The 115,343-nt window shown below is 42.7% G+C and carries 107 protein-coding genes and 1 pseudogene (2 of these 108 only partly in view); 50 read left to right on the top strand and 58 right to left on the bottom strand.

Annotation, left to right across the window (positions count from 1 at the left end; translation table 11 throughout):
* The 4 genes in view from B7P33_RS13545 to B7P33_RS13560 are tightly spaced (at most 4 nt apart) and all read left to right on the top strand, a layout consistent with a single transcriptional unit that may run on beyond the window.
* Positions 1–1,019 carry the 3' portion of a BatA domain-containing protein gene (locus B7P33_RS13545; protein ID WP_097442558.1) on the top strand. The gene continues 910 nt to the left of window position 1, outside the view, so only the last 1,019 of its 1,929 coding nucleotides appear in the window; its start codon lies beyond the left edge, outside the window; its stop codon occupies positions 1,017–1,019.
* 1 nt (position 1,020) lies between these two features.
* A complete protein-coding gene (locus tag B7P33_RS13550) occupies positions 1,021–2,277 on the top strand; it encodes a dihydroorotase (RefSeq protein ID WP_097442559.1) in 1,257 nt (418 codons plus the stop codon).
* A gap of 2 nt (positions 2,278–2,279) precedes the next feature.
* The gene (locus tag B7P33_RS13555) at positions 2,280–2,609 is read left to right on the top strand and encodes a hypothetical protein (RefSeq protein ID WP_097442560.1); all 330 of its coding nucleotides are present in this window, start codon (positions 2,280–2,282) and stop codon (positions 2,607–2,609) included.
* Positions 2,610–2,613: 4 nt separating this feature from the next.
* Positions 2,614–3,273, top strand: a complete 660-nt coding sequence (locus B7P33_RS13560) for an alpha/beta hydrolase (protein WP_097442561.1) — start codon at positions 2,614–2,616, stop codon at positions 3,271–3,273.
* Between the two features lie 23 nt (positions 3,274–3,296).
* Here B7P33_RS13560 and B7P33_RS13565 read toward each other — a convergent pair whose 3' ends face one another.
* Together B7P33_RS13565 and B7P33_RS13570 are read right to left on the bottom strand one after the other, a co-directional pair.
* On the bottom strand, positions 3,297–3,791 hold the full coding sequence (locus tag B7P33_RS13565) for a hydrolase (protein ID WP_097442562.1): 495 nt from the start codon (positions 3,789–3,791) through the stop codon (positions 3,297–3,299).
* Between the two features lie 34 nt (positions 3,792–3,825).
* Positions 3,826–4,590, bottom strand: a complete 765-nt coding sequence (locus B7P33_RS13570) for an MBL fold metallo-hydrolase (protein WP_097442563.1) — start codon at positions 4,588–4,590, stop codon at positions 3,826–3,828.
* A gap of 94 nt (positions 4,591–4,684) precedes the next feature.
* Here B7P33_RS13570 and B7P33_RS13575 point away from each other — a divergent pair, with 94 nt between their 5' ends.
* On the top strand, positions 4,685–6,139 hold the full coding sequence (locus B7P33_RS13575) for a nucleotidyl transferase family protein (protein ID WP_097442564.1): 1,455 nt from the start codon (positions 4,685–4,687) through the stop codon (positions 6,137–6,139).
* Positions 6,140–6,213: 74 nt separating this feature from the next.
* On the opposite strand, the gene bcp is transcribed toward B7P33_RS13575, so the two are convergent.
* A complete protein-coding gene (gene bcp / locus B7P33_RS13580) occupies positions 6,214–6,672 on the bottom strand; it encodes a thioredoxin-dependent thiol peroxidase (protein ID WP_097442565.1) in 459 nt (152 codons plus the stop codon).
* Positions 6,673–6,724: 52 nt separating this feature from the next.
* Between bcp and B7P33_RS13585 the strand changes: the two genes are divergently transcribed.
* Positions 6,725–7,396, top strand: coding sequence for an endonuclease III domain-containing protein (locus B7P33_RS13585; RefSeq protein ID WP_097442566.1), 672 nt, complete (start codon positions 6,725–6,727; stop codon positions 7,394–7,396).
* Between the two features lie 217 nt (positions 7,397–7,613).
* Here B7P33_RS13585 and B7P33_RS19395 read toward each other — a convergent pair whose 3' ends face one another.
* Positions 7,614–7,763, bottom strand: a complete 150-nt coding sequence (locus B7P33_RS19395; RefSeq protein WP_172435953.1) for a hypothetical protein — start codon at positions 7,761–7,763, stop codon at positions 7,614–7,616.
* 71 nt (positions 7,764–7,834) lie between these two features.
* On the bottom strand, positions 7,835–8,416 hold the full coding sequence (locus tag B7P33_RS13590) for an RNA polymerase sigma factor (protein ID WP_097442982.1): 582 nt from the start codon (positions 8,414–8,416) through the stop codon (positions 7,835–7,837).
* A gap of 248 nt (positions 8,417–8,664) precedes the next feature.
* Here B7P33_RS13590 and uvrA point away from each other — a divergent pair, with 248 nt between their 5' ends.
* Both uvrA and B7P33_RS13600 read left to right on the top strand, forming a co-directional pair.
* Positions 8,665–11,451, top strand: coding sequence for an excinuclease ABC subunit UvrA (gene uvrA, locus B7P33_RS13595; protein WP_097442567.1), 2,787 nt, complete (start codon positions 8,665–8,667; stop codon positions 11,449–11,451).
* Positions 11,452–12,090: 639 nt separating this feature from the next.
* The gene (locus B7P33_RS13600) at positions 12,091–13,386 is read left to right on the top strand and encodes a hypothetical protein (protein ID WP_097442568.1); all 1,296 of its coding nucleotides are present in this window, start codon (positions 12,091–12,093) and stop codon (positions 13,384–13,386) included.
* A 151-nt stretch (positions 13,387–13,537) separates the two neighbouring features.
* Here B7P33_RS13600 and B7P33_RS13605 read toward each other — a convergent pair whose 3' ends face one another.
* The 4 genes from B7P33_RS13605 to B7P33_RS13620 all read right to left on the bottom strand — a co-directional run bounded on the left by B7P33_RS13605 (position 13,538) and on the right by B7P33_RS13620 (position 19,075).
* Positions 13,538–15,001 (bottom strand): lipopolysaccharide biosynthesis protein, encoded by a 1,464-nt coding sequence (locus B7P33_RS13605; protein WP_097442569.1) that lies wholly within the window; start codon positions 14,999–15,001, stop codon positions 13,538–13,540.
* Positions 14,985–16,274, bottom strand: coding sequence for a glycosyltransferase family 4 protein (locus tag B7P33_RS13610; protein WP_097442570.1), 1,290 nt, complete (start codon positions 16,272–16,274; stop codon positions 14,985–14,987). The genes B7P33_RS13605 and B7P33_RS13610 overlap by 17 nt, the downstream gene beginning before the upstream one ends.
* Positions 16,271–18,706: a hypothetical protein gene (locus B7P33_RS13615; protein WP_097442984.1), complete on the bottom strand. Its 2,436-nt coding sequence runs from the start codon at positions 18,704–18,706 to the stop codon at positions 16,271–16,273. The genes B7P33_RS13610 and B7P33_RS13615 overlap by 4 nt, the downstream gene beginning before the upstream one ends.
* 96 nt (positions 18,707–18,802) lie before the next feature.
* Complete coding sequence (locus B7P33_RS13620; RefSeq protein WP_097442571.1) at positions 18,803–19,075, bottom strand: DUF4834 family protein; 273 nt, start codon at positions 19,073–19,075, stop codon at positions 18,803–18,805.
* Between the two features lie 86 nt (positions 19,076–19,161).
* On the opposite strand from B7P33_RS13620, the gene B7P33_RS13625 reads away from it, so the two are divergent.
* From B7P33_RS13625 to B7P33_RS13645, 5 genes are all read left to right on the top strand, one after another.
* Positions 19,162–20,178 (top strand): transporter, encoded by a 1,017-nt coding sequence (locus B7P33_RS13625; RefSeq protein WP_097442985.1) that lies wholly within the window; start codon positions 19,162–19,164, stop codon positions 20,176–20,178.
* Positions 20,179–20,242: 64 nt separating this feature from the next.
* Positions 20,243–21,361: a GTP cyclohydrolase gene (locus B7P33_RS13630; protein WP_097442572.1), complete on the top strand. Its 1,119-nt coding sequence runs from the start codon at positions 20,243–20,245 to the stop codon at positions 21,359–21,361.
* A 426-nt stretch (positions 21,362–21,787) separates the two neighbouring features.
* Positions 21,788–22,645, top strand: a complete 858-nt coding sequence (locus B7P33_RS13635) for an alpha/beta fold hydrolase (protein ID WP_097442573.1) — start codon at positions 21,788–21,790, stop codon at positions 22,643–22,645.
* On the top strand, positions 22,635–23,141 hold the full coding sequence (locus B7P33_RS13640; RefSeq protein WP_097442574.1) for an RNA polymerase sigma factor: 507 nt from the start codon (positions 22,635–22,637) through the stop codon (positions 23,139–23,141). Before B7P33_RS13635 ends, B7P33_RS13640 begins: the two co-directional genes overlap by 11 nt.
* Positions 23,134–23,730, top strand: coding sequence for a hypothetical protein (locus tag B7P33_RS13645; RefSeq protein WP_097442575.1), 597 nt, complete (start codon positions 23,134–23,136; stop codon positions 23,728–23,730). The genes B7P33_RS13640 and B7P33_RS13645 overlap by 8 nt, the downstream gene beginning before the upstream one ends.
* 65 nt (positions 23,731–23,795) lie before the next feature.
* Here the strand turns inward: B7P33_RS13645 and B7P33_RS13650 are convergent, their stop codons facing one another.
* From B7P33_RS13650 to B7P33_RS13660, 3 genes are all read right to left on the bottom strand, one after another.
* Positions 23,796–25,055: an aminotransferase class I/II-fold pyridoxal phosphate-dependent enzyme gene (locus B7P33_RS13650; protein WP_097442576.1), complete on the bottom strand. Its 1,260-nt coding sequence runs from the start codon at positions 25,053–25,055 to the stop codon at positions 23,796–23,798.
* A 105-nt stretch (positions 25,056–25,160) separates the two neighbouring features.
* Positions 25,161–26,201: a PLP-dependent cysteine synthase family protein gene (locus tag B7P33_RS13655; protein ID WP_097442987.1), complete on the bottom strand. Its 1,041-nt coding sequence runs from the start codon at positions 26,199–26,201 to the stop codon at positions 25,161–25,163.
* A gap of 113 nt (positions 26,202–26,314) precedes the next feature.
* Positions 26,315–28,453, bottom strand: a complete 2,139-nt coding sequence (locus B7P33_RS13660; RefSeq protein WP_394341533.1) for a S9 family peptidase — start codon at positions 28,451–28,453, stop codon at positions 26,315–26,317.
* A 67-nt stretch (positions 28,454–28,520) separates the two neighbouring features.
* Here B7P33_RS13660 and B7P33_RS13665 point away from each other — a divergent pair, with 67 nt between their 5' ends.
* The 3 genes from B7P33_RS13665 to B7P33_RS13675 all read left to right on the top strand — a co-directional run bounded on the left by B7P33_RS13665 (position 28,521) and on the right by B7P33_RS13675 (position 29,903).
* A complete protein-coding gene (locus B7P33_RS13665; RefSeq protein ID WP_097442578.1) occupies positions 28,521–28,847 on the top strand; it encodes a YbaB/EbfC family nucleoid-associated protein in 327 nt (108 codons plus the stop codon).
* Positions 28,848–28,994: 147 nt separating this feature from the next.
* On the top strand, positions 28,995–29,558 hold the full coding sequence (locus B7P33_RS13670; RefSeq protein WP_097442579.1) for a GNAT family N-acetyltransferase: 564 nt from the start codon (positions 28,995–28,997) through the stop codon (positions 29,556–29,558).
* A 51-nt stretch (positions 29,559–29,609) separates the two neighbouring features.
* Positions 29,610–29,903: a YegP family protein gene (locus B7P33_RS13675; protein WP_097442580.1), complete on the top strand. Its 294-nt coding sequence runs from the start codon at positions 29,610–29,612 to the stop codon at positions 29,901–29,903.
* Between the two features lie 6 nt (positions 29,904–29,909).
* On the opposite strand, the gene B7P33_RS13680 is transcribed toward B7P33_RS13675, so the two are convergent.
* Both B7P33_RS13680 and B7P33_RS13685 read right to left on the bottom strand, forming a co-directional pair.
* Positions 29,910–30,932, bottom strand: a complete 1,023-nt coding sequence (locus tag B7P33_RS13680; protein ID WP_097442581.1) for a threonine aldolase family protein — start codon at positions 30,930–30,932, stop codon at positions 29,910–29,912.
* Positions 30,933–30,947: 15 nt separating this feature from the next.
* Positions 30,948–33,290, bottom strand: a complete 2,343-nt coding sequence (locus B7P33_RS13685; protein ID WP_394341534.1) for a zinc-dependent metalloprotease — start codon at positions 33,288–33,290, stop codon at positions 30,948–30,950.
* A gap of 195 nt (positions 33,291–33,485) precedes the next feature.
* On the opposite strand from B7P33_RS13685, the gene prfB reads away from it, so the two are divergent.
* The 3 genes from prfB (at position 33,486) to B7P33_RS13700 (ending at position 35,459) form a co-directional block, all read left to right on the top strand.
* Positions 33,486–34,590 (top strand): peptide chain release factor 2 gene (gene prfB / locus B7P33_RS13690; protein ID WP_141402489.1). Its coding sequence is split into 2 segments (ribosomal slippage): positions 33,486–33,548 and positions 33,550–34,590, totalling 1,104 coding nucleotides; the frame shifts between segments, so codons are not numbered across the junction.
* Positions 34,591–34,593: 3 nt separating this feature from the next.
* The gene (gene arsC / locus B7P33_RS13695) at positions 34,594–34,935 is read left to right on the top strand and encodes an arsenate reductase (glutaredoxin) (protein ID WP_097442583.1); all 342 of its coding nucleotides are present in this window, start codon (positions 34,594–34,596) and stop codon (positions 34,933–34,935) included.
* Between the two features lie 32 nt (positions 34,936–34,967).
* Entirely contained in the window at positions 34,968–35,459 is a 492-nt protein-coding gene (locus tag B7P33_RS13700) for a hypothetical protein (protein ID WP_097442584.1), read from the top strand.
* A 105-nt stretch (positions 35,460–35,564) separates the two neighbouring features.
* Here the strand turns inward: B7P33_RS13700 and B7P33_RS13705 are convergent, their stop codons facing one another.
* Positions 35,565–35,750: a hypothetical protein gene (locus tag B7P33_RS13705; RefSeq protein ID WP_097442585.1), complete on the bottom strand. Its 186-nt coding sequence runs from the start codon at positions 35,748–35,750 to the stop codon at positions 35,565–35,567.
* Positions 35,751–35,984: 234 nt separating this feature from the next.
* Between B7P33_RS13705 and fumC the strand changes: the two genes are divergently transcribed.
* Entirely contained in the window at positions 35,985–37,382 is a 1,398-nt protein-coding gene (gene fumC / locus B7P33_RS13710) for a class II fumarate hydratase (RefSeq protein WP_097442586.1), read from the top strand.
* Positions 37,383–37,540: 158 nt separating this feature from the next.
* Here the strand turns inward: fumC and B7P33_RS13715 are convergent, their stop codons facing one another.
* Positions 37,541–38,428, bottom strand: coding sequence for a hypothetical protein (locus B7P33_RS13715; RefSeq protein WP_097442991.1), 888 nt, complete (start codon positions 38,426–38,428; stop codon positions 37,541–37,543).
* Positions 38,429–38,732: 304 nt separating this feature from the next.
* On the opposite strand from B7P33_RS13715, the gene B7P33_RS13720 reads away from it, so the two are divergent.
* On the top strand, positions 38,733–38,981 hold the full coding sequence (locus B7P33_RS13720) for a DUF6364 family protein (RefSeq protein WP_097442587.1): 249 nt from the start codon (positions 38,733–38,735) through the stop codon (positions 38,979–38,981).
* Complete coding sequence (locus B7P33_RS13725) at positions 38,982–39,401, top strand: type II toxin-antitoxin system VapC family toxin (RefSeq protein WP_097442588.1); 420 nt, start codon at positions 38,982–38,984, stop codon at positions 39,399–39,401.
* Between the two features lie 109 nt (positions 39,402–39,510).
* Here B7P33_RS13725 and ettA read toward each other — a convergent pair whose 3' ends face one another.
* From ettA to B7P33_RS13740, 3 genes are all read right to left on the bottom strand, one after another.
* Positions 39,511–41,202: an energy-dependent translational throttle protein EttA gene (gene ettA, locus B7P33_RS13730; RefSeq protein WP_097442589.1), complete on the bottom strand. Its 1,692-nt coding sequence runs from the start codon at positions 41,200–41,202 to the stop codon at positions 39,511–39,513.
* A 25-nt stretch (positions 41,203–41,227) separates the two neighbouring features.
* Positions 41,228–41,410: a CAL67264 family membrane protein gene (locus B7P33_RS13735; protein WP_097442590.1), complete on the bottom strand. Its 183-nt coding sequence runs from the start codon at positions 41,408–41,410 to the stop codon at positions 41,228–41,230.
* Positions 41,411–41,479: 69 nt separating this feature from the next.
* Complete coding sequence (locus B7P33_RS13740; protein WP_097442993.1) at positions 41,480–42,463, bottom strand: Gfo/Idh/MocA family protein; 984 nt, start codon at positions 42,461–42,463, stop codon at positions 41,480–41,482.
* A 186-nt stretch (positions 42,464–42,649) separates the two neighbouring features.
* Here B7P33_RS13740 and B7P33_RS13745 point away from each other — a divergent pair, with 186 nt between their 5' ends.
* The gene (locus B7P33_RS13745; RefSeq protein ID WP_097442591.1) at positions 42,650–44,278 is read left to right on the top strand and encodes an acyl-CoA carboxylase subunit beta; all 1,629 of its coding nucleotides are present in this window, start codon (positions 42,650–42,652) and stop codon (positions 44,276–44,278) included.
* A gap of 80 nt (positions 44,279–44,358) precedes the next feature.
* Here B7P33_RS13745 and B7P33_RS13750 read toward each other — a convergent pair whose 3' ends face one another.
* From B7P33_RS13750 to B7P33_RS13775, 6 genes are all read right to left on the bottom strand, one after another.
* A complete protein-coding gene (locus B7P33_RS13750) occupies positions 44,359–44,850 on the bottom strand; it encodes a YybH family protein (protein ID WP_097442592.1) in 492 nt (163 codons plus the stop codon).
* 273 nt (positions 44,851–45,123) lie between these two features.
* Entirely contained in the window at positions 45,124–46,098 is a 975-nt protein-coding gene (locus tag B7P33_RS13755; RefSeq protein WP_141402490.1) for a carboxylesterase family protein, read from the bottom strand.
* Between the two features lie 122 nt (positions 46,099–46,220).
* Positions 46,221–47,573, bottom strand: coding sequence for a M24 family metallopeptidase (locus B7P33_RS13760; protein WP_097442594.1), 1,353 nt, complete (start codon positions 47,571–47,573; stop codon positions 46,221–46,223).
* 81 nt (positions 47,574–47,654) lie between these two features.
* On the bottom strand, positions 47,655–48,701 hold the full coding sequence (locus B7P33_RS13765; protein WP_172435954.1) for an AMP-binding protein: 1,047 nt from the start codon (positions 48,699–48,701) through the stop codon (positions 47,655–47,657).
* A 4-nt stretch (positions 48,702–48,705) separates the two neighbouring features.
* Positions 48,706–49,626 carry a CPBP family intramembrane glutamic endopeptidase gene (locus B7P33_RS13770; RefSeq protein ID WP_097442596.1) on the bottom strand — a complete coding sequence of 307 codons (921 nt, stop codon included), beginning with the start codon at positions 49,624–49,626 and terminating at the stop codon, positions 48,706–48,708.
* Entirely contained in the window at positions 49,617–50,663 is a 1,047-nt protein-coding gene (locus tag B7P33_RS13775) for an o-succinylbenzoate synthase (RefSeq protein ID WP_097442597.1), read from the bottom strand. The genes B7P33_RS13770 and B7P33_RS13775 overlap by 10 nt, the downstream gene beginning before the upstream one ends.
* Before the next feature lie 83 nt (positions 50,664–50,746).
* On the opposite strand from B7P33_RS13775, the gene B7P33_RS13780 reads away from it, so the two are divergent.
* Positions 50,747–51,538, top strand: a complete 792-nt coding sequence (locus B7P33_RS13780; protein ID WP_097442598.1) for an SDR family oxidoreductase — start codon at positions 50,747–50,749, stop codon at positions 51,536–51,538.
* Between the two features lie 74 nt (positions 51,539–51,612).
* Here B7P33_RS13780 and B7P33_RS13785 read toward each other — a convergent pair whose 3' ends face one another.
* Both B7P33_RS13785 and B7P33_RS13790 read right to left on the bottom strand, forming a co-directional pair.
* Positions 51,613–52,293 carry a metal-dependent hydrolase gene (locus tag B7P33_RS13785; protein ID WP_097442599.1) on the bottom strand — a complete coding sequence of 227 codons (681 nt, stop codon included), beginning with the start codon at positions 52,291–52,293 and terminating at the stop codon, positions 51,613–51,615.
* Between the two features lie 161 nt (positions 52,294–52,454).
* A complete protein-coding gene (locus tag B7P33_RS13790) occupies positions 52,455–54,374 on the bottom strand; it encodes a sensor histidine kinase (protein ID WP_245871796.1) in 1,920 nt (639 codons plus the stop codon).
* 1,046 nt (positions 54,375–55,420) lie between these two features.
* Between B7P33_RS13790 and B7P33_RS13795 the strand changes: the two genes are divergently transcribed.
* The gene (locus B7P33_RS13795) at positions 55,421–55,666 is read left to right on the top strand and encodes a DUF6364 family protein (RefSeq protein WP_097442601.1); all 246 of its coding nucleotides are present in this window, start codon (positions 55,421–55,423) and stop codon (positions 55,664–55,666) included.
* Entirely contained in the window at positions 55,663–56,088 is a 426-nt protein-coding gene (locus B7P33_RS13800; RefSeq protein WP_097442602.1) for a type II toxin-antitoxin system VapC family toxin, read from the top strand. Before B7P33_RS13795 ends, B7P33_RS13800 begins: the two co-directional genes overlap by 4 nt.
* A gap of 299 nt (positions 56,089–56,387) precedes the next feature.
* Here the strand turns inward: B7P33_RS13800 and B7P33_RS13805 are convergent, their stop codons facing one another.
* From B7P33_RS13805 to dnaK, 10 genes are all read right to left on the bottom strand, one after another.
* Entirely contained in the window at positions 56,388–57,143 is a 756-nt protein-coding gene (locus B7P33_RS13805) for a LytR/AlgR family response regulator transcription factor (RefSeq protein ID WP_097442995.1), read from the bottom strand.
* Positions 57,144–57,160: 17 nt separating this feature from the next.
* Positions 57,161–58,081 (bottom strand): 1,4-dihydroxy-2-naphthoate octaprenyltransferase, encoded by a 921-nt coding sequence (gene menA, locus B7P33_RS13810; protein ID WP_097442603.1) that lies wholly within the window; start codon positions 58,079–58,081, stop codon positions 57,161–57,163.
* A gap of 6 nt (positions 58,082–58,087) precedes the next feature.
* Positions 58,088–58,690: an SPOR domain-containing protein gene (locus B7P33_RS13815; protein ID WP_097442604.1), complete on the bottom strand. Its 603-nt coding sequence runs from the start codon at positions 58,688–58,690 to the stop codon at positions 58,088–58,090.
* 160 nt (positions 58,691–58,850) lie between these two features.
* Positions 58,851–59,684 carry a CvfB family protein gene (locus B7P33_RS13820; RefSeq protein ID WP_097442605.1) on the bottom strand — a complete coding sequence of 278 codons (834 nt, stop codon included), beginning with the start codon at positions 59,682–59,684 and terminating at the stop codon, positions 58,851–58,853.
* A 78-nt stretch (positions 59,685–59,762) separates the two neighbouring features.
* Positions 59,763–60,104 (bottom strand): DUF2853 family protein, encoded by a 342-nt coding sequence (locus B7P33_RS13825; protein WP_097442606.1) that lies wholly within the window; start codon positions 60,102–60,104, stop codon positions 59,763–59,765.
* Between the two features lie 35 nt (positions 60,105–60,139).
* The gene (menD, locus tag B7P33_RS13830; protein ID WP_097442997.1) at positions 60,140–61,885 is read right to left on the bottom strand and encodes a 2-succinyl-5-enolpyruvyl-6-hydroxy-3-cyclohexene-1-carboxylic-acid synthase; all 1,746 of its coding nucleotides are present in this window, start codon (positions 61,883–61,885) and stop codon (positions 60,140–60,142) included.
* A gap of 68 nt (positions 61,886–61,953) precedes the next feature.
* On the bottom strand, positions 61,954–63,003 hold the full coding sequence (locus B7P33_RS13835; protein ID WP_097442607.1) for a chorismate-binding protein: 1,050 nt from the start codon (positions 63,001–63,003) through the stop codon (positions 61,954–61,956).
* On the bottom strand, positions 63,003–63,425 hold the full coding sequence (locus tag B7P33_RS13840) for a PaaI family thioesterase (RefSeq protein WP_097442608.1): 423 nt from the start codon (positions 63,423–63,425) through the stop codon (positions 63,003–63,005). The genes B7P33_RS13835 and B7P33_RS13840 overlap by 1 nt, the downstream gene beginning before the upstream one ends.
* 3 nt (positions 63,426–63,428) lie before the next feature.
* On the bottom strand, positions 63,429–64,367 hold the full coding sequence (locus B7P33_RS13845; protein WP_097442609.1) for a hypothetical protein: 939 nt from the start codon (positions 64,365–64,367) through the stop codon (positions 63,429–63,431).
* Positions 64,368–65,031: 664 nt separating this feature from the next.
* Positions 65,032–66,939, bottom strand: a complete 1,908-nt coding sequence (dnaK, locus tag B7P33_RS13850; protein WP_097442610.1) for a molecular chaperone DnaK — start codon at positions 66,937–66,939, stop codon at positions 65,032–65,034.
* Between the two features lie 1,190 nt (positions 66,940–68,129).
* On the opposite strand from dnaK, the gene B7P33_RS13855 reads away from it, so the two are divergent.
* Positions 68,130–69,560, top strand: a complete 1,431-nt coding sequence (locus B7P33_RS13855; protein ID WP_097442611.1) for an L-serine ammonia-lyase — start codon at positions 68,130–68,132, stop codon at positions 69,558–69,560.
* Between the two features lie 198 nt (positions 69,561–69,758).
* On the opposite strand, the gene B7P33_RS13860 is transcribed toward B7P33_RS13855, so the two are convergent.
* A complete protein-coding gene (locus tag B7P33_RS13860; RefSeq protein WP_097442612.1) occupies positions 69,759–70,445 on the bottom strand; it encodes an RluA family pseudouridine synthase in 687 nt (228 codons plus the stop codon).
* Positions 70,446–70,514: 69 nt separating this feature from the next.
* On the bottom strand, positions 70,515–71,333 hold the full coding sequence (gene panB, locus B7P33_RS13865) for a 3-methyl-2-oxobutanoate hydroxymethyltransferase (RefSeq protein WP_097442613.1): 819 nt from the start codon (positions 71,331–71,333) through the stop codon (positions 70,515–70,517).
* 107 nt (positions 71,334–71,440) lie between these two features.
* On the opposite strand from panB, the gene B7P33_RS13870 reads away from it, so the two are divergent.
* From B7P33_RS13870 to B7P33_RS13915, 10 genes are all read left to right on the top strand, one after another.
* A complete protein-coding gene (locus B7P33_RS13870; RefSeq protein ID WP_097442614.1) occupies positions 71,441–71,908 on the top strand; it encodes a 3-methyl-2-oxobutanoate hydroxymethyltransferase in 468 nt (155 codons plus the stop codon).
* 698 nt (positions 71,909–72,606) lie between these two features.
* Positions 72,607–73,788, top strand: a complete 1,182-nt coding sequence (locus B7P33_RS13875; protein ID WP_245871797.1) for a tyrosine-type recombinase/integrase — start codon at positions 72,607–72,609, stop codon at positions 73,786–73,788.
* A 58-nt stretch (positions 73,789–73,846) separates the two neighbouring features.
* Positions 73,847–74,788, top strand: a complete 942-nt coding sequence (locus tag B7P33_RS13880) for a DUF6602 domain-containing protein (protein WP_097442615.1) — start codon at positions 73,847–73,849, stop codon at positions 74,786–74,788.
* A 181-nt stretch (positions 74,789–74,969) separates the two neighbouring features.
* Positions 74,970–75,575: a hypothetical protein gene (locus B7P33_RS13885; protein ID WP_141402491.1), complete on the top strand. Its 606-nt coding sequence runs from the start codon at positions 74,970–74,972 to the stop codon at positions 75,573–75,575.
* Positions 75,576–75,807: 232 nt separating this feature from the next.
* Positions 75,808–76,197: a helix-turn-helix domain-containing protein gene (locus B7P33_RS13890; protein WP_097442617.1), complete on the top strand. Its 390-nt coding sequence runs from the start codon at positions 75,808–75,810 to the stop codon at positions 76,195–76,197.
* A complete protein-coding gene (locus B7P33_RS13895; RefSeq protein ID WP_097442618.1) occupies positions 76,194–77,060 on the top strand; it encodes an IS3 family transposase in 867 nt (288 codons plus the stop codon). Before B7P33_RS13890 ends, B7P33_RS13895 begins: the two co-directional genes overlap by 4 nt.
* Before the next feature lie 38 nt (positions 77,061–77,098).
* Positions 77,099–77,710, top strand: a complete 612-nt coding sequence (locus B7P33_RS13900) for a hypothetical protein (protein ID WP_097442619.1) — start codon at positions 77,099–77,101, stop codon at positions 77,708–77,710.
* Positions 77,711–77,853: 143 nt separating this feature from the next.
* On the top strand, positions 77,854–78,417 hold the full coding sequence (locus B7P33_RS13905) for an NIF family HAD-type phosphatase (RefSeq protein ID WP_097442620.1): 564 nt from the start codon (positions 77,854–77,856) through the stop codon (positions 78,415–78,417).
* A 204-nt stretch (positions 78,418–78,621) separates the two neighbouring features.
* Entirely contained in the window at positions 78,622–80,043 is a 1,422-nt protein-coding gene (locus B7P33_RS13910) for a pyridoxal phosphate-dependent decarboxylase family protein (protein ID WP_097442621.1), read from the top strand.
* Positions 80,044–80,045: 2 nt separating this feature from the next.
* Entirely contained in the window at positions 80,046–80,888 is an 843-nt protein-coding gene (locus B7P33_RS13915) for a bifunctional helix-turn-helix domain-containing protein/methylated-DNA--[protein]-cysteine S-methyltransferase (protein WP_097442622.1), read from the top strand.
* A 454-nt stretch (positions 80,889–81,342) separates the two neighbouring features.
* Here B7P33_RS13915 and B7P33_RS13925 read toward each other — a convergent pair.
* Positions 81,343–81,484 (bottom strand): annotated as a pseudogene (locus tag B7P33_RS13925) (integrase core domain-containing protein); the annotation flags it as partial.
* A 729-nt stretch (positions 81,485–82,213) separates the two neighbouring features.
* On the opposite strand from B7P33_RS13925, the gene B7P33_RS13935 reads away from it, so the two are divergent.
* From B7P33_RS13935 to B7P33_RS13970, 8 genes are all read left to right on the top strand, one after another.
* Entirely contained in the window at positions 82,214–82,591 is a 378-nt protein-coding gene (locus B7P33_RS13935) for a DUF2200 domain-containing protein (RefSeq protein ID WP_097442626.1), read from the top strand.
* 138 nt (positions 82,592–82,729) lie between these two features.
* Positions 82,730–83,311, top strand: coding sequence for a Crp/Fnr family transcriptional regulator (locus B7P33_RS13940; RefSeq protein WP_097443000.1), 582 nt, complete (start codon positions 82,730–82,732; stop codon positions 83,309–83,311).
* Between the two features lie 76 nt (positions 83,312–83,387).
* Positions 83,388–84,023: a hypothetical protein gene (locus B7P33_RS13945; protein ID WP_172435955.1), complete on the top strand. Its 636-nt coding sequence runs from the start codon at positions 83,388–83,390 to the stop codon at positions 84,021–84,023.
* Positions 84,024–84,240: 217 nt separating this feature from the next.
* A complete protein-coding gene (locus tag B7P33_RS13950; protein WP_097442628.1) occupies positions 84,241–85,107 on the top strand; it encodes a helix-turn-helix domain-containing protein in 867 nt (288 codons plus the stop codon).
* A 116-nt stretch (positions 85,108–85,223) separates the two neighbouring features.
* Complete coding sequence (locus B7P33_RS13955; RefSeq protein ID WP_245871798.1) at positions 85,224–85,583, top strand: DUF4242 domain-containing protein; 360 nt, start codon at positions 85,224–85,226, stop codon at positions 85,581–85,583.
* A 207-nt stretch (positions 85,584–85,790) separates the two neighbouring features.
* Positions 85,791–86,177 (top strand): VOC family protein, encoded by a 387-nt coding sequence (locus tag B7P33_RS13960; protein WP_097442629.1) that lies wholly within the window; start codon positions 85,791–85,793, stop codon positions 86,175–86,177.
* A gap of 91 nt (positions 86,178–86,268) precedes the next feature.
* Entirely contained in the window at positions 86,269–87,075 is an 807-nt protein-coding gene (locus B7P33_RS13965; protein ID WP_097442630.1) for an MBL fold metallo-hydrolase, read from the top strand.
* Between the two features lie 158 nt (positions 87,076–87,233).
* Positions 87,234–87,857 carry an FEKKY domain-containing protein gene (locus tag B7P33_RS13970; protein WP_097442631.1) on the top strand — a complete coding sequence of 208 codons (624 nt, stop codon included), beginning with the start codon at positions 87,234–87,236 and terminating at the stop codon, positions 87,855–87,857.
* Here B7P33_RS13970 and B7P33_RS13975 read toward each other — a convergent pair.
* From B7P33_RS13975 to B7P33_RS13995, 5 genes are all read right to left on the bottom strand, one after another.
* Complete coding sequence (locus tag B7P33_RS13975; protein WP_172435956.1) at positions 87,829–89,040, bottom strand: M14 family metallopeptidase; 1,212 nt, start codon at positions 89,038–89,040, stop codon at positions 87,829–87,831. The two genes, B7P33_RS13970 and B7P33_RS13975, sit on opposite strands and share 29 nt — an antisense overlap.
* Before the next feature lie 139 nt (positions 89,041–89,179).
* Entirely contained in the window at positions 89,180–89,710 is a 531-nt protein-coding gene (locus B7P33_RS13980; protein ID WP_097442633.1) for an NADPH-dependent FMN reductase, read from the bottom strand.
* A gap of 37 nt (positions 89,711–89,747) precedes the next feature.
* Entirely contained in the window at positions 89,748–90,179 is a 432-nt protein-coding gene (locus B7P33_RS13985) for a MarR family winged helix-turn-helix transcriptional regulator (protein WP_097442634.1), read from the bottom strand.
* Between the two features lie 219 nt (positions 90,180–90,398).
* Positions 90,399–92,069: a formate--tetrahydrofolate ligase gene (locus tag B7P33_RS13990; RefSeq protein WP_097442635.1), complete on the bottom strand. Its 1,671-nt coding sequence runs from the start codon at positions 92,067–92,069 to the stop codon at positions 90,399–90,401.
* A gap of 100 nt (positions 92,070–92,169) precedes the next feature.
* Positions 92,170–92,874: a potassium channel family protein gene (locus B7P33_RS13995; RefSeq protein ID WP_097442636.1), complete on the bottom strand. Its 705-nt coding sequence runs from the start codon at positions 92,872–92,874 to the stop codon at positions 92,170–92,172.
* Between the two features lie 140 nt (positions 92,875–93,014).
* Between B7P33_RS13995 and B7P33_RS14000 the strand changes: the two genes are divergently transcribed.
* A complete protein-coding gene (locus B7P33_RS14000; RefSeq protein WP_245871799.1) occupies positions 93,015–94,100 on the top strand; it encodes a vWA domain-containing protein in 1,086 nt (361 codons plus the stop codon).
* Between the two features lie 82 nt (positions 94,101–94,182).
* Here the strand turns inward: B7P33_RS14000 and B7P33_RS14005 are convergent, their stop codons facing one another.
* Together B7P33_RS14005 and B7P33_RS14010 are read right to left on the bottom strand one after the other, a co-directional pair.
* On the bottom strand, positions 94,183–95,664 hold the full coding sequence (locus B7P33_RS14005) for a M14 family zinc carboxypeptidase (RefSeq protein ID WP_097442638.1): 1,482 nt from the start codon (positions 95,662–95,664) through the stop codon (positions 94,183–94,185).
* Positions 95,664–96,323, bottom strand: coding sequence for an N-acetylmuramoyl-L-alanine amidase (locus B7P33_RS14010; protein ID WP_097442639.1), 660 nt, complete (start codon positions 96,321–96,323; stop codon positions 95,664–95,666). The genes B7P33_RS14005 and B7P33_RS14010 overlap by 1 nt, the downstream gene beginning before the upstream one ends.
* 190 nt (positions 96,324–96,513) lie before the next feature.
* On the opposite strand from B7P33_RS14010, the gene B7P33_RS14015 reads away from it, so the two are divergent.
* The gene (locus B7P33_RS14015; protein WP_097442640.1) at positions 96,514–97,848 is read left to right on the top strand and encodes a serine hydrolase domain-containing protein; all 1,335 of its coding nucleotides are present in this window, start codon (positions 96,514–96,516) and stop codon (positions 97,846–97,848) included.
* Positions 97,849–98,454: 606 nt separating this feature from the next.
* On the opposite strand, the gene B7P33_RS14020 is transcribed toward B7P33_RS14015, so the two are convergent.
* The 10 genes from B7P33_RS14020 to B7P33_RS14065 form a co-directional block, all read right to left on the bottom strand.
* Positions 98,455–99,297, bottom strand: a complete 843-nt coding sequence (locus B7P33_RS14020; protein ID WP_172435957.1) for a 1,4-dihydroxy-2-naphthoyl-CoA synthase — start codon at positions 99,295–99,297, stop codon at positions 98,455–98,457.
* A 750-nt stretch (positions 99,298–100,047) separates the two neighbouring features.
* A complete protein-coding gene (locus B7P33_RS14025) occupies positions 100,048–101,271 on the bottom strand; it encodes a glycosyltransferase (RefSeq protein ID WP_245871800.1) in 1,224 nt (407 codons plus the stop codon).
* A 3-nt stretch (positions 101,272–101,274) separates the two neighbouring features.
* Positions 101,275–102,786 (bottom strand): DEAD/DEAH box helicase, encoded by a 1,512-nt coding sequence (locus B7P33_RS14030; RefSeq protein ID WP_097443007.1) that lies wholly within the window; start codon positions 102,784–102,786, stop codon positions 101,275–101,277.
* Positions 102,787–102,926: 140 nt separating this feature from the next.
* Positions 102,927–103,430 carry a DUF6155 family protein gene (locus B7P33_RS14035; protein ID WP_097443008.1) on the bottom strand — a complete coding sequence of 168 codons (504 nt, stop codon included), beginning with the start codon at positions 103,428–103,430 and terminating at the stop codon, positions 102,927–102,929.
* A gap of 598 nt (positions 103,431–104,028) precedes the next feature.
* On the bottom strand, positions 104,029–105,291 hold the full coding sequence (locus B7P33_RS14040; protein ID WP_097442641.1) for a YaiO family outer membrane beta-barrel protein: 1,263 nt from the start codon (positions 105,289–105,291) through the stop codon (positions 104,029–104,031).
* Positions 105,291–106,418, bottom strand: coding sequence for a tetratricopeptide repeat protein (locus B7P33_RS14045; RefSeq protein ID WP_097442642.1), 1,128 nt, complete (start codon positions 106,416–106,418; stop codon positions 105,291–105,293). Before B7P33_RS14045 ends, B7P33_RS14040 begins: the two co-directional genes overlap by 1 nt.
* Positions 106,411–107,847 (bottom strand): glycosyltransferase family 2 protein, encoded by a 1,437-nt coding sequence (locus tag B7P33_RS14050; protein WP_097442643.1) that lies wholly within the window; start codon positions 107,845–107,847, stop codon positions 106,411–106,413. Before B7P33_RS14050 ends, B7P33_RS14045 begins: the two co-directional genes overlap by 8 nt.
* A gap of 9 nt (positions 107,848–107,856) precedes the next feature.
* Complete coding sequence (locus B7P33_RS14055; RefSeq protein WP_172435958.1) at positions 107,857–109,689, bottom strand: HEAT repeat domain-containing protein; 1,833 nt, start codon at positions 109,687–109,689, stop codon at positions 107,857–107,859.
* A gap of 121 nt (positions 109,690–109,810) precedes the next feature.
* Complete coding sequence (locus B7P33_RS14060) at positions 109,811–110,185, bottom strand: response regulator transcription factor (protein ID WP_097442645.1); 375 nt, start codon at positions 110,183–110,185, stop codon at positions 109,811–109,813.
* 19 nt (positions 110,186–110,204) lie between these two features.
* Positions 110,205–111,977, bottom strand: a complete 1,773-nt coding sequence (locus tag B7P33_RS14065) for an ATP-binding protein (RefSeq protein WP_097442646.1) — start codon at positions 111,975–111,977, stop codon at positions 110,205–110,207.
* 170 nt (positions 111,978–112,147) lie between these two features.
* Between B7P33_RS14065 and B7P33_RS14070 the strand changes: the two genes are divergently transcribed.
* Positions 112,148–113,455 carry a dipeptidase gene (locus B7P33_RS14070; protein WP_097442647.1) on the top strand — a complete coding sequence of 436 codons (1,308 nt, stop codon included), beginning with the start codon at positions 112,148–112,150 and terminating at the stop codon, positions 113,453–113,455.
* A 440-nt stretch (positions 113,456–113,895) separates the two neighbouring features.
* Complete coding sequence (locus B7P33_RS14075) at positions 113,896–114,309, top strand: glyoxalase (protein WP_097443011.1); 414 nt, start codon at positions 113,896–113,898, stop codon at positions 114,307–114,309.
* Here B7P33_RS14075 and B7P33_RS14080 read toward each other — a convergent pair.
* On the bottom strand, positions 114,306–114,989 hold the full coding sequence (locus B7P33_RS14080) for a DUF2461 domain-containing protein (RefSeq protein WP_097442648.1): 684 nt from the start codon (positions 114,987–114,989) through the stop codon (positions 114,306–114,308). The genes B7P33_RS14075 and B7P33_RS14080 overlap by 4 nt on opposite strands.
* A gap of 262 nt (positions 114,990–115,251) precedes the next feature.
* Between B7P33_RS14080 and B7P33_RS14085 the strand changes: the two genes are divergently transcribed.
* On the top strand, positions 115,252–115,343 hold the start of the coding sequence (locus B7P33_RS14085; protein WP_097442649.1) for a serine O-acetyltransferase. 700 nt of this gene lie beyond the right edge of the window; 92 of the gene's 792 nt are visible here — the first part of the coding sequence; the start codon lies at positions 115,252–115,254; the stop codon falls past the right edge of the window.

Here is a 115,343-nt window from a genome sequence, read left to right on the forward strand (position 1 = left end):
TCTTCAGCACCGGACAATCCGAAAAAATCAAAGTATTACATATACAGCAAGGCGATGCCGATTATTTAGATCGCATCTACGACAACAACACCTTTACCCTTACAAAAACCGCACTAGACCAACTGAATTACAGTGCGCTTTACGAGCAAAACTTTGTTTTTCTGCAAGGGCTGGAACGTATTCCGAATACCTTGGTCGAGGCCTTAATTCAGGCCCAGGAAAATGGTACAGGCATTGGTATAATTCCGCCATCCCAACCCGATCTGGCATCCTACGACACTTTTTTAACCAAGCTAGGGTTCGGTTCCTTGGACCAACAATTGAACGACGAACAAGAAATATCCAGTATCCGTTTTAACCACCCCTTGTTCAAGGGCGTTTTCGAAAAAAACGAAGAAAACTTCCAATTTCCGAAGACCAATGGCTACCTAAAACTAAAATCACCCCCCAGTACCGTAATCGGTTTTTCTAACGGCAGTCCTTTTCTTTCTGAATCGAATGGCGTCTATTTTTTCCATGCCCCGCTAAACCCTCCTTACTCAAATTTCTCGGCCAGTCCGTTGATCGTTCCTACACTGTACAACATGGGATGGCAAAGCATACGCGCTAACCCCTTATACACTGTTATGACCCCTGGGAATTATATGGATATAGGAGGTACTTACCCTGAAGAAACTATAATTAGCCTAACACAAGAGGAGCTACGATTTATTCCGCGTCAGCAGTATATGGGCAACAAAATCAGATTGTTCTACGACGAAAACCCGCAATCGCCCGGCTTGTACCAAACCGACGCCCCACAACTACCGGCCAAGACCGTTGCCTATAACTATGCGCGTTCCGAATCTCTGGAAAACAATGCCATTGAATTCAAAGGGACATCATCTTCGGAAACAGTGGCCGGCCTAATCGAATTATTAAACCAAGATAACCGCATCAATCAACTGTGGAAATGGTTTCTTATCGTAACTTTGTGCTTCGTAATACTGGAGGTTCTTATACAAAAGTTGATAAAATAGTATGGACGTACTCATAAAATCGGCCAAGATCGTGGCGCCCAACCAGCCCGAACTACATCTAAAAACCAGGGATATCCGCATTGAAAACGGTACCATTGTTGCCATTTCGGAGCATATTGAGCCCTCTGGAAACATTGAAATTCTAGAACGGGACAACCTCCATGTTTCCATGGGTTGGTTCGATAGCGGAATCTCGTTAGGGGAACCTGGATATGAAGAACGTGAGACCCTACAACACGGTTTACAGGTGGCTGCCTTGAGCGGATTTACCCAGGTAGTATTGAACACCGACAACCAACCCGTTGCCGATAATGCCCAAACCATATCCGCATTAAAAAACAGCACGGCTCACTATGCCACACAAGTACACCCTTTGGGCACCTTGACCAAAGCTGGTAACACTGGTGATTTGGCCGAGCTTTTCGACATGAAAAACCAGGGTGCGGTTGGTTTTTATGATTATAAACGTCCGATTGGAAATGCCAACCTCCTTAAAATCGCCTTACAATATACCCAACCCTTCAATGGTTTAGTCCACTCCTTTGCCTTGGAAAAAAACTTGGCCGGCAAGGGCATGGTCAACGAAGGCATAAGTACCACGCAATTAGGCCTAAAAGGAATACCGCATATGGCAGAAGCCGTGCAGGTTCGGCGTGATTTGGCCGTGTTGGAGTACAGTGGTGGCGCCCTACACATACCCACCATTAGTACAGCTGAAAGCATCATTGCCATTCGCGAGGCCAAGGCCAAAGGTTTGGATGTAAGCTGCAGCGTAGCCTTACATCACTTATGGTTAGACGATAGTGTGTTATCTGAATTCGATACCAATTACAAACTAATGCCCCCACTTCGTACCAAAGAAGACCAAAAAGCCCTGAGGGAAGCCTTACTCGATGATACCATAGATTTCGTAACCACGGACCATTGCCCCATGGATACCGAAAGAAAACTTATGGAATTCGATCTGGCCGCTTATGGATCATTAGGTTTGGAATCGGCATTCGGTGTGCTCAACACCCTGTTTGGTTTCGAAAAAGCGGCTGTAATCTTAGCAAAAGGAAAATCGCGTTTTGGTCTTGACGAAAAGGAAATCAAAGAAGGCCGTTCGGCCGAATTGAGTTTCTTTGACCCTGAACCCACCTATACCCTTCAAAAAGCTGACCTAAAATCTACCTCAAAAAACTCCGCTTTTATCGGCGAAGCCCTAAAAGGTAAGGTTTATGGTATTTACAACAACGCCCAATTGATCGTAGAGTAAACATGGACCACAATACCATAAAACAAGGAAAAACCACGGCCATTATCGCCTATTTCACCATGGTCGGCGCCTTGATCGCCATCACCATGAACCTAGAACCAAAAAACGCCTATGCCCGTTTCCATACCCGACAAGCCTTTGGGTTACACCTATGCTTTTTGGCCGGTGCCATTTTTTTAAGCGTTTGGTTCAACGAATTTGCTTGGTACGGACTTTATATTGCCTATCTGGTACTTTGGGGTTATGGTTTTGTAGGGGCCATTGGCGGAAAAGCCCAGCAAGTCCCTTTGGTGGGCGCCTACTTTCAAAAATGGTTTACATTTATTTCATAACACTATGACTACCGCTCCCCTATCTTTAGAACACCTGATTCGACCAAGCTCCCTGAGTTCTGGTAAACCTCCGGTTTTATTTTTGTTCCATGGTTATGGTAGTAATGAAGAGGATTTGTTTTCTTTTGCTCCAGAACTACCCAAGGAACTTTGTATTATTGCCGCACGTGCCCCCTATACTTTAGAACCTTTTGGTTACGCTTGGTATGCTATTAATTTTGATGCCGAACAAGGCAAATGGAGTGATTTGGACCAAGCCCGAAAATCGCGCGACCTTATTTTAAACTTTATGGACGAAGCCTGCAAGGCCTATGGTCTCGATAACGACCAAGTTTCCCTATTAGGTTTTAGTCAAGGTGCCATACTCAGTTATGCCGTTGCCCTATCGTACCCAGAAAAAATCAAAAATTTGATAGCCCTTAGTGGATATTTAAACGAGGACATTCTCGGGGAAGGGCATAAAGAAAAAGTACATAGCCATTTGAATGCCTATGTTTCCCATGGTAAGGTAGACCAGGTGATACCCATTCAATGGGCCGAAAAAGCACCGGGTATTTTAGCCGAATATGGTGTAAATACCACCTACAAAGAGTATCCCATTGGACATGGGGTAAGTCCACAGAACTTTTACGATTTCAAAAACTGGCTGGAAGAAAGATTGTAATGAAGTAGTTTAAACCACTTCTATTAATTACTTCGCGTATACAGCAAATGATCGACCAAGGTAAAATCTACACTGGTATCTTCCATAAGTTCGTAACGAATCAATACCTCGCCCCAATACCTTCCATTGGAAAAATCGGCGATAATCCATCTATGGTTCAATAATTTGATGCGGTTGATCTTAAACGGATTCTCATCACCTTCATAGGGCACCAAAGGGTTATCCCCTTTTTGCTCATTGGTTTCGAGCAATTTATCTGAAATATAAAGACTTGGATTCTCAATGGGCAAATTGTCATAATACGCCAAAGCATCGTCGTTATTCTCTAAAGCGAAATATTGCAGATCCAACACCTTTAGATTCAAATTTTGAATGGAATCCAATAGTTTTTCTTCGGTCTCTTTGGCCTGCACCAATCGTTTTTCATTCGATTTCAACAGATTATTGGAGCTCACGGCCAAATACAAAGCCGTAAGGGCGGCAAAAACAAAAAGGTATAGGAAAATGTTCTTTTTCATCAGTTGGGATTTTTATCGCATAATTGGTGATGTATCACAAATCAACCACCAAATTATCATAGGCCAAAAATACGTTTTTGGGCAATGTTTTACTTACTTCTTCATGAAAACCTAACAAGGCACTGATATGGGTCAAATAGGCCTTTTTGGGCTGTAATTCGGTAATAATATCCAAGGCCTCGTTCAGGTTTAAATGCGAACGGTGGCTCTCGTGACGTAAGGCGTTGATCACCAACACCTCGGTACCTTTTAGCTTTTCCATTTCGGTAACACTAATGGTCTTGACATCGGTCAAATAGGTAAAACCACCCAAACGAAACCCTAAAATGGGGAGATCTGCGTGCATGGCTTCAATAGGAACGACCTGTTTCCCCATCACGTCAAAAGTCCGGTCTTTAGTAATGGCATGCGTACTTAAGGTAGGCACGCCCGGATACTTTTCCCCATCCGTGAAAATATAGTCATACCTACGTTTTAGGGCATCCAACACCCGTTGATGGGCAAAAAGAGGCACATCGCCCTGTCTAAAATAAAATGGACGCACATCATCTAAACCGGCCGTATGATCACTGTGCTCGTGGGTGAAAAGAATTGCATCTAAACTATCGATTGGGTTGCGCAACATTTGTTGCCTAAAATCGGGACCGCAATCAATAACGAAATTATGGCCCTCCCATTGTACCAATACCGACACCCGAAATCTGGTATCTTTAGGGTCGTCACTTAAACAAACCGGATGCGAACTACCAATTACGGGAATACCCTGTGAGGTGCCCGTACCCAAAAAAACAATCCTCAAATCTTTGTGCTATTTATACCAAAAATATGACATATTCGTTAATTCTATAGGTCTATATTCTTAACTTTGCAACACTAAAACTTAAACCATTACAATGGCTTCAGTCGTTAAAAAGGCGAATCCTTTTGAAAACATCCCATCCATTAAGGCCAAAGCCCTTGGCATTAACTTAGATTCAGATATTTACGGAACCTTTGCCGAAATCGGTGCGGGACAGGAAACAGCCCGTCACTTTTTTAGATCGGGGGGTGCCTCGGGAACCATTGCCAAGGCGATGAGTGCCTACGACAAAGACTTTTCTGATGCCGTGTATGGTATTGAGGACGATGGCCGTTATGTAACCCAAAGCCGTCTAAAGAAAATGCTTTCCCATGAAATGAAACTCATGGAAGATCGCTTAAGCCGCGAAAAGCATCCGAAGAAATTGTTCTTCACCTATGCCAACACCGTAGCTACCATCGACTTTGCCAAAAAGTACAAAGGCCATGGCTGGTTGGGGATTAAATTCCAGTTACACCCCGATCAAAAAGAATACGACGAGATCGTATTACATGTCCGTTTTAAGCAGACCGAGGCCCGTTTACAACAAGAAACCTTGGGTATCGTTGGGGTAAACTTGATCTATGGCGCCTTTTTTAAGCACGACAAACCCAAGAAACTACTAAAATACCTATACGACCATATTGACAAGGACACCTTGGAAATCGATATGGTCAATTTTTCTGGGCCCAACTTTAAAGACGTAGATAATCGATTGATGAGTCTGCAGTTAATCAAAAACGACATGACCGAAGCGGTAATGTTCGGGCCCGATGGAAACAACCTTTTACCTGCCGCCGCCTTATACAAAAAGAACATTCTTGCGCTACGTGGTAGTTTTAGGCCCGTAACCAAGGTGAATATGGATATGTTCCAAAAGAGTTACGACATATTCATACGCGAACAAACGGTTGAAGAGGAAAAAACCATTGTGATTTTCGAGATTACCCTGTCGAACCTAAAAGCCTCGGGAGAAATCGACGAACAAGACTTTATGGATCGGGCAGAGCTATTATGCTCGCTTGGCCATACGGTAATGATATCGAAATTTCAGGAATATTATAAACTAGTAGAATACCTAAGTAGTTTTACCAAATTGCGCTTGGGCCTTACCATGGGCGTAAACAACCTGGTCGATGTATTCGACGAAAAATATTATCGTCATTTAAGTGGTGGTATTTTGGAGGCCTTTGGAAAACTGTTCTTCAAAGATCTGAAAGTGTATCTATATCCGCTTAAAGATCAAGAGACCGGTCAAGTACTGACCAGCAATAATGTAAAAGTACACCCACGCATGAAGGAACTGTATAAGTTCTTTAAGTACAATGGTAAGGTGATGGACATTATCGATTACGATCCCGATATTTTACATGTCTTCTCCCGTAATGTTCTAAAACGCATTATGGATGGGGACGAAGGCTGGGAAAAAGAACTGCCCGAAGGGATTGCCGAGGTGATTAAGGAGAAAAACCTATTTAGGCGTAAGCCAGCGGAAATCGCAAGCGAATAACCCATATGTCAGACTGAGCGTAGTCGAAGTGTTTTATAATTAGAGTTCCTTCAACTACACTCAGTCTAACAAATTTACACCAACTCCAATATCTGGGCGGCGTGTTCTTTGGTTTTTACCTTATTGATCACATGGCTCACTACCCCGTTTTCATCGACCAGAAAGGTGGCCCTATGGATACCATCGTATATACGGCCCATGAATTTTTTAGGTCCCCAAACCCCAAAGGCATTGATAACGGTCTTGTCCTCGTCTGCTAATAAGGGAAAAGGGAACTCGTATTTGTTCTTAAAATTGGTCTGCCTTTTTTGACTGTCGGCACTAACCCCCAACAACTCAAATCCTTTGGCCTGTAGCTCACTATAATGGTCACGTAGGTTACAGGCTTCTACCGTACAACCCGGTGTACTGGCCTTGGGGTAAAAGAAAACTACAAGCTTTTTACCCTTATAATCACTAAGTTTTACTGGGTTTCCAGCCTCATCGACCGATTCAAAAACGGGTACCTTATCCCCTACTTCGAGCATTTTCATGGTAATATTGTTTTAAGGATTGCTGTATGTATCTTTACACGAAAATACGAAAATGACCAAGGCCGAAAAAGTAGCTTTCGTAATAAAGACCTTAGACGAGATTTACCCGGAAATCCCCATTCCGTTAGATCACAAAGACCCCTATACCTTATTGATCGCGGTATTATTATCGGCCCAGAGCACCGATGTACGGGTAAACCAAATCACCCCCATTCTTTTCGATGTGGCTGACAATCCGTACGATATGGTCAAATTAACGGTAGATCAAATTCGGGATATTATTCGGCCCGTGGGTCTTTCGCCCATGAAATCGAAGGGTATACATGGTCTGTCCCAAATTTTGATCGATAAATACCAAGGCGAGGTGCCCCAAGATATTGCCCTTTTGGAAGAATTACCGGCAGTAGGACACAAAACAGCATCGGTAGTAGTCTCCCAAGCCTTTGGTATACCAGCCTTTCCTGTAGATACCCATATACACAGACTCATGTACCGCTGGGGGTTTTCGAATGGAAAAAATGTGGTTCAGACCGAAAAAGATGCCAAAAGATTGTTTCCCAAAGAACTATGGAACAACCTACATCTTCAAATCATTTGGTACGGACGGGAATATTGCCAAGCCCGTGGCTGGAATCTCGAAAATGATGTGATCACCAAGACCATCGGTCGAAAAACCGTGATCAATGATTATTACAAGTCCAATCAAAAACGGGGGGCCAAGTAAAAACTGGGAGTTAAAGCTTTGATTCCAAGTAATTCTAAAAATAAAGCGATTCGCCTGTATGTATCTTATTATCCGATACTTAAAATCAAAAAAAGAATACTCCCAATATTAGATTGAGACCTAAACTACTCCGCACTTCGAAGTAATAAACCCTTCTGGCGGTGCCCATAAAAAAAACCCTGCATGGCAGGGTTTCTTTTATTTTTTTTCAGATCAATTAATTCAATTGGCGCTCAAAGTATAGATCTCCGTATTGTACTACATCCAAACTTTTGGAATACTGAAGTAGGAAATCTACGGTTTGTTTCGAAGCTTTTGATAGCTTACAGAGTTGTCTCTCTTCTTTTTCGGAGTAAATGTTTTCCATACATTTCATTTTTGTTACATAATAGTAACGCCAATGAAATGCATTTATTGTCAATATCGACCTACTACCGATTAATTCGTTAAAACGATATTATGCTTGTTGATGATCTTTCTTAGGTTGATCAAGGCATATCGCATTCTACCTAAAGCCGTATTTATGCTTACACCGGTGTTTTCAGATATTTCCTTAAAGCTCATATCCTGATAGATACGCATAATCAATACCTCTCTTTGATCTTCCGGTAATTCGTCTACCAACAAACGAAGATCGCTATCGATTTGGTTCTTGATCAATTGTTTTTCGGCATTGGGCTTATCGTCACCGATTACAGAGAAGATATTGAAATCGTCGCTGCCTTCAAAGCTGGGCATCCGCTTATTCTTCCTGAAATAATCGATAATAAGGTTGTGGGCTATTCGCATTACCCAAGGCAAAAACTTACCTTCCTCACTGTACGACCCTCTTTTTAGGGTACGTATCACCTTGATAAAGGTATCTTGGAAAATATCCTCGGTAACCTCTTTATCGAGTACTTTAGAGTAAATAAAGCTAGAAATGCGCTGGTTGTGACGGTTTATCAAGATTTCGAGGGCTTGTTCGTTGCCTCCGATATAATCTTTCACCAATACTGAATCATCAATCTGTAGTTCCATATACAAATTACTTTTTCGGTTTAACAATTGCCCCTTTTTGGTTGGAAAAGGGAATTTGGGTATTTAGTAAATGTTAAAAAGTAATTTCGCTGTATAGGCCTATTCAGTTAAATATTACGATTCAAATATAGGCAAATTAGGACCTTAGCTAAAAATGTATGTTGTGATCTGGGCTATTTCTGATGTTAAATCCGGTGTAACGTCTATTAACTTCGTTATATTGTATCTTTACCCGAATAATTTTCAGTATGCCCGTTAGTACCGTTTCGCCCAGTAGTCAGAAGAAAATAGAAATTCTTGGGGCCAAATTGCACAACCTTAAAAATATCAATGTAGCGATTCCGAGAAACCGATTGGTGGTCATAACCGGGTTATCGGGGTCGGGAAAATCGAGTTTGGCCTTCGATACCCTCTATGCCGAAGGACAGCGCAGGTACGTAGAAAGCCTATCGTCTTACGCCCGACAGTTTATGGGTAAGCTTGACAAACCCAAGGTAGATACTATTAAAGGTATAGCCCCGGCCATTGCCATTGAACAAAAAGTAAACGTAACCAATCCGCGTTCGACCGTAGGTACTACAACTGAAATCTACGACTACCTTAAATTGATCTATGCCCGTATCGGGAAGACCTTCTCGCCCATTTCGGGCAAGGAGGTAAAAAAACATAAGGTTAGCGATGTAGTCGATTTTATTAAGACCAAACCCCTGGGCAGTAAACTGCTATTATTAGCCCCTATCATTAAGAAGGAAGACCAGGAACTCGATAAACTACTTCAGGTACTGAACCAACAAGGTTATGCCCGTATCAAACATAAAGGTAAGGTAGTACGCTTGGATGAAGTCGATGCCCAAACCCTTTCCGATAGTTTTGAATTGGTGGTAGACCGTATTGTGGTAAAGGACGATGAGGACTTTTACAACCGTTTGGCCAATGCCATCGATACGGCCTTTTTCGAAGGCAAAGGCAATTGTAGTATCGAAGATCTATCCGATACCAAAATCACCCCCTTTAGCAATGCCTTTGAGTTGGATGGCATGAGCTTTATGGAACCCAACACCCATTTGTTCAGTTTTAATAATCCGTATGGGGCCTGCCCCACCTGTGAAGGTTATGGGGACGTAATCGGTATTGACGACGACCTGGTTGTACCCAATACCGGCCTCTCGGTTTTCGAAAACGCGATATTCCCTTGGCGGGGCGAGAGCATGGGTTGGTACCGTGACCAATTGGTAAACCATGCCTACCATTTCGATTTTCCGATTCACAAACCTTGGTTCGAGCTAAGTGAGGCACAAAAGCAATTGGTTTGGGAAGGCAACGAATACTTTACTGGTCTACATGCCTTTTTCAAGGAATTGGAAGAGAAAAGCTATAAGATCCAAAACCGAGTGATGCTATCGCGCTACCGTGGAAAGACCCAATGCAAGACCTGTCATGGTAAGCGCCTACGAAAAGAAGCATCTTATGTTAAGGTGGGCGGCAAGGCCCTTTCGGAATTGGTAGATCTATCGATAGATAAGTTGATAGTGTTTTTCGAACAGCTCCAATTATCGGAGCACGATACCCATATTGCCGAACGCCTATTAAAGGAAGTAAACGATCGCCTGGGCTTTTTGAACAAGGTGGGCTTGGGCTATTTGAGCCTTAACCGAAAATCGAATACACTTTCGGGTGGTGAAAGTCAGCGTATTAACCTCGCCACCTCGCTAGGTAGTAGCTTGGTAGGATCTATGTATATTTTGGACGAACCCAGTATTGGCCTGCACCCAAAGGATACCGAAAACCTAATAACCGTTTTAAAATCGTTACGTGACTTAGGCAATACGGTAATCGTGGTAGAGCATGATGAGGATATTATGAAGGCCGCCGACCATATAATTGATATAGGCCCGGAAGCCGGTACTTTTGGAGGTCACGTGGTGGCCGAAGGCAGTTGGGACGATATTATGGCCTCCGACTCCCTTACGGCCCAATACTTAACCGGGAAAATGGAAATCGCCATACCCCAAACCCGAAGAAAAACCCAGGATCATATTACCCTGATCGGAGCCAGGGAAAACAATCTAAAAAATATAGATGTTACCTTTCCGCTAAACTGTTTAACCGTGGTTACCGGGGTTTCGGGTAGTGGTAAAAGCACCTTGGTCAAAAAATTACTATATCCGGCCATACTTAAAGAAGTTGGGGGTTATGGTGAAAAAGCCGGGCAGTTTACCAAAATAGAAGGCAGTTATCCGCATTTGCGAACCGTGGAATTCGTGGACCAAAACCCCATTGGCCGTTCTTCCCGTTCCAATCCGGTGACCTATGTAAAGGCCTATGACGAGATCAGGGCCCTTTTCGCCGCCCAAAAACTCTCGAAACTACGAGGCTATAGCCCAAAGCACTTCTCCTTTAATGTAGACGGAGGTCGTTGTGAAAAGTGTAAAGGGGAAGGTGAGGTTACCATAGAAATGCAATTTATGGCCGATGTGCATTTAGAATGCGAGGTCTGTAACGGAAAGCGTTTTAAAAAGGAAGTTCTCGAAGTTCAGTTCGAAGACGCCAGTATTCACGATGTATTGGAAATGACCATAGACAATGCCCTGTCTTTCTTTGAAGAGCACGGTCAGAAAAAAATCGTGAACAAACTCAGACCCTTACAAGAAGTAGGCTTAGGCTATGTAACCCTTGGCCAATCGTCTTCTACCCTTTCCGGTGGGGAAGCGCAACGGATCAAACTCGCTTCTTTTTTGGGCAAAGGCCAACAAAAGGAAAAAGCCCTTTTTATATTCGATGAACCTACAACCGGACTGCATTTCCACGATATCCAAAAACTACTCACATCCTTTGAAAAGTTGATTGACAAAGGCCACTCCATCGTAGTAATCGAACACAATATTGAATTGATAAAATGCGCCGACCATGTGATTGACCTAGGTCCAAACGGTGGCGATCAAGGAGGTAATCTGGTAGCCTACGGTACGCCAGAATCTTTAGTCAAAGTGAAGAAATCGCATACAGCAAAGTATTTGGCGGAGAAATTGGTTTAAAAGACCATAGAAAATAGAGGATAGAAAAAAGACGAAGTTCGATGTACAAAGTTCGTCAGCCAGTGGCAATGTATCAATTATATAATGTAACCATGTAGCAATGCTTCTTTCGAGGTACAAAGTGGGAAGTACTAGGTACAAAGGAAAAATTCGTGGATATTCATGAACCTTTTCAAGTACAAAGTAAGTAGCACAAAGTACCAAGTAATAGCTCGAATTTCGGTTTTATCATGAATTCGAAAACCCTAAAACTATAAACCCCTCAAACCATAAACTTTTCCAAGTACAAAGTGGGAAGTACTAGGTACAAAGTCAAAATTCGTGAATATTCGTGAAATTCGTGTCAGCCCGTGGCGATGTATCAATTACATAATGTAACCATGTAGCAATGCTTCTTTCGAGGTACAAAGTGGGAAGTACAAGGTACGAAGTAAAGATTCGTGGAAACTCATGAACCATGAACTACAAACCCTTTAAACAATAAAACCCGGCACGCAACAATACCTCCACTTCTTCTCCTATACAAGACATTTTACTGATTAACAATACAATAGACGCAATGTCTAATTTTTGGCACGCTGTTTGAATAGGTTTGGTCGAGTGCGGATAACCACACTTAGAACCTTAAAAAACAGATCCATGAAAAAGATAGCCTTCATATTCGCCATTTTGGCCTTAGGAAACTTTTCGCTTCAAGCCCATACCGCTAAAGGAAACGGATCCGTAGAGGTCATTACCACCAGAAATGTAAAGAACTTTATTTTCGAGGAAGATGGAATCACCTTTTCGGTATTCGCCGACGGGGAGTTCGATTTCTACATCAACCGCGAAGTCAATATCAATGCCCATGTACGCATCGGTAATGTGGGACTCACCTTTAACTCTGGTTACGACTACAATCCTTATGTACAGTACGACGATTACGGGGCCGTTATACAAGTAGAAGACATCCCCGTCTATTATGATTATTATGGCAGGGTATCTCAAATTGGTTCGGTACGCATTAATTATAGAAGAAACCGGATCCATACCATTGGCGGCCTAACCGTATTTTACGATAATCGCGGCTATTACCGCTATTGCGACGGGTACATAAACGTATACAACCGTTATTATACCTATAGACCGTATTACGATTATTTCGCTAGGCCTACGATTGCCATGTGTATGGTGTACGACAGACCTTATAGAAGGTACTATAGTCCTATTCGTTATACCTACTATAGCCCATACCGTTACAATTATAGAAGAACCTACTACGATGTAGGCAGGCATTACAACTATTACAGTAAAAGTCCGAACTACAGCCGAAGGGGCAGCATCTATAAAAACGACCATAGGGTTGTAAAACGTGACCGAGGTAGAAGCAATAGTTATACCGAAAAACACCAAAGAAGTTACGACAATGGCAAATACGCCTCAAGAAGTTCGAAACGTAATACTTCGAAAAATGATTATAACAGAAAAGGTTCTAACAGAAGCAACAGCTATAGCAGCAACCGAAGTAGTTCGGGACGCAGTTCTGCCCATCGTTCCTCGTCCCAAAGGAGTAATACTCCCAAAAAGGAATATGCGGCTTACCGCACCAAAAGCAATAATAGAAGCAGTGCCAATAGAAGCAGTTCTTATAGCCAAAGAAGTTCCAACTCGGTAAAATCGGACAGGGTGACCAAAACCAGGAGTCAATCCAACAGCTATAGCCAGGGTAAAACCCGCTCAACGCAACCCAAAGCCCGTAGCCAGTCCAACAGAAGTAATAGTAATAGGGCTACGGCCAGTAGGAGTAGCCGAAATAGTGGCCAAAAAAATAAAAACACCAACTACGGTTCGCGTAGTAGTAGAAGTAGCAATACCAAATCTGCCTCACGAAGCAACACCAATTCCTCTAAAAGCAGGGGCAGAAGCGGAAGAAGTAGCAGAAACGGAATACAGTAAACTACCCAGGTGCAAGCACACGTGGCATCAGAATGCAACAAGAATATAATTTTGAGGTAAGCCTCAAGGTATTAAACCCCTTTGGCGGTGCCAATAGATTTAGTTAGTTTTTAGGTTGGTTAGTTGTTAAAACCCTGTAACGGTACTACTGTTATGGGGTTTTTCCCTTTAACAATCCTACCAAGGCATCTGAAATATCTTTCGACAAATTGAATTTTAGCATCACCCCCATAAATATGCTGGCCACCAAGACCGAACGAATCACGATATTCGGAATGGCATCGAACGGAAGCGGAAGATAATAAAACAACAGTCCTAAGGCCAAGGCCAGCACCCCTACCCCAACGGCATTACCCTGTAACGGATGTATACCCAGTTTTCGCCAAACGAACACCAATTTAATGGTATTGTACAGCACGATGGCAATAACCGTGGCCCATGCGGCCCCCATCATGCCGAATATGGGTAACAACCACATATTCAACAACACGGTAACCACTGCTAACAATACACCTAGATACAATACGGTTTTATAATAATCGGAACTGAATAATATGGCATTATTATTTCCCAAAAAGGAATCGTAAACCTTGGTAAGGCCTAACAAGAGTACTACCAAAAAAGCTTGTTCATAGCCTTCGGGCAACAGTTGATACAGGTCACGTACACTCACCAAAACCAAGATCAAAAGCAGACTGGCCAAGGCAAAAAGGGTCAGTGAACTTTTTTTATAGATCTCGCCCAACTCCCCGATTTTTCCTTCATTCAATAATTTAGCCGAAAGCGGATAGGTAATTTGGTGCATGGCCCTAGACGGAACGGCCACTACCCTGGCCATAAATACGGCCACGGTATAATACGCGATATAGTCCAAAGGAATATACAGGTTCATCATAAACTTATCGATCTCGGTCAAGGCCATAGCGGCCGAGGCCCCGAAAATGATGAACAATGAGTACCAAATTACGGTTTTGGTATTGGCAGGAAACTTGAAACTGATTTTAGGCCAACGCAAGCGGAAGGCATACCATTTCATGATCAACAAACGCAATACGTACAAGCCGACCAATGCCTGCAAAAAGACAGTAACAGTAATGGCATCAAAGTACACTAAAAGAAGTAACAGACTAACCCCGATCCGTACGAAGACCTCCTTCATAAAATTACCGAATACCGACTTCAACTGCACTTTACCCCAAGTATAAAAAAGCTCGAAATATGCCATGGCCACGCCAATGATGAAAATATGCCAAAAGTATCCCCCGACCAATGCATTGCGTTTAGAAAGAAAGGAGATAATCAAACTATCGGCTACCCAAGCAAAAATGCCAATGGGAATTATAGCTACCAACGGAAGGAACAACATCACTGTTAGAAAACCATCCTTCTCTTTTTCGTGGGCATAACCTGAAAAATATTTGACCATGGTATTGGGCACCCCAAAGGCCATTATAGGCATGAGCAAGGTAGCCGTAGCCAAAATAACACCGACCAAACCATAATATTCCTCTGAAAGGAAATTGGTATACAAAAACAAGGTGTTTATGCCACCGATGCCAAAACCGATAAAGGTGATTATGGTATTGTTCAGTGATTGTTTAAGTACGATCCCCATGGAGCAAGTTGGCCAGTTGTTTAGTCAGTTCCCGTCGGGCATAGGCTGCTATTCCCACCGCATTGGTGTGTAATCCGGTTTCGGAAGTAAAGGCGCTATACCAGCTTAAAAGTACGTTTTTTATCCGGTCTTTATCCTTTGGCGTAAACACGGAGCCACTTTGGGTAGTATGGATCATTTCGGCTACTTCCCAACCGGCTGGCCCAATACCTAAAATGGGACGTTTGCTTACCCAATATTCGAATAATTTCCCTGGAATAATACCCATTGTTTCCGGGCTATCGATCTCTAGTAACAATAACACCTGCGAACGATGTTGCATTTGTACCGCCTCATCATGGGAAATATACCCTAAGAATTCCGCTTTATCAAAAAGACCGCATTTGCGGAGGTCCTCTTTTATTTCTTCCCCCACTACCCCAGAAAAATTAAGGCGTAGATCTTTTGAGAAGTTTTCGTTATCCGCACATAATTCCTGTAAGGCCTGCCATAGCACCCGGGGGTTCCTTCCTGAAAGCAGAGAACCAATATGGGCCAAACTAAATGTGGTATCCTTAGGTACATCTGGGTTATGGGCGTGGTCGTAACCATTGGTAATCGTGAGCACTTGCGTGTCACCTATTTTTTCCAAATCACGGGAAGTGGTCTTGCTCGTAGCGATAAGTTGGTCGGCCTGTTGCAGTACCAGTTTTTCCAACTTAAGGTGTTTACGTTTTGCCCAAGTCGATAGCCGTAATTTTTTATGGTACCCAATTTGGGTCCAGGGATCCCTAAAATCGGCGATCCATCGGATATTATGTTGTTTTTTCAACCCCAAACCAATCAAATGCAAGGAATGTGGTGGACCTGTAGTAATTACCGTATCGATTTTCTCCTTATCCAATAGCTTTCCAATGTGCTTAATTGAAGGGCTTACCCAAAACTTACGGGCATCCGGAATAAAGAGATTGCCACGAATGGCCAACATCATCCGCTCTAGAAATCCGGGTTCTTTATCGGTAATGATACCTGAACTGATCCTTTGGGTCTTCTTTTTAGAGAAAATTCCAGCCAGTCCGTAGGGCTCCCAAATGGGTGCTTTTACTATGGTAATAGTATCCGGAATTTCGTCTACCAAAGAGGCATCTTGAATAGGATAATGCGGATTTTCAGGAATATAAACGATGGGCTCTATTTCGAATTCAGGAAGGTATTTTACGAATTTTAACCAGCGTTGCACCCCTGGGCCACCCGCAGGGGGCCAATAATAGGTAACGATCAATACCCGTTTCAAGCCTTTTTTTCTTTACGGTTGCCTAGAAACGTAAATAGAATACCACCGATCAAAATCAGTCCTAAAACAATATTGCCCCCTAACATGATCGGGGTAGCCTTTTCTACCACCTTCGGAACAAATTTAAAACTGACCTCGTGTTTACCGGCCGGAATAGGCAAACCACGTAATACATGATCTACACGAACATGATCGACCGGCGTTCTATCGATAAAGGCCTGCCAACCTTCTGCATAGTACATTTCTGAAAAAACAGCAAACCCGTCTTGGTCATTATCCGTGACATACTCCAAGGCATTGGGTTTATAATTTACCAAGGCAATGGTTGCTGTAGAGTCTTTTTGGTACTCCAATCGGGAAATGGCCGGAAATTCTTCGGTATTGACCAAAGCTTCTTCCTTACCATCCAACATATGTAACCCAGAAAGTTCTTCATCGGCCGAATGCACCGGCATCAGTTTCGAAACAAACCAAGCATTGCCATAAGCCTCCGGATTCACCGCCGGGTAGGCGTTGCCCTCTTCATCTTGCTGGATAATATACTTTACGTTCAACAGGTTCAATACCCCCACATGGTTTTTATAAATATGGAAATCGAACAGTTCCTGCATACCCCTGGGTTTAGCCGCATGATAACCTCCAATGGAATGATGGAAATACGAAGTCTGTGCCCCTTCCGGACCTTCTTGGGGGTTAAACACCCGATACACGCCATCATCTTCCAAAATCTGCTTGTCTACGGCTTGCATGGTAAAGGGTTGATCTACCAATCTTTTGGAAACAAAATCGTCTTTATCTACATACCGCAAGGCTACTCCGACCAAATCGTAACAAACAAAAAGACCGACCAATACAATCGCCAGGTTACGTTTCAAGCGTTTCTGGGCAAAGAGCCATAGTACACCAGCCGTTAAGACCACCAACAATAGTGATCGAAGCAAATCACTGGTATAGACCGCCTTCCGATCCATTTGGATCATGGCCATTACCTCTGGGCCGAAATAACGATTCAGCGTAGCATCGGAGGCTCCTTCAAAACCAAAGCTCCCTTTGATCAGAAAAATAAAAACGGTCAGGCCCAAGGTTATAGCGCCGCTAATCTTAAAAGCGTTGAGTTTTTCCTTTTTCTTGCTTGCTCCAAAAAGCCATTCCGATAAGGCCAACATGGCCAAAACGGGCACACAGAGCTCCAATACGATCTGTATGGAAGAAACTGCCCTAAACTTATTGTATAGCGGAAAATAATCGATCATAAAATCGGTGAGCAAGGCAAAGTTCTTTCCCCATGACAAAAACAAGGACATCAAAATTCCACCGAATAGCCACCATTTGGTATTGCCATTTAACAGGAACATACCCAAAATACACAGGAACAATAATATGGCCCCCACATAGGCCGGGCCCGAGGTACCGGGTTGATCACCCCAATACAAGGGTAAGGAAGAAGTAAAATCGAGTGCTCGTGAATTGGAAAGCCCCTGATCTTTTAAAAAGGTATAGGTTTTAGAGTTCTTGCCCAGGTTTTCTTGGTTTGACCCCCCGAACATTCGTGGAACGAACAAATTCAAGGACTCACTGATTCCGTAACTCCATTGGGTAATGTACTCCCTACTAAGTCCACTTGATTTTTCCTTGGGCGAACCATCGGGCAAAACAGTAACCTGAGAGGGTCCCCGAGTACTCCAATCGGCATATTCCTTGGTCGCCATTAGGCTAGTAGCATTGGTAGCGATTCCTAAAATAACGGCCCCGATTAAAAGCCCTACCGAAATACCGAAATGTTTCAATTCTTTTTTACGGATGGCTTCCACCAACTTAATGGCCCCAAAAACCAATACCAACAACATAAAGTAATAGGTCATTTGATAGTGGTTGGCATTGACCTCCAAAGCCATGGCCAAAGCACTCAAAATAAAGCCCCAAAGGTATTTTTTACGGAACACCAACAGAATACCCCCCAACAACATGGGCAAATAACCCAAAGCGTGTGCTTTTGCATTATGGCCCACCCCCAAGATAATAATCATATAGGTAGAAAAACCAAAGGCCAGCGCCCCCAAGATGGCCAAACGATAATCTACCTTCATGCAACTGAGTAAAATGTAGAATCCGATGAAATACAAAAACAGATAATCGGCCGGTCGGGGTAAAAAGCGAATGACCTTATCGAGTTTTTTGATGTAGTTATGCGGATAATTGGCCCCTAACTGATAGGTTGGCATACCCCCAAAGGCACTATTGGTCCAATAAGGTTCTTCCCCGGTTTCTTTTTTAAACTCCGTTTGTTCTTGGGCCATACCCTTGTACTGCCTGATATCGGATTGGGGCAGTTTTTTCCCTTGGAGCACGGGACTGAAATACAATAAGGCGACCAGTACAAAGAATACGGAGGCGAAAAAATGTATGAAATAAGGCTTTAAATCGGTTTTCATGTTTTGATTTCCAAATTCGGTTTTTGGTCGTTCAAACTCCCCGGCAGTTTGTGGTATCATGGGATCCAACTACACCTGGTGTCCTAGTTTTTTGGTTTATTCTACTTCTTCAAAATCTATATACTCCCCAACCTTTTTCTTACTTCGAAATCGCTCATTCGAGCGAACGGTGTTATCTACCGTGACTTCGCCTTCCGTAGATTGGGTGGTACGGCCTTGCGCCCGCGCCTGTTTTTCAAAGGCATCCCTAAAACGTTTTTCCGTTTTCTTGGCGGCATACCGTAACAATACCGGGCCAAAACGCTTGGCCAATATTTTAAGTATATAGTATACTATAAGTACGATTAAAATCGTTTCAAGAATAGCCATAATTGCGCCCTCTTTAGAATCAAATGTACGATTCTTGGTCGGTTTGCCCCGACAAAAGCCTTAAAAATATGAAGAAAACACAAACCATGGAAAAGACTAAAATAACTTGGGCCTTGGGGGTCAGCCTATTCGCTTTCCTGCTCCTTACCGATAGTATTATTGCCCAATATACCGATGTAATCAACTCAAACCGGCCGGGCGCTTCGGTGAGTGCCTATGCCGTGGGTCGAAATGTATTGCAATTTGAAACCGCCCTCGATTATACCAATAGAAAATGGGATACCCCAGATAGCAAATCCAATGAATTTGGATTAGACCTTGCCATTCGTTACGGTTTGTTATTCGAGCCCTTGGAAATCATTTATGAGGGCAATTATGCCAAAAACACCTATACCCTAAATGACAATAAGGTGAAGGGTACCGATTTCACCAAAAACCGAATCGGATTCAAATATTTGGTTTACGACCGCTACAAAAATCCGGAACGTAACAAACCTAATCTTTTGAGTTGGCGTGCCAATAATGTTTTTCAGTTGCGGAACTTGATCCCTTCGGTTTCAGTATATGCCGGTGCCAATTACATTTTTGACGACAACCCCTATTTCCCCACCGATCTCTATGGTTTTTCGCCTAGGGCCGGCATAAACACCCAAAGTAGGTTGACCCCGCGTTCGGTTTTGATCACTAATATCAGTTACGATCATATCGGCACCGATTTTACCCAGTGGGAATACATCGTTTCCTATACCCGTGCCTTTAGAAACCCCAAATGGAGTGCCTTTATGGAGTACCAAGGTATTAACGGGGAATTGTTCAAAGACAATTTCTTCAGGGTAGGATCGGCCTATCTTTTTAAAGAAGATCTACAGTTCGATGCCCAACTCAGTACCAACTTCAAAACCGGTCGACAGATTTACAGTGGTTCCATTGGTGTTTCCTATCGTTTGGATAACCATGTAGATAGACCAATGCCCATTGAGGACCAAGATGCTGAATTTGATGGTGGCCCCATCAAAAAGAACAGTATGAAGAAAAAGGGTAAGAAAAAGAAAAAGGGGAAAAAGAATAAAAAGCAAAAAGACAACGGGGCCATTGATTTTTAATATCGGGCCCGTAAAATTTGAAGACTGCCGCATTGTGGTTATTTTTGGGGAATAATCCCTCGACATGATCCAAATCCAGGAAGTTACCGATAAGGCAGGTCTAAAAGACTTCGTTACTTTTCCATTTTCAATATATAACGATTCCCCGTTTTGGGTGCCACCCTTGATAAAGGAAGAAATCGATTCTTTCGATGCCGAAAAAAATCCGGCTTTTGAAAATGCAGAGGCCCGTTTTTTCCTGGCCAAAACCGATGGAAAGACCGTGGGTAGGGTTGCTGCCATCGTGAACCACGTAGAAATAGACCAGCAAAAAGTGCCCAAAATGCGTTTCGGTTGGTTCGATTTTATTGACGATTTGGCCGTTTCCAAAGCCTTATTGCAAAAGGTAGCCGAAATAGGTAGGCAACAGCAGCTCCATTTTATGGAAGGTCCAGTTGGCTTTTCGAATATGGACAAGGTAGGCGTACTCACCGAAGGATTCGAGGAGCTGGGTTCTATGATTACCTGGTACAACCATCCCTATTATAAATCGCATTACGAACAGCATGGTTTTGCGGTGGAAAAAGAGTATCTGGAATGGAAATTCCCTTTTGAAAATGCCAAGCCCAAATTTTTCGAAAAGGCTAACCTACTTGTTCAGAAACGCTATAAGGTAAAACCGCTCAGTTATACCAAGACTACCGATATAATGCCCCGTGTAGATGAAATGTTCGACCTGTTCAACACCAGCTACGCCAAACTATCGTCTTTTGTACCCATGTCGGAAAAACAAAAGGCATTTTTTAAAGAAAAATACATTTCCTTCATTAACCCCGAGTACATTAAGTTCGTGGTCGATGAACATGATAAATTGGTAGCCTTTGGTATTGTAATGCCCTCCTTTTCCAAAGCACTGAAAAAAGCGAACGGTAAATTGTTCCCCTTCGGCTTCCTACACCTTTTAAAAGCCAAGAAAAAGAGTAAAGATGTTAGTTTTTATTTAATCGGGGTAGCCCCAGAATACCAAAACAAAGGGGTTACGGCTGTTATATTTAGCGAATACTATAAAACTTTCAAATCGAAAGACATAAAGACTTGTTATAGGACCCCGGAATTGGCCGACAATATTGCCATACAACAGATCTGGAAACACTTTGACCCCAAGATTTACAAGAGGCGTTGTACCTTTAAAAAGGACCTGTAGATTTTTTCTTAGCACCATACATGTCCTATAATAAGACTCTTAGCCCTATTACTCCCAGAATCCGTACGGGACTACGTTAAGGATATATTTGTTTAATGCCCTTCGACGGCCTGACTGTCGGCAGACACGGCACTCTGGGTGGCAATGCTATTCATTTTTCGCATTAAAACCTGAATACATCGGTACAGATAGCATCCTCAAATTCGGTTTGGTTTGTGTACAATAAAACTGAAGCACCTTAATTTCGGAAGTCTATTTTCCTTGTTCTATGTTCTATTCGTCTAAAGCTATCAAGTTTCGGATAGCTTTGACCTCACCCCTTTCCGAAATCATCAAAAAAGAAGGGGTCGTACATTTTTTTTAACCAAAGGTGTAACATTTGTCGTTTTTTTTATCAAAGGGTAAAAACTTGTAAAAAACGACAACATGAAAATCGCAAGACTATTTATCCTTGGCCTCTTGATCAGTCTACCCATAAGCAGCTTCGGAACATCTACTTCCACCCCATCTTTTCAGGTGGAAATCAGTGGTAACGGCAAACCCGTACTCTATTTACCCGGATTCACCGTACCTGGATCCATCTGGCAAGAAACCATTGACCAGCTTCAACTAAATCGAAAATCGTATCGTTTTACTTATGCCGGATTCAATGGTAGCGCCCCCATTCCCATGCCTTGGTACGATACGGTAAAAAAAGACCTCATCCAATACATTGAAACCGAAAAGCTAACCGACATTATCCTCATCGGACATAGTATGGGTGGTAACTTGGCCCTCGATATCGCTACGGCCTTGCCCGAACGCATAGAAAAAATGGTAATCGTAGATTCATTACCTTGTATGCGTGCCGTAATGATGCCCAATGTAGCTGCGGAAAACCTATTTTATGAGAGTCCGTATAACCAACAACTACTAAATATGGAAGCCACATCCTTTGAAAAATATGCCCAAGGTATGGCCGGAAATATGGTAAATGCGCTAGATAAAAAAGAAGTACTGACCCAATGGATACTCAAGGCCGACCGAAAGACCTTTGTTTATGGGTATACCGACCTTTTGAAATTAGACCAAAGGGAACAACTAAATAAGATAAACACCCCTACCCTTGTGCTTGCCGCCTCTTTCCCTAGTGCCGATAGGAGTAAAAAGGTTATGAAGGAACAATTCCAAGGGTTACCCATAAAACAAATCGCCATAGCCGCAAACAGCAGGCATTTTATTATGTACGACCAGCCCCAATGGTATTTAGAACAAATCAGCCTATTTCTGACTGATGGACGCTAAACAAACCGAACTATTCGAAAAACTTTATGCCGACCACCATGCCATGGTCTTGCAAATGTGTTTGGGTTATTTAAAAGGAGACCGCATACAGGCAGATGATGTGGTACAGGAAGTATTCATTAAAATATGGCAAAACCTTGACAAATTCAGGGGCGCTTCTTCCTATAAAACTTGGATCTACCGTATTACGGTGAACAGTTGCCTGGGTTTTATTAATAAATCTAAAAAGGAAAAAAAGCGAAACCTAAATGAACTTTCTGAAAATCTAGAAGCCCAGGAAAGCACGATTCTAGAAACAGATGAAGCCCAAACACTGTACACCGCCATAGGGAAACTGGCCGAAACAGATCGACTCATCATTATGATGGTCTTGGAAGGCCAGGAATACGACACCATTGGCGAGGTAATGGGCATAAACCCTAGCAATGTCAGGGTAAAGATCCATCGCATCAAAAAACGATTAAAAAAACTATTGACACCCACGAACCATGGATAACGATTTATTTGAAATTCAAAACCAATGGCAAAAGGCCAAAGGGAAATTAAACCCCAAAACCGGGGCTATTTCAGAGTTATATTCCAAAATAAAAGAAAAGGAGAAAAGCAATTACTTTTTCTATTATGGCACCATAAGTATATTGAGTCTTACCTTGATCGGCATTTCATTATTCTTCTATTATGTAGCACCTGTTCAAGAAACCCTAAGTCGTATTGGGGTTGGTTTAATGATTTTAGGATTATTGATCAGGATCATTATTGAGATCGGTAGTATTCACCGGGCCAAAAGTATAAACCATAGCGATGGTGCCCTTAAAACTTTGGAAAACACCTATGCCTTCCATAGTTATCGTAAAATGATTCACCATGTAGTCGCTCCAACGATTATTGCATGCTATACCATTGGCTTTTATATGATTACGCCAGAGTTTGCAAAATACATTCCTTTACCCTATTTAATCCTAATCGATGTTTCCTATGTAGTGGTAGGTATCATCCTCTTCTTGGTAATCCGCAAAGGGGTACGCAAAGAAATGCGGCATTTAAACGAGTTATCACAACTGCGCGAAGAACTTGTGGCCGAATAGCCCTTAACTTTTTAACAAAAAAAAGCCCCGTAGGATCGGGGCTTTTCTACATTAGTACAAACACATTATTCACCCATGGCAGCGGCTACGGCTGCCGATAGTCTCTTATAAGTTCCGTTTTCTAAACGCTCGCGAATGCTTGAGAAAGCCTCTAAGGTCTCACGAATATCGGCCATGGTATGTGTAGCCGTTGGAATCATACGCAATAGGATCAATCCTTTCGGTATTACCGGATACACTACTATGGAACAGAAAATACCATGGTTCTCACGAAGATCTTTTACCAAGGCCATGGCCTCAGGTATACTACCATTCAAATACACCGGGGTAACACAGCTAGAAGTAGTTCCAATATCGAAACCACGTTCTTTCAATCCGTTCTGTAGGGCGTTTACATTTTCCCATAGCTTTTCTTTAAGCTCGGGTTGGGTACGCAACATATCCAAACGTTTTAAGGCCCCTTTCACATAGATCATGGGCAACGATTTGGCGAACATTTGCGAACGCAGGTTGTATTTTAAATAATCGATTATCTCTTTATCGGCCGCCAAAAATGCACCGATTCCGGCCATAGATTTGGCGAAGGTGGCGAAATATACATCGATTCCGTCTTGAATACCTTGCTCCTCACCTGCACCTGCACCGGTTTTACCCAGGGTACCAAAACCATGGGCATCGTCAACCAACAAACGGAACTGGAATTTTTCTTTAAGGGCAACGATTTCCTTTAGTTTACCTTGTTCGCCACGCATACCGAAAACCCCTTCGGAGATAACCAAGATACCCCCACCGGTCTGTTCGGCCATTTTGGTGGCACGCTCTAAGTTCAACTCCAAACTTTCGACATCGTTATGCTTAAAGGTAAAACGTTTACCCATATGCAAACGCACTCCATCAATAATACAGGCGTGGCAATCTACATCGTATACGATAATGTCGTCTTTATGTACCAAGGCGTCTATACAAGACATGATTCCTTGGTAACCAAAGTTCAATAGATAAGCCGATTCTTTAGATACGAACTCGGCCAATTCCTGCTCCAATTGCTCATGGTAATCGGTATGTCCGCTCATCATACGGGCACCCATAGGATAGGCCGCACCATGCTCATAGGCCGCATCGCCATCTACCTTTTTAATCTCAGGTAAATTGGCCATTCCCAAATAATCGTTGATACTCCAGGTAATGACTTCTTTACCTTGGAATTTCATACGATTGGAAATAGGTCCTTCCAGTTTAGGAAAAACAAAATACCCTTCGGCTTGGGAAGCCCATCGACCTAGAGGCCCTTTATTGGAGATAATCCTATCGAAAATATCCTTCATCTATCTCAATTTTTCTGGGGGCAAAACTAACCATTTTACCCACATAAACCTTATAAAACCCATCGAAGGCCCCTATTGGACCCTCGACGACCTATTTTTTAATACTTATTTAACGTATTCCACCGCAACCGGTTTCTCGGCTACTTGTGGACTAAAAAAGCCTTGATCTTCCATCCATTGATCGCTGTATACTTTACTCATATAACGCGATCCATGGTCGGGTAATAACACAACAACCTTACTATCGGATGAAAATACACCTTCAGCAGCCAATTGCTTTACCGCCTGCATGGCAGCCCCACTGGTATAGCCTGAAAACAGACCTTCGGTTTTGGCCAATTCACGGGCCATATGGGCACTATCGGCATCGGTAACCTTAATGTATCTGTCGATTACGGAAAAGTCGGTAGCTGTAGGAATCAGGTTTTTACCCAAGCCCTCGATACGGTACGGATAAATCTCGTCGCGATCGAACTCCCCGGTTTCATGGTACTTTTTCAATACCGAGCCATAGGCATCAACCCCGATGATCTGAATATCCGGGTTTTTAGATTTTAGATAACGAGCCGTACCCGAAATCGTACCCCCGGTACCACTACAAGCCACCAAATGGGTAAGGCTTCCGGCCATATCGCGCCAAATCTCAGGACCTGTGGTCTCAAAATGTGCATCGATATTGCCTTCGTTAAAATATTGGTTGATATAGACCGATCCTTTCAATTCCTTATGGATACGCTTAGCCACTTCATAATAGGACCTTGGGTCATCGGCACTTACATGGGCCGGACAAACGAATACCTTGGCCCCCATGGCTTTTAGCATATCGATCTTATCCTTGGACGATTTGGAGCTTACCGCCAAAATACATTCGTACCCTTTAATAATGGCTACCATTGCGATACTGAAGCCAGTATTTCCAGAAGTGGTCTCAATAATGGTATTCCCAAGTTTTAGAATGCCTTTCTTTTCGGCCTCTTCAATAATATGTAATGCAATACGATCTTTGGCCGAATGCCCAGGATTAAAGGCTTCGACCTTGGCATAAAAGTCACCAGAAAAAGATTCGGTAATGCGGTTTAGTTTGATAAGTGGCGTATTTCCAACAAGTTCCAACACATTGTTATACGCCTTAATTTTATTTTCCATAGAGTAGCTTTGACACAACCGAACCGAGGCCCGATTGTCTAGGAAACTATCTGCAAAAGTACGTTTTTTTTCGATAAACGGACTTTTACCCGACAACTAAATCACATGGACAATTATTTGGTTTGTCCTTCCAAATCGAGATAAAAGGCATATTCCTTGGCAACATCCTTTAGGAACTCGAAGCGGCCGGAGGCCCCACCATGACCCACTTCCATATCTATCTTGAACAGCAACCTATTCGAATCGGTTTTGTGTTCCCGTAATTTGGCCACCCATTTGGCCGGTTCAAAATACTGTACTTGGGAATCGTGTAATCCGGTGGTAACCAAAATATGCGGATACCCTTGGGCAGCAACATTATCGTAGGGCGAATACGACTTCATATAGTCGTAATAGGTCTTATCGTTCGGATTGCCCCATTCGTCATACTCCCCTGTGGTCAAAGGAATGGAATCGTCTAACATGGTGGTAACCACATCTACGAAAGGCACCTCGGCCACTACCCCATTATACAATTCAGGGGCCATATTAAGTATAGCGCCCATCAATAAACCACCGGCCGACCCCCCATTGGCGTATAAATGTTCCGCCCCGGTCCATTTTTCGGCGATCAAATATTTCGAGCAATCGATAAAATCGGTAAAGGTGTTCTTTTTCCTAAGTAATTTACCGTCTTCATACCAAGGTCTACCCAAATATTCACCCCCACGCACATGGGTAATGGCATAGATAAAGCCACGATCTAAAAGGCTTAAGCGTACCGACGAAAAATAGGGATCCAACGTATGGCCGTAGCTACCATAGGCATACTGTAACAGCGGGCTAGTACCATCTAACGGGGTGTCTTTATGATAAATGATACTCATAGGGACCTTTACCCCATCACGGGCCGTGGCCCACACCCGTTTAGAAATATAATTGTCCTCTTGGAACTTTCCGCCTAAAACTTCGGCCTGTTTTTTCACCTCTTTTTCTTGGGTACCCATATCAAAATCGACGACCGAATTCGGGGTACCCAAGGCCGTATAGGAATAGCGCAGGATTTGGGTATCAAAATCGGGTACATAACCCACATGGGCCGTATAGGTCTCATTTTCGAAGGGCAGATAATAGGATTCCGACCCATCCCAGCGATTGACCTGAATCCGGTTTAATCCGTTTTCCCTTTCCGACACCACATAATAGTCTTTAAAAATATCAAGATCTTCTAGTAAAACCGTTTCCCTATGGGCAATAAAAGTTTGCCAACTTTCCATGTTGGTGGCTCTTTCATCGGTTTTCATAACCTTAAAATTGGTCGCCCCATCTTTGTTGGTCAGTATATAAAAATCGCCATTATAGTGCGAAATGGAATACTCCACGCCTTTGGTCCGTTCAGAAAACACCCTAAAGTCACCCAGAGGATTGTTCGCTTCCAAAATACGAATTTCCGTAGTCAAGGTACTGTAGCTACCGATGACCAAATACTTTTTCGATTTAGTTTTATACACATAACAACTAAAGGTATCGTCGGTTTCTTCAAAAACCAATACATCGTCTTTGGGATCGGTACCCAACACATGACGATAGATTTTATCGGCCCTAAGGGTTACCGGGTCTTTCTTGGTATAGAAAAAAGTTTTATTATCACTGGCCCAAGCCGTACTGCCTGTCGTATTTTCGATACGGTCTTCTAGTATTTGGCCCGTAGCCAAATCCTTTACCTGAATGGTATACTCGCGCCTCGACACCGTATCTACCCCAAAAGCGATCTTCTGGTTATCCGGACTTATCGAGAGTCCGCGCATTTGGTAGTAATCGAAATCCTTGGCCAAGAGGTTTACATTGAACAACACCTCTTCATCTGCCTCTAAATCTTCTTTCTTTCGGGTATAGATCGGGTATTCGGCCCCAATCTCGTAACGGGTAATGTACCAATACCCATTTAATTTATAAGGTACCGAGCTGTCGTCTTCCTTAATGCGTCCCTTCATTTCTTGAAACAACTGTTTCTCAAAATCTTGGGCATGCCCCATCACATTTTCATAATGCGCATTTTCTGCATTTAGATGTGCGATTACCTCAGGGTTTTCCCGATCGTTCATCCAATAGTAATCATCGACACGTATATCGCCGTGTTTTTCTAATTGGGTTGGGATTTTTTTGGCAATCGGTCCGCGATCTAGCGACTCTTTCATAGGTTGATCTTTACAAGCGGATGCAAAAATAAGGCTTATAGCCGTAGCTCTAATAAAGTGAATGGATTTTGACATACGGAAGTTGATTAGTGTTGTTACCAATTTAGTACTTTTGACCCTATAACCATAAAAAGACACAGCTATGTTCGGGGATTTAATGGGCATGATGGGAAAACTAAAAGAGACCCAAGCCAAAGTAGAGGCCACCAAAAAACGTTTGGATACCGTATATGTAAAGGAAAGTTCGGCCGAAAACTTGGTTGAGGTCACCTTGACGGCAAACCGAACCCTTACGGAAATTAAGATTGATGACCGTTTGTTGGCAGACAAAGAACAATTGGAAGACTATTTGATCACTACCTTAAACCGTGCTTTGGAAAAGGCCGGAAAGGTAAATGAGGCCGAATTGGCCGCCGTAGCCAAGGAAGGTATACCCAACATTCCGGGGATGGATGGCTTGTTTAAATAGGGTTGAGATACTAGATACTAGATACTAGATACTAGATACTAGATACTAGATACTAGATACTAGATACTAGATACTAGATACTAGATACTAGATACTAGATACTAGATACTAGAAATTTAATGCATTAATTACCAACAACAAGAAAGTATGTCAGGCGAAATAATCGAGTATCGAAAGGCAACGGATGCAGATCTACCCTTGATACTAGATTTACAACAGGCTAATTTGGCCCAAAACCTATCGGCAGAGGAAGCTAGTCGCGAGGGTTTTGTAAGCATACAGCATAGTCTGGAATTACTTACTGCCATGAACCAAGGCCATGGCCATACCATAGCTTTTCACCAAAACACCTTAGTGGGTTACGCCCTGGTCATGTCCCCCAGTTTTTCTAAGGCCATCCCCCTTTTGGAGCCCCTTTTCGAAAAAATAAATGCCGGTTGTTACCAAAACAACCCTTTAGCCAAAACACCCTATGTTATTATGGGACAGGTATGTATTGCCAAAGCCTTTAGGGGCCAAGGCATTTTTACAGGACTGTACAAAAATCTGGATGAGCGCTTGGCCGGGCATTTCAAATATTTGATTACAGAGATCCACCGTACCAACGCACGTTCTATCCGTGCCCATAAAAAATACGGCTTTCAAACCTTGGGTAACACTGAGCCGTCGCAAGCGGAAGAATGGGTAACGGTAATCAAAGAATTGGACTAATGTTTTGATAAGCCGCAAAGGATTGTTATTTTCAGGGAGAAAGATGCCTTTATGAAGATCAGTTTACATAACCAGCCTCCTTATTCATTCGCTATTGCTGAAAAAAGCGGTTCTCCCCTCTTCCAAAGTCGTTCTTTTGATAGTCTGGAAGAAAGCCAACAATTTGCCCAGGGCATCGAAAAAGGGCAACCCCATCGTTTTGAGCGTTTTACAGACACTGAAGGATTGTTCCGTTTCCGATTGATCAATTCTACCCGAGTATTGGTAGGCCAAAGCATAGGCTACCATTCCAAGGCCGGGATGGAGAATGCGATAAAACAGTTAGGGGTTGTGTTTAGGGTTTGATTTTATCTAAACAGCCTTTAAAACCTCCAACACCCTTTCATGCATAACATCGGTATAATCCATATGGGTGACCATACGTAATTTACCTTGACCCATTCCGATGAATTTTATACCTGCTTTGTTTAATTGAGCCATAAAATCGGCTTCCGAGATTTGGGTCGTATCCAATTCGAAAATAACGATGTTGGTTTCAATGGGCTCTACTTTTCGAATCACGGGATTCTTGGATAAACATTCGCCCAGTTCTTTGGCTTTTATATGATCTTGCTCCAATCGACCCAGGTTATTTTTTAGGGCGTATCGGGCCGCTGCAGCCAAATAGCCGGCTTGGCGCATTCCCCCGCCGAATATTTTACGAATGCGAATGGCCTTTTCCATATGTGCTTTGGCACCCACCAAAACCGAGCCTACGGGGCAACCCATACCCTTACTAAAGCAAACACTTATGGTATCGAACAAAGCCCCAAAGGTTTTAGGGTCTTCACCGGTCGCGGCTAGGGCATTCCATAAACGGGCACCGTCTAAATGATAGGCCAAGCCGTGCGCATCACATACTTGTTTTATTTTTTTTAATTCCGCCACATCCCAACAGGCGCCACCGCCTTTGTTGGTAGTATTTTCGATACAGACCAAAGTGGTCAATGGACTATGGTAAAAATCAGGCGGATTGATCGCCGCTTCTACCTGTTCGGCCGTCATCATACCCCTATGCCCATCAATAAGTCGGCACGAAACCCCACTGTTAAAACTTACCCCACCGCCCTCATAATTAAAAACATGGGCATACTTATCACAGATTAATTGATCTCCAGGTTGGGTATGTAACTTTATAGCCGTTTGATTGGCCATGGTTCCCGATGGGAAAAAGAGTGCGGCCTCCATGCCGAAAAACGCGGCCATTTCTTCCTCTAGGGCATTTACCGTGGGATCTTCCTTAAATACATCATCACCTACCTCGGCCTTTAACATGGCTTCCAACATTGCAGCCGAAGGTTTGGTTACCGTATCACTTATTAAATTGATTTCCATAGGTATCAAGCACGATTAGTGAAAACAATCCATCCCAATGGGACTGCCATCAGGGATTTGCGGTGCTGGTAAAGCTTTAAAACTTTCCGGTTTTTTCATAAAGGCATCTATACGCCGTACCATTTCGGCCCCATTCACATCTTGTCCTTGCTGCAATAAATCGGTTCGGATTTCCTTCAACTTGGCAAAAGTTATGGCATTTACCTGCGGATGGGCCTTGGTATCGGCCGCCAAACGCATCAGGTGCTCTAACACTTTATAATTCAACGTCTGCTGTATTTGGGCATAATACCCGTCTTTATGGGTTTTATCCAAACTGGCATCGATCAAAGCATCCAATACCGCCTCCAAACCTAATTGCTTGGCATCCAAGGCTTGTTGTTGTATCAATCGAGAGGTCCTTTCTGGGTGTAATAACAGCCCTAAACTCATATCGGCAGCGGTCTCCGGTGCGGCCAAGGCATCGAAGGCCACTCCGGTCTTCCCTTTAATCGATTCCCGGGAACGGGCATACCCCATGGCACGGGGTGGAAAGAGGGCCAGTTTTTCTTTCGGAATGGCCAATTCACTGGCATCCAAGGTGCGTAAAAGGGCTGTTAAAGCTTGTTTTTGGGTCTTTACATCCACCAATTCTTGGGTAAATCCGGCCCCGTTTTTAACGGCATAGTTATAATCCAGTCCGCCAATAACCTTGGCAACGGCCTCGGTTTGATATCTATGGAAAAAGAACAAGGGAGCAAAAACATCTTCCAGCGCACTGTAGGCCTCATTAGTACGGATGTTATCTTTTGAAAAATGCTGCATGGCCGTTTTCCGAATGGCCAATACATGGTCTAATTCCTCGGCGGCACTTTTACCGTTATCCCATAAATGCGCCAAAACATGGGCTCCGCCCTTGGGTCGTGCATCACTATCGGAAATATAGCGTAGCCCTTTATTATAGGCATCGTCCAAAATTTTATTGAGTTGGGATTTTTCATCCCCGGAAGCAAAATCGCTATAGGAATACGCCACGGTAACCTTGTCCCAATCACCAATATCGGTAGCATAGGCATTCGAAAAATCGATGGTACCGTTATCCAACCCAAATACCGGATGCGGATAATCCATTACCGAGGCCCTATTATTGGTACTAGCGGCAAAATTATGGGCAAAGCCCAAGGTATGTCCAATTTCATGGGCCGACAACTGGCGTATACGCGCCAAGGCCAGTTCCAGCATGGGTTGGTAATTATCGTCCCTTTCGGCAAAAGGTTTGTCCATTAAGGCTTGGGCGATTAGAAAATCTTGACGGATTCGCAAACTTCCCAAACTAACATGCCCTTTAATGATCTCGCCTGTACGGGGATCGGTTACACTACTACCATAACTCCACCCACGGGTAGAGCGGTGCACCCACTGTACCACATTATAGCGTACATCCATAGGGTCGGCGTCGTCAGGTAAAATCTTAAACTGAAAGGCATCTTTATAGCCTATGGCCTCAAAAGCCTGGTTCCACCAGCGTCCCCCTTCCAACAGGGCCGAGCGTACGGGTTCCGGAGTACCATTGTCCAAATAGTATACTATGGGCTCTACAGCCTCACTCACCGCTGCGGTCGGATCTTTTTTGGCCAAACGATGCCGGGTAATATAGCGTTTTACGATCTGCTCTTGTACCGGTGTGGCATAATCCATATAGGTAAACGGATACGAGCCACTACGGGGGTCGAATTCACGCTTCACAAAATCGGCATCGGGCAGTTCTATAAAAGAATGGTGTTGTTCTACGGTTACCGCTTTGGCATTGGGGGCTACAGATTTAATATACTTCCCCTTGGCGGCGCCGGTAAAGGTGAGTATAGCATTGAACTCTACATTATTTGGAAATGCTTTAGTACGCTCCAAATCAACGGCACTGCGGCTTTTGTCCAATTTATAATCGCCCTGCTTTGCACTTTTCAGGCGTGCACTCACCCCATGGGCATCCTGCATCAAAAATGGTGTCATATCTATGGTATAAACCCCATTTTTCTCCGATACAATCGGAAAACCAAATAAAACCGATTTGGCAAAAGCCTGCTCCACACTTTTCCGCTCGAGCACATTATCGGTAATCGCCCTGTATTTTTGATTGGGTTGTACCAACAACAGTTTATTACCCGCACGTTTAAAATACACTACCTGCTCATTACCCAACTGGCCACGATCCAAATTAAGATCATTACTACCTACCCCCGAACTTAAGGAGTACACATACAGGAACTCCTTATCCAGTTCAGACACCTCAAGCATTAGCTTACCGGTATCTTGCGAATAGCTGAAATCGAAAAAACCGTTGAATTTTTGTTCGTTTTGGGCGTAAATACCCGTTGCCATGCCCAGAATAAACAGGCAACTACCTACCAATGTTCTCATAATCTTAAAAGTAAATCCCATTTGTTGGCCCTCGCACCATTTATCATTCATATAACCAATGGACATGGGCACACCTAAAACAGGGGTTTTAAAAATATGGAAATTTGTTTTCGTAGCCATGCATAAATCCTAAATTTGCCACAAAGAGAACGATACATGATAACATCAGATCAGCAGAAAGATCTTATTGAGCGCCTTGGTGCGTTAAGGAGGTATCTTTGACATTGATGCCAAACTTATTGAAATAGAGAACGAAGAGGAGAAAACCCTCGCCCCAGACTTTTGGAACGATGCCCAAAAAGCCCAGAAACAGATGCAAGTGTTACAGGGCAAGAAAAAATGGGTAAGCGACTACAATGAAGCCGCCGATATGGTAAGCGATGTAGAATTGTTCATCGAGTTCCATAAAGAAGGGGAATATACCGAGGCCGAACTCGATGCCCATTACGAAAAAACAGTTTTGGCACTAGAGAATCTCGAATTCAAAAACATGCTCTCAGAAGAGGGCGACGAACTCACCGCCGTATTACAGATTACCGCGGGTGCCGGAGGTACCGAAAGTTGCGATTGGGCGGCCATGCTGATGCGTATGTACCTTATGTGGGCCGAAAAACAGGGCTATAAAGTTAAGGAACTGAACTTTCAGGAGGGCGATGTGGCCGGTATTAAAACGGTTACCCTTGAAATCGCAGGGGAATTTGCCTTCGGATGGCTTAAAGGGGAAAACGGGGTGCACCGCTTGGTACGCATCTCGCCTTTTGACAGTAACGCCAAGCGCCATACTTCCTTTGTGTCTGTATACGTATATCCGCTGGTAGACGATAGTATCGAAATCGAGGTGAACCCGGCCGATATAGAAATTACCACGGCCCGATCTAGTGGTGCGGGCGGACAGAATGTAAACAAGGTAGAGACCAAGGTTCAGCTGTTCCATAAGCCTACGGGAATACAGATTAGTTGTTCCGATTCGCGTTCGCAGCACGATAACCGGGCCACGGCCATGAAAATGCTAAAATCGCAATTGTACGAGATCGAACTCCGAAAAAAAATGGAGGCCCGCCAGGCTATTGAAGACACCAAAATGAAAATAGAATGGGGCTCACAGATCCGTAACTATGTCATGCATCCGTATAAATTGGTAAAAGATGTGCGAACGGCCACCGAAACCGGAAATGTAGACGCCGTTATGAATGGGGATATTGATGCTTTTTTAAAGTCGTACCTTATGATGATGGGGCAAAAAGAAACCGAACAATCGTAATTCATGATACAGATTTATCACAATCCACGTTGCAGCAAATCTAGACAAGGCCTAGCTATCGTTGAGGCCAGCGGACAAACGTTTGAAGTCATTAAGTATTTGGACAATCCGCCGTCCACTACAGAAATGGAAGGTCTATTGACTAAATTGAATATGGCACCGGAAGCCTTGATCCGAAAGGGAGAAGCTATCTGGAAAGAACAGTTCAAAGGAAAAGATCTAGACCATAGTGCATTGGTCGATGCCCTATGTACACATCCGAAACTCATAGAACGTCCTATAGTGGTCAATGGTGATAAAGCTGTTGTAGGTAGACCACCGGAAGCCATTAACGATGTACTCTAAGATTAGTATCTTTAAAACCTAAATCCTTGAAAATGTATTCGAAAAGATTAGTATTGGCAACGGTATTCATCCTCTTTTTAGGAATTTCCGAAATGTGCGCTCAATATGGATATGGTAATCCGTACGGTAGTCGCTATGGAAGGCAACGCAGCTCTATTCCGCAGGCCCAAACCCAACCTAAGGAAGAAGAACCTCCAACGGCCGCCGAAATTACCGAGTCAATTATGCCCAAAATCAAGGAGCATATAGAGCTTAGTGCCTTTGAGGAAGCCATTGTATCCAGTGTAATGGAAAAGAACATCCAGAAACGGATGCATATACAACTAATGGAAGAACTCACTCCCGAGAAAAAGAAGGAAGCTTTCGAAAAAGTAGCCAAAGATCAAGACGAAGAACTAAAAAACAGTTTGCCCGAAGAAAAATATCTAGCCCTGACCGAGCTGCTTGAAAAGGGAGAGAAAAAATTCCAGAAGGAGAAGAAAAAGGGCAAAAAGAAAAAGAAGAATAAAAAGGATAAATCCTAAGCCTGCTTCGGGTAAATAATACCGGTTAGCTTTCGAAGCTAACTTGACCCAACAAAAAAAGTCGTCTAGAACCCTAGACGACTTTTTTGTTATATGCTAACCTCTTTAGTGAGGAATTTCTTCTTTCGGTGCTGCCTTACGGGCTTCTTTGCGCTCTTTAAGATATTCCATCAAAGTCCCGCCCAACCAATAAGGGATTACGAAAGTCAATAGGAAAATCAGTAACCAAAATCCAATGGTCAAAATGGTTAAAAAAGCTAGAAAACCTAAGTATTGTTGAAAATCGAACATAGTCGGCATTTATTTATAACGCAAAGATAAATCGCTTTCTAGGTTTACGCCAAATGAAATGCAAAAAAAATGGAAATAAAAGCCCTATGGCGTACCTTTGTAAGGTGTATATGTTTAAGGTATTACCCGTAACGTATACACCGATAACCAAAAACGATCACCGGGGCCTACCTCGGTAAAATTAATCTCGCTATACCTGCCCGTAGGTAGGCATATCGAGTAAAAACAGAATACATGAGCTTTAGAATTGAGAAGGATACCATGGGCGAGGTCCAGGTACCAGCCGACAAGTATTGGGGAGCCCAAACCGAACGTTCCCGCAACAATTTTAAAATTGGTCCTGCCGCATCTATGCCCTTGGACGTCGTATACGGTTTCGCCTATTTAAAAAAGGCGGCAGCCTATGCCAACTGTGAGTTGGGCGTACTTGCGGAAGACAAGCGCGATCTGATCGGAGCCGTTTGTGACGAAATCTTAGCTGGTAAACACGATGATCAATTCCCTTTGGTTATTTGGCAGACCGGTTCAGGTACCCAAAGTAATATGAATGTTAACGAAGTAGTAGCCAACCGTGCCCACGAGATGGCCGGAAAGGTAATTGGTGAAGGCGACAAAACCCTGCAACCAAACGACGATGTAAATAAATCGCAATCGTCTAACGATACCTTCCCTACCGGAATGCATATCGCTGCCTATAAAAAAATCGTAGAGACTACCCTACCTGGGGTCATACAATTGCGCGACACTTTAGATAAAAAAGCCAAAGCCTTTGCCCAAGTAGTTAAAATAGGGCGTACCCACCTCATGGATGCCACTCCCCTAACCCTAGGGCAAGAATTTTCGGGCTATGTATCCCAGTTGGACCATGGTATCAAGGCCTTAAAAAATACCCTGCCCCATTTGGCCGAGTTGGCCTTGGGCGGTACGGCCGTAGGCACCGGATTGAACACCCCGGCCGGATACGATGTATTGGTAGCGAAATATATTGCCGAGTTTAGCGGACTACCTTTTATTACCGCTGATAATAAATTTGAGGCCTTGGCCGCCCACGATGCTATTGTAGAAAGTCATGGAGCCTTAAAGCAATTGGCCGTTTCCTTGAACAAGATTGCCAACGATATACGCATGATGGCCTCTGGTCCCCGTTCCGGTATTGGCGAGATTATAATTCCGGCCAACGAACCCGGAAGTTCCATTATGCCCGGCAAAGTGAACCCTACCCAATGCGAGGCCATGACCATGGTATGCGCCCAGGTTATGGGTAACGATGTAGCCGTAACCGTTGGTGGTACCCAAGGGCATTACGAACTTAACGTATTCAAGCCCATGATGGCCGCCAATATTTTACAATCGGCGCAATTGATCGGCGATGCCTGTGTCAGTTTCGATGTGAACTGCGCCGTAGGTATCGAACCCAACCACAAGGTTATCGAGACCTTGCTAAACAACTCCCTGATGTTGGTTACTGCCTTGAATACCAAAATCGGGTACTACAAAGCCGCCGAGATTGCTAATACGGCCCACCAAAATGGCACCACACTAAAGGAAGAAGCCATTAACCTAGGCTATGTTACGGCCGAAGAGTATGACGAATGGGTAAAACCCGAAGATATGGTCGGTAGTTTAAAGTAAACTTTAGCTTCCCAACAAAATTGAAAGCCTCCTGAACAGGGGGCTTTCTTAGTCATAAACTTGGCGTGCAATCATCATGAAAATGAAAAAAGGGCCACCTTTCGGTCGCCCCTTTTTACGTATAGTGATAGTGTTTGCGTATGCTTACAATAGCTTGGTTACTTTAGTACGAATTTAGAGGTACCCATCAACTTTAAGCGCTCGTCATAGATGTTTACCATATAGTTTCCTTTTTGGAAATCACCGGCAGGCTTGTTGATAAAGTCGCAGACATCCAAGGTCTTGTTTTCGTAGTAGAATTGGGTGCCCTTACTATAGGTTACCGAGGCACCTTCTTCATTTTCTTTACTAAAGCTGTCGCCCAATACATTGCCTTGGGGATCCAATACTTCAATAAAGAACTCGCGGTCTCCGGCTTGGGCAATGGCGTTATCGGCCACGGTAAAACAAATCTTGAATTTGTCGGTACGTTTGGCCCTAGAGGTAGATACTTGCTTTCCGCTGCTACGCTCTTTTACGGCATCTACCGAAAATTTAGCTAGGTTTAAGGCAGAACCACGCTCTACGGCATCGGCCAATTGGGTGTTCTGTACTACTAAAGAATCGTTGAAAACGGTCTGTTTCTCCAATTCCATATAGGTAGAGTCACGTTGCATGGCCAACAAACGGTTGGAGTTGGTCAAGGAATCGACTTTTTTCATCAAAACCTGACGTTCTTTCTTTAGTACACTAACCTGTCTGCGGTAACGGGATAGTGAGGCGATATCGGCTTTCATAGTCCCTACCGAATCGATGTATTTGGCAATTTTATCACGGGCAATTACCAATTCTTCATTGGTAGCATTGCTCTCCATGATGGCCTTATCGTATTCAGATTTGAGGGAGTTAAGATCTTCAACCACCAAAGCTTTTTCTTCTTTAAGGATGGCCGTGGTTTTTTGTTTGTCTTTATAAAGACTAACGGTGTAAATGATGGTTCCTACCAAAACCACACCCAAAAGACCGGCGATTACCTTAAGTCCGTTGTTATTTTTTACTTCAGTCATAATGTTAGGATTATTAAGTGTCCTTTTTTTAGGCTTACTTGATTTAACAGTTTTATATACGGGCATATGCGGCTATCGGATGTTCGTACCCCAAAAAAAATTCATTCCACCCCTTCAAAACACCCTAAACATGGGCATAAAAACAAAAAACACCGCTTTTAACATTTTGATTTACAGCCTTGTTTTTACTCGGATTGCATTTCATCGAAAAGGAAAAAATCAGTGTTCAATTATGTAACCTTGGCATAAACAACAGAGATTACGTATTATTTTTGTAAATTGATTACGTGTAATAATAAGAGCCATGAATACAAAACTTACCTTAAGTATAGAACAAGAAATTATCGAAAAGGCAAAGATGTATGCTAAAAGTAACAATAGGAGCTTGTCAGATCTCATTGAAAGTTATCTCAGGAGCCTAACAACACCTGTATCTAGTCATGAAGATACTTTGCCCTCAAATATTAGTGCATTACAAGGTGCTTTTACCGCAGAACCTAATTTAGACTATAAAGCAGCCCTTAGGGAGCGGACCGAGAAAAAGTATTTATAAATGGATCATATATTATTCGATACCGATGTAATCCTTGATTTCTTTTTTGATAGAAAACCTCATTCCGATTTTACGGCCAAAACACTTCAATATTGCCAAGAAGGCAAGGCAAAAGGATACACCACGCCAGTAATAATTGCCAATACCTATTATATATTGAGAAAAACGGCGACACATGAGTATGTAGTAATCAAATTGAACCAACTTCTGGATTTATTCGAAATTTTGGATATGAATAAATCCATAATATCATTGGCCCTTCAATCTGAATTCAAGGATTTCGAAGATGCTTTACAAAACTACAGTGGTGAGACGCATCCCAATGTAAATATTATTCTAACCCGAAACATCAAGGATTATAAAAAGAGCAAATTGGCCATTTTCAGCCCTGATACCTATATCAAAGGGTTACAAAAATAAGGATGTCTTGTTTTAGGACATTTTCCCAAAACTCAAAAAACTAAAAATCAGGAAGTTTAGAATCAAAAAAGCCCTCCAATAAAGAAGGACTTACATTTTATAAAACTTTTTATCGAATCAGCTTTTTGTATTGGATACGTTTTGGAAGCAAATCACCACCTAGTCGTTTCTTTTTGTTTTCCTCATAATCAGAGAAAGATCCTTCGAAGAAATACACCTGTGAGTCACCTTCGAAGGCCAAAATATGGGTACAGATACGATCTAAGAACCAACGATCGTGGGAAATGACCACGGCACAACCGGCAAAGTTCTCCAAACCTTCTTCCAAGGCACGTAGCGTGTTAACATCCAAGTCGTTGGTAGGCTCATCGAGCAAGAGTACGTTGCCTTCTTCTTTTAGGGTCATGGCCAAGTGCAAGCGGTTACGCTCACCCCCCGATAGCATAGTTACTTTTTTATTCTGTTCACTTCCCGAAAAATTAAAACGGCTCAAATAGGCCCGTGAGTTCACTTGCCTACCTCCCATCATAATCAATTCTTGTTCATCGGAAAAGTTCTGCCAGATGGTTTTCTCCGGGTCAATATTCGAATGGCTTTGGTCAACATAGGCGATTTTAGCGGTATCGCCAATGGTAAAGCTTCCCTTATCGGGTTGCTCCTCACCCATGATCATTCTAAAAATGGTGGTCTTACCGGCACCGTTAGGCCCAATAATGCCCACGATTCCGGCCTGGGGCAAGGTAAAATTCAAATCTTCATACAGCAACTTATCGCCATACCCCTTGCTTACCCCTTGGGCCTCTATAACATTGGTACCCAATCGGGGACCGTTCGGAATATAGATCTCCAACTTCTCATCGAGCTGTTTTTGATCTTGGCTCATTAAACGGTCGTAATTCTTTAGACGGGCCTTTTGCTTGGTCTGGCGCCCTTTCACCCCTTGTCGCACCCATTCTAGCTCGCGCTCTAAGGTCTTCTGCCTTTTGGAGGCCGCTTTGGTCTCTTGGGCCAAACGCTTGGATTTCTGATCTAACCAACTCGAATAGTTCCCTTTCCACGGAATACCTTCGCCCCGATCCAATTCCAAGATCCAACCAGCTACGTTATCCAAGAAGTAACGGTCGTGGGTCACGGCGATTACCGTGCCTTTATACTGTGCCAAATGATGCTCTAACCAATGTACCGATTCGGCATCGAGGTGGTTGGTGGGCTCATCGAGTAAAAGTATTTCGGGTTCTTGCAACAACAAACGACACAGGGCTACGCGGCGTCTTTCCCCACCGGACAACACCCCGATTTTCTTATCGGGTTCCGGGGTACGCAGGGCATCCATGGCGATTTCAAGCTTGGTATCGAGCTCCCAGGCATTGGAAGCATCAATCTGGTCTTGCAATTTGGCTTGCTTGTCCATGAGCTCTTGCATCTTATCGGCATTTTCATAGACCTCGGGCAAACCGAACATATCGTTGATCTTGTTGTATTCGTCTAAAATGGCCACGGTTTCGGCTACCCCTTCCTTAACGACCTCCAAAACCGTTTTTTCATCGTCCAGTTGGGGTTCCTGTTCTAAGTAGCCCACCCGATAACCGGGAGAAAAGACCACATCGCCCTGAAAGTTCTTGTCTACCCCGGCAATAATCTTTAACAAAGTCGATTTACCGGAACCATTAAGCCCAAGAATACCGATTTTGGCGCCATAGAAAAAGCTGAGGTAAATATTTTTAAGTACCGGTGTATTGGCACTTTTAAAGGTTTTGGTCACCCCCGACATGGAGAAAATGACCTTCTTATCGTCTGACATAAAACGTATTATCTATAAATGTTGGTTATACTCTTCCTTTTAGGGCATTGAACACCCAGGCGATGGCAAAAAAGCCAACCCCTACGGCCCCGAATCCCCATCCGGCTACTTCATCGTACCTAAAAATCCCTAAAGCGATCAGTCCGAGTCCAACGATAATCATAATTACCGTAGCATAACCCAAGACCGTATTTTTATTCATCAACATAAAACGTACTGTTAGTTCAACAGCCAAATATCGTTAAAATGGCTAGAATTTTATAGGTTTTCACCCTATTTATCCTTCAAAAGGAAAGCGGATTCCAGCAGCAGCCCGCACCCGATCCAACAATTCGCTAAGATCAAGCGAGTTCTGATGGCTCCATAAGGCACTTTGGGTCTGCCCATGCCTCAAACATTGGTTTACTTCCCTAATCTCGTCGCAATACCCATTACCCTGCACCTCTAAAACTATCTTTTCGGAAGTTTCGCCATTTTCAAGGGTAAAACCCCGCGCTTCGTGCCAACGGCCATCGATATAGATACTGCCCTTATCACCTTGAATCTCCGCTTCCATACGCGATTTGGTGTTTAATCCACTATACAAAACGGCATGCCAGTCGGTCCCACTAAACAACATGGAAGTCTGTATCTCGGTACCCCTTTCGTCCATTCGGCTATGGGCGGCCAGCCTATCGGGTTTACCGAACAGCATATAACTTAAGAATATGGGATAGATACCGATATCCAAAAGGCTACCCCCACCCAATTGCGGGTCTAACACCCTACTTGTAGCACCAAAATCGAGTCCGTAAAATGCAAAATCGGCATTCAGATAACTAACTTTACCCAATTTTCCTTCGGCGACCAAGGCGTATACTTTTTTAAGGTTAGGATTAAATCGGCTCCACAAGGCTTCCATAAAGAATTTACCTGATGCTTGGGCCACCTCGATTACCGAGGCTACCTCTGACCTATTCATACCCATGGGCTTTTCACATAAAACGGCCTTACCATTTTGTAATGCAGCCCTGCTCAACTGGGCATGTGAGGTATGTGGTGTAGCGATATAGACTACGTCTACCTGGGCCTCGCTAAATAATTCTTCGTAACTCCCATAGGCGTCGGTAGCTCCATAGGTTTGGGCAAAAGCTTGTGCCCTTTCCAAATTCCGTGAAGCCACGGCCGTGAGTTCCGCCCCATGGACCAAAAGGAGATCGGCAGCGAACTTATGTGCAATTTTTCCGGGGCCTACGATACCCCATTTTATGGTTTCTTTCAAGCTAAATCGGTTTTTCCCAAAGGTAAGCATTGAATACAACTTCTTTCCGAACCCCTTCCCCACAAACAATAACCCCTTGATGGTTATACGATTAAAACAAGGGGCTTTTGGGAGCCATTGGAATAGCGGTTACGAATCAATATTCCTCCGTATCTTTACTGCAACACTGAGCAATACCACATATATATGGACCTTAACTTTAACAAAAACGAAGACCGTAACAAACTACAATTGTCGGCACTTCGCAAAAAGTTGAACCAAGTAAAATTGGGCGGGGGCGAAAAACGGATCGCCAAACTGCACGCCCAAAACAAACTCACCGCCCGGGAACGGATCGACTATTTATTGGACGAAGGTCGCGATGCTATAGAAATCGGTGCTTTGGCCGGCGATGGCATGTATGCCGAGCATGGGGGCTGCCCCTCTGGTGGTGTGGTGGTAAAAATCGGTTATGTCTCCGGCAAACAATGTATGGTGGTGGCCAACGATGCCACGGTCAAGGCCGGGGCTTGGTTTCCCATAACCGGAAAAAAGAACCTGAGGGCCCAGGAAATCGCCATGGAAAACCGCCTACCGATTATTTATTTGGTAGATAGTGCCGGGGTGTACCTGCCCATGCAAGATGAGATTTTTCCGGATAAAGAACATTTTGGGCGCATTTTTCGGAATAACGCCCAAATGAGCAGTATGGGCATTACCCAAATAGCCGCCGTAATGGGCAGTTGTGTGGCCGGAGGTGCCTATTTGCCCATAATGAGCGATGAAGCTTTGATCGTTGATAAGACCGGAAGCATCTTTTTGGCCGGAAGCTATTTAGTAAAAGCCGCCATTGGCGAAGAAATCGATAATGAGACCCTTGGTGGTGCCACTACCCACTGCGAAATCAGCGGGGTTACCGATTATAAGGCCAAGGACGACAAAGATGCCTTGGACACAATTAAGAACATAATGGGTAAGATCGGCGATTTTGACAAGGCCGGGTACAACCGTATTAGTGCCAAAAAACCTGCCAAAGACCCCCAAGAAATCTTTGGATTGTTACCCCATGCCCGTTCTAGCCAATACGATATGATGGATATTATCGAGCGTTTGGTAGACGATTCGGAATTCGAGGCCTATAAAGAAGGTTACGGACAAACATTGATCTGTGGGTATGCCCGAATCGATGGTTGGGCCGTAGGTATCGTAGCCAACCAACGTAAGGTGGTCAAGAATAAAAAAGGGGAAATGCAATTTGGCGGGGTCATTTATTCCGACTCGGCCGATAAGGCTACCCGTTTTATAGCCAATTGCAACCAAAAGAAAATTCCTTTGGTGTTTTTACAAGATGTTACCGGTTTTATGGTCGGGAGCAAAAGTGAGCATGGCGGAATAATTAAGGATGGCGCCAAAATGGTGAATGCCGTCAGTAATTCGGTGGTGCCCAAGTTTACCATTGTCATCGGCAACAGTTATGGGGCCGGTAACTATGCCATGTGTGGTAAAGCCTATGACCCAAGATTGATAGCCGCCTGGCCCAGTGCCGAATTGGCCGTAATGAGCGGGGCCTCGGCAGCCAAAGTACTATTGCAAATTGAAACGGCCACCTTAAAAAAGAAAGGTGAGCAATTGAGCGAGGCCGACGAAAAAGCCCTATTTGAAAAAATAAAATCCAGATACGACGAACAGGTCTCTCCATACTACGCCGCTGCCCGCCTATGGACAGACGGCATCATAGACCCTTTGGACACCCGTACCTGGATATCAATGGGTATTGAAGCGGCCAACCATGCCCCTATCGAAAAACCTTTTAATCTTGGGGTGATTCAAGTCTAGTTTTTGAAAAAGTAAGAAACTATCGCATAAAAAAGGCACAAACGAACCATTTGTGCCTTTTAAATTTAAGTATACTGTTTCTATTGCTTTAATGGACTATGATGCTCGTGTACCATTTTCCAACCATCCGCGGTTTTAACGAAAAGTAAGGTAATCTGATCATTGACCACAACCAGATCTTCGCCAAACTTTAAATGAAAATCGGAATGAAAGGTCAAATTGGCCACTTCGCCATAGACGGCAATTTTTAGGTCTTTGGCATCGAATTTTACCACCTCGGTCACCGAACCGAAAACGCTACGCTCATGCGCCTCGTTTTCTTTGTCACCATTACGGGGTTCGCCATTCTTAAATTCGGTGAATTTGGGTCCATAGGCATGGAAAGAAATGAGTTTATCCAGATCCCCATCTTTAATACTTTGGGCTATGGCGCCAAAGGTTTCCATTACCTCCTGTTTTTCTTTAGGAAACTCATTACTGATCAAATCGGTGGGGGTAACATCATCGGCGCTACAACATACTAAGACCAATCCGAAAATAAGTGCGGAAAATAATACGATTTTTGTTTTCATAAGGCATTCTTTTAAAACTGTGATTAATGGTTATTCCTTGAATTTTTTAACTCCATTATTAAGAAGCATCACAAGTTTAGTATGAATCCTAAAGAATACATTGTACTATTTCTCTTAAGGCTATGACCAAATTAGCCCTAGCCTAATTGCGCTATAACTATTCTTGCATACAACAATGTAACCATCTGTTTTAAAGCGAATTACAATATTCGATTAACATTTAGGTATTTATAGGCATCAAATACTGGAAACCCAAGATATAGCATCAAAATACTATTCGGTTTCCAACTTTTTTAAGGAGCGGATACGGTCCTGATACACATCGACCTGGGTTACTTTTCCATTTTCATCCTTAATAAAATGGAATTCCAGCTGGGCTTTCGGACTTAGATAGAATTTATCTTGTTCAAAAGGATACAATGGCATGGAACGATCATTAAAACTAAATTGTAGCTGGCCGTCTTTAACGGTAAAGGAAACCTTTTCCCCTAAAGCAGCATCCTCCGCTCTATAGTCCCCTTCATAAGAAACCAAATCATTGGCGGGTACGGTAATTGGGGTAAATTGAAATCGTTTCTGCTGTAATAACCACTCATACAACTTGGGGTCGTTATAGGCTTGGATCCAGCTATCGTGATAAGTTTCCGGATATACGGTAAACTTCACTTGGTCGTTGATTTTTTGAAGTGGTTTTACCATACTTTCGGATGCGGAGAGCGGTACAATTCCGTCTTTGGCTCCATGAAAGACCCAGGTAGGCATATGTCTTAATTTCCAAACATCCTCAGGGTTTCCACCACCACAAATAGGAACTATGGCAGCAAACATACCCGGATTCTCTGCCGCCAAACGCCAAGTGCCATAACCGCCCATACTTAAGCCCGTTAAATACACACGGTCTGGATCAACCGCTTCGGTTTCCATTAGATTACGGATCATTTCCCGAAGCAACATGGGTTCCCATCCGTATTTTTTAGCTTGGGGCGAAACCACGATAAACGGAAAGTCTTTTCCTTGCTCAATTAACATGGGTGGGCCATGAACCTTGATTTTTTCGATATCGGTACCGCGTTCCCCAGCCCCATGCAGAAATACCAAAAGTGGCCATTTTTTATCCCCATCGGCCTGATAGTCTTTGGGTAGATATTTTAAATATTCGATATCGAGTGAAAAGTTTTCAGTTTGCTGTTGGGCCGCGGCCATAAAACAAATCAGAAAAAAAGAAAATAGAAGTTTTTTGATTGACATGATAGAGTGGTTTGAATGGATTGCTATTCACCACAGTAATATAGCATTCCACACCACAAACCTACTATTGTTTAGACCGTTAACCCAATAAAAACCCTAAACGACTTTAATTTACAATAGTTTTACTGACCCAAATGCGCCGCATTCGACGGAATGAGCAACAATTCTTTTTGGCGACCATGGATGTAGTATTCAAAGCCCTTTTCACCAACGTAGCCCGCCTCTTCGAGCATTATACGTACCGAACGTCCCCATTCGGGCAAATCCACCGTGGCATTCAATTCTATGGCATAGGTGGTATGGGGCTGTAAGGGCCAGGCTTCACCATCTTTTTTGAATACCCCGCCTTGGCTATCCCACATACCAATGGTAGTACCCGCCGAATGGCCATAAAGGCTTAACGGATGGGTATATATGGCCGGTTGCAGTCCGGCCGATTTGGCTTGAGCCAGGGCATCGGCCAGAATCTGATTACCAGTTTTTCCGATTTTCATTTGGTCGGTGAGTGCATCCTGAACCCCATTGCCTTGGGCAAAAGCCCGTTTTAAAAAGGCAGGAGCCTCCTTTTCGGTAGGTTGTAGTACATAAGCCATTTCTTGGCAATCGGTATTGAGGTTTAGATAGCTTATACCAAAATCACAATGCAGCAAATCCCCAGGCAAAATGACCATGTCTTCAGGTCGGTTGGAAAACGAAGTAATATGATTGACCAAGCTTTCGTTGGAACGTTGTACATCTATGGTGGGGTGAAACCAAGTCTCCAAGCCCAAATCGGTCACTTTTTGACGCATCCACCATTCCACATCGGTGGTAGTGGTCACCCCAGGGGTAATCACTTGGGTAGAAAAGGCCTCTGCGATAATGTTATGGGTAATCTCGGCCAATTGCTGGTACAACACCATTTCCCGAGGGGTTCGGGTCTCGATCCAGCGTACGGCAAGATCTTCGGCAGACACCACTTTTTTATGATACTTTTTAGGTAATACGGCCATAAACTCCTCATAATCGGTCTTAACCAGTCCGTCGGCAATATTCATATCGGTGGAATAATTCAATCCGATCTTTTGGGGGTTCCGTTCTTGGATCAATTCCATCAAGCGTTGCCATTGATCGGGCTGTTTTTCCTTATCCCAGGCCGAACGGATGTTTTTCCCCACATTATAACGGGCCACGGCCAAACGTTCTAAGGTATCCTTGGCCTTATCCCTATAAAACAACAGTATGGTGCGTCTACGGGCATTAAGCCAAGTAGCCGGAAGCATGGTTTTAATAACCGGGTCTTCGTTATACTCTCGAGAAATAACGAGCCACATATCAATACCGGTCTCATCCATCAATCTGGGCAAAAGATGGGTAAATCGTTCGTTAAGTACGGCATCTACCACTTCGGCTCGTTCACGTTCTGGGAGAATCTTTTGAGCGTTTAGGGTCGGTGTCAACAAAAAAAAGATCAAGCTGAGATAAATGAATTTCATAGGTTATAGGTTATTGAAGTGGTTTAAACTTATACGAACAAAGTAGAAATATGGCAGCTTCCCTAAATATAAGGCGCTTTGTTATAGTCCCAAAGCCTTTTTGCTTCGGTTTCTATCGATTTTGCCTGAAGGGGTCTCTATGAACCGAGGAGTACAGAACAGTTGTTTTGGCCGCCAATAGACATGGGGCCATGAAATTTGTGCCAGCATTTCCTCGATTTCTACTGGAGCTGCTTTGGTTTCCACCATTAACACCAGTTGCTCGCCTAAGGAAGGATGGGGCATTCCACTTAAAAAGAATCGATAGGAAACATAGGGGCTAATAACTTTTTCTATCTGCTCAGGGATCAGTTTAACCCCACCGGAATTAATGACATTATCGGCCCTACCTAACCATTCGAAGGTTGTGGGTGAACCTAAACGTACCAAATCGTTGGTCACTATCTTTTCGTTAGCAATGTTAGGAGCGTCAATTACCAAGCATCCACGGGAATCAAGACTAAAACTTACCCCACTTAAGGCCCTAAAACACTTTTCTTTTCCAGTAACGGATTTGAGGGCGATATGGGTTATGGTCTCCGTCATACCATAAGTCTCAAACACCGAAACTTTTTTAGGCCGTACTGCATTCTTGAGGTCTTCGGACATAGGTGCCCCACCTACAATCAGGGTTTTAAAATGATCTATCAGATTTAGATTGGCCTGTACCTGCATGGGCACCATGGCCACAAAATCAAAGGCACTGTTAATTTCCGTCAACCCATTACTTGGGGGAACTATATGGAGATCCCAGCCCAATTCCAATGCCCTGACCCACATCATTTTTCCGGCGATATAATCGGCCGATAAGCACAACAGGGCTTTAGTTCCCGCAAACGTACCAAAAAATGAAGCCGTGGCCCGGGCCGAGGCTTTCATATGCGCTTTTTGTAAGTGTATGGGTTTGGGCTTGCCCGTAGAGCCCGAAGTATGTACCACCACCTCATCTGAAGCATTAAACCAATCGCTAAGAAAACTGGCTATCGCTTTTTTGTATGGGTCCCCATTCGACCAAGCTTCTACCTGAGCCATTAGGCCTGTATAATTCAAAGGCCTACCATTCAAAGCGAAATCGAGGTGGATGTGCATAGGTTTAATTTTCCAAAAGAGGTCGAGCCTCATCGGCCGTTAATACGCGCCCGAACAGTTTTTCCTTGAATTGGGTCCACCCATATTTTTTCGCAAAAATGAGAATCAATATGGGGTAAATGACCAAAACCGGTATCAGGATCTCCCAATTCAGGGTTGGCTCGGCTACATCTTTATAGATCGATGCAGTTTGGAAGGCGGTCCAATCGGCCGTAACCAACAAAGCGGTTACCAGATTATTGGCCGCATGAAACCCTAAGGCCAATTCGAGACCTTCGTCCAAGAGGGTGATGATACCCAAAAAGAAACCGGTACCGATATAAAAGATCATAATCCCCGGGCCCAATTTCATAACCTCCGGATTCCCCATATGCATAATGCCGAACAAAATGGAGGTGACGAACAAAGGTACCCAACGGGTTTTGGTAAGAATACCCAAGCCCTGTAACAAATGCGCCCGAAAAAGGTATTCCTCAAAGCTGGTCTGCAACGGAATCAAGGTTATTGCGATGATGGCCAAGATCACGAATTTATCCAACTGGAAATTGTACACATACGAATCGGGGTTCAAAGATACATCCAAGGCTACCATGCCCCCAGAAATCAAGGCCCAAAGTCCGAAAGCAAAACCTATACGTTTCCAGTCTACTTTCTTTCGGGAAGTAGTCAACGAGGTTATGGACTGCGGATGGGCATATTTTACCCACAACCAAACCAAAAACAGACCAGCGGCCAAAGGAATCAGGTTAAAAAGTAGAAATAGGTTTTCGCCCATCAAAGCCACCGATTCCCGAATCATGGCCTCGGGGTCATCGATAAATTGAAGCGCTACATAATTGGCACCCATCAGTCCGAGAAAACAGACGGGGATTAAAAAGAATTTCCAAACCCCTAGCTTGCCCCTATATCCTTGTTCTATAAACATAAATTATCAAGTATTTTTCTATTCCACATTAAATCGGTATACCACAACTTACCTTTCTCAACAGCCAGCGGAGCTTGGATATTATTGGTAAACAAAGCTCCGGTACCCAAACCTTGTGGCATGGGGTTATGCAAACCGAAAGTCCACTGGGCAATGGCATTTAAGCCCACATTACTTTCTAGGGCCGAGGTTACCCACCAACCTATTCCTAATTTTTCGGCCCCTTGGATCCATTCCGTACTCCCTTTAAATCCGCCAATAAGGCTAGGTTTTAAAATGATGTAATGGGGTTGTATGGTTTGTAGCAGTTTTTGCTTTTCCGTTACATCGCCAATGCCAATAAGTTCTTCATCTAAGGCAATGGGCAATGGCGTTTCGGCACATAAATGGGCCATGGCATCCCATTGTCCTTGTTTAATAGGCTGTTCTATGGAGTGTAAATCCAATTCGGCCAGTCTTTTAAGATTATCCATAGCCAAATCTGGGGTGAAAGCCCCATTGGCATCGACCCGTAATTCGATATCGCTCTTCGAAAAACTACGTCGTACCTTGGCCAATAAATCGAGTTCCTTTTCAAAATCGACCCCAATTTTTAGTTTAATACAAGAAAATCCGGCTTCGATTTTTTCAGCGATTTGTTTTTCCATAAAAGCGATATCGCCCATCCAAACCAAACCATTGATCGGAATGCCGGCTTCGCCATTGACAAATGCCGAGGGAAAAAGTACGAAAGGAGATTCCCGGGCCAGCGATAAAAAGGCCTGTTCCAGACCAAATTGAATGGACGGATAGGCCCGATTGGCCTCCCAAAGGGCTTCTAGCCCCAAATGGATATGCTCGCAAACCCATTGCAATCGTGATTCATAATCGGTTCTGTCATCGGCACTTAGTCCACGAAAAAGACCGCATTCCCCATAACCTACCTTATCTCCTTCCTCTAATTTTAGAAAGAAAGTTTCTTTTTGGTGCAGCACCCCTCTTGAGGTACCACTGGGTCTTTTAAAATCCAATAAATAGGATGCGTAACTGGCTTTCATAATCAATACCGCCAAATTTACTATCTTTTCTGGGTTCGGGCAGCATGTAAAATTGAGAATGCCCTACCCTAAACCTACAATAAATGAAAGCACAACCAAAAACCATTTGGATTACCGGCGCCTCTTCGGGCATTGGTGAGGCCCTTACCTACTACTACGCCAAACAAGGACATTATGTCATTATCTCGGCCCGGCGCGAAGATGCCCTTAAAAAAGTAAAGGAACAATGCGAAAATTCCGGCCAAGTAGGTGTACTGCCCCTAGATCTGGCCGATACCGAAAGTATGCATAACAAGGTAAAACAGGCCTTGGAGATATTTGGCCCTATCGATATTTTGGTAAATAACGCAGGGATTAGCCAACGCTCCAAGATCATGGAAACCGAATTGTCGGTGTATAAAACCCTGGTAGACATCAATTACATAGGCACCTTGGCCTTGACTAAGGCCCTTCTGCCCTATTTTATTGAACAAGGCCATGGTCATTTTGCCGTGGTAACCTCGGTTATGGGTAGGTTTGGGTCAATGTACCGATCGGGCTATTGTGGATCTAAACACGCCCTTCATGGCTTTTTCGATGTACTGCGAATGGAACACGAAAAAGACGGTGTTTCGGTAACCATGATCTGTCCGGGCTTTGTAAATACCAATGTGGCCTTAAATGCGCTTACCGGAACAGGTGCCGCCCAAGGCTATAATGACGAAACCATAGAACAAGGTATGGACCCCAAGGTATTGGCACAAAAAATGGCCAAGGCCATCGCCAAGAAAAAATTCGAGGTCTATATCGGTGGATTTGAGACCATGGGCGTTTATGTAAAACGCTTTTTCCCGAAACTACTACACAAAATGGTCTTACGCTCTAAGGTGACTTAATGGAGATTTGGGATTGGGAAGAAAATTGAGTTTTACTTCAGTTCAAACCCCTAAAGAACAATCAACCATTTAAATTATATTGTCATTGATGCCCCTATATCCAAAAGATGCAAGGTTTTATCCTGACCTTCAAAGGCCGCCTGGGCTTCGGCATGATTTATTTTAATATAACCAAAAGTATCGTAATGGTAACCCAGTATCTGGTTACATTTTACAAAGTCGGAAGCGATCAAGGCCTCGTCTACCCCCATGGTAAAGTTGTCGCCAATAGGTAGAATGGCCAAATCGAGGGTAAGGAACATAGGTATCAGTTTCATATCCATGGTCAGGGCGGTATCGCCAGCTATATATATGTTTTTTCCTTGGGCACTTAAGATAAATCCACCCGGTTGTCCGCCATAGCTACCATCCGGAAAGGAAGAGGTATGTATAGCGTTCACATATTTTATACGGCCAAAATCAAAATCCCAGCTTCCACCATGGTTTAAAGGGTGCCCTTTTAGACCTTTATTGCCATAATGGGTCACGATCTCGTAATTGCTGATTATAGTCGCCCCTTTTTGGGCGGCCAATACCTCAACATCTAATATATGATCTTGATGGGCATGGGTAAGCAAAATATAATCAGGTTGTAAAGCGTCTAGATCCACCTTTCCTTGGGCCAATTCATTGGCAGAGATAAAGGGATCGACAACAATACGGGTTTCGGCTATTTCGATAAGCAAGGAAGCGTGTCCTAAGAAAGTGATTTGCATAAGGCGAAGGATTTACCCAAAAATAAAACAAGAAATCGCCAACACATAATAATGTAGGGAATAAATATGGCTACTTTCCTTTTACCCTTATAGTAGGGGTAAAAAAAGCCTTATCTCCTGAAAAAGCAGGAGACTTTCTTATCGTCCTTTGAAGATTAACGCTACTTGAAATTGAACCAAAAACGTACCCCTTTCTCAGGCTTGTCTATGTTCAGGGAAGATTGCAGTTGGTTCACCAAACGATTCATTAAACGGATACCCATGGAAGAATAGGCACGGTCTTCGGCATCTTCGGGTAGACCAACCCCGTTGTCGGTATACTCGAAATACCCCTGCTCGTCGTTTTTTCGAAGATGGATATAGATTTTCCCATTTTCATCATTCTCTGGGAAAGCATACTTGAATGAATTCGATACGAGTTCGTTGAGTATGAGCCCGAACGGAATGGCCCGGTCGATATCGAGCTCTACCCCTTCGGCATCGATGGTAATATTAATATTATGTCCGCCTTTTTTAAAGACCGATTGCACACTGTTGATCAGACTTTCGATATAACTCTGCATTTCAATAACACTAAGGTCGTCGTTCTGATATAGTTTTTGGTGGATCAAGGCCATGGCCTTTACCCTACTCTTACCCTCTTCTAAGGCATCTATAGCCGCTTTGCTTTTGGTATTCTTGGTTTGCAGACTCAACAAACTCGACACCATTTGCAGGTTGTTCTTCACCCTATGGTGAATCTCTTTGAGTAAGGAATCCTTCTCTACCAACGAGGCTTCAATAATGTGGTTTTGCTCTGCGATCAGGCGTTGGTTTTTTACACTTTTCAGATAAGCATAGCCAAGTCCCGTAAAACCTAGCAGGGCAAAAATCAAGGAAATGAACACGAAGTTAATACGCTCGTCCTTGGCTTGAATTTCGGTGCGGGAGAGTTCGAGTTGTTCTTTTTGCTTTTCCATCTCCTTTTTCTGCATGGCCAGATCCATTTCTACCACGGTAGCCAACTGTTGTTTTTTCAGTTCGCTCTCGTGTTCTTTCATCGAATCGCGTATATGCACATTTTTCTTTAGGTAAAAAGCCGCATTTTTATAGTCTTCATTGCGGTCGTAAAAACCAGCCAAAAGTGCATTTCTACGCAATTGTCCGGGTACCGATATAGGACCACTGATTTTATCGAGAAATTCTTTCGCCAAATTGTAATCTTCTACTTGAAGGTAACAATCGGCAATCTCCAACATATTATTGGCCATTTCGGGCGAATGTTTACCCTTACTGAACTCTTGTATCAGGGTAATGCTCGATTCCAACCAAGGAATCGCTTCTTCATGCCGACGTAGTTGGGCATAACATTTACCGATATTACCCTCTACCACACCTTTTAATAGTTGGGCACGCAACAGTTCGCCTTGGGTTTTACCCTGGGTTACATTGTTGAGATAGGCTTCAATATGCCCTTTAGCTTCCCTGTATTTTATCAAGGCTACGGATGCCGAATTATCCAGTCGTAGATAATTACCCACATTATTATGGTATACGGCATGGAAATACAGGTTATCCCCTAAGGTTTTTTTCTGATCCATGATATAATCTTCCATGGCCTTACGGTGCAAACCTAAATTGGAATAAATATCATAGGAAGCGATCTGATCGGTAAAACCGAGATCTTTTTTCTGCTTACGTATCTCTAATTGTTTACTGTAGAGCTCTAATCGTTCGTAACCGGCATCCAAGACTTGTAATAACCGGCCTTGCGCATCTTTATGCAAACGATCCAAATTTTTATACTCTTCCCCCGCCAAAGCAATCGACTTATCATAATCACCAATATCATAATACAATTGAGCCTGAATTATCTTGAAATATGGAAGGGAAACAGAATCGTTGGTCGTTTTGGTATTGATAAGCCCATTAACGATATCGAGCCAATCATAGGCCGAATGCTCGCCATACTTATGGTGTTCTTCAAAAAAGTAATCGAATTTATCCTGGGTATCTACGGTTTTATTGAACCGATCCAAGGGCGATTGGGAAGTATCTTCATATTGGGCAACCGCCTCCTGCAGCAGGAATACGGATAACATAGCAAGGAAAATGTGCTTTGTAGGCATCATATGAATACTAGGTATGTGGGACTTACCATTTTTCTATTTGATTGCGGGCAAACACCAAATATATCATGTATAACTTCAAGTTCCTACAAATGTTGCCCTGTGCCAAAACATTAAAAAAAGGCCGTGCGGTATTGGCACAGCCTTTAGTAGGTAAAATTTAGTGATAAGATTTGGGGTCTTATATCTGTGGTCAAATGTAGGTTGAAGTACCTACTTTTTCTGATTATTGTTGTGAACCTATCAATTTTTGTTGTGAAGCGCAATTTTGAATGCGAATAGTGTTATTCATCGATTATGGCCATAAAAAAAGTCCTGATTTTGACGTCAGGACTTTTTTACGAGAACACTATATGAAAATGAAAATAACTAACTATTTGTTTTGTATTACGATGTAAATGTATGACAGCAAGTCGTTTTAGGAAACTTATTGTTGTCAACCCGGCAAAATCTGTTGTGAAAATGGAAAATGAGGTGAATTTGAAGTACGAAGGTGGATGGACGAGGTGCGAAGTAAAAATTTAAGAATACCTATATCAATTTAATAATGTACCGATTTACCAATGTAGCAATTGGTTAATTTGAAGATTTGATAATAGAATGGGAAGTATGGGTCGAATTGTTTATCGATTATTGCGGAATCGTTTATTGTTGAATCCATACTTATTAGACTAATTTTGAAGGTATATATGACCAGCTCCCTCTCCTGCGGGAGAGGGTTGGGGTGAGGGTTATTAGTCACGAAAAACAAGAATAAAAGTATAATCGATAGAAAAACAACTCTATGAAACACCTTACAACTACTTCTTTCGTAGATATTAAAATGGCCTTAGAAGGAGAATACAAGTATTCGTGCTAATTCGCGAAATTCGTGTCAACCCGTGTTACTTAACCGATGTAACTGTAAAGCAATTCGTTAATTTGAAGATATGGGTTATCAATTGGCAAAAAGCAAAAAACCTATCCTAAAGAAGGATTACACGTAATATATTCGTAATTTTATACGTAAATCTACGATTATGGACAAAAAACTTACATTAAGTCTTGACCAAGCAATAATTGAAAACGCAAAAAAATATGCTAAATCAAATAATATTAGCTTATCCAAACTCATTGAATCATATTTAAGTTCATTGATCAAACAAAAAAAGGAATCCACCCATATAACACCTTTAGTTGAAAGCCTAAGTGGCGTTATTTCACTTGATGAAGACTTCGATATAAAAGACGAATACGGCAAATACCTGATTGAGAAGTACAAATGAGCCGCTTACTAATTGACACAAATATTGTAATTGACCTTTTATCGAAAAGAGATAAATTCTACGATGAAGCGGCTGATTTATTCTCTCGTGCAGACAAAAAAGAGCTTAGGCTGACGATTTCTTCCCTTTCATTTGCGAATACGAACTACATTCTTTCAAAACTGAAATCACCAAAAGAGGCAAGAGAAATACTAAGAAAATTCAAGGTTTTGGTAGAATTATTGAGTTTAGACGACAAAATAACCGATTTAGCTTTGAGCGATGAACGATTTCCTGACTTTGAAGATGGACTTCAATACTATTCAGCCTTAGAAAACGGAATTGACATCATAATCACAAGAAATAAAAAGGATTTCAAAAACTCTAAAATCCCTGTTTTATCTGCCAAGGAATTTCTAGCTGATAAAAATACCAATGACTAAAAATACATCCCTCGAAAAGTCACAGCCAGTTCTTCCAAAACTAGCCTAACAGTACTACTATTCGTTATTTTGAAGATTCGAAAATGGAAAAAAAGTATGAGATTCAAAGCACGAAGTTGAAGTTACAGTTCGAATTGTTCATCGAATATTTATGATTGATTATTGTGGAATCGTTTAATTCTTTAATCGATAAAAACAGCTCTGTGAAACTCAGTGATACTACTTTAAGCGGTGCCTATAGCCCCTAAAACAAAAAAGGCCCCAAAACGGAACCTTTTCATATTATCTAAAAACGTTTGTTAAGAATTCATCGAGGAAATGATGAACTCCTTAAACTCTTTGGAAATCGGAATCAAAGTATTGTTGATCATAATATCCTTGGAATTGATTGCATCGATAAAGTCTACATTTACGATATAGGATTTATGTGCCCTGTAAAATTTGTTCTGTGGCAATTTGCCTAAATAATCCTTTAAGGGTGATCGAACCAAAAACTTACGTTCGGCCGTATTAACCTCTAGATATACATTATCTGCCTTTATGAACATAATGTCTTTAAAGGGAATACGATAATATAAATGTTGTTTCTTTACAAAAATCGAATCCTTTAGTACCGAATTCGACATGGCTACCTCACCTTCGTCATGGGCCTGGGTACCTTTCGGTTTGTCGGCCGCATAATTAAAGTTCGATAAGGCGATTTCTATAGAGGTATATAGATCTTGTTGCTCGAAAGGTTTTACCAAATAGCCGTTTGGCTTTACACTTTTGGCATTTTCTACCGTGGCCCTATCGGAATTTGAGGTAACGAATATAAAAGGGATATTATAGTTCTTACGAATATGCTTACCCAAATCGATACCGGTTTTGTCCGAAGCCAAAATGATATCGATCAGTACAAGATCTACCTGTTCTTTCTTTAATACTTCAACCGCTTGCTCGTATACGATTACGTTATCGACAATCTCGTATCCGATTTCCTCCAACATAGACTGCATATCGTCGGCAATAATCACGTTATCCTCGACGATCAAGATTTTAATAGGTCTTTCCAATGTTAGTTGATTAATGGTTATTCTACGAAAATACAAAAATAATGGTAATCCATATAGAAGGCCAAGGCCAAAGCAAAGGTACTCAGCGCCAAAACCTTTAACTCAGGGTCTAGCTTAACGGGTTCTTCTTGTAACCAAACCCTACGCAGCTGCCAAAGTATAGGTAGAAAAACCAGAAGATGCCAATAGGTGCTACAAACAGCATTCAAGTACCCAAACAAAACCATACCCAAAAGGGCTAATAGTATTAATAGTACATGAAAAAGTTTACCCTTGTCATACCCCATTTTCACAACCAAAGTATTTTTTCCCGCTTTTTTATCGGAAAGATGATCTCTAAGGTTGTTTAGGTTCAATACCGCCACACTGAGGGCCCCGATAGTTAATGCGGGCAATAGGGAAATGACCATGAATGTTTTTGTATACAAATAGGTAGTACCACAAACAGCCAGAACCCCAAAGAACAAAAAGACGAAAAGATCGCCAAGGCCTCTGTAGCCATAGGCCTGCTCCCCCACCGTATAGCGGATCGCGGCCCAAATACTGAGTCCGCCCAACAAGAAAAATACCAATAACCGCGGCCAAGCTTGCCAGCCAAAGGCCAAAAGAATGGTCAACACCACCAAAATCAGACTGACACCAATCGCTACCCATATCCCCCTTTTGAGTTCTTGGGCAGATAAAGCCCCGCTTTGCATGGCGCGTTGGGGTCCAATACGGTCTTCGTTATCGGTACCTTTTACCCCATCGCCATAATCGTTGGCAAAATTGGAGGTTATCTGAAAGGCCACCGTGGTCAATAAGGCCGCCACAAAAATCGAGGTATCGTAGTAGCCGTAAATTTTAGCGATGGCAGTACCCGTGATAATCCCGGACAGGGATAAGGGAAGTGTTCTAAGCCGGGCCGCACTGACCCAACTTTTCAATTTTGTAGGCAATAGTACTTAGTTTGGTGATTCTATTTTTAACCGTTTCCCGTCTTTATAAGAAGCTACAAAGGCATCGGGGAAACCGATTTTAACCAATTCACGACGGAAAGTCTGGGCTTCTTGCAAAGTCTCGAAATTACCAACGGAATAGGCATAAAACGGATTATTTTTAACTAATAAGGTGTTGGTTAGACCCTCGGAGGTAAGGCTCAGGTTTTTATCTACCAAAGATTTTACCTGTACGCTATATATAGTCTCGTTTTCAATGAATTTTTTGGCCAGATAAAACTCTTTTACCAGACTAAGTTCGTCGTTCTTTTTACGCAAGGTCTCCAAACGGGCCCTATAGGCATCTACACTATCGATGGACATGAGCACATGTTGATTATCGACCATGGCGTTTGAAGATTGCGAAAGCCCGGCGGTAAAAGAGAAAATGGCCAGACCGCCAATCAAAATCATGGTAGTAAACACAGCCAATACGTTGCGCTGTATCTTACTCTTTTTAAGCTCTTTATTCTTGACTTTTATTTGGTCGAGCAAACGTTCGTTTATTATCTGGGACTTATCTAAATCTTTATGAAGATCTAAAAGGTCGCTTTCTTCTATAAAGGGCATAGTGTTCGGTATTATTCGTTGGCTACCGCAAAAATAGCGGAAAGGCTAAATTAACAAAATTTTAATCAATAACCACCTTCAAATCAATGTTTTGTATAAAAACACATAACGCTATTAACGAAAACAAGCGTTATCATTGCAAAGCCCATTTCAAATACTTCTAATTAAGATGAATCCCTTCGGCATCCAATCGAATGACACGATTCTTGTAAAGTGTCCCTACGGCTCGTTTAAAAGCCTTCTTGCTCAGACCCAAACGTTGTTTAATATCCTCCGGATCCGATTTATCGTGAAGGTCTAAAAAGCCTCCTGAGGCCTTTAAGGCATCAACGATCAAAGCCGCGTGGGGCTCTAGGGCATCGGCCCCTAAGGGTTGTAGGGAAATATCGAGTTTATTATCGGCCCTTACCTCTTTTACATAACCAGTCAAAGATTGCCCAATCCGTATCTCTTGGAATACCTGATCATGAAAAACAAGGCCTTTATATTTTTGATCAACAATAACTTCCCACCCCAGATCCGTACTTCGGCTTACCAAAAGCGCCACTTTTTGTCGTGGTTCCAAATCCGGAGTATCGGCCATGGTCAAGAATCGGTTTAGACGAGACGAACCGATCAATCGGCCCGACTTCTCATCCATGGTACAATGTACCACATACGATTCCCCTTCTTGCATGCGGTCTTTTTGATGGGCAAAGGGTACGAATAGATGTTTTTCAAGGCCCCAATCCAAAAAGGCGCCAATACGATCTAAGGTGGCTACTTTTAGAAAAGCGAAACCATTACGTTTAATATGGGGTTTTAAGGTCGTGGCAATGGGCCTTTCCATATGATCTAAATAGCAGAACACCTCTAAATCGCCCTCCATTTCATAGTCTTGGGGCACATATTTACTGGGCAACAAGATCTCTGTTCCCTCCCTATCGCTTAAAAAGAGTCCGACACTGGTGGCACGTTCAATGCGTAGGTTATTGTAATTACCAAGTTCTATCATGGGTTCAAATTAAAGGGCAAAAATAAAAAAGCCATTCCGCAAAACGGAATGGCTTCAGTACTTTTTTGGTCAGGTCTCTTAGTTATAAGCGGATTCCTTACCGAAATGCTTGGCCAGTTTATAATAAACCACGGCGCGGTGCTTGTTCTTTACGGAAGAACCGTACTCGGTAACCACACTTTTAATAGCATCCATTAAGGCTGGACTGTCATCCATTCCTAATTTTTTGATCAAGAAGTTGTTTTTGATGGTTTCCAACTCTTTATCATCGCTTCCGGATACTTTAGAGGCATCGTTGTTATAAACGGCTGGGCCCAAACCGATGGTTACCTTGGTCAAAAGGTCCATGTCGGCATTTTCACCGAATTTGTCTTTTAGGTCCGCGGCGTACTTTTCGATTAATTCGTCTCTTTTGCTCATGATTGTTAGTGCTGAGAATTTAGATTAATAATGTCCTAAGATAGGAAATCAAAATATTCGAGCAAAATTTTATCGTTTTTAATTCGAGGGGTGCTAACCTCCAACAACACAGGGTTTTTATGCGGTTCGTATAGTTTCTTCAGGGCTGGACCCAACTCTTGCTGATTTGATGCTTCAAGATATTCAAAGCCAAATTGTTGGCATATAGATTGGGCATTATGGCCGTGGGTGGTCTCAAAATAGGTCTCAAAGGCATTTTTTGTTTTATCTCCAGGAAGTATCCTAAAAATACCCCCTCCCCCATTATTGATTAAAATCACCCTAAAATCGGGCCGTACATAAGCATTCCAAAAGGCATTGGAATCATAGAAAAAACTAAGGTCTCCGGTCACCAAAACCGAAGGACCCTTGGTAACATAAGCGGCCCCTACCGCCGTAGAGGTACTGCCTTCTATACCGCTGGTACCCCGATTACAAAATATGGATACCCCGGCCTTTTGGTCGAAAAGTTGGGCATAGCGAATGGTAGAGCTGTTCGATAATTGCAACTGAAAGCCCTCTGGGATACTATCATAAATTTGTGCATGTACCTTAAAGTCGGAAAATTCCAAGGCCTTCAAATATGTTTCTCGTTTGCTCCTATGCGCTTTAAACCGACCTAGCCAAAAGGACCGATAATCACTAGGTATTTTTTTATAATCGGCCGTAACACTTTCCAAGAATGCGGAAGCTTCCCCTTTGATAAAGGTATCGAGGGCAAAAAAGGTGTCCATTTTGGCATGGCCCACTTGCCAATGGGATTTCGGTGGAAAATCGCGTAGCAAGGCCTTTATCTTTTTCGAGACCAGCATACCGCCCAAAGACAAAACGATATCGGGCCTGAAGGCTTCGGATAACCGCTGTCTCTCTTCCGATTTTTCAATAGGCACCAAAAGGGAATCGATACTGCACACAAAATTAGGATGCTGTACATTGGCCGTGGTTTCGGTCAATACCAAGACCGATGGATCGTTGGCCAATACCTCTAAAATGCTTTGATTGATTTGGCCCGGGGCCAATGAACCGATCAAAACCAGCTTTTTACTACTCTCTTGCCATTTTTTTGACATCGCCTGTATTTGGTCGCTAGCTATGATTTCAACAGCTGGTATTTCCCATCTGGGTATGTCTATATCTGAAGAGGTCAGACCATATAAGGGTTCTTCAAAGGGAGCGTTTAAATGCACCGGTAATTTCTCTTGCCAAGCGATTTGAAGGGCCTGAAAAATGTCGTCTTGGTTTTCGATGGCAAGCTGCTCTTGTTTTCTAGGCCATGCGGATAAATCTACATCGGGGTTACATTGGGCATAAGTCTCGGTGGCATGCGATACATCTTGGCGTAAACTCACCGAATAGCCGATATGGTTGGCATACACCCCTTTTTGCCGAATAACCTGTCCGTCGCCGATATCTACCTTATAGGCGGGCCTATCGGCAGAAATTACGATTAAGGGAATACGACTATAAAAGGCCTCAGCTATGGCCGGATAATAATTCAGAACCGCACTACCCGATGTACATACCAAAACCACCGGTTCTTGTAATTGCTGGGCCATACCCATAGCGAAAAATCCGGCCGAACGCTCATCGACAATACTGAAACACTTAAAAAAGGGGGCTTCGGTAAAACTAAGGGTCAACGGGGCATTTCTTGAGCCTGGCGAAATTACGATATGTTTGACTCCGGCCGCTTTACAACTACCAACAAGTTGTTGGGCCAAGGGTATATTGGATATATTCATCCGATAGCTATTCGATTCAGTTTTGTTCTTGCCCTTATCTGAGCTTAAAGGCAAGTACAAAAATACCCTTATTGCAGCACTTTACCCATAGCCCGGCTTTTTTTCACCGTTTCGTCCCATTCTTTTTCGGGATCGGAATCTATGGTAATGCCTCCTCCCACATATATATCGGCCACTTGGCCACGAAGTTCCATACAGCGAAGGTTTACATAAAGTTCGCTTTGATCGGCACCAGCTTCGCCCATATTCAACTCACCAAAAAAGCCCGTATAAAACTTACGATCGTACCCTTCATGGGCCAGTATAAAAGCTTGCGCCTTTTCTTTCGGATGGCCGCATACGGCCGGTGTGGGATGTAACTGCTCCAGAATTCTATTAAAATCAGCCCGGTGGTATTGCCCTTTTAAGTGGGTGCAAATATGCCATAAATGACCACTCTTTACATTCTCAGGCCCATCCAATTCCATTTCGGTAAGCCAAGGATCTAAACGTTGCTGCAGATAACGGCTGACTATGGCCTGCTCTTCTATTTCCTTTGGAGTCCACTGGGGGTCGGTTTCGCCTTGTACTTGTTGGGTACCCGCTAAGGCCATGGTCTGTAAACTTCCGGCTTTGGTTTTCAGTAACAACTCCGGACTCGCCCCGGCCCACATGCCAACTTTAGGATGATACCAGAGGTAACAAAAAGCTTGGGGATAACTATCTAACAAGGCCGTAAACAGGGTAAGTGGATCTTTTTTATGGGTGGTACACCACTTCCGGGAAAGCACCACCTTTTCGAAGACACCTTTTTTTATGGCATCAATGCCTTGGCTTACTAAATTTATATGCTGGTTTTGAGCCACCGCATCGGCATCGGCCGAAAAATCATATCCACCAGTCCGTTGTTCTCTGGGCCATTCAAAATCAGTCAGTACATCAGGGCTAAAAACGTAGGAAGGCTCAGTGGGGCTAAACGGCGCCATTACAAATCCTCGGCTTTCCGGATGCATCGTATGCAAGGCTACCGATTGTTGCTGCCATAACCGTACCTTTCCTTGGGCAGGTTTTCTGTAGAGTACAAAAGGAAGGCCTTGATCTACCGCTTTTTGCCAATGGGCCAAAGTAGATTTCCGCATTACTTTCTGGGTAAGGCCAAGGTGGTAAGTTTACATATAGAGATCAGGTTTTCGGCTTCGTCCGTTAACCTGATTTCCCACAATTGGGTAGTTCGGCCTTTATGCACCACTTTGGCTTTGGCATAAACCATGCCCTCTCGGATACTCTTTACATGATTGGCCGAGATTTCTATGCCCCGTACCATATATTTACTACCATCTACGAATAAAAAAGAGGCCACACTGCCCACACTTTCGGCCAAGGCCACCATAGCGCCCCCGTGCAATACCCCGTCGGGCTGATGTACCCTAGGGTTTACCGGCATACTGGCCACCACATAATCTTCCCCTATATCGGTGTATTTGATCTCTAAAGTCTCCATTAAGGTATTGGCGCAGGCCGCATTGCATTTAGCCAACCAAGCTTCCTTATCCATTTGCATAATTTATTCTTTTTTGTCGCCTTCTGTTTCTGCTTCAGACGTATAATAGGTAATCTTTCGTGTGGTATAGTTATTGTCTGGGGTAACGATCTGTTTTACCCAATTCACATAGGGACTACTATCGTACTGGTAGATATATTCCTTTTTAGATTGCTGCTTCCCCCGCTCCAAGGTCTCAGCGGCCACATCTTGGTTTTCATTATAGCTATAGCCGTATTTCCGTTGAGGCACGAATTGGCCTTCGGCCTGGTTATATTCGAACTCGGTTTTCTCCAATAAAACCCCATTTTCGCCATATTTGCGTTCCTCTGCCTTGGTGGGCATACCTTCTAGATAGGTTTTGTCGAGCTCTATACGGATCTGTTTTCCTTTTTGTTTTTTGTAGGATACACGTTGCGAACGTTCCAAGGTACCGTTATGCAGATAAGATACCGTGCGCTCATCTTTGTAACTTTCATAGGCCAAAGAAGTTTTATCGATACCGGTATTGCCTACTTGGTGGATGCTCTCCAATTGCTGCTGGTCATTATACGAATGCTCGTTCTGATGCAGGAATTCCTTGGCATAAGACACCACTTTTTCAGTAATCAATCGGTTTGCCGTGGTATCTAAACTATAGAAATGCGCAATGGAGGTCTGTTGCTGAAACTGTCCGTCGCGGTATTGCTCATCGCGTTTCTCGGTCAAGAATCCTTGCTCGAATTTGTAATGGGTGGTATCGTAATCGGTATCGTTATACTGGGTAATCGATTTGATCAAACGCCCTTCGGGGTCGAAAAAATACTCCTCACGCCCGTAATGGGTCTTTACCTTACAATGTTCCACTGGGCCGCGAAGGTCGAAGTCGGACACTTGAAAAGTCTTGATTTCCTGCGCATTGACCGACAACAAAGGCCCCAGTAAAAGCCCTGTCAACGACCCGATGAGTTGGTTTGTTCGCATCCCATAAAAGTACGGTTAATTGATTAATGTGGCAATGGGGTAATTTGATAATTAGACGATTTGAAAATTTGAAAATGGTCCGGAAAGTTTTTGAATCGTTTAATCGGGATTTATAAGGCTCAAAAAGTGGTCAAAATCATATTTGCTCCCTCTCCTGCGGGAGAGGGTTGGGGTGAGGGCAAATAAATGCGAAGTTTAATTGATAAAAAACACCTCTGTGAAACTCTGCGTCTACTCCGTGGAACTCTGTGTAATTACAACTATAAATCGATGCCCTTTGGTAATTTGATAATGTCCGATTTGAAAATGAGTTCAGAAAGTGCGAGGTTCAAAGTACGAAGTTCGAGGTGCTTTTTTGAGTCAATATCAAACGATAAAACGTCCCCTTAGGGGGATTCAGGGGGGGGGATATTCGTGAAATTCGTGCCAAGCCGGGTTAATGTACCAATTTAATAATGTAGTGATGTAGCAATGGCTTAATTTGAAAATGTATCAATTTGAAGATTTGAAAATGGGTCTGGAAAGTACAAGTTTAGAAGTACAAAGTTGGAACTACCACATCAAACGATAAAACATCCCCTTGGGGGATTTAGGGGGGGGGTAACACAAAAAAACCGCCCCAAGAAATTCCCGGAGCGGTTTTGATATGCGGTTCGATTAGGCGTTACTTCACCTCTTCGAAATCTACGTCTTCTACGTTATCGCCTTGGTTCGGGGCTTCGCCTCCGGCGGCCTGATCGGCTCCTGGGGCTCCATTGGCTTGAGCCTCGGCCTGGGCTTTGTACATTTCCTCAGAAGCCGTTTTCCAAGCTTCGTTGATCTTGTCCAAAGCAGGTGTGATCACGGCCAGATCTTTGGTCTCGTAGGCTTTTTTCAACTCCTCCAAAGCTTCTTCGATCGGCTTTTTCTTGTCGTCGGACAATTTATCGCCAAACTCTTTCAATTGCTTTTCGGTCTGAAAGATCATACCATCGGCCTCGTTCAACTTATCGGCGGTCTCCTTGGCTTGCTTATCAGCTTCGGCATTGGCCTCAGCCTCAGCCTTCATCTTCTCGATCTCTTCTTCGGTAAGTCCGGATGAAGCTTCGATTCGAATGTCTTGCGATTTACCGGTAGCCTTATCGGTAGCCGATACTTTGATAATACCATTGGCATCGATATCAAAGGTTACCTCGATCTGGGGCGTACCTCGTGGTGCGGGCGGAATACCATCTAAATGGAACCTTCCGATCGTTTTATTATCACCGGCCATGGGGCGCTCGCCCTGTAGTACGTGGATCTCTACCGAAGGCTGGTTATCTGCAGCCGTAGAGAATACCTGCGACTTTTTGGTCGGGATCGTGGTATTGGCATCGATCAATTTGGTCATTACGCTACCCATGGTCTCAATACCTAGGCTCAATGGCGTAACATCTAAAAGCAATACGTCTTTTACATCACCAGTAAGTACACCACCTTGAATAGCGGCACCAACGGCAACTACCTCATCAGGATTCACCCCTTTTGAAGGTTTCTTGCCAAAGAATTTTTCAACGGCTTCCTGTACGGCAGGGATACGGGTAGATCCACCAACCAAGATAATCTCATCGATATCGCTCTTGGACAAGCCGGCCGATTTTAAGGCAGACTCACAAGGGGCAATGGTACGTTTTACCAAATCGTCGATCAATTGCTCGAATTTGGCACGGCTTAGCGTACGCACCAAGTGCTTGGGTCCAGTAGCGGTAGCCGTTACATAAGGCAGGTTGATCTCGGTCTGGGCAGAGGCCGAAAGCTCGATCTTGGCCTTTTCGGCAGCCTCGCGCAAACGCTGAAGGGCCATGGCATCGTCACGAAGGTCCATATTCTCTTCGGCCTTGAATTCCTCCGCCAACCAATCGATTATCTTTTGGTCTACATCGTCACCACCCAAGTGGGTATCACCGTCGGTAGACAATACCTCGAAAACACCGTCGCCCAATTCCAAGATAGATACATCGTGCGTACCACCCCCGAAATCGAAAACCACGATTTTTTGATCGGTATCCTTTTTATCCAAGCCATAGGCCAAGGAAGCTGCGGTAGGCTCGTTAATGATCCTTTCCACTTTCAATCCGGCGATCTCACCGGCCTCTTTGGTGGCCTGTCGCTGGGCATCGTTAAAGTAGGCAGGTACCGTAATTACGGCACGGCTTACATCTTGTCCCAGATAATCCTCAGCGGTCTTTTTCATTTTCTGAAGGATCATGGCCGACAACTCTTGGGGCGTATACAAACGTCCGTCTACGTCTACCCTTGGGGTATCATTATCGCCCTTTACCACATTATAAGGCACACGATCGGCCTCACGCTGCGATTCAGAGTATTTGTTACCCATGAACCTTTTAATGGAGTAGATGGTTTTGGTGGGGTTGGTAACCGCCTGCCTTTTGGCCGGGTCGCCCACTTTGATCTCACCACCTTCTACAAAAGCGATTACGGAAGGGGTCGTACGTTTACCTTCCGCATTGGGAATTACCACGGGCTCGTTCCCCTCCATTACGGAAACGCAGGAGTTGGTAGTACCCAAATCTATTCCAATAATCTTACTCATTCTATCTCTAACTTAAATTAATGTGTTGTTCAAAATTATCGATTTGCATAGGTCAAAGGCTGTGCCATACTACCGGGCCTGACAAGCTGGCAGACACCCTACCCTTTCCGTGTCAATTTGCACTTGGGCCATCTACCGAATTGTCATGGTACGTCTTTGGGCGTTACCCCCGAGCCAGCTTCGGGGGTCGGGCTATACGCACTACACGGTAGTTTGCTCCTATCCCTAACGCGAATCATTTTAATGTACCAATTTAGCAATGTACCGATGTAGCAATGGTTAATTTGATAATGTGCCGATTTGAAGATTTGAAAATGGGTTCGGTAAGTACGAGGTTCGAATTACGAAATTCGAGGTGCCTTTTTGAGTCAGTAACTAACGATAAAACGTCCCCTTGGGGGGATTCAGGGGGGTATTCGTGAAATTCGTGTCAACCCATTTTAATGTAACAATTTAATAATATACCGCTGTGGCAATGAGGTAATTTGATAATGTGCCGATTTGAAGATTTAAAAATGAGGCAGGAAGTTCGAGCTACGAAGTGGGAAGTACGAAGTGGGAAAAAATTAGTGTAATTAGTGAAATTCGTGTCAACCTTTATTAATGTCCCAATTTAGCAATGGGTTAATTTGATAATGTGCCGATTTGAAGATTTAAAAATGAGGCAGGAAGTTCGAGCTACGAAGTGGGAAGTACGAAGTGGGAAAAAATTAGTGTAATTAGTGAAATTCGTGTCAACCTTTATTAATGTCCCAATTTAGCAATGGGTTAATTTGATAATGTGCCGATTTGAAGATTTAAAAATGAGGCAGGAAGTTCGAGCTACCAAGTGGGAAGTACGAAGTGGGAAAAAATTAGTGTAATTAGTGAAATTCGTTTCAACCCGTGTTAATGTAGCAATTTAACAATGTACCCATGTAGCAATGGGGTTATTTGATGATGTGCCGATTTGAAAATGAAGTTACTATCACATCACAATTCATACGAAAATCCAAACCTGGTTTTTCTTTGGGCCATCTTATATATCAATAATCCGTCGAGATCGATTTAAGCAGTAATCCCAACCGGTACGGAGGTCTACATTCTGTTGAAAAACAAGGAAGTTTAAAAGAGACCGATTACGAATTTTATAATTCCCTAGGCCTTCCGTAGGATTATTGATAATTTGGCTCCGCAAAAATTGGTGGAAAATGGAGTTCATAAGTGTTTTCGATATGCTTAAAATCGGGGTGGGTCCGTCTAGCTCCCATACCTTAGGGCCTTGGCGTGCCGCCGAGCGCTGGATCGCCAGTCTCGAAAAAGAGGGGCGTTTACCCCAACTCAAAAGCATTCATGTAGACCTGTATGGTTCTTTATCACTTACCGGTAAAGGCCATGCCACGGATCTAGCCGTAATCTTAGGTCTTTTCGGGGCCGACCCGGAACGTTTTCCTGTGGCCGACATAGACCCGACCATTAGCGATATACAAACACGTAAACGCCTTCGTTTAAATCCCAACGTTGAAATCGATTTTGACCCGGAAACACACATTACTTTCCATAAGACATTTTTAGAATTCCACCCCAATGGCATGCAGTTTACCGCCCATTTTACCGATGGTGGTTCTACTTCGGAGCATTACTATTCCATCGGTGGTGGTTTCGTGGTACAGGAAAACGAAGAACCTTTGGCCGAAGAGGCCACCCAATTACAAGCTTTCCCTTACCCCATTACCAAAGGCACCGAATTGGAGGCCTATTGCGAAAAACAGGACAAATCGATTTCGGAAATCGTTTGGCAAAACGAACTTGCCTTGCGTTCGGCCGCCGAAATTGACAGCAAATTACAACGTATTTGGCATACCATGCTAGAGTGTATGTATATCGGTTGCCATACCGAGGGTACCCTACCCGGTGGACTCAACGTACGACGTCGTGCCTTTGACACCCACAAAAAACTAATGACGGGTACTGTGCCCCATTACGAAGACCCTGAAAGTTGGTTACACGCCATACGATGGACGGAAGTGAAATTCAGGCAGATTTTAAAATGGGTAAGCTGTTTTGCGCTAAGTGTAAATGAGGTCAATGCTTCTTTGGGCCGGGTGGTAACGGCACCCACCAACGGAAGTGCCGGGGTAATACCTGCCGTGCTGATGTACTATTTGGTCATTGAAAACCACGAGGCCGGTTTTGACGAAATCAAACGATTTTTACTGGTAGCCGGGGAAATTGGCAGCATTTTCAAAAAAGGAGCTACCATTTCGGCCGCTATGGGCGGTTGTCAGGCCGAGATCGGGGTATCGTCTGCCATGGCTGCGGGCGCCTTATGCGAATTGTTAGGCGGTAGTCCGGCCCAATGTCTAATGGCCGCCGAGATAGCCATGGAACACCATTTGGGCCTCACCTGCGACCCTATCAATGGCTTGGTACAGGTACCTTGTATAGAACGGAATTCCATGGGGGCCATTAAAGCCATAAACGCTGCCGAACTCGCCTTGGATTCCGACCCAAAAAATGCCCGTATTCCGCTAGATACCGTGGTGAACACCATGTGGGAAACCGCCAAAGACATGAATACCAAGTATAAAGAAACCTCGGAAGGCGGCCTGGCCGTTGGGGTGTTTTTAACGGATTGTTAGTTGGTTAGTTTGCTAGTGGGATAGTTTGCTAGTTAGGTTATTTTGTTCGTGGTTCGTGGTTCGTGGTTCGTGGTTCGTGGTTCGTGGTTCGTGGTTCGTAAAATTGTTATTTTCAACTACATACTTCCAACTTCGCACTTCCAACTTCGCACTTCCAACTTCGCACTTCCAACTTCGCACTTCCAACTTCGTACTTTACTAACTTATTTGCTGCCAAATTCCAGTGGGTGGCACTGGGGCTTCGATACAAATCGGTTCTTTTTTTACCGGATGGGTAAAGCACAGTTTACGGGCGTGTAGGCAAATGCCCCCGTCGGGGTTTGAACGTTTGGCACCATATTTAAGATCGCCTTTGATATGGGCGCCAATGGCATTCAATTGGGCGCGTATTTGGTGATGCCGGCCCGTTAGCAAGTCAATTTCCAAAAGCTGGTAACGCTCCAATCGTTTTCGGATGGTATAGAAGAGTCGGGCCTTTTTGGCATTGGGTACTTCTTTATGGTGGGCGTAAGATTTGTTTTGTTTGGTATTACGCACCAACCAATGCTGCAGCTCGCCCGATTCGGGAATACGGGTATTTTCTACCAAGGCCCAATAGGTCTTTTGGGTATCTTTTTCGGCAAAAAGTCGGTTCATTCGCGACAAGGCCTTGGAGGTACGTGCAAAGACCACCACCCCCGAGGTAGGCCGATCTAAACGATGGACCACCCCCAGAAAAACCGCCCCTGGTTTTTGGTACTTGGCTTTTAGATAGGCCTTTACCAGATCGGGCAAAGGTATATCGCCGGTTTTATCGCCCTGCACCAAATCACCTACCCGTTTGTTTACGGCAATCAGATGATTGTCTTCGTAGAGGATATCCAAATTATGGAGATTGGATTTCATGGGAGAAGGTATAAGGTTTTGTTATACCGTGGCATATGGCCGCTAAGGTTTAAGAAAACCCTTGGCTATTTAATACTGTTCTTGCTCGTTGGGAAAATCACGTTCCTTTACATCGGATACATATTGGCCAATAGCCTTACCCATTTCTTCGTACAGGTTCATGTAGCGGCGTAAGAACCGTGGGTTGAACTGATGGGTAATACCCAAAAGATCATGGATTACCAATACTTGTCCGTCTACACCACCGCCAGCACCGATTCCGATAACAGGAATGCTGACGCTTTCGGCCACTTCTTTAGCCAAGGCAGCCGGAATTTTTTCGAGTACAATGGCAAAGCAGCCCAATCTTTCGAGCAGTTTGGCATCTTCTTTTAAGCGTTCGGCCTCTTCGGCCTCTTTGGCCCTCACGGTATAGGTCCCGAACTTATATATGGATTGTGGTGTTAGTCCTAAATGCCCCATAACCGGAATTCCGGCTTTTAGGATCCTTTTGATCGAGTCTTTGATCTCGGCCCCACCTTCAACCTTAATGGCGTGTGCCCCACTTTCTTTCATGATGCGAATAGCGGAGCGCAGTGCCTCTTTGGGGTCGGCCTGATAGCTTCCGAAGGGGATATCGACCACGATCAAGGCCCGGTCAATGGCCCGGACCACCGAAGTGGCATGGTAGATCATTTGGTCGAGGGTAATGGGTAGGGTAGTTTCGTGTCCGGCCATAACATTGGAGGCCGAATCGCCTACCAAAATCACATCTACCCCGGCACTATCTACGATTTTGGCCATGGAATAATCGTAGGCGGTCAGCATAGAAATACGTTCGCCATGGTTTTTCATGTCGATCAACGACTTTACGGTGACCCTTTTGTATTCTTTTTTGGCTACGGACATAACTTTTATTTAAACAGGCCTAAAAGTACGTGATTTTTTGCGCAATCGATGGAAATGGGCCCATCTGAAATACATATATTGTAGCATCGATTTAAAAAACGTTGAAAATGAGAACAATTACTTTCGTATTTCTACTGGCCTGTGGTACACTCTGGGCCCAATCGGATGCTGAAAAAGCCGTGGAAAAACAAATCGCCGATTTTTTTGTGGATTTCCAAAACCGGGATACCGCTAAGGTGCGCTCCTATTTTAAGCCGGGAGCGGTATTACAGACCATTGGCCGTGACAAGGAAGGGAAAAGCAGGCATCGAGTTGATGATTTTGAAAAGTTCATAGGTTCGTTGGTACAGATACCCGATAGCATACAGTTCGCAGAAAAAATATTGGCCTACCACATAGAAATAGACGATAATATGGCCAGCGCCTGGACGCCCTATGAATTTTATATCAACGGGAAGTTTAGGCATTGCGGTGCGAACAATTTCCAATTCTTTAAAAACCAGGAAGGCGAATGGAAAATAATTCATTTGGTTGACACGCGTCGACGGAAAGGATGTAAGTCTCTGGCCCCCTAACCCCCAAAGGGGGAACCTGAAACTTGGGTGGAAAGTTCAGGGTTTATTGTTCATTGTTGTAGTTCCTGGTTTAGGATTCGTGTATCAGAAGGGTTGTAGATGGCTATATCGGAGACTTCGGACTCCAGATTTTGTACTTCCTACTTAGTGCTTTGTGGTTCGCGGCTCGCGGTTCGCGGTTCGTAAAACACTTATTTTCAATCACATAATTCCAACTTCGCACTTCCTACTTCCGAATTCGTACTTCCAAATTCACACTTCCAACTTCGTACTTAGTACTTTGATAGTTTTGGTATGCTGAGTAAGGTTTTAATCGATGCATTAGATTCTGGTGTATTTTCCTGGTATGGTTTTATGCCTTGTAGAATGCCGTTGCGAATAACGGATTTCCGCATTAGGGATTGAGGCCTTGTGGAGCTCGTTGCAAACAGCGACGGCCGAAAGCCCGACCCTGCCGCTATTCCAATGTTTTATGGTTAGCACGGGTTCCGGGAGCCGGCAGGGGAATGCCCAGATAGTTATTAGATTTGAGACGTTAGATGTGAGATACTAGATGCTAGTTATTAGTATTGAGAATTTCCCCTTAACTGTTTTTATCGGGCTTTTACCTAAAAACCAGGTATTTGGAATGGATCATAGACCGTTTTTGTCGCTAAAATTCACTATTTTATAGGGTCAATTAATCGGCTACAATACCTATGGATGGAAAGCGAAAAAAAACGGTTACCCTTTGGGGTGCGATGCATAAAGGGGCGCATCAGATCATAATCAGGTTTGGGTACGACCCTGAGCTGAACCAGCGTGTGCGGGGCATACAGGGGGCTCGGTATAGCCGAACGCATAAGGCTTGGTATGTGTTGAACACATCGGCTCATTTGAGGCGGTTGAACCATGTATTTCATGAGGTGGCGCACATAGATCATAGTTTGCTTTTGAACACGGCCAAGGGTAAGCCTAAAACGCGGGTATTGACCCAGGCACAGCGCGATGTTCTGAACGGGTTTTACCGCTTTATGCAGGGCCAGCGCTATAGTGCGAGTACGATACGGACCTATTCGAATTTAGTGGCCGATTTTGTAGAGTTTTTGCGTGAAAAACCCATAAACTCTTATGCATTGGCCGATGTGAACCGTTTTTTGGAAGCGGTGTTTATTCCGAAGCGGCTATCGGTAAGTACGCATAGGCAGTTTATCAGTGCTTTAAAAGTATTTATAATCTTTATGGATGGGGAGTGTTCGATTGCCCTCGATGACCTGGTACGGCCGAACAAGGCGCGAAGTCTGCCGACTGTACTTTCGCAGCAAGAGGTAATTGATTTGATACGATGTACCCGGAATTTAAAACATCGGGTGGTTTTGGGCTTGCTATACTCCGCCGGGTTACGCATTGGGGAGCTTTTAAAACTGAAGATAAAGGATATTAATTTTGACCGACGGATTATTTATATACATCAATCTAAGGGTAAAAAAGACCGTTATGTACCCCTGGCCGAAAGTATGTTGCCTTTATTACGGAATTATTGGGCGACTTTTAAACCCAGTGTATTCTTGGTTGAAGGTCAGGCTGGCGGGCCTTACTCGGCCAGTAGTATTCGGAAATTTTTGGGTCGGAGTTGTAAGCGTGCCCGAATATACAAGCCGGTTACGCCGCATACCTTACGGCACAGTTATGCTACGCATTTATTGGAAAACGGGGTTGGGTTGCGGCATATTCAGGTGTTATTGGGCCATGCCAAGCCGGAAACGACGATGGTATATACCCATGTGGCCAAAAGCGATTTGATACAGATCGAGAGTCCGTTGGACTCGATGATGAAGCAGTTAGGCCCGGGAGATATTCGCGACGAAAAGTTCCTGCTATCCCGCAACAGTAATTTTTAATACCGTATTTTAGTGGGGGTATAACAAGTTGTAACACATACCCAAAAGACTGTATACTATGACAAATGACCTTATCGATTTTATGCACTCACTTACGAGACAGATAAGTGATGAGTATAAAAGAATACAAAAAAGGTCAACAGAAGACCCTGGTACTGCAGGTGATCAAGGTGAAGAAAACTGGGCTACTATTTTTAAAAATTGGCTACCCCCAGATTACCAAGTTGTAACAAAAGGTAGACTCTTGAATGAAAATGGAATTGCCAGTCCACAAATTGACGTGATAATTCTTCATCCTTTTTACCCGAAACATTTGTTAGATAAAAAACTATACTTAACTGCCGGTGTAGTTGCCGCATTCGAATGCAAAAATACTTTGAAAGCCTCACACATTAAAAAGTCTATAGAAAACGCAAAAGAAATAAGAAAGCTAATTAAACTTCACATATCAGATTACAAAAAAGAACTTTACAGTCCAATAATTTATGGTCTAATATGTCACTCCCATTCTTGGAAAAACAAAAAATCCAATCCCATTGATATAATTGAAAAACACTTAAAAGATAGCGACACTCAAATCACAGAACATCCAAGAGAGTGCCTCGATTTTTTATGCATTAGTGATTTAGCAGTTTGGACGAATTTTAAACAAGCAAAAACGATAAACGTTTACGAGAATAATGGAAAACCATTTTATAATTGGGTAGATGGAGTACAAACGGCATATGGTCGTTCTGACAGATTTATGTACCAAGAAGATTCGGATGTTTGTGAAAACTTTACGCCAATAGGAACTTTTCTTTCTAATTTGTTTAGAAAGTTAGCTTTTAGAGACCCAAGACTGAAAGACTTTTCTCTATATTTTAATCAAGCAATTGGTGCCGGAGCATATTTAGATTATAGAAATTGGCCAGAGCATACTTTATCTGAAAAAGCAAAGACTGATTTAAGGATAAACGCAGTTGAATACGATAAGCAAGGATACTTAAGTGATGAATAAAGTACGTGTTACAACAACGGCTATACTCAATACGGGTGTCCGTTCATAGGGCCAACTGGGCGGATTGTCAGTACCGCTCGCGATTTTGTATCTTAGTTACTCAAATAAAAAATAACCTCCCGAAAGCTTTCGGGAATAAAAAACGGTCGCTAGCTTCGGGGCCTGTCCAAAAGAATAGCGCTTGCCCGCAACCCGTACTAAGCATAGCCAAACCCGTTGTGCAACATTTGAAATGACATTCGAAATAGGAAAATACCAAGTTGAACTATTAGACGACTCTGACTATAATCCAGACTCGAATGACAATCTGAATAAGTATTTAAAAAACTATTTAACGGAATCTGATTTCGAACTACCAACGAAAATCGGAATAAAAATATTGGAAAACGGAACCGAATTAAATAGTGTAATAATTGGAGCTGAAGGCGGAGCAACTGGACTGCACAAAACTTCACAAATTGTTGACTCAAATCGGATTGTAATATGCTGTTCTGATTCTGTTTTTTGTTTGGATTTGCCAACTCTTAATCTTAATTGGAAAACTAAAGTAGATATGGCAGCCGCTTATGAGATATTAAAAATAGAAAATGGATTTATCATTCACGGAGAACTGGAAATAACGCGAATTGATAGTGACGGGAAAATAGTATGGCAAAATGGTGGAGCTGATATTTTTGTCTCGCGAAATGGAAATGAGGACTTTGAAGTAAAAGATAATTTTGTGAAAGCAACTGATTGGGACAATCGAATTTATAAATGGAATTTAAACGGAGTAGAAATTGAATGAAAAACGTTGCACAACAATGTATAACCGCAATTACGGCGGATTCCACCACCCTTCGACAAGCTCAGGGCAGGCTAGAATCCACTCGGAATTGCTAAGGCTTGCGGCCTAACCATAAAACCTTTAACTTCAATCCCATAACTGCGGTTATACGAGACCGTTGTACGCAAGCTAAAAAACGGTACTTTCCTGAAATAGGTTGACTAAAAATTAGACAACTTATAATACTTACTAGATGAATCAGGAAAAAGGACCCTGCCGAAAAAAAGGGTATCAAAAAGCTACTTTCGAACACAAACTTTTCGTTATTGACCAAATCCTTAATGGACGGATTTCGATTAACCATGCCTCAAAAAAATATGGGATATCAAGGTCTAGCATCGATTATTGGATTAAAAAATATAGTACCTTGGAACAACAAACCAAGGCTATGGACAAGGACCAGCAGATTAAAAAACTAAAAGAAAAGATCGAGGAACTGGAGTTCGTAAAGGACTTTCAACAGGATGTCATTGCCGATATGGAACTTATTACAGGAGTCGATATGGCAAAAAAGTCTTTACCCAAAACATTGGCAAACGAGATAGAGAAAAAGAAAAGAGACCGTTTAAAAGAAAATGGTTGATACAATGTTTTGGGATCAGTAAACAGGCCTTTTACAAACGCCTTAAATCTCAAAAACACAAAGAAAGACAACATAGGGTGTTGCTTGAAATGGTACGTGGTTGCCGCTTGCGTATCGGAAGCCAACTCGGTGGGTTAAAGCTATACCACGAGCTCAAACCGGAGATGGAATCGGCAGGGATAAAAATGGGACGGGACCGGTTCTACCGCTTCCTAAGAACCCATAACCTACTGGTACGTAAAACAAAACGATATCATATCACCACCGACTCAAGACATCATTACCGCAAATTCAAAAACCTGGTAAAGGACAAAATACCTACGGCCCCAGAACAATTATGGGTAAGTGACATCACTTATATCAAAACTGAAAAAGGACACAATTACCTCGCCTTGGTAACCGACGCCTATTCAAAGAAGATCATGGGATACAAACTTGCCGGACATATGCGCACAGAACTGTGCTTAGATGCACTTAAAATGGCCCTGGGCAACAGAAAATACAAAAAAAGAAAGTTGATCCACCACTCCGATAGAGGGTTCCAATACTGTAACCCTACCTATGTGAAGTTCGCAACCGACAACCAAATGCATATCAGTATGACAGAGCAATACGACCCATACCAAAATGCAATCGCAGAACGTATAAACAGAACCTTAAAATATGAATATGGACTAAAACAAACCATCAAGAACACCACTCTGGCCAAAAAAATGACCAAAGAGGCCGTGTATATTTACAACAATCTAAGACCCCATTTAAGCCTGGATATGGGTAAACCCAATGAGGTACATCGCAACCCTACCGTAAACTGTAAATCCTACCGGAAAAATACCGTAAATTTAGTTCCGTTAACCAACTAAAATGACCGAAAAATGGTCAACCTATTTCAGTATAATACATGAGAATTATTCAAAAAAAACTTTTCTTAAGTAAAGAAATTGAAATTAAGGACAAACATGTTAAATTAAAAAGTAAAGATTTAACTGGATCCCAAGAACTAATTATACCTATAGAGGAATTTGATATTTCTCGAATTGTATATCAAAAAAATACAGATAATGTTATGCTTGTCATAACGCTAATCTTTGGATTTTTTTTTATAATCAATATTTTAAACCCTGCCAATTACTCAGACGATGGCGAGGGATTAATCGGAGTACTTATTTTCCTATTTTCAATTACATCATTATGTTCATTAATTACATATGTTAAGTCAAAACATATTGTTTTAATACCAACTTTAAACAATGGATATATTGAAATTTTTAGATCCAGGCCCAATGAATATGAAGTGGATAATTTAATTGATTATTTAGATAAGAGAATAGCCGAAATACTGAAAGATAAATATGGTACAATTGATAAAGATTTACCAATTGAACACCAATTAATGAATTTGAAATGGTTACATGAGAGAAAGGTTATTACTGATTTGGAGTTTGAAAAATTGAAATTTGAATTAACGGGAAATCAAAAGGGCACAAATTCAATTGGATATTATAACCAATAACTACACCCAACAATGTATCCGCAAATTACGGCGGATTCGACTACCGTCCGAATCCACTCGGAATTGCTAAGGCTTGCGGCCTAACCATAAAACCTTTAACTTCAATCCCATAACTGCGGTTATACGAGACCGTAAGCAATTTGATGAATGAAACGGAAAAAATATTATTAATTCTTGATTTAGACGAAACTCTAATTCACGCGACTGAAAAAAAACTGGAAATTGAACCTAACTTTCAGTATGCGGAATATTATGTTTATAAAAGACCTCATTTAATTGAATTTCTGACTGAAATGAGTCAATATTTCAAACTTGCGGTTTGGTCATCTGCTGACGATAAGTATGTTAAAGATGTTGTGGAATTAATTAAACCAACTGAATTGGAATTGGAATTTATTTGGGCTCGCAGTCGTTGTACAACAAGACGTGATTATGAGTTAGATAAATATGTTCGTGAAAAAAGATTAAAGAAAGTTAAAAAACAAGGTTTCCGACTTGAAAAATCTCTCATTGTAGATGATTCGCCCGAAAAAACAAGGGATAATTTTGGAAATGCAATTTATGTTTTACCGTTTGAGGGAAACCAAAACGATAATGAACTGATTTCACTATCCGAATTTCTTAAATCAATTAAGGATTCCGATAATGTGAGAAGGATTGAAAAAAGAGGTTGGAGGAATGTAAAAACTGCTTACAACAATGTATAACCGCAATTACGGCGGATTCGACTACGTCCGAATCCACTCGGAATTGCTAACATATGTGCCAAACCAAAAATTAACGTATATTTCCCCGTAAAAGCGGTTATACGAGACCGTTAACAACCACACCAGCGGAGAAAACCGCAAGAATCGGGTTTTATAGCAAAAGAACATTTTAGAATTTCGTCAAAAAATAAAACGATACATAAAATGAATTTTGATTTTGACGAAAAACAACGCAAAGAAATACTAAATACTGTTTCACAAAAAATAGAGCATTTTTACACTAATACTAAAGATTACAGTACTACACCAGAACTTAACTTACAAGAAATTAGAAATATTATAGCATCTGAAAATTTAGTTTCTGGAACCGAACCAAACAAAGCTATAGAGCATATAATAACCGGACTTGAAAATTATTCTGTTCATACACCACATCCAAAATATTTTGGTTTATTTAATCCTCGAGCAAATTTTGCGGGAATTATTGCAGATTTTATAACCGCTTCTTATAATCCTCAATTAGCAGCTTGGAGTCACGCTCCTTTTGCCGTTGAAGTAGAAGCTCACCTAATTAATCAGTTTATTGAAAAATTTGGCTTAAATCCAAAAAAATCAGACGGAGTTTTTACAACTGGCGGAGCTGAAGCAAATTTAACTGCTGTATTATCTGCATTAAATAATAAACATCCTGATTTCGCTAAAAACGGAATGTTTGGTTTAGATAAAAAACCTGTTATTTTTTGTTCTCAAGAAGCACATCATTCTGTGCAAAAAGCAGCGAAAATTGCAGGCTTAGGATATGAATTTGTTAAAACAATTCCCACGACTAAAGATTTAAAAATAGACACTGATTTATTAGAAAAAGAAATCAAAAACCTAAATAATTCAACACATAGCCCATTAATGGTTATTGGTACAGCAGGTACAACTGGAACAGGAACAGTAGATGATTTAGAAGCTATTTCAAAAATTTGTAAAAAAAATGGCATTTGGTTTCACGTTGATGCCGCTTATGGTGGAGGAGCTGTTTTAAGTTCAAATCTGAAACACATACTGAAAGGTATTTCTGCTTCCGATTCTATAACTTTTGACGCACATAAATGGATGTCTGTTCCTATGGGAACAAGCGTATTCTTGACTTCTCATCAAGAAATTCTAAACAAAACATTTAGAATTACCACAGAATATATGCCTAAAGAGGCAAATGAATTAGAAATTGTTGAACCATTCTCACATTCCATTCAATGGTCAAGACGATTTATAGGTTTAAAAGTCTATTCATCTTTATTATTTTACGGTTGGAATGGTTATGAAAAAGTAATCAATCATCAAGCTAAAATGGGAGAATATTTAAGAACTAAACTAACAGAAAATAATTGGATTATTAAGAACAGTACCGAATTACCCGTAATCTGTTTTACACACCAAAAATTTGAATCGGATGCAAATTTCACAAAAACCATTTTAGACAACATTCTGGCTAAAGGAAATTCTTGGATATCGGTTTATCCAATAAAAAACGTTCCAACATTTAGAGCTTGTATTACAAATTACAATACAACCGAAACAGAAATAGACGAATTAATTGAAGAATTAAATAAGGAAAGAAAAGCATATCAAGATTGATTATGTCAAATAATACAAATACATATCATTATGATAAAATAGCAGAAGCTATTGAATATTTAGATGAGCATTTTAAAGAGCAACCTACTCTAGATGATATTGCTGAACATTTAAATATCAGTTCTTTTCATTTTCAAAGATTGTTTAAAGATTGGGTTGGTGTTACACCGAAAAAATACATTCAATTTTTGAGTGTAAATTATGCCAAAAGCAAACTTAAAAAAGATAAAAACACATTGTTTGATACTGCATTAGACACAGGACTTTCAGGTACTAGTCGTTTACACGATTTATTTATAAACATAGAAGGAATGACACCAGGAGAATATAAAAACGGAGGTAAGAGCTTAAATATAAACTATAGTTATGCAGAGACTCAATTTGGTGATATTTTGATTGCTACTACTAAAAAAGGAATATGCCATATTGCTTTTGTAGATAATAAAAAAGAGGCATTACAAATTTTAATAAACGACTTTCCAAATGCGAGCTACCAACAAAAGGTTGATAAAATTCAACAGGAAATATTGATGGTTTTCTTAAATGACTGGGATAAACTAAACGAAATAAAATTACATTTAAAAGGCACTGATTTTCAATTAAAAGTTTGGGAGGCTTTATTGACTATTCCTAAAGGAAAATTGGCGACCTATGGAGAAATTGCAAAAAAAATCGAAAAACCAAAAGCTTCAAGAGCTGTAGGAACAGCAATTGGAAGTAATCCTATTGCTTATTTAATTCCTTGTCATAGGGTAATTCAATCTTCTGGAAAAATAGGTGGGTATCGCTGGAATCCAATCAGAAAGAAGGCAATAATAGGCTGGGAAGCATCAAAATTAGATTAAAAACGCCTTACAACAATGTGTCCTATAAGTAATAGCGGTTTAAGTGATAAAACGAGAGTTTAGAAATAAAACAAAGGTCAGTACAAAACCGAAAGGTTGTGAATAGAAACCCGCTACTACTCATACACTAGACCGTTGGCATTAATATTGACTGACCTACCACCAAATTTATGGAAAACGAATTTGCTAAAGTAATGTCCGAAAGGACAGACCAAGAATTAATTAAAATTGTAACTATCGAAAGAGGCAAATACAACTCGACTGCAATCGAGGCAGCCGATGCGGAAATTTTTAAGCTTCCCAAGATTCGAACTGCGAATTATTCCAAAGTTATATATTTTTCGTTTTAAAATAGGATTGATATTTCTTCATTGTTTCGTTTGCTGTCAATCCTGTTTTAAAATGCGCCCAGCGGCAGCGACACTATGTTCTTCGGCAAATTTTATCGGGGATAGCCCACACAGGGAATCATGGGGCCTGTAATGGTTATAATCATGAATCCAGATTTGGGTATGTTCCCGAACCTGGTCTAGATTGTCAAAAATGTATTTATCCAGTACCTCTCGCCGGTAACTGCCATTAAATCGTTCCACGAAAGTGTAAGCCTCCCTTAAAATCGTATTAAAATAACCATTATAGTGCATTGCGGCCAATCTTCTGATCGTACTTCAGTCTCAATTCGCTATCTTTCAGCTATGACGGAAAAGTAGGTTGATCATTTTACCAAACGAACCATACAGAATACCGTTAGTTTTATTGTAACCGAAAACATAATCATTACCTAATAATTGAAAAAGTCAACACTATATTCAGTAATCAGAATCGTAATAGCAATAGCTCCTTTTATTCCTTTGTCCATAGCTATTTATAATAGAAAATATGACCATTGGATCCCACCTGTTATTGAGCTACTGGCACTGGGTCTATTTATAATATCAATTTTATATCTATTAACAGAACTGTTAATAATGAGCTCTAAAGGCCTAAAAGGGAAAGTAAAGAATAATTTTATGCTCCTAATGGCATCTACATTAGTTTTTTCCGTACTTGTCTTCACTTTCAATTTATGGACTTAAATTTATCTTAGGTACCAACCAGCAAGAAAGCCCGTCGAGAACCCGCTTATTTTCATTTGCAAGGCGGGTGTAACACATTTCAGCGGAACAAAATACTGTTACTCAAATTTTTGGGAAGATGGCTCGCCTTCGATTTTTTATACATTTTCTTTCATATTTGAAACCTATTCATTTTTTGCTTGGTCGGTACAAGTGATGAATTAAACCCCTATCTTAAGCTCAGCATGGATAATTCAAAATGTGTATACGATGAAAACCACACCTGAACATGATGCTCGCATTGCCAAAATGACATTTGCCTCGGTGTATCCGCACTATCTGGCCAAGGTGGAGAAAAAAGACAGGACCAAAAGTGAATTGCATCAAGTGATTAGCTGGTTAACTGGTTTCAACGATCAAAAGATCAAAGAAGCCATAGATAACAAGGTCACATTTGAGACATTTTTCGCGCAAGCCGATCTAAACCCGGCCGCTCATCTGATCAAAGGCGTGATTTGTGGTTATAGAATTGAGGATATTGAGACGCCATTGACGAAACAAGCTAGGTATCTCGATAAATTGGTAGATGAACTGGCCAAGGGAAAACAAATGGACAAAATTCTGCGTCAAATAGAAAGGGGAAAATAAGGTTGATTACATAAAAACGGATTCTGCTCGATTAGCATTCGATTTTTCCGAAGTATCACACGTAATTTTCTAATGACTATATTTCAAAGCCCTAACGCTTCATTAAAATCTCAAAATAACCTCACACACCAACTGAAAATGGAATACGATTTGATTTTGAAGAATGTGGGTCGATTTATAACACTGGATCAAGTTGAAAAAGAATTTTTCCTGTCTTTGTTTGAAGTCAAAAGATTTAACAAAAAGGAATTCCTTCTTAGGGCCGGAGACATTGCACGATTTGATTATTTCACCAATAAAGGTTGTCTAAAAATCTACAAAATCGATGAAAAAGGTACCGAGCATATATCTATGTTCGCCATTGAAGATTGGTGGTCTGGCGATATGGCCAGCTTTATTCTACAAAAGCCTTCTCATTACTACATTCAGGCCCTGGAAGCGTCTGAGGTGCTGCAGATATCCAGAAGCAACTATGATCTACTTTTTGAAAAAATCCCAAAATTTGAACGTTTTTATAGAATACTGTACCAAAGATCTCTGGTCTCATTTATTGAACGTTCCGATCAAAACAATTCATTGCATGCAGAAGAAAGATATCGTAGTTTCATTCAAAAGTATCCCTCACTAATACATCGGGTCTCGCAAAAGAATATGGCAGCTTACCTTGGCGTAACCCCTGAATTTTTAAGTGTCCTTCGAAAAAAAATGCTGGCCAAATGATTTCTTAATATACCTTATTCTTTTCTTCTTCAAAGCAGGGGTTCTTTGAAGCATGAAAAAGGTTGCCCTAATTATAATGTTTGGCATATTGGCTTTACAGAACCATGCTAAAGCCCAAATTACCCAGCTCGAATTTGCTTCGGGAATGGCCAAAACCGATTTCACCTATTTTGCGGCCCAACCCATGAACGAAAAAGAAACCTGGTCCCTGGCAACCTTGGCCTTTTTTCAAAAATACCATGAGCATGAAAACTTCATTTTCGACGAACTCGGGGTACAAACCACAGCTTTTTGGCAATTAAGCAACTCCATTTCAATCGGACCCTCGCTCTACTACAACAGTGTTTCCGGTTTTTCCGAAAGAATCTCTTTGTTATTCGGCTTTAGAACCAAACACCTCTCACTCAAAATCATTCCCTCAATAGCACATATGGAATTGACCCATTTTATTAATGGGGAAATATTTCTTCAATTGACATTTACACAACCCCTTAAAAAAGAATGGCAATTCATGTGCCATGCGACAATACTAACACATTGGGATAAGTTCGAGGTGCATTCTAGAAGTTTCCAGCAATTAAGGGCCGGTATTTCATACAAGAACAATCAATTTGGACTGGCGGTAGACTTGGACCGATACGGAAACCAACCCATTCAAAGAACCTCTATGGGTCTTTATCTTAGAAAAACATTCATATCAACAAAAAAATGATACCCCCTACCCCCCCCTTTTAAAGATGGCCAATTTTCTAATTAAACCAAGCCAATAGAAGAAATACGGCACCCCAAGCGGGGATATATATCCAAAATAAACCGGATAATGCGCTTTGGAATTCGAAAAAAAACCACATTTAAGGGACATAGTTATCTAACATACAGTATTTTGTAACTTTATACTAGAAACAAAAAAGTATTCAAAATCGGTCCGTATGAATATCTATGAAGTACATAAGGCAAATCCGGATGTATTTACCCAACTAACCCTAAAAAACCAGTTGTTCTGTTATTATGAGTGTCCGCAGAAAGAAAAAATTATACAACTCTACTCCAACCACAACCAAATTACCTTTACCCTTAGCGGACAAAGAAAACTACACCATGGCGATAAGCAATGGACCCTGACCCAAGAAAAGGGTTTTTTGGTTAAAAGAGGCGCCTTTTTTCAAGAGATTACCGATGACTATTCTGACTGGGTTGTTTTGGTGCTATACCTTAAAGACGATTATCTGAAAAAGGTTTTTGAAGAGTTCAGGCCCCATTTCGCCTTGCAAAACCTACCTAAGGTGGCTATAGATATGATCCAAAGCTTCACCTTGAACGACAAGATCCGTAATAGTTGTCAAAGCCTACTCCCCTATTTTTCACAACCCCACCTGCTACCGGATAGCATTTTCGAGGGCAAGTTTAAAGAACTCTTGTTCAATCTACTAGTTCATCCGGAGAACAAGCAAATCTTGGCTTATATCAATCAGATCGTAGACGATTATACCATTCCCATATGGGAGGTTATGGAATCTAATTATGCCTACGACCTAAAAATCTCGGAATATGCCGAAATCGCCAATAGAAGTACCAGTACCTTTAAGCGCGATTTCGTAAAACACTATCAAACCTCCCCGGGCAAATGGTTAACGGCCAAAAGGCTCGAAAAGGCTACCCTGCTGCTCGAAACTTCGCAAAAACCTATTAGTGATATTACCTTTGAATGTGGTTTTAAGAACGTATCGCACTTTAGTAAGATCTTTAAAAACAAATACGACCTAAGCCCAACCGAATACAGGGAGCAGCATCGCTAATAGTCAAAAAAACGCTTTGGACCAAATAACAAAAAGTTTGACTTTTTAAGAAAAACCGAGACAGACGCCCTACTCTAAATTTGCAATGAATCTAGTAATCATTAAAATTTAGAATTATGAAAAATCTACTCGTATTACCGCTGTTATTGTTTTTTACGTTCAGTACCACCCACGCCCAAAAGAAAGTAGAGAACAAATCTGAAATGAAAACCTACGTTATCGAACGTATTATTCCGGGTGCCGGAGATTTAACAACTGCCGAACTGAAGGATATCTCCAAAAAATCTTGTGATGTACTTAAGGAAATGGATAGTCCCATTAACTGGATGCACAGTTATGTAACCGACGATAAGGTCTATTGTGTTTACCAAAGCAAAAGCAAGGACTTGATCTTGGAACATGCCAAAATATGTGGTTTCCCGGCGGATTCCGTCTCTGAGGTAGCCAATGTAATTGGCCCGGAAACCGCTAAGTAATTGCCTATAACCTGCACCGGTTATCCCAGTTGTACGATACTACAGCATTTCGTAACCTTTGGCAAGCGAAAGATGAAAGCCGTATCCCGTAATGGAGATGCGGCTTTTAGCTGTGTTGAACCTTTAGTATAAACCCAAGTATTGCAAAACCCATTGCCCTAGAAAACCGTAACTTTAGACATCCTCGGTACATCAAACTAACCAAGTATGCGCATAGAACATCTGGCCCTTTGGGTCTCGGATTTAGAAAAGATGAAGGCTTTTTATCTAAAGTACTTTGAGCTGGAATCCAATAAAAAATACTTCAACCCTAAAAAAGACTTTAGTTCGTATTTTTTATCCTTTGCCCATGGTGCACGTATCGAATTGATGCACCGGCCCGATATCGCCAGTATTTTGGCGGAAGCACACCCAAAACTTGGCTTGGCCCATTTTGCCATTTCTTTAGGGTCAAAAGAAAAAGTAGATATACTAACGGAAACCATACGAAAAGATGGATACACTGTGGTTGGCGCCCCTAGAACTACTGGTGATGGGTATTATGAAAGCGTAATTTCCGACCCGGAAGGAAACCTGATTGAGATTACCGTATAAAAAATGGGGCGAATATCACTAAAGACAAACCAATAAGTGACTACCCAGTCTCACTGAAGAATCTTATCTTTATAACCTTAAAGACACGATTTTGGTAGTAGATCAATCCTATGATTTTGGGCCGGTAAGCGGCTTTCGTTTTGGTAAAACCCTTTTCGGCCCGGTAAAACTGTCTGTTTTAATCTACCATATAGACGGTCTTTTGATCGACACAGGCGCGCCCAATATGCGTGGTCCCATTCTCGACCGACTTTCCGACCTGCCCGTAAATCAGATTTTCCTGACCCACCACCACGAAGACCATTCCGGTAACGTACCTGCCCTTCAACAGGCGTTTTCTTGCAAAACCTTTACGACTACTGCCTGTGCCCAAGTAATGCGTACCCCCCCGAAAATGAGTTTGCCCCAACATATGGTTTGGGGAAAATACCAGGCTATTCACAATATGGAAGTTGTGGAAAATTGGCTTGAAACAGAAAACTATCGTTTTGAAATTATTGAACTGCCCGGACATGCTTCGGATATGGCCGGCTTGCTGGAACAGAACCAAGGCTGGTTCTTTTCTGCCGACCTTTACATACACCACTATATCACTTATTTTAAACGGGACGAGCATATGGGCCAGCAAATCGCTTCCCTCAAAAAAGCCTTGTCCCTAGATTTCGACACCTTGTTTTGTGCCCATAATCCGCAATTGGAAGGCGGAAAGGAAAAACTACGGCAAAAATTGGCCTTTCTCGAAGATTTTAAAGGTAAGGTGGACCAATATGCCCAAATGGGACTCGCCCCGAAAGAGATTCTCAAAAAAATGGCCCTGAAAGAAAAAACCATGATGCGTTTTATGTCAGGCGGAGAGCTATCGGTAATCAATATGATTCGAGCGGCACTCAAACCTTGAACAACCCCTTGATAATAACTCGATTCAGGGTAAAACCATTCAAAACACTATCCTATCCTAAGTGCTAGATTAACAACTTGTTAAGAATTATAAATTTGCTTATCTTTACCCTCGGATTCCGTTAGGCATCCCATCATCAATCAATCAAACAGCACATCATGAAAACCTTATTTCCCCTTTTGGGCTTTCTCCTGTTATTCTTTGGAACTGGCCACGCCCATGAAGATGGCATCCAAATTCAAGTAATCGTTAAAAACCATACGGCCTATCCGCTTTCGGAGGGTACTCTTTTTATAGCCGAACTAAACCAAAAAGTGGCTGTTACCGACAGTGGTTCCTTTACGTTGAACTTACCCAAAAAAGGCAAATACCACTTCAGTTTTGCCTCGCCACAGTTTAGGGCCTATCTCGATTACCCCAAACGTATTTCGAACAAAAAGAACACCATTACTATAGTATTGACCGAGGTTAACCTAGACCAACGTATGCAACCGGATACGGCACTCCTGTGGGACGAACCCTTTTTTATCATCCATGGAAAGGAAGCAATACCTACTAACGAAAAACAAAAACGATTTACCCAAAAATATGGGGTCGTTTTTAAGGTTCAAGATTGCCGGACCGACCCCGTTAGTTTCCGATTTGCTTTGGAACACAATCGGGAAGTTTCCGATTATTTAGACGGTCGTTATGGCGATCGCTGGCGTAAAGAACTTTCCCAAACCCCTTTTGGCCTCGATTTGGATATGCCCCTTAAAGCCCGGACATCAATAATTCCATAAGTACCTCGGCCGAAACCCGGCCTTTTTCCTTGATAAAATCACGAGGGGTATCGTCACCGATCTCATAGGTAACGCTTTCGGCTTTAAACTGGTTATAGAACCATCCTTTGGAGACCGGAAGCCCAATTCCACTAGGGCTATCATTGATACTATCTAGGGCCAGACCCTTTTGTATCCCGGCCAGCCAAGCCTTGGTTAAGCCCGGTTTCGTGGTTTTTACCGTCTCATCGAAAGTGTAATATACGTCTTTGTACGTACTATGGAAATCGAGTCCCATGACCACTTTGCTCTTGGCTTCGTTTACCGTGCTTACCATATGTTGGGTCAACTGTTTTATCTCATCTTGGTGGTAATGGGCCCAATCGCGGTTCATATCCACACCGCCCGTATTATGCCTAAAATGGCCTAGATCTACCCCATCCGGATTTAAAATGGGGTACACCAACACCCGATGGCTTTTAAGGAAGCCATTTTTGCCGCCTTGGTCGATCAAGGTCTCCACAAAGGCTTGCATGGCCAAATAGCCGGTTACTTCCGGTGGGTGTTGCCTACTGATAATGATCAGCGTAGGTTTCTTTTTCGTATCACCGAATCCGATATCGAGGTATGGTAGTTCACGTCCCATTTTAGAGGTACCGGCAGTATGGGCACTAACCCCTTTATGCTGGGCCATTTGAGCCGCCCAGGCCCCTACCCGCTTACTATCGTGAATTTCTTGGGCCGCCACCCATAGGGTATCCGAAGACAGCTGAAGTTTTAAAGTAGCCGATTTGTCGGCATGTACTTGGACCATGGCAGTATCTAGCAATTGCCACTGCTCCCCGTCGGTACTGATCTTTGGGGCATACCTATGAAAATGATCGCCATAATCGAGATGGATATATCTTGTAATTTCGGTATCGGCCCAAAGTTTAAAGGCGTACCACGGACTCGGGTTAATGGGACTGTTCTCTGGTCGGATCAAAGCCCGTATGGTGGAATCATTCTCCCGTTCAAATCCGTTTAAACGGGCCGAGGCAAATTGGTTTGAAGCTTGAACGCCCAACACACTGAACTGTTTTTTTTCTTGAAGTTCAATAGGTTTGCTAGTCGTATCAACAGCTTTAGGGAAATTATGGGTGCTGTATTTATACCCACTACAAGAGGCCAAAACGAAAAAGGCCAAGACTCCAATTCTTTTCACATACGTCATTTAAAAGCTACATTCTAGGTTTGAATCATCTGTTTGGTTTCGATTAAGAAACCGCTATAAACCACCCAATGTAACCAAAGGTTGTGAAAAGAAAAAGAATCTTGGCCCAATACTTTTGAAACCTCTTGAACTATAGCGCTTGGGAAAATTTTTCCAAGGCCTGATCAAAAGTTTTTTGCAGTTCCCCATCGGCCAAACCGTTTTCGGTAAAATTTTGGCCAAATGACGGTAGGGCGAACTGAGCTACCACCTGGGCCCCCAAATGCGGAAAACTTTGGGCGGCTGTGGCCAAAACCGTGGCCCCACCCCTACCTCCGGGCGATGTAGCCATTAACAACATAGGTTTCTCCTTCCAGATTTTCATATCGATTCGCGATACCCAGTCCATGGCATTTTTAAAGGCGGCACTGTACGATCCGTTGTGCTCGGCCAAGGAAAGTACAATACCATCGGCACCAGCCAATGTATCGTTCAATTTTTGGGCGTTCTCGGGAATTCCGGCTTCACCTTCAAGATCTACACTATACAGCGGTAGTTCGAAATCGTTCAAATTTAAAGGTTGCACCTGTACATTTGGTACTTGATGCGCGGCATAGCTAGCCCATTGGGCATTGATGGATTTTTTACTGGTACTTCCCCCTAAGGCAATAATTGTTTTCATGATGTGTAACGTTTTTTGAGTTATACCCTTGCGGGCATTATGATTTTATATTCGATTTTAATTTCTTGATCAATGCCGCCAAGGTCTCTAGTTCGGCCTCGGTCAGGTTCTCTGCCATGGGATCGTGAAGGGCAGCCACTTTTATGTCGAGTTTTTCCAACAATTCCAGGCCGGCATCCGTGATGACAATATCCATTTTCCTGCGATCGGTACTACATAAAGTCCTCTCAACCAAACCTCTACCTTCCAATTTATCGACAATACGGGTTACATTGCTCGATTTTTGCAACATACGCTCTAAAATGGTGTTTACGGACAAGGGTTTCCCTTTCGCCCCGCGCAGGATCCGCAATACATTGAACTGGGGTTCGTAAATATCAAATTCCCGTAATTCTTGACTCACCCTATGGGTAATCCAATGTCCGGTTTTGATTATTTCCATGACCGCTTCGTAATAGGCCTTATTCATGTCAGTACATTATTTGTAGGTACAAATATAACACAAAAAACAATCCCCTACCTTAACAAGATGTTAAAACAGGGGATTATATCTAAAGGTTAAATTCATCATTTATAGTTTCTAATGCGCTTCGACTGCCTTCCTTCGGCAGACACGGCGCTCAGCATGACATAATAAGACCGTTTTGATGCACCTTAGATAAAATAACAACAACAAATCGAAATCAGACTATGACAACCCAATGACATTTCCCTCGGAGTCCAAGTCCATTTGCTCTGCGGCAGGTACCAATGGCAATCCCGGCATCCGCATCACTTTACCGGCAATAGGCACCAAGAATCCGGCCCCATTGGCCACTTCGATATCGCGAATATGCAATACAAAATCTTTGGGCGCCCCTACCGCTTTGGCATTATCACTAAAGGAATACTGGGTTTTGGCAATACAAACCGGCAAGGTGTCGAGTCCGTTTTCATGAAGCGATTTCAACATTTTTAAGGCAGCAGCCGAATAATTCACCCGAGCCGCCCCATAAATTCGCTTGGCTATGGCCTCTACCTTTTCCTCAAAACTCAAACGAAGGTCGTACAACAGTTTAAAATCGTTTTTGCCTGCCTCGATCTCATCTACCACCGCCTGGGCCACCAAAGTACAACCGGCACCACCCTTGGCCCAGCCTTGGCTTAATTCGGCCCGAACACCTTCGGCACTGCAGAGTTCCTTTAATCGGTTCAATTCTTCTTGAGTATCGGTAGGAAAGGTATTGATAGCCACCACCGGATTAACCCCGAATTTTCTCATATTGGTAATATGGCGCCTTAAATTGGGCATTCCGGCCTCCATAGCAGCCACATTGGGCTCTTTTACCTGATCCTTAGCCACGCCCCCATGGAATTTTAAAGCCTTTACTGTGGCCACCAAAACCACGGCCTTGGGTTTTAGGTTCCCGTACCTACATTTGATATCGAAGAATTTCTCCGCCCCTAAATCAGCTCCGAAGCCAGCTTCGGTCACCACATAATCGGAAAGTGACAAGCCCATTTTAGTACCGATGATCGAATTGGTTCCTTGGGCAATATTCGCAAAAGGTCCGCCATGTAACATGGCCGGATTCCCCTCTAAAGTTTGTACCAAATTGGGTTTTATGGCGTCTTTCAACAAGATAGCCATGGCCCCGGTTACTCCAAATGCCTTGGCAAATACCGGTTTTTTATCGAAGGTGAAGCCTACGAGTATATTATCTATACGCTCCTTAAGTTCGTCTATGGTATTCGATAGGCATAAAATGGCCATGATTTCGGAAGCTGGGGTAATATTAAAGCCATCTTCGCGTGGTACGCCGTTAAAGGTCCCCCCTAGCCCTATGGTAATCTGACGCAGGGCTCGGTCGTTCATATCCATCACCCGTTTCCAAAGTACGGTTCTGGGGTCTAGGCCTACACTGCGTTTTCCGTGTTGTATATTGTTATCAATGGCCGCGGCCAACAGATTGTTCGCTTTTTCAATAGCGGCAAAATCGCCCGTAAAATGCAGGTTGATATCTTCCATAGGCACCACTTGGGAGTAGCCCCCTCCTGCGGCACCACCCTTCATACCAAAAACGGGTCCCAAAGAAGGCTCGCGCAATACGGCCATGGTCTTTTTCCCGATTTTGTTCAGACCGTCAGTCAATCCGATGGATACGGTGGTCTTGCCCTCTCCGGCCGGTGTTGGCGACATGGCACTGACCAAAACCAGATTTCCTTGGGCTACTTGGTCTTCGTTGATATATTTTAAAGGAAGTTTGGCCTTAAACCGTCCGTACTGTTCTAAATCGGTATCGGCAATACCTAATTTTTCAGAAATTTCGGTAATGGGTTGTAATTCGGCCTTTTGTGCTATCTCTAAATCGACATTCATTTTTGTTGGAGTTTTTGCAAATTTCGTAATTCCAACGCAATTTTATTGTGATTATAGTCATAGCATTGCCGACGATCTTAGCCGACCCTATGCCAAGCTACTAATTTTTCTTGCGTTTGTTGCCTTGGCGGATGTATTTTTCCAAGACCACGGCCATAATGATCACATTGTAAAATTGGCCCACCATACCCAATAAAAATGATGCTTTACGGGCCACTGGACTCACCGGGACTATATCACCATAACCGATGGTAAGCAAGGTTACGTAGCTGTAGTACAAGAGTTCATCGAGACGGGCCTCCCAACCTATTTCGCCTTCACTTAAACCCCTAAAAGCCCCATTATCATCCATATAAATCGAGGTACAGAGAAAAAATCCCATTAATCCCAATGAGATAAAACCACTTATGGATCCAAAGATGACCCTACGATCCACCCATTTGGCATCCCAAACCTGCTTGATCAAATTCAAGGTTACCACCGCGAAAAAAGAAAAATAAGTGGCCATCATCACATAATTGCCCCAACGCCCTATCTCAGCATCACGATCAAAGGGCGAGCCTACCAAGAAAATGGTCAGTAATAACAAAGCCGCAAAAAAGATAATGGTCTTTTTAAGTTTGGCGATCAACACCATACCAGCCAACAGGTTCAACCATAAGAAAATGGGACTGATAATATTGGCATAGACCGCTCCGGGGAAGAACAAGGGTCCGAACAGTAGGATCACTTGGGTAATGAAGAAGTTTATAAACCGGTGTTCGTACAACCAATCTTTGGCCGATTTCCATAGGGTACGGGGCATAACACATTTATTTAATACCGTTGTGGCACGAAAATTGGATCTAAGGCCCAAAGCCAATAGGCCGACAATACATTGGCCCCGGTGTTGAATACTTAAAGTAAAAATAAGACGTTATGTTAACAACTCAAAAGACGATGAAAATGAAAATTAACGCGCTGTTTACCGGCCTTATCATGGCCTTTCTATTGATTTCTTGTGGAAATTCGGACGATGATGTGGCTTTCGGACTCAATACCGGTAGCCTAGGATTGGGTAAAGAAGTGGACCCATGCTTGGGCTTAGGGGAAAGCGATTTGGTACTCTCCATACAAGATCAATACACCAGTTTACCCGGAAAAATATCGATTCTCTTTAAAGTATCCGAGACCGATGGCACCCCAGTAGCCGGACTCAAAGCCGAGCAATTTACCATTTACGAGCAAGGCCGTAACGATGCTTGTTTCAATACCATTTCGGCCTCGGAATCCTTTGCACGCATTTCGCCCAACGCCCAAAAATTCAACAACCATACGCTATTGGTTCTCGATCTAAGTAATAGTGTACTAAGCGGTAGTTTGACCGAACTGAAAACCGCATCGAATAGTTTTATAGATCAGGTTTTTCCTGACAACCCCAGCAGTGCCTTTAAAATGGGCATCTATTGGTTCGATGGGGAAGCCGAATTACATCAACTGCATGACTTCAGTGCCGATCCGGAAGCATTGAAAGCTGCAATAGATGACATTAAAACGGATATTAGCAACGATCCATCTACCAATCTATATGGTGCCGTAATCGAGGCTACCGACAAGGCCGAAGCTATTATTGCCCAAAACAAAAAGGAAGAAGTTATAGGCGCGGCCTCTATCGTTGTATTTACCGATGGTACCGATCAGGCAGCCCGTTTTTCTGAAAGTGAGGTAACCAATAAAGTAAAGAACGCCAATGCCAATATTTCTTACTTTACCATAGGTTTGGGCTCGGAAATCGATACGCAAATATTGGCCGAAATCGGTAAAACCGCCAGCGTTATAGCCCAAGACAAAGCCGAATTGGAGGCTACCTTTAATGCCATCTCGGTAAAAGTGGCCAATCAGGCAAACAGTTTTTATTTGTTTGAATACTGTACGCCCAAACGTGACGGTAGTGGCGAAAACAATTTGGCCATCAAATTGCAGCACAACAACCTACAAGGGGCGGTTCAGACCAAATTCAACGCTTCCGGATTTACGGGAGGTTGTGAGTAATCAAAAGCTAGAAAAACAAGATTATAAAAAAGCCCTTTTGAAATGATCATTTCAAAAGGGCTTTTTCTTTTTTGAGGTTGGATCAACGCTGCATCACGCTATTTTTAAATTCCCCTCGCATATTCGCCAGTTCCAATAGGAAACCATTAACCACCACATGGGTTCGATTCCCTTCCTTTTCCAAAAAGAAATTTGGGGCCATTCCTACCCCAAGCCGGAGTTCTTCTGCCATTTCGAAGTCTTCGTGCACCGGAATGATCGGTAAGCCGAAATCCATGGTATCGGAATCCGGGAATTGGGCAATCTTTACATACAGATACCCTTCTTTTAAAAGTTCGGTCGCTTGGGTTGCCGTCAATTCCGATAAGGTGGCTAGGGTCTTGGGGTATACTTTTCCGGGCTTTGCCATATAACCCTTGGCATTAAAGGTTTCATAACCATAAAAGGTAGAAAGGTCTCCCTGATCTACTATTCGAGCTTGGTAGTAAAAATCGTGATGCCCTTCACGATCCACCTCATTCCTATAAATACCCAAATCGAGGGTATAGTTTTTACCAAGTAAAGGATAGGTCACCTCCTCGATTTTAAGATCCAACATTTTACGGTCGTTCCGAGGGATTTTTTCATAATCCGCTATATCTATACGCTTATACTCCCCTGTGGCTATGGTATAGATGGCCGAAAGGATGGAAACATAGTTCAACTTTCTTATTTCCTGTTTTTCGCGGTCTTGGGCCATTCCCCCCGATTCGATCAAAATCAAAGAGGTGCCCCATTTCTGTATGTTATCACCAAAGGCCCGAGGCTCAAAGGCATCTGAATAACGTCCCACTTGTCCGGGGGCATATTTCTGAATGATGTCGTTCATAAATACGATTACCTTCATGGCATTGGCCCTTACTTCGTTAATGTTGGTCTCATAATCGTAGGCAGTAGCCAGATAGGATATAGTCGCCGGCCGATCGGTACGTTCGGCATTATAATAGCGACTTTGATCGTGAAGGTTAAAACCAAAATCGGCATCCAAACTATCGCGTACCCGTTTTAAGGTACGGCCTTCTGGGGATTGCAAGCGTAAGGCGTCGCGATTAATGTCTATACCCAAGGCATTGCGTCGCATAAAACGTTCGGCCCCATCGGGGTTTAGCATCGGTAAAAAGTGAAGCCGGCAATTTTTTAAGATTTCCGCCTTTTCCTCAGCAAAATCCGGACTCTCCAAAAAGCGGAAGATATCAAAGATCGCCTGGGTGGCCGTAGGTTCATCGCCATGCATTTGCGACCAGAGGTATATATCTACATCCCCACTACCAATACTTACCAGCGACAGGGAACGGCCTTCAATCGAGTTACCGACCTTTTGTACCGTAAAAGCCGGGTTTTGGGCATAATGCGCCAACAAGGGCTGTAATTGCTGATGTTTGATCCTTCTTTTATCTAAGCTGGGCTCTTTGTAATTTTCATAGGTATCATACAGTTTGTCGGTAAGGTTGCCTTGACCATAGGCTGCCGTACCAATCAGTATTCCCAATACCCATAGTATCTTATGTTTGCTTAAACGATTCATTATTTTGCTTTTGGAGTGGTTTTATAGTTGTGTTTTTTATTGGCCCGTTTCACCCGTTTTACGAATTTGGGTCCGGGATCCGTTTTTTGGGTACGGTAAGCGGCATCTTTTTCCAACCAAAGGGCATGTCCTTCAAATTGAGTGTATTCATAATGCCCAATTACATACTCAATATCATAAGTATCAGAAAGATAATCTACCAACCAAATATTTGCTTTTAGTTGGGCCTTGGTTAAAGGTAGGGTTTCTCCTCCACCCACATTTTCGATACCTATGGCGCAATGGTTTAATCCAATAACATGGCGCGCCATGGTGGTTTCGGGCAACAATCTATAAATGGTGCCATCTCGATCTACCAAAAACTGGGCGGAAACGTTTAAGGCCCCGGCACCTTTGATCTCGGGCCGCCAATTGGGCAATTTGGCCGGATTAAAAGCCTCAAAGCTTTTTTCCAAAGTCGGAATAACCGTCCAGTGCAATACTATCATTTTGGGAGTAATAACAGGTTCCTCCTGCTTCAGGCCATAACGTTCCGATAAATACTCGAGACTGAGCTGCTTGCGTTCTTCATCAAAAACAATCGGCCTATCGACAATGGTATGTGTAGTTGTACAAGAAAACAAGGTACTGAGACAAATAAAAACAAGGAGATGCTTCATGGTATAGTTTAGTTGGATTTAAAGGTACGAAGAACCATAGGAAATTCAGTTCGAGCCTAGGTAATACCATTCCAAAATCAACTAAAAAACCATATCATATTATCTGGACAAACAAGTTGCGCCTATTCCTGAAAAGCTATATTAGTATTATGTATATTAGCCGGAAACGAACCCGCTTATCCCCTCTGCTATGAAATGGATCAAACGTATTTTTCTGGCCCTAATCGTTATTTTGGCCGTAGTTATCTATACCCAATACCCCAAACTGAATATTATCTCGGGCTATACGGCCAAAAACATGGCGTCTACCGTGTTTTATGCCCAAAGGAGTGCAGAATCGGTAAATCAGAATGACCATCAGGTGCCTTTAATCGAATTGGGACAGGCCCAGGTGAATGCCGATGAAAAATCGGCCAGTGCCACGGTTAAAGGCCTTTTGGAACGTACCGCGGTCTATAGAGACGGTTTGGGCGCCGCCCTATTGGTGGAGGGCTATGATTCTGAAATTTGGGAACGCAAACCCATTCGGCGTCAAAGACGCTCTAATTTTGCCTATCCTTATGGCGATGGAGCCCAAATCGATACCATTTTTGCCCATGTAGACTACGACAGGATCGAAAAGGCCTTGGATATGGTTTTTGCCTATCCGGACAGCATCCGTACCCGTACGGCCCTCATAATTCATAAAGATCAAATATTGGCCGAGCGCTATGTAGATGGTTTTGATAAAACCACTCCAATACTAGGTTGGTCCATGACAAAAAGTGTTTTGGCCACCCTATACGGCATATTGGAAAAAGAAAATGGTCTGGACGTGCAACAAAAACCCGATTTGGCACTTTGGCAAGAAGATGATCGTAAGCACATTACTTATCACGACCTACTACAAATGGAAAGTGGTTTGGCTTGGGACGAAGATTATAGCGGCATTTCCGATGTTACCAAAATGTTGTTCTTGGAAATCGACATGCCCAGTGTAGCCTGGAACAAAAAGGCCATGGCCCAACCCGGGGAAATTTTCAATTATTCCTCCGGCACCTCCAACCTGCTATCGGGCCTGTTGCGCAAACAGTTTAATGACCATCAATCCTATTTAGACTTCCCGTACACCCACCTCATCGATCGTATTGGTATGCACAGTATGTTGTTAGAGACCGACCTCAACGGAAATTTCGTAGGCTCGTCTTATGGGTGGGCCAATACCCGCGATTGGGGCAAATTCGGCCTATTATACCTGCACCGGGGTAATTGGAATGGTGACCAGCTCTTTAACCCTAGTTGGGCCGATTATGTAGCCACACCCAATCGGAAATCGAATGGAAAATACGGAGCCCATTTTTGGCTGAACGCCAACGGACAATACCCCGATGTACCCACCGATATGTATTCTGCCAATGGGTATCAGGGACAACATGTGTTTATTATCCCCTCTAAAGAGTTAGTGGTGGTTCGCACCGGATTGGCCGAAGACCCCGACTTTAACATCAATGGTTTTCTTGGGGAAATCGTTAAGGCTATCCAATAAATTCCTAATTAAATCCCGGCATTCCATTTCAAGAGACTTGGTACGAAATGTTTTATTAACCCCTGCAATTAAGGCTATACCTGAATTGCAAGAATACATTCAAACCGTGGGTTAAATCCCATGGGTTTCAGCAAAATCTTGTTGTTGGTTTCTACTACAAGCTACAAACTGTACTGGCTACACCACAGCTTTTACCCCCTTGGCAACAATCATTTCATCGATGAACTACACTGCTGTACTTTAGTAGTGTAATTAAAAAAAAGGAGTTAATTTTTTCATTTTCATAGTGTTCTCGTAAAAGGGTCTTGGCCATACACCAAGACCTTTTTCTTTGCCCTTAATTGAAACCCTTAGATATAGCCCTAACTCCAGTGGGTAATCAAAACAAGAAAATCGTAAGAATTGGACTACTTACCACAATTTCTCCTAAGTTCACAACAAAACTTTCGCTACTAAGCCAGATGCCAGTACTTTAGCAGTGTAATATTAAAGGAAGTTAATTTTTCATTTTCATAGTGTTCTCGTAAAAGGGTCTTGGTCAAAAACCAAGACCTTTTTCATTTTTCACTATTCCCAAAATTAATAAAGCCTTCTGGTATTCCGCCCTTAAGGAATCCATCTGTCCTTACCAAAGTTGGGTTTTCTCTTTTCCAAGAAAGCATTCCTACCTTCAATGGCCTCGTTGGTCATATAGGCCAAACGCGTAGCTTCGCCGGCAAATACCTGTTGCCCCACCATGCCGTCGTCGGTAAGGTTCATGGCGAATTTTAGCATTTTAATCGATGTTGGCGATTTTTCCAAAATTTCTTGGGCCCATTGGTATGCGGTATCTTCCAATTCATCATGTGGTATTACCGCATTTACCATACCCATTTCATAAGCCTCTTGGGCCGAATAGTTTCTACCTAAAAAGAAGATTTCCCGTGCCTTTTTCTGTCCCACCATCTTAGCCAAATAGGCCGAACCATAGCCCCCATCGAAACTGGTAACATCGGCATCGGTCTGTTTAAAAATGGCATGCTCTTTACTGGCCAAGCTCATATCGCAAACCACATGCAAGCTATGCCCACCACCTACGGCCCAACCGGGTACTACAGCGATAACCACTTTGGGCATAAAACGGATCAAGCGTTGTACCTCGAGTATATTCAAACGATGGTAGCCATCATCACCCACATAGCCTTGGTGTCCCCGTGCTTTTTGGTCCCCTCCACTACAAAAGGCATACACCCCATCTTTGGTAGAAGGGCCTTCGGCCGACAGTAAAATTACCCCGATACTGGTATCTTCCTGGGCATCGTAAAACGCATCATATAGCTCGCTGGTCGTTTTAGGCCTAAACGCATTGCGCACATTGGGGCGGTTAAATGCGATACGGGCCACCCCGTCACATTTTTTATAGGTAATGTCTTCGTATTCCTTGGCAGTTTTCCAGGCAATAGTTCCCATAGATCGTTCTTGTTTTAGGGCCACTAAGATAAGGGCAATGGGTTAATTATTCAATGTACCCCTGTAACGATGTACCAATTTGTTAATGTGTTAATTTGAAGATGGGTTAGAAAGTTCGAAGTACCAAGTGGGAAGTACGAAGTGAAAAAAATTAGTGGAATTCGTGAAATTTGGGTCAAACTGTGTTAATGGAGCAATTTAGTAATGTATCGATGTAGCTATGGGGTAATTTGATGATACACCGATTTGAAGATTTGAAAATGAGTTGATTTGAAAATGGGGCAGAAAGTTCGAGATACCAAGTGGGAAGTACGAAGTGGAAAGAAAAAATTAGTAGAATTCCTGAAATTCGTGTCAACCCGGATGAATGTTGCAATTTAGAAATGTATCGATGTAGCTATGGGGTAATTTGATGATACACCGATTTGAAGATTTGAAAATGAGTTGATTTGAAAATGGGGCAGAAAGTTCGAGATACCAAGTGGGAAGTACGAAGTGGAAAGAAAAAATTAGTAGAATTCCTGAAATTCGTGTCAACCCGGATTAATGTTGCAATTTAGAAATGTACCGATGTAGCAATGGGGTAATTTGATGATACACCGATTTGAAAATTTGAAAATGAGTTGATTTGAAAATGGGGCAGGAAGTTCGAGGTACCAAGTGGGAAGTACATTAGTGTAATTAGCCGAATTCGTGTAAACCAGTGTTAATGAAGCAATTTTACAATGTACCGATTGGTAGATAAAGCTACTATTTATTTTTGGCCTCGATCCATTTGGACAAATATTTGGTGCTATTCATGTGATGATGGCGCAGCATGGCCCCGATAAGGTTATGGGTACGATGGTTATTCAAGTTTTTTGCCAGTTTATCCAACAAATTCGCAATTTCTTTCGTATAGAAAGCAAAACCAAAAGAACTCAGTAATTTTTCCCGATTCACCATACATGCCTCCCAAGATTCGGTGTGGCTATATAGATGCACAGCCTGTTCAATGTAGTCGGTTGTACTGGTACAAATAGCACCGGGCCATACCAAACCTTCTTGTGCCATGCCTTCAGCGCCAATGGCCGTTGTAACCGTTGGGGTGCCCTGTTTTATACCTTCGAGCACCTTACCCTTTAGTCCGGCACCAAAACGTAAGGGGGCCAAATTTACCCTAGCTTGTGCCATGGTCTGGCCTACATCTTTACACCAACCCTGTACCAAAAAGCCCTTTTCAGGTTTATGTAACTGCCGTACCGACTCGGGTATATGACCGCCATAGATATGCAACTCGGCCTGGGGTAATCGCTGCCGGATACCTGGCCATATTTCGTTATACAACCACCGAAATCCATCTACATTTGGGGCATGTAGGCCATTGCCTATGCAAACAAAATGTTCCCGTTCCCCGTAGCCGGGCAGATTTTTGGGAATATCGGTCTCCTTCAGCAAAAAAGGCAAATAGACTAAAATACTTTTGGGCACCCCAAATCGGGCCAACCAATCCATTTCGAATAGGGAAATGATCAAGGTAAGATCACAACGATAAATACTGGCCATTTCCCTAAGCGTCAGTTCTTGGGATAACCAATGGGTTTCGGAAAAAGATTCTTGGGCAGCAACGGCCTTTTTACGGGCCATGCGAAGTGAATGGAGGTCTTCGGAATCCAGAATACGCATAGCATCCGGACAATTCTCGGCCACTCGCCAACCAAACTGTTCTTCGGCAATAAAACGATCGAAAAGCACAAAATCTGGTGCCAAATCACTTACAAAAACATCAAAACTGGCATCGTTCAGGGCAATTTGATGAGGCGATACCCCTAGCTCGGTCAATGGGGTCGTCAAATCGTTTAGAGGAGCCGTTACCGTAAAATGAACGGTAAAATCCCACGATTGAAACATTTCAATAAGCTGCATCATTCGAATACCGGCGGCCGTGGCTTGGGGCTCGGGCCAAACGGTAGCTATGATCAGAAGCTTTTTCAAAACCTACATTAATTCGGCGAACTTTTGCGAGATATTCAGGCGTAATTTACGCTCATAATCTTCTTGCAACCATTCTTTATAGTTCTTGGTATTGTTCATAATGCAATACGAATATTGCTTTACCCGGTATTCGATCTCTTCCTTGAGTTCTTTGGCCAAAATACGGGCATCGAAAACATCTTCACTGTTTTCTACACAAATCTGGGCGTGTTGCTCAATACTCTTTTCCAATACCAATTTCGACTTTAACCCTTGGGCCAACACTTGCTTATAGGTTTCCTTAATATCGAAATCTACACTTTCCGAAGCCGCAAATTTGGCACGGAGCTCATCGGGCATGGCATATACGAACTCCCGTTCAATTTCCTCATCGTTACGAATGTTCTCCAGAAAGAAATCGGGGAAAAGGAAAATCTCCTGCCAATCTATAGGGGCGTCCCACATACCGAAACGGGCAATATTGTTCCCCAAATCGATTACATTGAACTCCTTTTTATTTGGCAATACCCTAGAACCACGACCGATCATCTGGAAATACAAAGTCAAGGAACGCGTGGCACGGTTTAAGATTATGGTTTCTACCGAAGGTTCATCGAAACCCGTGGTAAGAATACTGACTGATGTTAAAATAGCATCGGGAGTCTTGGAAAACCACTCCAAAATTTCCTTGCGTTCGGCAGTGGAGTTCCTATTGTCTAAATGGCGTACGTTATACCCTGCCTTTTTAAAGAGGTCGTACACATACAAAGAAGTACTGATACCATTATTAAAGATTAGGGTTTTAGTCCCTAAGGCAATGTTTCGGTATGAAGAAAGCAATTTGCCCAACATACTCTGGTTACCATACAATTCGTCGGAAGATTTTACGGTATAGTCTCCATTGGAACCGATCTTTAAGCTTCGAAGGCTTACATCTTGATGGTACATATTGGCCTCAGCCAAAAATTTCTTTTTGATCAAGCTCTCAATAGACTCCCCGATAATCAACTTTTTATAGTTGTCTTTCATGGGAAGTTTAATATTCGAACTCAATGGTGTGGCCGTAACCCCTAGAATTGAACTATCTTCAAAATATTTGAACAGCTTACGGAACGAGTTATAATGGGCCTCATCGATTATGACCAAGCCGATATCATGAATGGTTACCTTTTCGTCTTGTAGACGGTTGTTCAAGGTTTCTACCATGGCCACATAGCACATATAGTCGCCTTCGTCATTAACCTCTTTGACCTCACTATTAATAATCATATTGCTTACCCCAAACCCCTCGAGCATCTTTGAGGTTTGTCGGCTCAGCTCTATACGATGGGTAAGCACCACAACCTTTTTTTGGGTCTTTTCAATAAAACGACGTGTAATCTCAGAGAACACGACCGTCTTACCCCCTCCCGTAGGCAACTGGTACAACATATTGATGTTATAGTCCGATTCTTCCAAACACTGGAAAATAGATTGAAGATCCTGCTCTTGGTAATCGTATAATTTCTTTTGAGGGGCGTGGTTCTTGACTTCCAAATGGTGTTGATTAGCGTTAGGGCTCTTTTCAAAAAAACCCTCCAAAATTAACCAAATAAATAGGATATGTAAAGGCGGTAGGCTAAAAGTTCTGTGAAATGAGGGAGAAGCCTTAAAAACAAGGGGTTAAAAAGCCCTATTTAATCAACAATATCCAAGGCTGCCTCGAATTTTTCGAAAAAGGGATAGTCCCGGGCCTCTTCAAACGATTTTAAAACACGGTTTTTATGTTCAGGCCAAATGCCTTGTTGCACACAATAGGTTATCCATTCCGTAAAAGAAACCGACATACTTTTATAAAAGGCATCGGCCACCCGTTTCTCCCGCACAAAGGTTTGCATGAGCTCGAGGTTAAAGCCCATAAAATCGGCCAAGAGACTGGGATCCATGCCCAATAAACGGAATTTTTTAATATAGGCATTCGCCTTTGATCTTCGGGCCTTGGGTCTACGTCCGTTCAAGGGGAAATATTCTTTGGAAATCTTTTCCTTGGCCTGTAAGATCAGTTTGTCTTCCTTGGGCGCCACGGCAAAATCGTAATACTCTTTTACTTCCGGAAATTTCTCGTACAACGCAAGTAATTGCTCACGTAACGCAGCTTCTTGAAGTTCGTTAAAATAGGCTTTGACCTGTTTTTTGGACATCTCTTTTTCTTCTGGAAGGTAAAAATAACCGAATGTGGCGAATTGGCCATACAGTAAACTACCTCGGTGTATTCGCACGAGACATATGAACCAAATATGTATTTTATTAAAAGACAAGCCTGCCTACTTTTTGGCAGGCAAGCCTCGAGGTATTAAACCCTTTTGGCGGTGCCAAAAAAAACCGCCTCTGGGGCGGTTCAAATCTTTATGGTTGAATTGTACTAATAGTAACTCAAACGGTTAATGTTCTGATCATTTAGAATCTCATTCAAATCCTGAATAAAATTCAAGTAGGCTGCATTGTCTTGATTCTTGTTCATCATATAATTCAATTTAGATTTGGGGTCTTTCTTACGCGAGCATTTATAGGTAATCGAGCTCTATTAACTCATTAACGCTTAAAATCTCATTTAATTCTTTGAGGAACTTTAAATATTCCTCACCATAGGTGTCATACAACATAGATTAAATAAATAGGTCAAAAAAATTGTTTTGTAAATGGGGACTATAAACATATGTATTTCTAGCGGTTGTTACAAGTAAAATGTGGTGAAGCCCCTTATTTCTGTTGTGAATATGACCCCACTTTACCGTTCGTCTAGAATCGGGTGGTAAATCGGAGTCCGGCCGATACGCTCCAATAAAAACGGTCGGCATCGAATACCAATTCCTGATGTTGCACACCAAGCTGGAATTTCCATAAATCACGGCCTTTTGCCGCCGGCATCTGATAGTCTAGGAACAACTGCCTGGATTCTAAATACAATACGGTTTTCGACAAAAGCTCGCCATCTACCACCAACTGTTTAAAATCGGGCATAAACCCATAACCAGCAATCAATCCCAAATATTGTTTTGGTCTTTTACCATACTTTCGGGCGGTAAGCGTCATTGAAAAACTAGGTTTGGCATCGGGAATCGGCGTTACATAAGGGCGGGCACTAAAATAATAGTCCCCGGAATACAAGCCCAAGGAACCCGTGTAAATCAAGGATGAGGAAGAATCGCTAAAATCGTAGAAGCGACCACCCAACGAGGCCTCCATTTTATTCGGGAAGCTTTTGTAGACCTCTGCCCTAGCCCTATGCCTCGGGAAAATCGTGGCCCCTGAGTAAGCATAGGCCACATCGGCATACACATCCTTCCCGAATTTCGGGTAGACCTCACCTCCTATTTGCAGCCCATTGGTATTAAATCTGTTGGCAAAATCGGTCTGTACCGCCCATTTACCCCATTCCGATTCTTTGGCATAGCGTAGACTTAGGGTTACAGCAGGATCATATACAATATCATAAACCTCCAAGGTGCTACCCACCTCTATTTCTTGCTTACGTACCTTCTCATCCAATTGTTTCTGTAAACCTTGTACAGCAACATCTTCCGGATGGCGAACCCTATAATTGTCTATGTATTCCTGGGCCATATCCGGTACATCCATAGCCACTAAGACCTGACTCTTTAAGCGTTGTAAACGGGCGTCTAGGGGTAAATACTTTAATGCTTTATTACACAAACCCAAGGCTACAGTAAGGTTCTGGGCATAGATCTCATTTTTTATGGCTGCTTCCCAAACCTCTAAATTGCGTCTTTCTTTCGAGGTGATTTTATTGAACTCCTTTCTGGCCTGATCATATTTGCCTTCCCAGCTTAAGGTTTTGGCCAACAGGTTACGAACATCTGCATAGTTCGGATACGCTTCCAAAATACGGTTTAAAGTATCCCTCGCCTGTGTTCTTTTTCCGGAGAAGGCCATTTGCCTGGCATTAAAAAAAGATTCATCTGGGTTGCCCTGATATGCCAAATCTTGGGCCCACATAAAATGTACCCCGAAACAAAACCAAAAACATAGTATTATTCTCATTAGGGTTGCGGTGGGTTTAGGGAGTCAAGACCCTTGGCCGGGGCTTGGGCCAATTGGGCCAAACGGGCATTTAGTTTTTTGATACGAGCGCTTAAGTCCTCGTTCAAAGCTTCGGCATTTTGTAAACTGTTGATATAGGGCAGCGCCTTTTCTTCTTCCCCAGACCAAAGGAAAACATCGAAAAGGGCACTATAGGCATCTTGGTAATTGGGGTTTTCTGCCACCAAATGGGCTAGTAAAGGTTCGGCCTTATCGAACTGTCTTTGCCAAGCATATATACGGCCCAACAAAATCTTCGCATCCAATTGCTCTGGCGTGTAATATACTATATATGAAGCCAATAAAGCAGCACGTTCAAACTTTTTATCGAACCCTAACTGCCTAGCTTTTAGGTAAGCTAAATCTAAATCGTCGGTATACATGGTATGCTGCAACCAGAGTCTGTCGTATTTGGAAAATGGGAATGCTTCGCCACTTGGGGCCAATAACGAGGCCCGATCCAATTTGGCACGTGCCCCATCTTTCGAACCTACCGAAGTAAGCAGCCACTCGACCAAAAACTGGGTTTTGTTTTCATACAAGGCCCGTTTACCCAAGGTATAGGTACATAAAAACATGCTCAGCATAACCAAGGTCACCGGAAACATACGGCCTACCCAGTGCGTTAACCCATCTAAATAGGTCAACACCTTCGGATACACCGCCCGAACCAAGAAGAAACCTACGACAACTATGGGTAAATAAATATACCAACCATCTAAAATGGCATAGAGTCCACCTATAGGAAAAGGCAAGCCTTCCCGAATAAAAAAAGCGGTCAGGAACAGCTCTAGATCTAATATGGCCACAAAAACAAGTTCTATCTTATTTTGGGCTGCAGTAACACTTTGTTTACGCCATTTTTTATAGAGAAAAACCAAAACCACGGAAACTAGGGCCGCATAACCCAATTGATGGGCCCAAGCCAAAAACAGACTTTGATTGACCAGCGTATCGAAAGCGCCCAGTTGCCATAAGACCAATTGCTGTACAAAGGCCAGCACCATCAACATACCGGCAAAGGCCAAGGCACGCCCAATAAAAGGCCCTAAAGAGGGTTTGGCATTATGTTGAACCGAATCACGCATTGGCAGGTTTACTAAATCCTTTACGGGTAATGGTACCCCAACCCGATTGGATCTTAAACAATTTTTTATAATTGCCCCTAACGGCCGCAAAAGTCACCAAAGGGTGGAAAAACAAGGGTTCGGTAAGTGCACAGACCATAAGGATCAATAGGTCTTTGGTCTTTTTATACTCGTTATAGGAATATACATCCCATAAAATGGCATAGAATGAGAACATGACCATAAAAGCATAAATGGTAATGCTGATACCTATGAAAAAATCCCAATTTAAAATACCGGCAAAGTAAAAGGCGATAATGGAAAAGAAGCCAAAGAACTCCAGTAAAGGGGCCAACCATTCGTAGAAAAACCAATACGGATAGCTGATCATACCCAACCTACCATATTTGGGATTAAAGAACATTTCTTTGTGTTTGTACAAAGTCTCCAGGTTTCCCCGGGTCCAACGGTCACGTTGGTTCAATAATATTTTCGGGCTTTCGGGAACTTCGGTCCAACAAAGGGGATCCGGAATATATTCTACGGTATATGGAAGCCCCCGATCATGCATATAACGACGCATTCGGAAAACGATTTCCATATCCTCGCCCACGGTATCGGTATCATAAAGTCCGGCCGCTAGGGCAATCTCCCTATCGAAAAAACCAAAAGCCCCTGAAATTATCAAAAGGCTATCGATACGGCCCCAGGCCATTCTTCCCAAAAGAAAGGAACGGGTATATTCAAGCAACTGATAACGGGCCAACCAATTTGTAGGCAAGTTGATCTGTTCCAATTTCCCACCTGAAATCTGGCACGAATTGGCCACACGTATCACACCACCTACGGCAATTACCCGTTGTTTAGACCGCTGATAGAACGCTTTAACTACATGTAAAAGGGCATCGGGTAATAACAAGCAATCCACATCGATACAGCCCACATATTTGTTTTGGGAAAGTTGCATTCCCGCATTCAAGGCATCGGATTTACCCCCATTGGCCTTATCGATTACGGTGAGTTTGGCATAGGCCTTTTTTCGCGATTTATAGATACCTGCCACGGGCTTGGCGCGCCAATCGCTAGGCACTTGCCTATCGGTCTTGTACAAATCAAAGGCAGCGATCATTTTTTCCATGGTATCGTCTTTGCTACCATCGTTGACCACCATAACCTCAAACTCTACATACCGAAGTGACAATAACGAACGAATGTTCTCTACAATGGTGAGTCCCTCGTTATAGGCCGGGGCAATTATGGTAATACTGGGCGCCAAAGGCGACGCCATAATCTTGGAAAGATCGCCAAAACTGTTTTTGTGTTTATAATGAAATGAATTACGGGCAGAAAGGTAGGCCATGGAAATAAAGACCAACAGGAGCACCACGGTAAATATCAAGAATATGATACTGAGGTAATCCCCTATTATTTTTACGATCTCTATATTCATTTTCCTGTTTTAGGAGGGTCTATTCTCCGGTTTTGGAAATCCGTCCAATGAAAAATTCAGGTCGAACAGGTTAAACCCTTTCACCTCTTCGGCCTCTACATCAAGGCTTTTTAATGAAAAACAGTACTCTAAAGAAGCCTTTTCCTTAGATGTTATTTCTGATTCCGGTTGTTCCTTTTCTATGGTTTTTGCTTGTATAACGCTATCGATCCCAATTGCCGTAGGACTGCTGGTCCACTGTAAACCACCAAGGTTAACGTGTTCTTCAGGGTTGTTTTTTTGAGGTATTTCTTCCCGAGATTCCTCTTCGCAAGTAACGGGTATACGGTCTAATATGGCCAAACGTACTTTACCGATTTGCTTGGCAAAGCCCTTTGGGGCGTCTTTGGCGTAATGCTCTAAAAACTCCATGTCTTTAGCATCGGCCAGCTCTTCCATTTGCTCTAGCAAATACCATTGCGAGCTTTCATCGGCCCTATCGAATAATTGGGACCAAACACTATAATGCTCTGGCAAATCAGCACTTGGGTCTTCGAAAGGAAACCAGGCTTCCTCCGGTGGTTCGGTATCTTGGAATGCCTTCCATTCAAGATGGGTATCATCCTGAACTTCTTCCTTCTCCTTCGCTTTATTTTCCTGCAATGCTTCCGAATCGTAAGAACCTTCTTCATCGGGCATAGACTGCATTTGTATGTCCAAGGCCCCCAACAGATTGGGTAAGGCCAAGGGCACTTGGGTTTCTTCGGACTGCGGTTTATCTTCTTCTACTAATACCTCTTTTTCTTTTTCTTCAGGCTCCCTTCCCTCTGATGTAACCATTAGGCTTGAAACAGTATGCATTGTGTCTTCAAAACTAAGGACTTCGGTTTCTTCAGTTTCAACATTTTCTGTGGTTTCCGGTTCCGGTTCACCCAAATCGGGCATAACCACATTACCAATCGCATTTAAGGCATGCATAGCCTTGCTTGTTAATGTGCTGGAGTGTTCCCGGTCACGGACTTTCTGTAAAAATTCGAGATAAGACTCATCACCCAAGACCGCAAAAACATCGAGTACCTCTAAACGCACGTCGCCATTAAGGTTCCAATACTGTTTTACCAATTCAGGTAACGCTTTCAGTACCCCGAATTTTTTGATACAGTCCAGCGCCTCGCGCTTTACCTCATTGTTTCGGTGTGCTATTAAACTTACCAAAGCTGCATCCGCATCATTTTGATGGTAATGTTTCATTAGACGCAGGGCAAAAAGAACCACATCCCTATTTTTGGAATTCAGCCAATTCTTAAAACGCGGGGGATCAAAATCTTTGGCCAAACGGAGCACCTCTAACAGTTTCAGTTGTTGCCACTCCGAAATTCCGTAACGGGTCGTATCTAAAAACAAACGGATGCCATCGGCATTCAAGGTCACCAAGGCGATTTCGGCCTGTTTCCGAACTACCGAACGTTTATCGTTTAAAAATTCGGCGATAATCCCATAGGCATCACTAACCTCCATCCAGGTGAGTTCTATAATACCCTGGGCCACTACCTCCCAACGCCAACTATTTAGTTTGGTCTTGGAATACTCTTGAAGCCCTAGATACTTGTATAGGGCACAAAGTCTTTTCTTGGCATCGCCCGAAACATCGGAACGCAAATCGAACAGAATCTCGGCCAAGGCTTTTCGGTAATAGGCATCTTTGGCCAATTCTTTTAGTTCAATGACCAAGTTCAAATAGGCTTTTTTCTCCGAGGCGTCTACTTGGGTATCGTCATAGAATAAAAATTCACTCACCTTAGGCGTGAGCTCCCGTTTTTTGGGACGGGTTTTACCCTGAAGGAAGGACTTTTGGTTTTTCACCAAAAATATCCCCAAAAAGTAAAAGAGGGTCAGACCTAAGAACAAGAAGGTCAGATCCCATAATAGATTGGTATGGATTTTAGGGCCAATGGCTAAAAAGGGCGCTATGTTTGATAAAGCTTTAATGCCTGATTTTTAGTTCTTTTCTCACCCTAGCCGTTAGTTCGGAAGGATTAACGGGTTTGGTCACAAAATCGTTGGCCCCCATATCGAAGGCATCAAGTACGTTTTTTTCATTTCCGGCAGACGAAATCATGATAATAGGCATTTTAGAACCCAATTCATTTCGAACATGGTCCAGTAGCTCGAAGCCCGACATATAGGGCAACATAATATCACAAATGAAAAGATCCGGAAGCCCAGATTCCAATTGGGTCATTACCGTTTTTCCGTCCGGGGCCACAACCACCTCGAAACCTTCTTTTTGAAGTCTATACTCCAAGAGTCTGGCCAGCATTTCATCGTCTTCAGCAAGTAATAAGCGTGTCTTCATCATCAATCCGCAATGGGGTTCCTTACATATCCAATTCCGTCATTTTTCGATCTAGGGCCGCACTAACCAAGGGAAACTCCTCCACAAAGCATCCGTAAAGGAATTTAATGTGTTTTACATCTGGCTCTTGCTCACAGGCCGGTTGTAGCTGACAAACCAATTTATGCAGGTTATGTACCTTTAGCATCGCCAGACCCGCCTTTATCTTGTGACAGCCTTGGGCTATACTATCCATATCGCCATTGTCTAAGGCAATTCGGGTTTTACCGATAAACTCCAGGCAGTTTTGTTTAAACAACCGTACCAGCTCGGCCAATAAGGTCTTATCGCCCATACATTCTTCCAAAACCGCCTTCAGATCTAATGCAGTTCCGTTATCGGATGGCATACCTCCTTCTAAGCTAAAAGCTCCGGATTCCCTTGTTTCCATATCTTCATTATAAGTTTTGGCCCAACATAATTTCCCCATCAACTCTTTGGCGCTATAGGGTTTTAACAAATAATCTTGAATTCCGTAAGCCTCACAAGCCTCACGATCTTTAATACCGAAATCGGCCGTTACGGCGATTACCGGCACTTTTCGAATATGTTCCAGTACATGGTTACGGATACGTTCCGTAGCCTCGAAACCATTGATTCCCGGCATTCGCAGATCCATCAGAACCAAATCTATTTCTTGTATAGTCAACAGTTTTAGGGCATCTTCGGCATTTGGAGCCAAAAACACCTCACAATCCCAAGCGTCTAACCTCTTAAGGAGTAGTTCACCATTCATAGGGTTGTCTTCTACCACCAATACTTTGGTTCCGGCAATCTTGCGAATATCTTTCAGACTGACCGTTTCCGAAGTATTGGAATCAGACTTGGCCTTAGAATTCCCTTTGACCCTATAAGGCAGACTAAAGGTAAAGGTGGTGCCCACACCAGGCCTACTGGCCACGGCCAAAGAACCGTTTTGATTCTCTATGATTTCTTTTACGATACTAAGCCCTAACCCATAACCACCCACATTGGCGCAGCGTTCTTTGGAACCTTGGGAATACGGCTCGAATATTTTGACGAGATCTTCTTTAGCAATACCCGAACCGGTATCACTTACTTGAAAATCGAGTTCTACATAGTCTTCGAGACGTTTTTCTAAACTGACTTTTAAACAAATCTCACCTTCTGTAACGAATTTGATGGCATTGCCCAAAAGGTTCAACAATACCTGGGAAAGCTTGGACGGATCACCGATTACGGTTTCAGGGATATTGGGGTCTATATCGATCTCCAAACGCACCTCCTTCCCCAAGATGAGGGTATTACAGAGGTACATGGCATTTCTAACGATACTGAACGGATTAAACTCCACTTGCTCGGCAGGTACCATCCCCTGACCAAGCTGGGTATATTCCATAAGTTCATTCACCAAATCCAGCAAATTGAAGGAAGCAACCTTTATTGCCTTTAAAAATTCGTTTTGTTCTTGATTAAGTTCGGTCTCCGAAAGAAGTTGGGTAAACCCTAAGATACCATTCAAAGGAGTTCTTAATTCGTGGCTAACCTTAGCCACCAAGGCCAAATCTTCACGTTGGTTATCGGCCTTACCTTCTTCCCCTTGAACGCCAATTACGTACCCGTCGGGGTTCCAGTTGGCTTTGGGGTTATATACTTTTTCCTCTAGTCGGTCTTTAAAGTGGCTAAACGAGTTTTTTAAACGAGAAGCCTCCTCTAAGGAAAGTTCTTCGTACGAAAAGCTCTTCAACTTACCTTCTAGATCCGATAATTGTGATAATAGTTCCCTGGTATCCATGTTTGCATCTTTGCCGAATGTTGTAAGAATGGTTGTAGCCACCTAACCACATTCCGCTTTAGTTTAGACCCAAGGTTCATATAAGGCGTTATACCGCCAATTATTTGTTATATACCCACCCAAAAGTGTTGTATAAATACGTATTTTGTGGGCATAACTAAGTAACCACTATGAGACAGTACATCGCATTATTTTGCATTTTATCGGTTTTTTCTTGCAAAGAAGCTGAGAAAAAGACGGAAAAACCTTCAGAAGAAACTATGGAAGAGAAAGCCGTACGGATTCACAAAAACGTCATTACCATCGACACCCACGACGATTTTAACGTGGCTAATTTTACCGACAGCATTAACTACACCCAACGTCTAGATACCCAAGTAAACCTACCCAATATGGATGATGGTGGCTTGGATGTTTCCTGGCTAATCGTGTATACAGGTCAGGGTACTTTAGATGCCGAAGGTTATGCCAAGGCCAAGGAAAATGCCATGGCCAAATTCGACGCCATACATCGGTTGTGTAAGGAAATCGCTCCGGATCAAATCGAATTGGCGGTAAATTCGGAAGAAGTCAGGCGTATTCACAAAAGCGGAAAAAAAGTAGCCATGATAGGGGTCGAGAACGCCTACCCAATAGGTTTGGACATGTCGAACTTTCAAAAATACTATGACCTAGGTGCACGATATATTTCCTTATCGCATAACGGGCATAGCCAATTCTGTGATTCCAATACAGGCGAAGAAAACGACGAATGGCTGCATAATGGCCTAAGTGACTTAGGAAAAGAGGCCGTGGTTGAAATGAACCGTTTAGGAATTATGATCGATGTTTCGCATCCCTCTAAAGAATCCATGAAGCAAATGATCGCCTTGAGCAAGGCCCCCATAATCGCCTCCCACTCTTCGGCAAGGGCCCTTTGTAACCATAGCCGAAATTTGGACGATGAGCAATTACAACTCATGAAAGAAAACGGTGGTGTGGTACAGACCGTGGCTTTTTCTTCGTACTTAAGCACCGAAAAGCATGAAGCCCGCGATGCCTATATGAAAGAAATAAAACAAGCCGTGGCCGATTCGATGCAGGTAAAATGGTTGAAATCAAGAGCGGAATTCGCCACCTTGACCGAAGCGGAAAAGGAAGCCTTTATGGGATACTACCCCAAGGTGAACAAAATTGCCGAAGCCAAGGCAGCCAAGGATTCCAATGCCCCTGAGGGCGTAACCGTGGCCGATTTTGTTGATCATATCGATTATATGGTAGAAAAAATCGGAATCGATCATGTGGGTATCAGCTCCGATTTTGACGGTGGTGGCGGAATCGGCGGTTGGAACGATGCTTCCGAAACCCTGAACGTAACCAAAGAATTGGTAAAACGCGGGTATACCGAAGAAGAAATCGCCAAGTTATGGGGCGAAAATCTTTTACGTGTTTTGGATGAGGTTGAGGCCATAGCCAAAAAACTGCAAGCCGAAGGATAATCCCCCAAAACGACAGCATTAAAGACCTTGACTTACTACAAGTTAAGGTCTTTTTTTACACTAAAACTTTAAATAGTGCATTAGATTATACCGATTAGTCCCCTTTTACCATACCTCATCCAGCAAATTGAGGTCAAGGCAAATGTATTCGACAAAGTTCGGTTAAAAAACAAGTCTTACACAGGATCAAACTTTTACATACACCCAATACATCTAACCTCCTATAAAAAAAGATATTACAAACCAACAAACCTATAACAGAAATTGTTCATAAACCCGTTAACAACTCTGATTTATGCAAGTAGAGCAAAAGAACGGATCGGTTAACTTTAAATAAAGCAAAACCGAGTTGGGTGTTATAGAAACCAAGCTTTGAAAAGTTTTAAAGTTTTTCAATACCGAGCCCAGCCTGAATTCGCTTGACATCTAAACCCAAGAAGATGAACGAAAGAAGCCCTCGTCTACTCAAAATACGACCCGATATACCCAGTTCTAAAATCAGAGCCCAGATGAGTTCGGGCGAATACTTCCAAAATGCGGTATTACGGCCTGTAATCAAATTCCAGAACAACCTTTTGTTGGAAGTTTTCCAGAATTACATCCGAAAGCACAAAAACGCATTTTACAACCTATCCTTTGAAAAACGTCTGGATTATATAGAAAATGCCATCCATAAAGACATCAAGTTCCGTAATAGCCTAAAAGGCATGATTATCGGGCAGTTTACCGTAGAAGAATACGGGGAATATATCAAAGATAGTTCGGCCCTAAATAAACGTATGATGGGCATGGTCATTGAACGCCTAAAAGATCAGGTGCAATATTTTGAGGCTGAGGAATTTGTATTAGGCTAATCCAAAAGCGACTCTCCATTCAGGTCCGTAGTCAGAATGGCACTCATCAAGTCTAAAAAGGGCCGTATAGCCTCAAAAGCAGCATTGACCTGATTTTGAAAATTGGCCGATACTACCGCTTTGTCACTAAAGTTCTTAACGAATATGAATTGTTTTTTACGGATCAGCTCAATATCCGGATGTTCTTTGGAAAAGCCTTTCGGTGCTGTTTTGACCCCATCGCCCTGCAATTCGCCCCAAGCTTTCTTTAAGGCAGGGTTCGCCAACACTTCCTTGAACTCGCTGGCATCTAGTTCCAATTCTTTACGGATGCGTAACAAATCTGCTTTCTCTGGGGCCCAAAAACCTGTTGCTATAAAACTACCGCCAGGTTGTATATGCACATAGTACCCCCCGCGTAAAGCCGCACCGGCCCTCACAAAATGACCCGAAAGATGCATTTTATAGGGCGTTTTATCGGCTGAAAAACGTACGTCGCGGTAAATACGGAACATTTTCAGCTTTTCAATAGCGTCATGCACTTCCATTTTGGCCTGTAAAGTCTCCATAAAGCCTTTCACCTCCCCAAGGGCGGCATGGTAATCGGATTTATGTTCCGTAAACCATTCTTTATGGTTATTGGCCTTCAATTCGGTTAAAAACCCTAAAGTGTCTGCTGAAATTCGAGTGGTACTATCCATACACAAATCTACTATTTTAAGTTAAACTTAACCCTATTTCGCTTTACCCTATCAATTTAATAGATAATTTTGGTCGGTAGAAAAATTGTAACTAATCAGTGTCGCAGGTTTTGAAGCGAGAAATAGGGATTTTGGGTGCTGTTGAAGTGATTTTTTTCAAAGCATAGCACCGCTATGTGAGAAAAAAAATCACAAAAACAGAGCGCAAAAGACCATTTCGTAGCCAAAATAGGGGACTCTGATTAGTTACTAAAAATTAAAGATGGAGAAAAAGGAAATCCTGACGCAAATCCGGGTACAAAAGAAGTTACCCAATTTAAAATACGGACTAAAAAAGGAGGCCGAAGCCTTTAC

Source organism: Sediminicola luteus (assembly GCF_002514735.1).
Taxonomy (GTDB): Bacteria; Bacteroidota; Bacteroidia; order Flavobacteriales; family Flavobacteriaceae; genus HQA918.

Bases quoted from the DNA above. Each gene is read 5' to 3' on its own strand.
- B7P33_RS13550 (WP_097442559.1), top strand. From the start codon at position 1,021: ATGGACGTACTCATAAAATCGGCCAAGATCGTGGCGCCCAACCAGCCC.
- B7P33_RS13555 (WP_097442560.1), top strand. From the start codon at position 2,280: ATGGACCACAATACCATAAAACAAGGAAAAACCACGGCCATTATCGCC.
- B7P33_RS13560 (WP_097442561.1), top strand. From the start codon at position 2,614: ATGACTACCGCTCCCCTATCTTTAGAACACCTGATTCGACCAAGCTCC.
- B7P33_RS13565 (WP_097442562.1), bottom strand. From the start codon at position 3,791: ATGAAAAAGAACATTTTCCTATACCTTTTTGTTTTTGCCGCCCTTACG.
- B7P33_RS13575 (WP_097442564.1), top strand. From the start codon at position 4,685: ATGGCTTCAGTCGTTAAAAAGGCGAATCCTTTTGAAAACATCCCATCC.
- bcp (WP_097442565.1), bottom strand. From the start codon at position 6,672: ATGAAAATGCTCGAAGTAGGGGATAAGGTACCCGTTTTTGAATCGGTC.
- B7P33_RS13585 (WP_097442566.1), top strand. From the start codon at position 6,725: ATGACCAAGGCCGAAAAAGTAGCTTTCGTAATAAAGACCTTAGACGAG.
- B7P33_RS19395 (WP_172435953.1), bottom strand. From the start codon at position 7,763: ATGGAAAACATTTACTCCGAAAAAGAAGAGAGACAACTCTGTAAGCTA.
- B7P33_RS13590 (WP_097442982.1), bottom strand. From the start codon at position 8,416: ATGGAACTACAGATTGATGATTCAGTATTGGTGAAAGATTATATCGGA.
- uvrA (WP_097442567.1), top strand. From the start codon at position 8,665: ATGCCCGTTAGTACCGTTTCGCCCAGTAGTCAGAAGAAAATAGAAATT.
- B7P33_RS13600 (WP_097442568.1), top strand. From the start codon at position 12,091: ATGAAAAAGATAGCCTTCATATTCGCCATTTTGGCCTTAGGAAACTTT.
- B7P33_RS13605 (WP_097442569.1), bottom strand. From the start codon at position 15,001: ATGGGGATCGTACTTAAACAATCACTGAACAATACCATAATCACCTTT.
- B7P33_RS13615 (WP_097442984.1), bottom strand. From the start codon at position 18,706: ATGAAAACCGATTTAAAGCCTTATTTCATACATTTTTTCGCCTCCGTA.
- B7P33_RS13620 (WP_097442571.1), bottom strand. From the start codon at position 19,075: ATGGCTATTCTTGAAACGATTTTAATCGTACTTATAGTATACTATATA.
- B7P33_RS13625 (WP_097442985.1), top strand. From the start codon at position 19,162: ATGGAAAAGACTAAAATAACTTGGGCCTTGGGGGTCAGCCTATTCGCT.
- B7P33_RS13630 (WP_097442572.1), top strand. From the start codon at position 20,243: ATGATCCAAATCCAGGAAGTTACCGATAAGGCAGGTCTAAAAGACTTC.
- B7P33_RS13635 (WP_097442573.1), top strand. From the start codon at position 21,788: ATGAAAATCGCAAGACTATTTATCCTTGGCCTCTTGATCAGTCTACCC.
- B7P33_RS13640 (WP_097442574.1), top strand. From the start codon at position 22,635: ATGGACGCTAAACAAACCGAACTATTCGAAAAACTTTATGCCGACCAC.
- B7P33_RS13645 (WP_097442575.1), top strand. From the start codon at position 23,134: ATGGATAACGATTTATTTGAAATTCAAAACCAATGGCAAAAGGCCAAA.
- B7P33_RS13650 (WP_097442576.1), bottom strand. From the start codon at position 25,055: ATGAAGGATATTTTCGATAGGATTATCTCCAATAAAGGGCCTCTAGGT.
- B7P33_RS13655 (WP_097442987.1), bottom strand. From the start codon at position 26,201: ATGGAAAATAAAATTAAGGCGTATAACAATGTGTTGGAACTTGTTGGA.
- B7P33_RS13660 (WP_394341533.1), bottom strand. From the start codon at position 28,453: ATGTCAAAATCCATTCACTTTATTAGAGCTACGGCTATAAGCCTTATT.
- B7P33_RS13665 (WP_097442578.1), top strand. From the start codon at position 28,521: ATGTTCGGGGATTTAATGGGCATGATGGGAAAACTAAAAGAGACCCAA.
- B7P33_RS13670 (WP_097442579.1), top strand. From the start codon at position 28,995: ATGTCAGGCGAAATAATCGAGTATCGAAAGGCAACGGATGCAGATCTA.
- B7P33_RS13675 (WP_097442580.1), top strand. From the start codon at position 29,610: ATGAAGATCAGTTTACATAACCAGCCTCCTTATTCATTCGCTATTGCT.
- B7P33_RS13680 (WP_097442581.1), bottom strand. From the start codon at position 30,932: ATGGAAATCAATTTAATAAGTGATACGGTAACCAAACCTTCGGCTGCA.
- B7P33_RS13685 (WP_394341534.1), bottom strand. From the start codon at position 33,290: ATGGCAACGGGTATTTACGCCCAAAACGAACAAAAATTCAACGGTTTT.
- arsC (WP_097442583.1), top strand. From the start codon at position 34,594: ATGATACAGATTTATCACAATCCACGTTGCAGCAAATCTAGACAAGGC.
- B7P33_RS13700 (WP_097442584.1), top strand. From the start codon at position 34,968: ATGTATTCGAAAAGATTAGTATTGGCAACGGTATTCATCCTCTTTTTA.
- B7P33_RS13705 (WP_097442585.1), bottom strand. From the start codon at position 35,750: ATGTTCGATTTTCAACAATACTTAGGTTTTCTAGCTTTTTTAACCATT.
- fumC (WP_097442586.1), top strand. From the start codon at position 35,985: ATGAGCTTTAGAATTGAGAAGGATACCATGGGCGAGGTCCAGGTACCA.
- B7P33_RS13715 (WP_097442991.1), bottom strand. From the start codon at position 38,428: ATGACTGAAGTAAAAAATAACAACGGACTTAAGGTAATCGCCGGTCTT.
- B7P33_RS13720 (WP_097442587.1), top strand. From the start codon at position 38,733: ATGAATACAAAACTTACCTTAAGTATAGAACAAGAAATTATCGAAAAG.
- B7P33_RS13725 (WP_097442588.1), top strand. From the start codon at position 38,982: ATGGATCATATATTATTCGATACCGATGTAATCCTTGATTTCTTTTTT.
- ettA (WP_097442589.1), bottom strand. From the start codon at position 41,202: ATGTCAGACGATAAGAAGGTCATTTTCTCCATGTCGGGGGTGACCAAA.
- B7P33_RS13735 (WP_097442590.1), bottom strand. From the start codon at position 41,410: ATGTTGATGAATAAAAATACGGTCTTGGGTTATGCTACGGTAATTATG.
- B7P33_RS13745 (WP_097442591.1), top strand. From the start codon at position 42,650: ATGGACCTTAACTTTAACAAAAACGAAGACCGTAACAAACTACAATTG.
- B7P33_RS13750 (WP_097442592.1), bottom strand. From the start codon at position 44,850: ATGAAAACAAAAATCGTATTATTTTCCGCACTTATTTTCGGATTGGTC.
- B7P33_RS13755 (WP_141402490.1), bottom strand. From the start codon at position 46,098: ATGTCAATCAAAAAACTTCTATTTTCTTTTTTTCTGATTTGTTTTATG.
- B7P33_RS13760 (WP_097442594.1), bottom strand. From the start codon at position 47,573: ATGAAATTCATTTATCTCAGCTTGATCTTTTTTTTGTTGACACCGACC.
- B7P33_RS13765 (WP_172435954.1), bottom strand. From the start codon at position 48,701: ATGCACATCCACCTCGATTTCGCTTTGAATGGTAGGCCTTTGAATTAT.
- B7P33_RS13770 (WP_097442596.1), bottom strand. From the start codon at position 49,626: ATGTTTATAGAACAAGGATATAGGGGCAAGCTAGGGGTTTGGAAATTC.
- B7P33_RS13775 (WP_097442597.1), bottom strand. From the start codon at position 50,663: ATGAAAGCCAGTTACGCATCCTATTTATTGGATTTTAAAAGACCCAGT.
- B7P33_RS13780 (WP_097442598.1), top strand. From the start codon at position 50,747: ATGAAAGCACAACCAAAAACCATTTGGATTACCGGCGCCTCTTCGGGC.
- B7P33_RS13785 (WP_097442599.1), bottom strand. From the start codon at position 52,293: ATGCAAATCACTTTCTTAGGACACGCTTCCTTGCTTATCGAAATAGCC.
- B7P33_RS13790 (WP_245871796.1), bottom strand. From the start codon at position 54,374: ATGTTATCCGTATTCCTGCTGCAGGAGGCGGTTGCCCAATATGAAGAT.
- B7P33_RS13795 (WP_097442601.1), top strand. From the start codon at position 55,421: ATGGACAAAAAACTTACATTAAGTCTTGACCAAGCAATAATTGAAAAC.
- B7P33_RS13800 (WP_097442602.1), top strand. From the start codon at position 55,663: ATGAGCCGCTTACTAATTGACACAAATATTGTAATTGACCTTTTATCG.
- B7P33_RS13815 (WP_097442604.1), bottom strand. From the start codon at position 58,690: ATGCCCTTTATAGAAGAAAGCGACCTTTTAGATCTTCATAAAGATTTA.
- B7P33_RS13820 (WP_097442605.1), bottom strand. From the start codon at position 59,684: ATGATAGAACTTGGTAATTACAATAACCTACGCATTGAACGTGCCACC.
- B7P33_RS13825 (WP_097442606.1), bottom strand. From the start codon at position 60,104: ATGAGCAAAAGAGACGAATTAATCGAAAAGTACGCCGCGGACCTAAAA.
- menD (WP_097442997.1), bottom strand. From the start codon at position 61,885: ATGAATATATCCAATATACCCTTGGCCCAACAACTTGTTGGTAGTTGT.
- B7P33_RS13835 (WP_097442607.1), bottom strand. From the start codon at position 63,003: ATGCGGAAATCTACTTTGGCCCATTGGCAAAAAGCGGTAGATCAAGGC.
- B7P33_RS13840 (WP_097442608.1), bottom strand. From the start codon at position 63,425: ATGCAAATGGATAAGGAAGCTTGGTTGGCTAAATGCAATGCGGCCTGC.
- B7P33_RS13845 (WP_097442609.1), bottom strand. From the start codon at position 64,367: ATGCGAACAAACCAACTCATCGGGTCGTTGACAGGGCTTTTACTGGGG.
- dnaK (WP_097442610.1), bottom strand. From the start codon at position 66,939: ATGAGTAAGATTATTGGAATAGATTTGGGTACTACCAACTCCTGCGTT.
- B7P33_RS13855 (WP_097442611.1), top strand. From the start codon at position 68,130: ATGGAGTTCATAAGTGTTTTCGATATGCTTAAAATCGGGGTGGGTCCG.
- B7P33_RS13860 (WP_097442612.1), bottom strand. From the start codon at position 70,445: ATGAAATCCAATCTCCATAATTTGGATATCCTCTACGAAGACAATCAT.
- panB (WP_097442613.1), bottom strand. From the start codon at position 71,333: ATGTCCGTAGCCAAAAAAGAATACAAAAGGGTCACCGTAAAGTCGTTG.
- B7P33_RS13870 (WP_097442614.1), top strand. From the start codon at position 71,441: ATGAGAACAATTACTTTCGTATTTCTACTGGCCTGTGGTACACTCTGG.
- B7P33_RS13875 (WP_245871797.1), top strand. From the start codon at position 72,607: ATGGATGGAAAGCGAAAAAAAACGGTTACCCTTTGGGGTGCGATGCAT.
- B7P33_RS13880 (WP_097442615.1), top strand. From the start codon at position 73,847: ATGACAAATGACCTTATCGATTTTATGCACTCACTTACGAGACAGATA.
- B7P33_RS13890 (WP_097442617.1), top strand. From the start codon at position 75,808: ATGAATCAGGAAAAAGGACCCTGCCGAAAAAAAGGGTATCAAAAAGCT.
- B7P33_RS13900 (WP_097442619.1), top strand. From the start codon at position 77,099: ATGAGAATTATTCAAAAAAAACTTTTCTTAAGTAAAGAAATTGAAATT.
- B7P33_RS13905 (WP_097442620.1), top strand. From the start codon at position 77,854: ATGAATGAAACGGAAAAAATATTATTAATTCTTGATTTAGACGAAACT.
- B7P33_RS13910 (WP_097442621.1), top strand. From the start codon at position 78,622: ATGAATTTTGATTTTGACGAAAAACAACGCAAAGAAATACTAAATACT.
- B7P33_RS13915 (WP_097442622.1), top strand. From the start codon at position 80,046: ATGTCAAATAATACAAATACATATCATTATGATAAAATAGCAGAAGCT.
- B7P33_RS13935 (WP_097442626.1), top strand. From the start codon at position 82,214: ATGAAAACCACACCTGAACATGATGCTCGCATTGCCAAAATGACATTT.
- B7P33_RS13940 (WP_097443000.1), top strand. From the start codon at position 82,730: ATGGAATACGATTTGATTTTGAAGAATGTGGGTCGATTTATAACACTG.
- B7P33_RS13945 (WP_172435955.1), top strand. From the start codon at position 83,388: ATGTTTGGCATATTGGCTTTACAGAACCATGCTAAAGCCCAAATTACC.
- B7P33_RS13950 (WP_097442628.1), top strand. From the start codon at position 84,241: ATGAATATCTATGAAGTACATAAGGCAAATCCGGATGTATTTACCCAA.
- B7P33_RS13955 (WP_245871798.1), top strand. From the start codon at position 85,224: ATGAAAAATCTACTCGTATTACCGCTGTTATTGTTTTTTACGTTCAGT.
- B7P33_RS13960 (WP_097442629.1), top strand. From the start codon at position 85,791: ATGCGCATAGAACATCTGGCCCTTTGGGTCTCGGATTTAGAAAAGATG.
- B7P33_RS13970 (WP_097442631.1), top strand. From the start codon at position 87,234: ATGAAAACCTTATTTCCCCTTTTGGGCTTTCTCCTGTTATTCTTTGGA.
- B7P33_RS13980 (WP_097442633.1), bottom strand. From the start codon at position 89,710: ATGAAAACAATTATTGCCTTAGGGGGAAGTACCAGTAAAAAATCCATC.
- B7P33_RS13985 (WP_097442634.1), bottom strand. From the start codon at position 90,179: ATGAATAAGGCCTATTACGAAGCGGTCATGGAAATAATCAAAACCGGA.
- B7P33_RS13990 (WP_097442635.1), bottom strand. From the start codon at position 92,069: ATGAATGTCGATTTAGAGATAGCACAAAAGGCCGAATTACAACCCATT.
- B7P33_RS13995 (WP_097442636.1), bottom strand. From the start codon at position 92,874: ATGCCCCGTACCCTATGGAAATCGGCCAAAGATTGGTTGTACGAACAC.
- B7P33_RS14000 (WP_245871799.1), top strand. From the start codon at position 93,015: ATGAAAATTAACGCGCTGTTTACCGGCCTTATCATGGCCTTTCTATTG.
- B7P33_RS14005 (WP_097442638.1), bottom strand. From the start codon at position 95,664: ATGAATCGTTTAAGCAAACATAAGATACTATGGGTATTGGGAATACTG.
- B7P33_RS14010 (WP_097442639.1), bottom strand. From the start codon at position 96,323: ATGAAGCATCTCCTTGTTTTTATTTGTCTCAGTACCTTGTTTTCTTGT.
- B7P33_RS14015 (WP_097442640.1), top strand. From the start codon at position 96,514: ATGAAATGGATCAAACGTATTTTTCTGGCCCTAATCGTTATTTTGGCC.
- B7P33_RS14020 (WP_172435957.1), bottom strand. From the start codon at position 99,297: ATGGGAACTATTGCCTGGAAAACTGCCAAGGAATACGAAGACATTACC.
- B7P33_RS14035 (WP_097443008.1), bottom strand. From the start codon at position 103,430: ATGTCCAAAAAACAGGTCAAAGCCTATTTTAACGAACTTCAAGAAGCT.
- B7P33_RS14040 (WP_097442641.1), bottom strand. From the start codon at position 105,291: ATGAGAATAATACTATGTTTTTGGTTTTGTTTCGGGGTACATTTTATG.
- B7P33_RS14045 (WP_097442642.1), bottom strand. From the start codon at position 106,418: ATGCGTGATTCGGTTCAACATAATGCCAAACCCTCTTTAGGGCCTTTT.
- B7P33_RS14050 (WP_097442643.1), bottom strand. From the start codon at position 107,847: ATGAATATAGAGATCGTAAAAATAATAGGGGATTACCTCAGTATCATA.
- B7P33_RS14060 (WP_097442645.1), bottom strand. From the start codon at position 110,185: ATGATGAAGACACGCTTATTACTTGCTGAAGACGATGAAATGCTGGCC.
- B7P33_RS14065 (WP_097442646.1), bottom strand. From the start codon at position 111,977: ATGGATACCAGGGAACTATTATCACAATTATCGGATCTAGAAGGTAAG.
- B7P33_RS14070 (WP_097442647.1), top strand. From the start codon at position 112,148: ATGAGACAGTACATCGCATTATTTTGCATTTTATCGGTTTTTTCTTGC.
- B7P33_RS14075 (WP_097443011.1), top strand. From the start codon at position 113,896: ATGAACGAAAGAAGCCCTCGTCTACTCAAAATACGACCCGATATACCC.
- B7P33_RS14080 (WP_097442648.1), bottom strand. From the start codon at position 114,989: ATGGATAGTACCACTCGAATTTCAGCAGACACTTTAGGGTTTTTAACC.